The sequence below is a fragment of the Kitasatospora sp. NPDC043950 genome (assembly GCF_056435345.1).
In genome coordinates, this window is sequence record NZ_JBWKER010000023.1 from 8,733 (window position 1) to 120,291 (window position 111,559).

Genomic DNA, 111,559 nt, shown 5'->3' on the forward strand with positions numbered 1-111,559 from the left:
ACCCTAAGGAACACGGGTACAGCGGGTACCGCTTCCCCCCCCCCCCCCCCCGCGCCCCCCCCCCCCCCCCCCCCCCCCCCCCCCCCCCCCAAGACCGGCCTGCTGGACGTCCTGGCCGGCATCGTCACGATGGCCACCCACCGGCCGGTGGTCCGGGTCGGCCGGATGGCCGGCCAGTTCGCCAAGCCCCGCTCCAAGCCGACCGAGTTCGTCGGGGGCCTGGAGATCCCGGTCTTCCGCGGCCACCTGGTCAACAGCCCCGAACCCGACCCGGAGCTGCGCCGCCCCGACCCGCGGCGGCTGCTCGGCTGCTACTGGGCGGCGGCCGAGGCGATGACCCACCTCGGCTGGTCGGATCCGGACCGTCGCTCGCCGCTCAGCCCGCCGGTGTGGACCAGCCACGAGGCGCTGCTGCTCGACTACGAAATTCCGATGATCCGTCAGATCGGTTACACCGAAAGCCTCTTGACGTCCACACACTGGCCGTGGATCGGCGAGCGGACCCGCGACGTGGCCGGCGCCCACGTCACGATGCTCGCGTCCGTGGCCAACCCGGTCGCGTGCAAGGTGGGACCCGGCATGGCACCCGAGGAACTGCTGGAGCTGTGCGCGCGGCTCGACCCGCACCGCGAGCCCGGGCGGCTGACCCTGATCGCCCGGATGGGCGCCGAGGTCGTCGCCGACCGGCTGCCCGCGCTGGTCAGGGCCGTCCGGGAGGCCGGCCACCCGGTCATCTGGCTCACCGACCCGATGCACGGCAATACCGTCACCACGCCCGGTGGGCTGAAGACCCGCTTCGTGGAGACCGTCGTCCGGGAGATCCAGCACTTCCAGTACGCCGTCCGCTCCGAGGGCGGCGTGGCCGGCGGCCTGCACCTGGAGACCACGCCCGACGACGTCACCGAGTGCGCCCACGACGCCTCCGGGGTGGCGCACGTCGGCGACAAGTACACCAGCTTCTGCGATCCCCGGCTCAACCCCGGCCAGGCCATCACCGTGGTCTCCGCCTGGGAGGGCTGACCCGCCGGGCCCGGAACGGCGCCACACACCACCACACCGAGAGCAACCGAGAGCAACCGAGCAACCGAGAGCAACCGAGAGCAACGGGCCGGCCACGCGTCGGCCCCGAGGGAGGTCCGGCAGTGACGAACACGATCGCCCTGGTCACCGGGGCAGCAGGCGGCATCGGCGCGGCCGTGGTCCGCGCCCTGGCCGAACAGGGCACCGCGGTGGCCGCGGCGGACCGCGACGAGGAGGGCCTGCGCAAGACCGTGGCCGCCCTCGCCGAGGAGGGCCTGCGGGCCGAGGCCTACCCGGTGGACGTCAGCGACCACCGCGCCGTCGACCTGCTCGTCGACCGGGTGGAGCGCGAACTCGGGCCGGTGGACCAACTGGTCAACGCCGCCGGGGTGCTGCGCCTCGGCGAGGTCCGGGACTTCTCCGTCGAGGACTGGACGGCCACCTTCGCGGTCAACGTCAATGGCGTCTTCCACGTGTCCCGCGCGGTGGTCGACCGGATGATCCCGCGCGGGCGCGGCGCCATCGTCACCGTCGCCTCCAACGCCGCCCGCACCCCGCGCACCGAGATGGCCGCCTACGCCGCTTCCAAGGCCGCCGCGACGATGTTCACCAAGAGCCTCGGCCTGGAGGTCGCCAGGTACGGCATCCGCTGCAACCTCGTCGCCCCCGGATCCACCGACACCCCGATGCTCACCTCGATGTGGCACGACGAGTCCGGCCCGCAGGGCACCCTGCACGGTCGCGCGGACGCTTTCCGGGTCGGCATCCCGCTCAACAAGCTGGCCAGCCCTGCCGACATCGCCGCCGCCGTGCTCTTCCTGCTCTCCGACGCGGCCGGCCACATCACCCTGCACGACCTCACCGTCGACGGCGGCGCCGGCCTCGGCGCCTGACCGGCCCGCCCAACTCACCATTCCCCCAGGAGAGTCCACCGCATGGCAGGCATTCCGACCATCGAGCCCTATCCGATGCCGACCGCGGGCGAGCTGCCCGACAACACCGTGTCGTGGACCGTCCGCCCGGACCGCGCGGTGCTGCTCGTGCACGACATGCAGCGCTACTTCCTGCGCCCCTTCCCGGCGGACGAGGCACCCGGCCGGGAGCTGCTGCACAACGCCGCCCTGCTGCGCCGCCAGGCCGCCGAGCTCGGCGTGCCGGTCGCCTACACCGCCCAGCCGGGCGGCATGACCACCGAACAGCGCGGGCTGTTGCTGGACTTCTGGGGCCCCGGGATGCGGATGGACCCGGTCGACCGCGAGGTCGTCGAGTCGCTCGCCCCGGCCCCCGGCGACTGGCTGCTCACCAAGTGGCGCTACAGCGCCTTCTTCCGCTCCGACCTGCTCCAGCGGATGCGCGAGGAGGGCCGCGACCAGCTGATCCTGTGCGGCGTGTACGCCCACGTGGGCGTACTGATGACGGCCGTCGACGCCTTCACCAACGACATCCGGCCGTTCCTGGTCGCCGACGCCGTCGCGGACTTCTCCGCCGCCCACCACCGGCTCGCCCTGGAGTACGCCGCCGCGCGCTGCGCGATGCTGATCACCGCCAAGGAGACCTTCGCATGACCGACCGGACGACGGACCGGGCGAGCGAGCGGACGACGGGCCGGGCGAGCGGCCGGACGACGGACCGGACGGCCGAGGAACTGCTGCGCCGGGTGCTCGCGGAGCGGCCGCCCGCCTTCGCCCTCCTGCACCGGCCCGAGACCACCGGCCCGGGCACGCTGGACGTCCTGTTCGGCGAGGTCGCCACCGCGGACACGCTGGACGGTGTCCCGCTGGGCCCCGAGCCCGGCCGCCCGGGCCCGGAGGTCCTGGTCCTGGTCCCGTACCGGCAGATCGCCGAGCGCGGCTTCGAGGCCCGGGACGACGGTGCCCCGCTGCTCGCCATGACGGTGACCGAGCACGCCACCGTCGACCTCGGCGAAGCGCTGGCGCTGATCCCGGACCGGCCCACCGAGCTGACCGGCGCCCGCTTCGACCTCGGCGACGAGGAGTACGCCGACATCGTCCGCCGGGTGGTCGCCGAGGAGATCGGGCAGGGCGTCGGCGCCAACTTCGTCGTCCGCCGCACCTTCCTGGCCGAGATCAGTGACTACACCCTGCGCGCCGCGCTGGCCTTCTTCCGCCGGCTGACCGAGCGCGAGGCGGGCGCCTACTGGATCTTCGTCGTGCACACCGGGGAGCGGACCTTCGTCGGCGCCAGCCCCGAGCGGCACATCAGCCTGGCCGACGGCGTCGCCGTGATGAACCCGATCAGCGGCACCTACCGCTACCCGCCCTCCGGCCCCACCCTGGCCGGCGTGATGGACTTCCTCGCCGACCGCAAGGAGGCCGACGAGCTCTACATGGTGGTCGACGAGGAGCTCAAGATGATGGCCCGGATCTGCGAGGGCGGCGGCCGGGTGGTCGGCCCGTACCTCAAGGAGATGGCCCGGCTCGCGCACACCGAGTACCTCATCGAGGGCCGAACCGACCGCGACCCGCGCGAGATCCTCCGCGAGACGATGTTCGCCCCGACCGTCACCGGCAGCCCGCTGGAGAGCGCCGCCCGGGTCATCCGCCGTTACGAGCCCGCCGGGCGCGGCTACTACAGCGGCGTGGCCGCGCTGATCGGCCGGGACGAGCGCGGCGGGCGCACGATGGACTCCGCGATCCTGATCCGCACCGCCGACATCGACACCGCCGGCCGGATCCGGATCGGGGTCGGCGCCACCCTGGTGCGCCACTCCGACCCGGCCTCCGAGGTCGCCGAGACCAGGGCCAAGGCGGCCGGGCTGCTGGCCGCGCTGGAAGCCGGAGGCCCGCGCACCTTCGCCGGCCACCCCCGGGTACGGGCCGCGCTGGAGCGGCGCAACACCGTCATCTCGGATTTCTGGCTGGCCGAGGACGCGGACCGCGGCCGGCGGCTCGCCGAATTCGCCGGGCGCCGGGTGCTCGTGATCGACGCCGAGGACACCTTCACCGCCATGATCGGCCACCAACTCCAGTCACTCGGGCTTGAAGTGACGATTCGTCGGTTCGACGAGCACTACGCCTTCGACGGCTTCGACCTGGTCGTGATGGGCCCGGGGCCGGGCGACCCGCGGCAGGCCGACCACCCCAAGATCGCCAGTCTGCGCGCCGCGGTGGCCGAGTTGCTCGCCCGGCGGCGCCCGTTCGTCGCGGTCTGCCTCAGTCACCAGGTGCTGTCGACCCTGCTCGGCCTGCCGCTGCGCCGCCGGGACGTCCCCAACCAGGGTGTCCAGCGCGAGATCGACCTGTTCGGCGCTCGTGAGCGGGTGGGCTTCTACAACACCTTCGCCGCCGTCAGCCCGCACGACACGGTCGACGTGGACGGCGTCGGCACCATCGAGGCCGTCCGCGACCGGGAGACCGGTGAGGTGCACGCCCTGCGCGGCCCGCACTTCGCGTCCATGCAGTTCCACGCCGAGTCGGTGCTCACCCAGGACGGCCCCCGGATCGTCGGCGGCCTGATCGCCGAGGTCCTCCGTGCCGGGGCGATCCTTGCCGGGTAGTCTCCGGGAGACCGCACGGGAGAGGGGCCGACAGGATGGGCGATGACCGCGCCACCGGCGAATGGGGAGCGGAACTGCTCGACGTCGGGGCCTACCTGGCCCGCACGGGCGTTTCCGGTCCGCTGCCCCCCGAACCCGGGACGCTGCGCCGGCTGCACCGCGCCCACCTGCTGGCCCTCCCGTTCGAGAACCTCGACATCCCGCTCGGCCGCGGCGTCCCGCTCGACCTGGACCGCGTCCAGGCCAAGCTGGTCGCCGGCGGCCGCGGCGGCTACTGCTTCGAACAGAACCTGCTCTTCGCCGCGGTGCTGGAACGCCTGGGCTTCCAGGTCACCAGGCTCGCCGCCCGCGCCCTGCTGAACGCCGGCCGACCGCTGCCACGCACCCACCTGGTGCTGCTGGTGACGGTCGGCCAGGCGCGTTTCCTCGCCGACGTCGGCTTCGGCGACAAGGGGCCGCTGGAGCCGCTGCCGCTGACCGACGGCGCCCTGGCCGAGCCCGACGGCTGGACTCACCGGCTCCGCCGGGTCGGCTCGGAGCCGGACTGCTGGGTGCTCGAACTCCTTTGTCCCGACGGGTGGTTGCCGCTCTACCGGTTCGAGACGGGCCTGCCGCTGCACCAGGTCGACTGCGTGGTGATGAACCACTACACCTCCACCCACGAGCGCTCCCCGTTCACCGGCCGGGCCTACCTGTCCAAGATCACGTCGCAGCGCCGGCTCTCCCTCGACGGCCGGCGGCTGGTCGTCGGCCGCGCCGACGGCACGACGGAGGCCGCGGACCTCACCGACGAGCGGTACGCCACCGTCCTCGCGGAGGACTTCGGTGTCCGGCTCGGGCCCGGGGACCTGCGGTCCGTCCTGCGGAGCCTGCCGGCCATCGGCTCCTCCTGACACGCGTCGGCCCCGGCGGGTCTCACGACACCGCCGGGGCCGACGCCTTCCTCGGCTCAGGCCTCCTCGGCCGCGGCCAGCTCCCTGGCCAGCTCCAGCCGCTTCACCTTGGTCGTGGCGGTGTGCGGCAGTTCGTCCAGCCGGCGCTGCACCGGCGGGGCCAGCGTGGGCAGGCCGGCCACCGCGCGGTTCCAGCGGGCGAGGTCGAGCGGCTGGTCGTCCCGGGTGCAGACCACGGGCACCGGCGCCTTGTCCCCGCCGGGCACGATGATCACCTCCAGCAGCTCGGGCAGCCGGGTGAACAGCTTGTCCTCCAGGTCCAGGGTGCTGTTGATCCCCGGGATCTCGTCGACCTCGCGGTCCAGCAGATGCAGGCAGCCCCACCGGGTGCGGTAGCCGAGGTCGCCCATCCGCCACCAGCCGTCCCGCGAGAACTGGCCCTCGAAGCGCTCCCGCTCGCCGAAGTAGGTGACGATCTGCCCGCCGCTGCGCACCTCGATGTGGCCGGGGGAGTCCTTGGCCACCGGCCGGCCGTCCCGGCTGACCACCCGGACCTCGGTCATCCCGGGGAAGGTCCGCCCGACGCAGCGGCCGTCGGCGCCGCTGCGGCGGTGCCGGGTGTAGGTGCGGGCGGCGATGGCGCCGGTCTCGCTCTGCCCGTACGTCTGGGCGAAGAACGGCAGGCTGCGCTCGGACGCGCCCAGCAGGGTGTCGACCGTGCGCGGGTGGATGGCGTCGAAGGTGTTGCTGAAGCAGCGGACCTTGGCCAGCGGCTTCGCCGGGTGGTCCGCCAGGACCTCCCAGCTCAGCAGGGTGTTGGGGTGGGACTCGATCACCCCCGGGGGGATCCGGGCGAACAGCTTCGCGACGTGCTCCGGCTCGTCGTCCCGCAGGATGATCATGGGATGGCCGCGCAGCGCGAACAGCGCGGCCCCGCTGATCATCCGCGAGTGGACGAAGGAGACGTGCACGGCGATCGGCTCGTGCCGCCCGACCGGGGCGAGCAGCACCGACTGCGGGCGGCAGCGGGCCTGGATCGTGATGCCGGTCTGGACGGCGAGCTTGGGCAGGCCGGTGGTGCCCGAGGTGTGGGTGATCAGGGCCGGCCGGTCCTGCGGCATGGTCACCGGCGCCACCCGCTCGACCCCGGCCAGCCCGGCCAGCGCGGTCGCGCCCGGGAACTCCCCGGTGGCCACCAGCACCCGCTCGGTCAGGTCGAACACCTCGGACGGGAGTGCCTGCTCCAGCTTCGCCGCGTCGGTGAGCAGCGTCGGCCGGGACAGTCGCCCCAGCAGGCGGGCGACGGTGGCGCCGTCCAGCTTCGGGGACAGCAGCACCGGTACCCCGCCGACCCGGGCGACGCTGTAGGCGAGCAGGGAGATGTCGAAGCTGTCCGACTTGTGGATCACCACGTGCGAGCCGGGGCGGACCTGGGAAGCCCACAACCGGGCGGCGAAGTCATCGACCAGGTCGGCGAGTTCGGTCAGGGTGACCCGCCGGCCCAGCTCCGGGGCGATGTCGAGGTCGTGGTCGAGGTAGACCGGGCTCGCCGGGTGACGGGCGGCCGCGCGGTCCCAGACCGTGCCCAGCCGGATGCCTCGATTGCCGACGCGTTGCAGGAACATGCTCCTCTTCCCCTTCGGTTGGTCGCGGATCGCTCGGGCGCCCGGTGCCGGGGCGCGGGACGCCGGGCCGGCCTCACGGCTCGCGCAGGGCCCGGTCGACGAGGGGGCCGGCCGCTCCGGTGTACGTGGTCGGATCGCACAGCCGAGAGAGCTCGACCCTGCCGAACATGCCGTCGAGAGCGGGCAGTTCGGCGAGCACCTGCTCCAGCGGCCGACCGTCGCGGTCGGCCTCGCCGGACGCCTCGGTGAGCAGCTGCTTGGCCGCCGCCTTGCCGAGCCGGGGTGCCAGGACGGCGACGATCCGCTCCGAGACGATCTGACTACCCGTCAGTTCGAGGTTGGTGCGCATCCGTTCGGGCTTGACCTCCAGACCCTCGGCGAGCTCCACCGCGGTGTGTGCGGCGCCCCCGGTCAGCCGCAGCGCCTCGCGCAGCAGCTGCCACTCGGCGTGCCAGGCGCCCCCCGAGCGCTCGTCCTCGGCCAGCAGGCACTGGGTGAGCCCGGTGGCGATCACCGGCACCTGCAGCGCGGCGCTGCGGATCAGGGTGGCCAGCACCGGGTTGCGCTTGTGCGGCATCGCGGAGGAGCTGCCGCGCCCGGCCGCGGTGGGCTCGGCCACCTCGCCGACCTCCGTCCTGGTCAGCGACTGCACGTCGATCGCGATCTTGCCGAGGGCGCCGGCGGTGAAGGCCAGCGCGCCCGCGAGGTCGGCGATCGGGGTGCGCAGCGCGTGCCAGGGCAGCACCGGGCGGGCCAGCCCGGTCTCGGCGGCGAAGGCGGTGAGCAGTCGGTCCAGGTAGTCGCCCGGGTCCGGCGCCGCCCCGTTCGCCCCGCCCGCGGCCGCGCCGTCGATCCGGGCGTACTCCAGGTACCCGGCGAGGGTGCCGGCGGCGCCGCCGAGCGAGACCGGCAGACCGTGCTCGGCGACCCGTCCGAGCCGCTGCTCGGAGTCCAGGACGAGCTGGCGCCAGCCGGCTGCCTTGAGGCCGAAGGTGGTCGGTACGGCTTGCAGGGCGAGCGTGCGGCCGGGGAGGACGGTGTCCCGGTGCCGTTCGGCGAGGACGGCCAGGGCCCGCGCGGTGCGGGCGAGGTCGGCGCGGATGATCCGCAGGGCCTGGGCGGCCACCAGCATCGCACCGGTGTCCAGGACGTCCTGGCTGGTGGAGCCGCGGTGGACGTACTCGGCGGCGGCCCGGTCCTCGGCCGCCACCACCCCGGTCAGCGCCCGGACCAGCCCGACCACCGGGTTGGCGGTCTCCCGGGACTCGACCGCGAGGGCCCGCAGGTCCAGCAGCTCGGCGCGGGCCAGGCGGGTGATGGTGTCGGCGGCGGTCTTCGGCAGGGTGCCCAGCCCGGCCTGGGCCCGGGCCAGCGCCGCCTCGGCGTCCAGCATGGCCTGTAGCCAGGCCCGGTCGCAGACGGCGGCCTCGACCGGCGTCCCGGCGCGGACCGGCGACAGCAGCCCGGCGTCGGTCAGGATGTCGGCCGCGTCGTGCGGGTCGTGCGGGCCGCCGGGTTCGTCCGGCGCGGCCGGCTCGTCAGGGTCGGTCATATCAGCACTCCGGTCAGGTCGGTGACGGCCGCGTCCGGCCGGACGCCGAAGGGCAGCTGGGTGGTGGGCGGCAGGGCGAGCAGCGAGCGGGCGATCGCGTCCGAGTCGCCGAGCGTCACCGAGTCCACGCCGGGCCGGATTCCGGCCGCCGTCACCCAGTGCACCGACTCGGTCGGCACCCCGTAGGCGTAGCGCCGCGGGTGCGCGCGGCCCCGGGTGTCCAGCAGCCGGTACGGCCGTTTGGTGACGGCCAGGCCGCCGGTCTCGTAGTCGGTGCCGCCCGTGCCCGGGATCCGGTACGCGGTGGCCTGTTCGGTGCTCAGCAGGTGCTGCAGCAGCGGGTCGGTGGTGCGGCGCAGATCGGGTTCGGGCAGCCGGGCCTCGATCAGGACGGTGGCGCGCACCGGCGGCTGGGGCACCGCCCGGGAGGTGAGCACGTAGGCGGCCGCCTCGGTGTCGATCCGGATCTCGGTGCCCGGGCCGGTGAGTTCGACCACCCCGGCCTCGATCAGGGCGATCAGCTCCTCGATCCGGGAGACCGGCGGGCCGATCGACAGGAAGGCGTTGAGCGGGGTGTACCAGCCCTCCAGGTCGTCCCGGTGCGAGTTCCCCTCCAGCCCGCCGTGGTCCACCGCGAGGCGGATCTCGTTGCGCAGGTCGCGCAGGATGTCCAGGGCGGCCTTGAGCGGGCCGCTGAGGTTGCCGGCGCGGGCCGCCTCGACGTCCTCGGCCAGGTACCCGAGCAGCCAGTCGCGGAAGTCCTCCGGCCCGCTGAACTCCCGGTCCCCGTAAGGGCGGAAGAGCCGCTCCCAGTCCCACCGCTCCGACTCGGGGATGCCGTACTCGTCGAGCAGGGCCGCGAAGCCGCCGCCGTGGGCGACCGTCAGGTACCGCTGGACGAAGGGCTCCCGCTCGGCGCCGCGGCCCTTCGCGTCGAGCAGCGTGCCGTAGTAGACGCTCTCCACCTCGCGCGCGATCAGCGGCCACAGGTCGGTGCGGAACTGCACCGGCTCGCCGGCCGCGGACTGCTCGCGCAGCCCGGCGATGTACTCGGCGGTCAGCAATCGGGGGAAGTAACGGCCGTACGCGCCCTTCTCGTTCTCGCCGCGGGCGTGGTACGGGATGCCGCGGCGCGAACTGGCGAACAGTTTCGGCTCCCGGCCCGACGGCCGGTACACCAGCCGTCCGTCCGCGCGGACGAAGGCGCCGCCCCGGCCGACCGTGAACAGGGCCATGTGGTCGAAGAAGTTCAGCCCGAGGCCGCGCAACAGTACGTGCTGGCCCGGCAGGATGCCGCTCAGGTCGAGATCCGCCGGGTTGGCCGGGGTGATGTAGGTGAGGTGGTGGATCCGGGACAGGCTCGCCGTCCGCTCCTCGTGCGGGGTCGGCCGGGCCGCGACGTGGCCCTGGGCGAGCACGATGGCGTCCAGGTGGTTGAGCCGGCTGCCGTTCTCCAGGCGGATGCCCTGCGGGCCGCCGGGGACACCGTGGGTGTCCGCCATCGCCACCGCCCGCGAGCGGTGCACCTGGACGGTGACGTGCGCGGGCGCGCCGTCCACCACCCGGCGGAAGCTCGCGTTCAGGTAGCGCCCGTAGAACGCCCGGGTGGGGTAGCTGTCGGCTCGCAGGGTGCGGGCCTCGGCCACGCACTCCTCGTCCTGCCCGGAGGCGGCGCCGGCCTCGGCGACCTCCACCGCCCACTCCCACAGGCTCGGACCGGGCTCGATCGGGCCGTCGATCCGGGAGCTGTCGTCGGTGTACACGGTGATCTGCGAGGCGACGGTGTTCATCAGCAGGTGCCGTGACTGGTCCTGGCGCCAGACGGCGCCGGCGCCGGGCGCGGCCGGGTCGACCATGTGCACCGTGATGGAGCCGTGCGAGGGCGCCGCGCGCTCGTTGGCGCAGAGCCGCTCCAGAACGGACAGGCCGCGCGGGCCGGCCCCGATGACGCAGACCTCCAGTGCCGCCTTGCTGCCCACTCCGCTCATGCGCCCGCCCCGCTTCGCTCGGCAGGGGCATTCGCCCGCGCGCACCTCTCGATGACGAGATGGCTTCGCTCACTCATGGCTTCACGTCCTCCACGTCTTCCACGTCCGCCCGGGTGCCCTGCGGGGCGTCGGCGAGCAGCAGGCGGGCGAGTTCCAGGCGCTTGATCTTGGTGGTGGCGGTCCTCGGCAGCTCGTCCAGCCGTCGGTGGACCGGCTCGGCCATCGGCGGCAGCGACGCCGTGGCGCGCCGCCAGGCCGCCAGGTCCAGTGGTTCGTCGTCCTTGGTGCACACCACCGGCACGGCCCGGCCGTCCGGGCCGGGGATGATGATGACCTCGGCGAGGCCGGGCAGCTGGCCGAACAGGGTGTCCTCGGCCGCGAGGGTGCTGCCGAAGCCCTCGATCAGGTCGACCTCGCGGTCCAGCAGGTGCACGCAGCCCCACTTGGTGCGGTAGCCGACGTCGCCCATCCGCCACCAGCCGTCCGCCGACACCTGGGCGTCGTAGCGGTCCTGCTCGCCGAGATAGGTGACGATGCGCCCGTCGCTGCGCACCTCGATGAAGCCCGGGTTCCGTGCGGACGGCGGGTTGCCGTTCCGGCTGACGACCCGGACGTCGGTCATCCCGGGGAACGGCATGCCGACGCAGCGGCCGTCGTCGTCCAGGGTGCGGCGCCGGGTGAAGCCGCGGACGATGGCCGGGCCGACCTCGCTCTGCCCGTACAACTGGCCGAAGAGCGGCGAGCGGCGCCGGGTGGCGCGCAGCAACCGGTGCACGGTCCGCGGGTGGATCGCGTCGAAGGTGCTGCTGAACAGCTTGACGTTGGACAGTGGGCCGCGCGGGTCCTGCGCCAACTCCTCCCACTCCATGAAGGAGTTGGGGTGCGCCTCCAGGATGCCCGGCTTCAGCCGCGCGAACAGGTCGCCGACGTGCTTCGGGTCCGACTCGCGCAGCACGACCAGCGGGAAGCCGCGGTAGAGCGAGATCGCCAGTGCGGTGATCAGCCGGGAGTGGACGAAGGAGACGTGGATGGCGATGGTCTCCCGGCCCGGGATCAGCGGGGCGATGACGGAGGCCTGCGGGCGGTAGCGGGACTGCAGGCTGAACCCGGTGTGCACGGCCAGCTTGGGCGTCCCGGTGGTGCCCGAGGTGTGGGTGATCAGCGTCGGGTGGTCGGCCGGCATGATGACGGGTTTGACCCTCTCCACCCCGGCCAGCGCCCGCAGTTCGACGGCGTCCCGGTACGAGCCGGAGGTCAGCACCACCCGGTCGGCGAGGTCGAAGACCGTCTCGGGCAGCACGTTGTCCAGCTTTTCCTGGTCGGTCACCAGGAACGGCCGGTCGGTACGGCGGACCAGCTCGGCGACGGTCGCGCCGTCCAGAGCCGGCGACAGCAGGACCGGGACCGCCCCGATCCGCGCCGCCGCGCACGCGAGCAGCGTGATGTCGAAGCCGTCGGCCTTGTACACCACCACCCGCCGGCTCGGCCGCACGCCCGCCGCCCAGAGCCGGGACGCCAGGTCGTCCACCAGGTCCGACACCTCGGCGACAGTCGCCCTGCGGCCCAACTCCGGTGCCGCGTCGAGGTCGTGGTCGAGGATGAGGACGTTCGCGCCGTGTCTGGCCGCGGCGCGTTCGAAGAGCATCCCGAGCTGAATTCCCCGGTTTCCGATACGTTGAAGAAGCACCTGTACGCCTCCCGGGCCGCGGCTGTGCGCCGTCGGCGCCTGACGTGAATGGAATGGACACCACCCGCGGTGAAAGGGACACCGTCCGAGGTGAATTGGCGTGCCCGGGCGTCCGAATGGCCGCGTGCCCGGGTACGAGCCCGGGAATTCCGGGCGAATCGCGGAAAGGCCGGATACCGCCCGGCGTCACGCCTCTTCGATGACGGCCTTGATGCGCTGCAGGGTGGCGGCCAGATCGCCGGAGATCTTGTCGCCCCACTCCGCGAAGAAGCGCTGCTTCTCGGCCGCGTCCATCTCCGCGGTGATGCCCTTGATGCCCTGGGTGGCCGAGTCCATGCGGAAGTGGTGGGTCAGCAGGCTGCCGCCGCCCTCGGCGGCTTCGATGTCGAAGCCCCAGATGCTCTCCTGCTTCTGGCCGTCCGAGTTGTGTATCGCCCACCGGAAGGTCCGGCCCGGCTCCGCGGCGACCACCTCGGACTGGGTCGTCCACCGGCCGCGGACCACCGGCGCCCAGGCGACGATGTCGTCGCCGCGGAGGTTGTCGCCGCGGAACACGGACCCGACGGCGGCCGGCTCGCCGACCGTCCATTCACCGCCCAGGCATTCCGGGCTCCATTCGCCGCTGCGCGGCAGGTCGCTGACCACCGCGTAGACCTCGACCGGTGTCGCGGAAATTCGAATGTCGGCGTCGGCGGAGAATATCGGCTGCTTCTCGTTGATGGTTTCGCCCATGCCGGGGATCGTCCCAGCCCGGCCCCGGCGGGGGTCAAGGGCGGGCCGGCGGGTCCGTCAACTCCGTGATTCCGTGTCAACTCCGGCCCGGTGCCGCGGCGAACGGCCGCGAACGGACCGGCATCGCGTACCACGAACCGGCCGGCACCGCGGGCCGCGAACCGACCGTCCCCTCGAACCGCTACGAACCGGCCCGGATCTCGCGGGCGAAGTGCAGGGCGACGATCGACATCCGGGCCGTGTGATAAAAGCGGTGCGCGCCGTGGTTGGTCACCCCCGAGTCGAGCTCGATCCGGGCGCACCCCGCCCGCCGGGCCCGCTCCTCCAGCTCCGCCATCAGCCGCCCGCCGACCCCCGCCGACCGCACCGCGCGGTCGGTCACCAGGTCGTCGACGAACAGCAGCCGGCCGCGGCTGGTCGCCAGCACCCGGTGGGTCGCCACCCCGACGCACCGCCCGCGACCGTCGTACGCGGCGGTGAATGCCAGCCCCTGCGCGTGCGCCTCGGCGGCGAAGGCGGCGAACCCCTCGGCGGTCAGGGCCGGCCTCAACTGCCGTATCAGCGGCCCGACATCGGCCGCCATGGCGGCGCTCCCCGGTGCGACGTCAACCATCGTCAGTTCCATCCCTCGATCTTCGCAGGGAATCCCGGTCCTCGGTCCGGGCGGGGATGTGAGTCCGGGCCCGTGGTCAGCCCGTGGTCAGCCCGCGCAGGCCGGGCAGAGGCCGCGGTAGGTGACGGCGGCGTCGGTGACGGTGAAGCCGAAGCGCTGGTCGGTGGGCAGGGCGGTGAGGGGGTCGTCGGTGGGGTGGACGTCGCGGATGGTGCCGCAGTGGGTGCAGACGAGGTGCTGGTGCGGGTGGTGGGCGTTGGGGTCGTAGCGCTTGGCCCGGCCGTCGGTGGAGACCTCGATGACCTCGCCGAGGGTGACCAGTTCGCCGAGGGTGTTGTAGACGGTGGCCCGGGAGATCTCGGGCAGGCGTTCGGCGGCTCGGGCGTGGACCTCGTCGGCGGTGAGGTGAACGTGCTCGCCGTCCAGGACCTCCGCCACGACACGCCGCTGGGAGGTGAGGCGCCAGCCGCGTCCGCGCAGTCGCTCCAGCAGGTCACTCATATCGGTTCACCTATTCAGGTCAATGGGAAGACCGGATTTTACCAAGTGATTGCGGCTTCTCTCCGGTTCCCGATCGGATATGGGTTTGGTGTCAATCTTGACGTGGATCGAGTCCATCGTAGGATCGGCTCCGGCGATAGCCTGGGTAGCAGGAAGTAGCAGTCAAGACACCGTGATCCGCCTTGTAGGGAAGGATTTCCATGTCTGAGAACCACGATCCCATCGTTACCGAACCCGAGCCGCAGGCGGAGGGCACGGGTGGCTGCCCGGTGGCCCACGGGCGCGCGCCGCACCCCACCCAGGGCGGCGGAAACCGCCAGTGGTGGCCGGAGCGGCTCAATCTGAAGATCCTCGCGAAGAATCCGGCCGTGGCGAACCCGCTCGGCGCGGACTTCGACTACGCCGCGGCGTTCGGATCCCTCGACCTTCCGACCGTGAAGCGGGACATCGAGACGGCCCTCACCACCTCGCACGCGTGGTGGCCGGCCGACTACGGGCACTACGGCCCCTTCATCATCCGGATGGCGTGGCACAGCGCGGGCACCTACCGCATCAGCGACGGCCGAGGCGGCGCCGGCGCCGGGCAGCAGCGCTTCGCCCCGCTGAACAGCTGGCCCGACAACGCCAGCCTGGACAAGGCCCGCCGCCTGCTGTGGCCGGTGAAGAAGAAGTACGGCCGCAACCTCTCCTGGGCCGACCTGATGATCCTGGCCGGGAACGTCGCCCTGGAGTCGATGGGCTTCGAGACCTTCGGCTTCGGCGGCGGCCGGGTGGACGAGTGGGAGCCGGACGAGGACGTCTACTGGGGCCCGGAGACCACCTGGCTCGGCGACGAGCGCTACACCGGCGACCGCCAGCTGGAGCGCCCGCTCGCCGCCGTCCAGATGGGCCTGATCTACGTCAACCCCGAGGGCCCCAACGGCACCCCGGACCCGCTCGCCGCCGCCCGCGACATCCGCGAGACCTTCTACCGGATGGCGATGAACGACGAGGAGACCGTCGCGCTGATCGCCGGCGGCCACACCTTCGGCAAGACCCACGGCGCGGGCCCGGCGGACAACGTCGGCCCCGACCCCGAGGACGCCCCGATCGAGCAGCAGGGCCTCGGCTGGAAGAGCACCTTCCGCACCGGCAAGGGCGGGGACGCGATCACCAGCGGCCTGGAGGGCGCCTGGACGGCCACCCCGGTGACCTGGGACAACAGCTTCTTCGAGACGCTGTTCGGCTACGAGTGGGAGCTGACCAAGAGCCCGGCCGGCGCCTTCCAGTGGAAGCCGAAGGGCGGCGCCGGAGCGGGCACCGTCCCGGACGCCCACGACCCGTCCAAGCGGCACGCCCCGACGATGCTGACCACCGACCTCTCGCTGCGCCTGGACCCGGTCTACGAGCCGATCTCCCGGCGCTTCCTGGAGCACCCCGAGGAGCTCGCGGACGCCTTCGCCCGCGCCTGGTTCAAGCTGACCCACCGCGACATGGGCCCGGTCGCCCGCTACGTCGGCGCGGAGGTCCCGGCCGAGCAACTGGTGTGGCAGGACCCGCTGCCCGCGGTCGACTACCGGCAGATCGACGCCGCGGACGTCGCCGCCCTGCGGGAGCGGATCGCCGCCTCCGGGCTGTCGGTCTCCGAGCTGGTGTCCACCGCGTGGGCGGCGGCCTCCTCCTTCCGCGGCAGCGACAAGCGCGGCGGCGCCAACGGCGGCCGGATCCGGCTCCAGCCGCAGATCGGCTGGGAGGTCAACGAGCCGGACCGGCTGGCCTCGGTGCTGCGCACCCTGGAGGGCGTGCAGCAGGAGTTCAACGCCCGGTCCGGCGCCAAGCAGGTCTCGCTGGCGGACGTGGTGGTGCTGGCCGGCGGCGTCGGCGTGGAGAAGGCCGCCCGGGCGGCCGGCCACGACGTGGTGGTGCCGTTCACACCGGGCCGGGTGGACGCGACGCAGGAGCTCACCGACGTCGACTCCTTCGCGGCGATGGAGCCGACCTCGGACGGCTTCCGCAACTACGTGGGCAAGGGCAGCCGGCTGGGCGCCGAGTACCTGCTGCTCGACAAGGCGAACCTGCTGACCCTGAGCGCGCCCGAACTGACCGTCCTGGTCGGCGGCCTGCGGGTGCTGGGCGCCAACTACCAGCAGTCTCCGCACGGCGTCCTCACCGAGACCCCCGAGGCCCTGACGAACGACTTCTTCGTCAACCTGCTGGACCTGGGCACGGAGTGGAAGGCCACCTCGGAGGACGGGCACACCTTCGAGGGCCGGGACGCGGCCACCGGCGCGCTCAAGTGGACCGGCACCCGGGCCGACCTGGTCTTCGGCTCCAACTCCGAACTGCGCGCCGTCGCCGAGGTCTACGCGAGCGACGACGCGAAGGAGAAGTTCGTGGCCGACTTCGTCGCGGCGTGGGTCAAGGTGATGAACCTGGACCGGTTCGACGTCGCCTGATCCCGCGCCCGCCCGATCCCGTGATCCCGGGTTCCCGGGCGGCCGACGGGAGTTGGCGTCAGCCGTCCGGAGGGCGGTGAGGATCCGCCATCGGCCCGGAGGTGTACGCCTCCGGGCCGATGGCGGACCGCTACCGGGGTTGCGCCGCCGTGCCGACGTTGACCAGCCCGGTCTCGTAGGCGGCGACCACCTCGATCCCCTCCGATTCGAGGATCAGCCGGAACCCGGTGCGGACCAGGGCCTGGTCGTCGGCCACCACCACGCGCAGCGCCCGCTCGCTCATGAACTCTCCAGGGGGATAAGGGCCTTGACGCGGTAGCCGCCGCGCGGCCGGGGGCCGGTGTGCAGGGTGCCGCCGTAGACGGCGAGGCGTTCGCGCAGGCCGATCAGGCCTCCACCGCGGCCATCGCCTCGCGGGCCTTGTCCGGGGCGGTGTCCAGGATCTTGCGGGCGGCCCCGGCCTGGATCGTCATCATGCTCACGTTGTGCGTCACCACGTCGTGCAACTCCCGAACGATCCACGCCCGTTCGAGCTCCACCGCGTGCTCCAGCGCGGCCAGCCGCCCGCGCTCCAGGGCGGACAGCCGTTCGCGCTCCTCGTCCACCCGGCGGCGCCACATCCGTAGTTCGTAGGCGACCGCGAACACCGGGACCAGGACCAGCAGCGCGATCACCGCGTTGGGGAAGTGCGGCAGCTTGGCGTCGTCGAAGAGCACCACCAGCGTCGCGGCGGCCGCCGGCAGGATCGGCAGCAGTGCCGCCGGGCGGCGCCCGTAGGCGGCGGCGCTGTAGGCGGCGATGATGACGGCCACGCCGGCCGCGTACGCGATGTCCTCCGACTGGTGGCGCACCAGCAGCGCGGCCGGCATCACCGCCCACAGCACCGCCAGCGGCAGGCGGCGGCGCAGCACCAGCGGCAGCGGCACGAGCGGCACCAGCAGCATCAGCCCGTACCAGTCGGTGCCGTGACCCTTGCTCGCGGTGGTGGCGTAGCGGGCGCAGGCGAAGGCGAGGAACAGGGCCGGGGCCAGGTCGAAGGCCTGGCCGCGCCGGGTCGGCCGGACGGGGGAGCGGAGTCGCCCTGGGCAGCGTCCCCGGCGCGCCGCCCGTCCGTACCTTCGTGCCGTCCACCAGGCGGGAACGTACGAGGAGCGGGGGACGAGCAGCGAACCGGTGATCGAACTGAGCGGTGTGAGCCGCCACTACGAGGGCGCGCGGGCGGCCCTCGCCGAGGACTGCGCCACCGCACGGTCCGGATGCGGGACGGCCGGATCGACTCGGACTCGGCGGTGGCGGCATGACCGCGCTGGGCAGGGCGGTGCGCGCGGGTGTCCGCCGGAGCCGCACGCAGTCCGTCGCGATCGGGCTGGCCGCCCTGGTGGCCACCACCTGCTCCGTCCTCGGCGGCTCGGCCCTCGACGTGTTCGGCACGCCGGTGCTGGCGCTGCTCGGGTTCGGCGGCGTGCTGATCGCGCTGCTCGGGGCGCTGCTGCCCGCCGTCCGGGCGGCTCGGGCGCGGACGATCGAGGCGCTGCGGGCCGAGTGAGGGGCCGGGCGGCGGGTCAGGCGCCCTCGCCGGGCCGGTGACCCTCCGCCTTGGGCTCCTCCGCCGTGTCCTGTTCCGCCGCGTTCCGCGCGGCCGGGTCCTGCTCCGCCGGGTCCTGCTCCGCCTTGTGCTCGGCGGTCCGGACCTGCTCGGCGAAGGCCTGCGCGTCGATCCGCTCGACCGTGGCCCCGTGCCGGGAGGCCAGGTCGTCGGCCCGGTCGGGGGAGGACTCCCGGAGCTCCAGGACGAGCAGCGCGCCGCCGTCCGGGACGCGCGGCGAGAGCATGATCAGCCCGGCGCCGCCCTCCGTCGCCCGGCCCTCCTCGGCGGCGTTGCCGAGCGCCGCACCGGCCGCGAAGCCGAGCAGGACGCCGATCGGCCCGCCGACCAGGCCCACCAGGCCGCCGAGGACGCCGGAGCTGACGGTGGTCACGCCCGCGCCCCGGGTGAAGGTGTCCTGGATCTCCAACAGGCCGTCGGCGCTGCGCTCCAGCGCCGCCAGCTGCCGCAGGCCCGGCAGGTGCTGAGCCTCGTCGAAGGCCGTCCGCCACGTGGCGGCGTCCGGGAAGGTCAGCAGGACGACGTTGTGCTGCTCGCTCATCGCGCTCCGATCGGGCCGGGGGCGGGGGTTGCCGGATTCCATCGTGACCTTCGGTGCCCGGCCCGGCCACAGGAGCGACGGGCGGTGCGGACTGCCCGGGGCCCGGCCGTTCAAACGTGGGGCCTGGTTCAGGCCCCCGTCACTGCCCGGATTCCGGACAGGTGTAGGGCGACGGGAGGTTCGACGGCTGGCCGGGGGAGCGGGCGCGGCCTGCGGAAGCAGGACGGGCGGGGAGGCCTCGTCCCTATTTCGACCCTGGCCGAAATTGTGCCCGGTGCGCGGCACACCCCTGGTGCGGCGGGTGGGGCGGTGCCAGGATCCCGACCCGGCACGACCGTGCCAGACCCGAATGTCTGAAGGAGGCACCATGCAGCCCACGGCAGAGCAGGTCCGCGCGCTCAAGGACGAGGACTTCCGGCTCACCCTCGGCCAGGGCCACCAGGTCCACCCGGCCGGCGACCTGTCGGACGAGGTCTACGTGACCGCCGCGGTGCAGGCCAGCACCTGTGGCGGTTGGAGCAGCTGCGCCCACGTCTGCAGCTTCTGAGTCCGCCGTCCGCGGCGCGGACCCCGGTCGCACCGCCGGAGCCCGCGTCGCGGACGCACGATACGGCCGGTGAGCGCGCGCCCCGGCCGCATCGCCGGGGCGCGTACGCCCGGTACCGCGACCGTCGAGCGCACAGCACCGAAACCGTCGTGCACGAACCGAGCATGGAGAGACCGCCCGTGGTTGACGCGTCCGAAATCCGTCGGGCCGCCGCCCGAGCCGTCCCGCTCGCCGCCCGCGGTCCGCTGCCCGACCCGGACGCCCAGCGCGCCGAACGGACTGAACGGGCCGACCGTGCCGGGCGGATCCTCGACCGCTGGCGCGCCCAGCCGCCCTTCGACCGGGACGACTGGTTCGAGCGCCGCCTCGCCGCCGACCGCCTCGACCCGGACGGGCTGCGCGCCCTGCTCGCCGAACACCCGGCCGACCTCGCGGACCGCCTCGGCACCCCCGACTGGGCCGAACGCCTCGCCGCCGCCTTCGAGGCCGGGCACACCCTCGACCTCCCCGAGGAGCACGCCTTCGCCCGGCTCGTCGCCCCGCTGCTCGCCGACGCCCGCGACCGCCTGCGCACCGGCCTCGCCGAACTCGGCCCCGCCACCCCGGGCGCGGCTTCCCCCGGTCCCGCCACCCTCGGCACCCCCGACCAGCTCGCCGACCTCGTCCTGCCCGCACTCACCGCGACCGCGCACACCGCGGCCGTCCGCACCGTCATCACCGAACTCCACGTCGCCCGCCTCTCCGGCGAGTTGACCGGAGACACCCCCGAACAGCGCTACCGGAACTTCCTCGACCGGCTCACCGAACCCGGCCGCGCCGTCCGACTCCTCGCCGAATACCCGGTGCTGGCGTACCGGCTGGCCACCGCCGCCGAACAGTGGACCGCCACCTGCCTCACCCTGTACCGCCGCCTCGCCGCCGACCTCCCCGCCCTCGCCCGCACCTTCGCCGACGGCCGCCCGCTCGGCCGCCTCACCGAACTCGCCACCGGCCTCGGCGACCCGCACCGGGGCGGCGCCAGCGTCAGCGCCCTGCGCTTCGAACACGGCACCCGCATCGTCTACAAGCCGCGCCCGCTCGGCGCCGAGACGCACTTCCAGCACCTCCTGCGCTGGCTCAACCCCATGCTCCGGCTGCCGCTGCACGACCTCGCCCACCTGGCCCGCGACGGCTACGGCTGGGTCGCCCACGTCGCCGCCGAACCAGCCAGCGACGACGCCGAGTTGAGCGACTTCTACCACCGCGCCGGCACCCTCGCCGCGCTGCTCCACACCCTCGACGCGGTCGACTGCCACGCCCAGAACCTGATCGCCGTCCGCGACCAGCCGGTCCTGATCGACCTGGAAGCGCTGTTCCACCCCGACCTGCCCGAACCCGCCAAGGACCTCTCCGAGTCCGAACGGCTCGCCCGCCACCAGGCCCGACACTCGGTGCTGCGCTCCGGCCTGCTGCCCGAGCGCATGTGGGACGAGGGCAACGGCGGCACCGACCTCTCCGCCCTCGGCTGGGATCCGGGCAGCCTCCCGCCGCGCCCCGCCCCCGTCCTGGTCGACCAGGGCACCGACCGGCTCCGCCTGGAGTACCACCGGATGCCCGTCGCGGCGCCCGGCAGCCGTCCCGTCCCGCCCGGGCGGCCGCTGCGCCTGGCCGACCACGTCGGCGAGCTCGAAGCCGGCTTCACCGAGGCCTACCGGCTGCTCGCCGCCCACAAGGGCGAACTCCGGGAACTCATCCGGGCGTTCGCCGCCGACGAGACCAGGATGCTCCGCCGCGACACCTTCGAGTACCGCAGCCTGCTCGCCACCGCCTGCCACCCCGACCTGCTCCGCGACGGCCTCGACCAGGACCGCCACCTCGACCGGCTCTGGGCGCTCCCCGCCTGGGAGGACCACGCGCTCGCCTACGTCGACCACGAGCGCGCCGACCTCTGGCGCGGGGACGTCCCGGTCTTCACCATCCGCCCCGACAGCGTCGACGCCCGCTCCTCCACCGGCGTCCTGATCCCCGGTGTCACCGACCGGCCCGCACTCGACCTCGCCCTCGCCAAGGCGGACGCCCTCGGCGAACCGGACCTGGCCCGCCAACTCCAGCTGCTGCGCCTGTCGGTGACCACCGCGGACGGCGCCCGCGAGCCGCGCCGCCACCCGGTCACGTCCCCTCCCGCGCCACCCGGGAGGCCGGCCGAAGGCCCGGACCTGGCCGCCCGCGCCCTCGCCAAGGCCGTCGACGCCGGCGAACAGCTCCTCCGGGAGGCCTACCGGGGGAGCGCGGACCTCGCCTGGGCCGGCCCCAACTGGGCCCCGCCCGGCCGCTGGGCACCCGCCGAACTCGGCCCCGACCTCTACAGCGGGACGGCCGGCGTCGCCCTCTTCCTCCATCAGCTCGCCACCGTCACCGGTGATCGCGAGCACCGAAGCACCGCCCGGGCAGCCGAACTGACGTTACGTCACCAAATTCGCCGGCGCGCCGACCGCCTCGGCGGCGGCCTCGCCGGAGTCGGCGGCATCCTCTACGCCCTCGCCCACCTCGCCGCCCACCACCCCGACGCCGAACTCGACGCCCTGGCCGCCCAGGTGGTGCGCCGCAGCGCCGCCACCGCCGCCGCCGACGCCCAGCACGACCTCCTCGCCGGCAACGCGGGCACCATCGGCGGACTGCTCGCCTGGGCGGCCGTCCGCCCCGGCCCCGCCGTCACCGACGCCCTCGCCGCCTGCGCCGAACGCCTCGTCCGGGCCGCCGCCCCGCACCCCGAAGGCGGCGCCGGCTGGCTGCCCGCCTCCCTCGCCGGCACCGTCAAGCGCCCGCTGGCCGGTTTCGCGCACGGCGGCTCCGGCATCGCCTGGGCGCTCGCCCGTGCCGGCCGGCATCTCGGTGACCCCCGGCTGCCCCAACTCGCCCTCGCCGCCGTCGAGTACGAACGCACCCTGTTCGACCCGGCCGCCGCCAACTGGCGCGACGTCCGCGAGGACGACGGCCCTGACGCGCCCCACTACCCGGCCCTCTGGTGCCACGGCGCCTCGGGCATCGCGCTCGCCCGCACCGAACTCGCCGAACTCCTCCCCGAAGCCCGCGAGTTGCTCCTCGCCGAACGCGACACCGCCCTGACCACCGTCCTCCGCGAGGGCTTCGGCCACAACTTCTCGCTCTGCCACGGCGACTTCGGCAACCTCGAACCCCTCCTGCTCGCCGGCGACCGCTGGCGCACCGCCGCCCTGCGGCAGGCCCACGCCACCCTCGACGACCTCGACACCCGCGGCTGGACCTGCGGCCTCCCGCACGGCGTCCACAGCCCCTCCCTGATGGTCGGCCTCGCCGGCACCGGCCACGGGCTGCTCCGCCTCGCCGCCCCCACCACCCCCTCCCTCCTCGCGCTCCACCCGCCGACCCCCTGAGACGGTCGGCGAGGTCGGCGAGGTCGGGCAGCGCGGGCTCGGCCGGGATGTTCCTGTGATCGTCGGACCGCGTGCCCGGAGCGTGCCGCAGTCGGCCCCCGAATCGAACATCGCGGACCCTCCCGGTGATCGATTGCCACCAACTCGCCGCCGCCGACACGGAATCGCCCGGATCGAGTGAGACCGGCCGGGACACGCCGGACGGCCCGGCGGACCGCTGCCAGGATCGGGGTCCGCACCGCAGCAGGCCCTTCGCAGCGTGCCTTCCGGCACCGCTGCCGACCCCACACGCCCACTCGGCGGTGAGGGCTGCCCGCGCGCGGATCCGCTGCGGCCACCGGCCGCCGTACCAGGGAGCAGGGAGCACTGTGTCCGAACAGATCGTGAAGCCCGAGAGGCCCCACACCCCGCCCGACCGCACCCCCTCCGACCACGACCAGCCCGACCAGCACGACCAGGACCACGACCAGCACGACGAGGACCACGACCAGCACGACGAGGAGCTGCGCCTGCGCTTCCCCGGCGACCGCCGCGCCGAGGCCGGCGCGTCGATGTCGGCGAACGCGATGCTGCGCCGCCTCCCGCACCTGGTGCGCCGCGCGGTGGCGCTGGCGTGGGCGGCGGACCGGACGTCCACCGTGCTGCTGCTGGTGTGCCAGGCGCTGGCGGGCGTGTTCGGGGCGTTGGCGCTGTACGCGACGACCGGCACCCTGGGCGCGCTGCTGGTGGCGGGCCCGGTGGGGGAGCACCTGCGGACCGCCGCGCCGTCGCTGCTCCTGCTGACCGTCTCGGCCGCGCTGCGCGCGGTGCTGGGGGTCGCGGTGGTGGGGCTGTCCGGCCGGGTGTCGCCGAGGGTCACCCGGGAGGCGGAGCTGGCGCTGATCGCCGCCGGGTGCGCGGCCGAGCTGCGGGCGTACGACGAGCCCGCGTACAACGAGCAGTGGGAGGCGGCCGATCGGGGTGCCTCGACCACGCCGGACCTGCTCTCCAACGCCCAGGACGTGATCGCCTCGACGGTCTCGCTGGCCGCTGCGGCGGGTGTCCTGGCGACGCTCCATCCGTGGCTGGTGCCGCTGCTGCTGCTGGGTTCGGTGCCGACCGGGGTGGCGGCCGTCCGGACGGCCCGGATCCACTACCTGGCGGCCGTGGTCACCAACGAGGACCGTGGCGCGCTGCGCGTCTACCGCTGGTTCCTGATCGACAAGACCCGTGCGGACCAGGTCCGTTCGGACCAGGTCACGCCGTTCCTGATGGCCAAGTACCGCCGCGCCGGGGAGAAGATCGTCGAGGCGACGGACCGGGCGACCAGGGAGGCGGCGAAGGTCTCCCTGCTGGCCTCGCTGGGCACGGGGGCGGGCAGCGCGCTGGTCTGGGGCACGCTGCTGTACCTGGTGGCGAGCGGCCGGATCGACCTGGCGGCGGCGGGTACGGCGACGTTCGCGCTGCGGACGGCCTCGTCCGGGCTGCAGGGCCTGGTCGGCAACGGCGCCCGGCTCTACCGGATGGGCCTGTACCTGGACGACTACTTCACCTTCCTGGACGAGGCCGGCGGTCACCGGATCCGGCGCGGCGGGATCGTGCCGGACGCGCCGCGACTGGTGGAGGTCGTGGACCTCGGGCACGCCTACCCCGGCGAGCAGCAGGAGCCGGCGCTGCGCGGGGTCAGCATGACGCTGCGGGCCGGGGAGGTGGTGGCGGTGATCGGGCAGAACGGCAGCGGCAAGTCGACGCTGCTGAAGCTGCTGTCGGGCCTCTACCTGCCGCAGTCCGGCCGGATCTGCTGGGACGGCGTGCCGGTGGAGGAACTGGACGCGGACGGCATGTGGTCGCGGGTGGCCCGGGTGCCGCAGGAGTTCGCGCGCTGGCCGCTGGGGGCGGCCGAGAACGTCCACCTGGGGCACCTCACCGAGCAGGTGATGGCGGACGTGGAGCGGGCGGCCGCGCGGACGGGCTTCGACGAGATCGTGGCCCGGCTGCGGTCGGGCTGGCGCACGCTGCTGGCCCAGGGCTGGTGGGGCGGCGCCGAGTTGTCGGGCGGCGGCTGGCAGCGGGCGGCGGTGGCCCGGGCGCTGTACCGGACGGTGCGCAGCCCGGGGCTGCTGATCCTGGACGAGCCGACCTCGGACCTGGACCCGCGCGCCGAGCACCGCATCCTGCACGCGCTGCGCGCCCTCGCCCCGGGGCGGATCACGCTGCTGGTGACGCACAACATCGCCAACGCGGCGGTGGCGGACCGGGTGATCGTGATGGACCGGGGCCGGATCGTGCAGACCGGCACCTGGGCGGAGCTGGCGGCGCGCCCGGACGGGCTGTTCCGTGAGCTGCTGGACCTCCAGCGGGACCGGACGGTCCCGGCGCAGCGGGTTTAGGGCGTGTCTGACAATTCCCGCCGGGCGCGCGACGCCGGGCATCCCGCCTGGACGCACCGCCGAAACGCCCAAGTACGACCCAGTACGAGGACGCTTCGCCGGCACGCCCAGCCGGGCGCCCAACGCCGCGCGCTGATCCGCCGCGAATTGTCAGACACGCCCTGACGTCCTCGGCCGTCGAGGGCCGGTGCTGACCGTCCTCCGTACCGCCGTCGTCACGGCGGTACGGAGGACGGGCGGCGCCCGCCGGACGCGCGGGGTCTCGTTGCCGGCCCTGCGCCGGTGCGCCGGTGCGCCGGTGGGGCAGCGCGTCAGTGGGTGGTGCGTGCCGCGTCCCGCAGCCGGCGCCAGGTGCGGCTGACGGACGCCAGCCCGGCCCGCCCGGCGGCGGTCCCGCCGCCTTCCCAGGCCCGGGCCGCCTCGGCGAACGTCTCCGCGCGCTCCGCGTTCTCCGCCGCCGCCCGGGCCGCCTGTGCCTGCGCGGCCCGGGCGGTGAGCCGCACGTCCTCCGGTTCGATCATGTCGAGCCTCGCCCGGACGTGGTCGAGCAGCGCGGCGCAGGAGTCGTCGATCGCGGCCTCGCCCAGCGGGCGCGCCGGGAGGTCCAGCCCGTCCGTCAACCGCTGCTCCAGGGCGGCCCGCAGGTCCGGCACGGAGATGTCGCGGATCGTGAGGGAGAGGTGGGCGGAGAGGCCGGCGGCGCCGACCGCGCGGTGCGCGAAGCCGCGCGGGACGTAGAGCACGCTGCCGGGTTCGAGGACGCCGTGCAGGAGCCGCGGGGAGTGCTCGTCGTCGGGGAGTTCTCCCGGCGACCAGTGCGCCACGGTCGGCGCGTCGTGGACGTACCAGGTCTTGCGTCCGGCCGCCTGGAGGACGAACACGTCGGCGTCGTCACGGTGCACCGCGAGACCCTGGCCGCCGGCGGGCGTGACGAAGAAGAACGCCTCGACGCGCCGGTCGAGTTCTTCGGACAGCCGCGCCACCAGCTCGCCCGTCGGGCGGTGCCACTGGTCGACGCAGCGCAGCAGCAGCGTCGCCCCGGCGCCCAGGAGCGCGAGGACCTTCGCACGGTCGGCGAAGCCGTGGTACGTGGTGCCGTTGACCACGCGTGACGTGGTGTAGGCCTCGGGCGGGACGGTCACCTTGGTGGAGCGGACCATCTCCAGGTAGGGGGTGCGCAGCAGCCCCGTGTCGAAGGCGGCGTCCAACGCGTCCAGGTCGAACGGCGAGGCGAGTTCCTCCGGCGTGAAGACCGCGGGCTTGCGCTGCCACTGGTGGCCGGTGAAGCTCCGGACATCGCCGACCCAGTCGGCCAGCGTGGGCGATTCCATGGTGTGTCCCGTGGTGTCAGGGTGTTCGGGGCTCGTGGGTCAGGCCCTGGCCGCGGCGTCGAACCGCACGGAGAGCAGGGAACGCAGGGGGACGTGCGTCTCCTGCCGCGGGCCGCGAATGGCGAGCCGGTGGTCGAAGGCGACGTTCAGCAGGCGTTCGGCCAGGGGTACGACCAGGTGCTTGGCCCAGCAGCGGGCTCCGTCGAAGCCGAACGGCATGAACCCGGGCGTCTTCTCCGGGTCCGCCACCCCGGCCCACCGTTCGGGCCGGAACTCCAGCGGGTCGGACCAGTGCTCCGGGTCGCGGTGCATCAGGAGCGGGAAGAGCGCGACGCGGTCCTCGGGGCGGATCTCGGGGTGCAGTCCGGTGTAGGCGTGGCCGTCGTTGCGGAACAGCATCCACGCGGGTGGGAGCAGCCGCAGGGTCTCCCACAGGACCTCGGTGAGGTCGGCGCGGGCGCCCTCCCGCTCCCGGTCCGGCCCCATGAGCCACAGGGCGTTGCCGGCCAGCGCGGCGACCCCGTCGCAGAGGGTGGCCGTCGATCGCCGGTACAGCGCGATGGCCTGCCTCCGCTCCCGGGCGCCGGAAGCGTCGCGGATCTGCCCGGCCAGCGTGGTGCTCCTGCCCTCGGCAGCGGATCCCGGCCAGACGGTGACGGCGCGGTCGACGATCCGGGAGAGCCTGTCGGAGCGGGTGACGCCGCGTTTCGACAGGAGGGAGACCGGCAGGGGGTCGGACGCGAAGAGCCATCGGCGCAGGTAGGAGGTGGCCGCGTAGGGCCAGGCGCCGGACAGCCCGCGTGCCGGGGGCGGCGGGGTCCTGATGCCCGCCATGACGTCCTGGCCCAGCGCGCGGATCGTCCGGGTCGCGCTGTCGTGGTGGATGTCCGCTCCCGCGGCGGGCTTGTAGACCGAGCGCTCCGCCGACCGCACGGGGCGCGCCGCGACGATTTCGGCCATCAGCTCGCAGTCGGAGACGCCGACCGTGCGGGCGTCGATCCGGAATACCTTTTCTTCCCTGGTCAGCAGGTCCTGGATCTTCGGGGCGTAAACGATGGAATGGCTGCGCCCGGCTGTCGGCGCCATTTCCTCCACGAGAATCCCGCCTCCAATGAAATGGCGATGAAATGAGTTCTCCGCAGCCGGTGGAGAACTCCGGACAGGGAGCGGGTGGGGCACTCCGCCGCGCCGGGGGGGGCCACGGCATGCCCGGGGCCCCCGCCGCCGACGGTGCATCAGATGACGTGCAGGACCCACGCGTGGTTGGCGAGGTCCTCGTCACGCTTGAACTTCTTCACGATCGCCTTGATCATCTTCATGGGTATTCTCCCTTTCCGAGATTGCGGGCACAACGGAACAAGCGCCCGCGGCTTGGCGGAAATCCGACATTCCGGCCTGGAAGTCGAACTGGCTTTCATCTAACTCCGGACCTCAAGCGAAAGCTAGGTCCCTGACGGTCTTTTGACAAAGGATTCCCTGTTCCTCTGGTCGAGTGTGCGTCGCATTAGATGGCCGATCGTTATAACTTCCCGAGGCGCGCGGTGGGGGACCATATCGGTATGGAACTGAGGATTGAGGCCACCGACCTGCCGGGGCGTGAGTGTGCCGCCGCGCCGGGCTTCCCGGGCTACCGGGACCTGCACGTCGCCGTCCAACGCCGGGGTCGCCCGGCCGAGCTGCTCGACCTGTTCCCCGGTGACGCGCCGCGCGCCCACTGGTCGCTGGAGTGCGAGGCGAGGCCGACACCAGGAGGAGTGGACCTCACCGGCCGGTACGTGCAGGGCGGTCCCGGCGCCCGGTTCGTCTACCTGAACTGGGTGACCGGGAACGGGGACGGCCGGGCGCTGTTCCGCCGGGCCAAGCTGCTGCTGGCGGCGGTCGACCGGGAGGTCGCCGAGGCGGCGGTGGAGCGCGGCGTCCTGGTGGCCCGGCTGCGCCTGACGGACGCCAAGGGCCACCCGTTGTGCGCCGCCGTCCGCCCGCCCGTGGTGACCTGGTCGGCGGAGGGCTGAGTACGCGGCGTCCGAACGCGCGAGGAGGGCCCCGCCGCACGCGGGGCCCTCCTCAACGTTCGGTATGCGCAGGTCAGTTGTACGTGGTGGTGACGGTCACGCCGCCGAAGCCCTGCTGGGCGTAGAGGCTGAAGTACACCCAGCCGGACGGCGGGTTGGTGATGGTGAGGGTCTCGCCGTTGCCGGCGTTGGTGGACTTGGCCAGGTTCGACCCGGTGGTGGCCCACGCACCCCCGTTGTAGTAGAGGTCGGCGTTGCCGGTGCCGCCGCTGGTGGTGATGGTCAGCTGCTTCACGCCGGCGGGCAGGTTGAGGAAGCTGTAGCTGTAGTTGCCGGTGGTGGCGGCGACGCCGTCGCGGCGGCAGTTCTTGTCGTACTGCCGGGTGTCGCCGGCGGTGCAGAGCGGGGCCTGGCTGGTGGGCAGGCTGCCGCAGTTGTCGGCGCCGCAGGCCTTGAGCCAGGTGGCGAAGTCGGCGTCATACGAGGTGCCGATGGTGGTCTTGAGGAGGGCGCGGGCGCCGTTCCAGTCGCCGACGCGGTACTTGGCGAGGAGTGCGTCGACGTCCTGCGGGTGCGACTGGAGCATGTAGCGCACCGCCAGGTAGCCCCAGTTGTAGACCTTGGTGGAGTCGGAGTTGTCGTAGGTGTTGTCGAAGAGGGTGCTCAGCGCGTAGGTGCCCTTGGCGGCCTGCGCGACGGCGTCGTCGTAGTGGACGCCCCGGTAGCTGTACGAGACGTACTCGGCGAGGCCCTCGACCCACCAGACGGTCGGGGTGGTCATGCCGGCGGCGAAGTCGCCGTAGAAGTCGTAGCGGCCGTCGAGGTAGTGGGTGTACTCGTGGTTGAGGTTCCAGATCTGGAAGGCGGGGCGCAGCCAGGAGGCCTCGTGCGCGATGAAGCGGGCCTGGTTGCCGGCCTTGGCCGGGTCGCCCTCCTCGTACATGCCGCCGTTGTCGACGGCGATGCCGTACATCTCCCAGGCGTAGAGGCTGTACTCGTAGTAGTCGTCGAAGACGACGACCTCAAGACTGGTGTTGTTGTCGTTGGCGACCGGGCCCTTGTCCTTGACCACCTGGTGGAAGAACTGGTCCTCGTTGATCAGGCTGGTGCAGGTGTCGGCGAGCTGCTGCGCGGTCATGTCCTGGGCGCGGATGCGCAGGTTGGCGTTGCAGGTGTGGTCGACGGTGAGCACGAGCGGGACGAGCCGGGCGGGCAGGTCGCAGGTGCCGTAGTAGCTGCAGTTGCCGGTGTCCTTCTTCTCCGCGAACCAGACCAGGTTCATGGTGAGCGGACCGGTGGCGCCGACCAGCGGGTAGCGGTTGATCAGGTCCTTGACGATCGGCCGGCCCTGGGCCTTGGTGGCGTCGTTGGCGACCAGGTTGCCGATCTGGATGCCGATCGAGGTGACCAGGTCGGAGCCGTTCAGCTGGGAGCTGTTGCGGGTGACGAAGGACGCCATGGCGGTGGCGAAGGAGGGGTCGGCCTGGAGGGCGGCGGTGAAGGCCGGGAGGTCGAAGCCGCGCTCGATGACGGTCTTGGTGTTGCCGACGGCGTCGGCCATCGAGCCGGTCCAGGAGCCGGTGTAGTCGTTGAGCAGGCCCTTGACGACGCCGGTGTAGCGGGCGTTCTCCTGGGCGCTGTCGATCAGGGTGACGGCCTCGGCGAGGGTCGCGCCGTTCGCCTCGGTGACGTCCTTGCTGTGCGGGGCGGCGAAGAAGCCGTCAAGGGCGCCGCGGATGGCGGTCTGGAGGGTGGTGCCGTACGGGCCGACCACGTCCGAGTGGTTCCACTGCACGTAGTAGCCGGCGCGGAGGTAGACCACCAGCTGGCCGGCCGAGGTGGAGTCGTCGCCGGGGTAGGCGGCGGACACGTCGCGCAGGGCGTTGGCGACGGTGGCCATCTGCGCCTCGTTGAACGCGCCCTTGGCGTCGTTGCCGGTCAGGTTGTACAGGGTGTTGATGCAGCCGAGGTCGGCGGCCTTGACCTGCTGGACGAGCGCGGCACCGGTGTTGCCGGTGAAGGCGGACACGTTGCAGGCGGCGGCGGGGGCGGCGGAGAGCTGCTTGGCGGCCTTGGCGGCGTGCGCACCGGTGGCGCTGCCCGCCGCCGGGGCGGTCGCCTTGGCCTGCTGGTCCGCGGCCAGCGGGCGGGCGTCCTTCGGAGTGTCGGGGGACTTGGGCACCGGGACGGAGCGCGGCGCCGCCGCCTTGCCGGCCTGGGCCTGGGCCTTGAGGGTGGTGGTGGAGTCGGCCGTCGCGGCGTGTGCCTGCGGGGCGAACAGGCCGAGAGCGAGGAAGAACGCGGCGCCGAGCGCGGGCAGTTTCCGCGCCTGGGCCGTGGTTATCCGGAAGGGACGCATCTGTGGGGGCCTCCGGGGCCGTTGAGGGTTGCCGTGCGGTTGGGGGCACACGGGTTCCTGATGTGTGACATGTAAAATGGCACAGCGATTGCGGCCGGGGGAAGGCTTGGGAACGGATTCGCGTCGGGCGAGATCGAACCGTTGCCGGATCAACACGCCGTCAGGCCGGCGACGGGGGTGCGATCCGGAGCAAAAGCGGTGAAACCCTCAGGCGGCGGCAGTCCGCGCCAACGGCGTCAACGCCGCGAACTCCAGCGGCGCCGACGGATCCACCGACAGCTCCGCCGGAGCCGGCTCGGCGCCGGAGCGGACCAGCAGGTCGCCGATCGCCGCCACCATCGCCCCGTTGTCCGTGCAGAGCCTCAGCGGCGGCACCCGCAGTGCGATCCCGGCCGCCGCGCAGCGCTCCTCGGCCAGCGACCGAACCCGGGAGTTGGCCGCGACCCCGCCGACCACCACCAGGGTGCCGATCCCGTGATCGGTGCAGGCCCGCACCGCCTTGCGGGTCAGCACGTCGGCGATCGCCTCCTGCAACCCGGCCGCCGCGTCCGGGACGTACGGGTCCGAGCCGCCCGAGCGCTGCGCCTCCACCCAGCGGGCGGCGGCCGTCTTGAGTCCGGAGAACGAGAACGCGTACGGGTCGTCCCGCGGTCCGGTCAGCGGCCGCGGCAGGCGGACGGCCGTCGGGTCGCCGTCCCGGGCGGCCCGGTCGATCGCCGGCCCGCCGGGGTAGGGGAGGCCGAGGATCCGGGCGACCTTGTCGAAGCACTCGCCGGCCGCGTCGTCCAGGGTGTCGCCGAGGTGGACGATCGGATCGCGGGCGAGGTCGCGCACCAGCAGCAGCGAGGTGTGCCCGCCCGAGACGATCAGCACCACGCAGGGGTTCGGCAGCGGCCCGCCGTCCAGCGTCGCGGCGGCGACGTGCCCGGCCAGGTGGTGCACCCCGTACAGCGGGACGCCGAGCGAGAACGCGTAGCCCTTGGCCGCGGCCACCCCGACCTGGAGCGCCCCGGCCAGCCCCGGACCGGTCGTCACCGCGACGGCGCCGACGTCATCGAGTGTCAGCCCGGCCCGCACCAGCGCCTCGCCGACCACCGGCGCCATCGCGTGGACGTGCGCCCGGGCGGCGATCTCCGGCACCACCCCGCCGAAGCGGGCGTGCTCGTCCATCGACGACGCCACCGCCTGCCCGAGCAGTACGCCGTCCCGGACCAGACCCGCGCCGGTCTCGTCGCAGGAGGACTCGATCCCCAGCACCACCGGTGACCCTGTCACAGTCACTCACCCTCATCACTCATTACATGCACTCGCGACCATTGTGCCCGACGAGACGTGAGGAATAAGCAGGAGCCCATGCTTCGTTCCTGCAACTCATACGCAATAGTGTTGTCCCGGCACGATCATCACTGTTCATCGAAAGGGGCTGTGTCCCAGCATGGGCACCTACTCGCTTCCCGACCTGCCGTACGACTACTCCGCGCTTGAGCGGGCGATGTCCCCCGAGATCCTCGAACTGCACCACTCCAAGCACCACGCCGCCTACGTCAAGGGTGCGAACGACACCCTGGACCAGCTGGCCGAGGCGCGCGACAAGGAGCAGTTCGGCGGCCTGGTCGGCCTGCAGAAGACCTTCGCCTTCCACCTGTCCGGCCACGTGCTGCACTCGCTGTTCTGGCAGAACCTCTCCCCGGAGGGCGGCGACCGCCCCGAGGGCGAGCTGGCCGACGCCATCACCGAGCACTTCGGCAGCTTCGAGGCCTTCCGCAAGCAGCTCACCACCGCCACCACCGGCGTGCAGGGCTCCGGCTGGGGCATCCTCTCCTGGGAGCCGCTGGCCAAGCGCCTGATCGTCGAGCAGGTCTACGACCACCACGGCAACGTCGGCCAGGGCACCACCCCGCTGCTCGCCTTCGACGCCTGGGAGCACGCCTACTACCTGCAGTACCGCAACGTCCGCCCCGACTACGTCGAGAAGCTCTGGGACGTCGTCAACTGGCAGGACGTCTCGTCCCGCTTCGCGGCCGCCAAGACCGCCTGACCCGCACTAGGTGAACGGCCCCGGACCGGTCGGGCGGTCCGGGGCCTTCCTCGGGTCAGGAGAGCTGCAACAGCGCCTTCCGGTGCCGCCAGGCGAGCCGCAGGAGCGCCGCGCCGGCGGGCTGCATCGGCTCCGCACCGGTGAGGCGATCCACCTGCTCGGCTGTGAACGGGATGCCGGTCGAGCGCCCCGTCGCGTCGTCCAGCCCGACGCGGTGGCCCTCGTCGTTGGTCGAGACGATGCGCCGGAACGTCTCGTCGAACAGCTCGGCGTCGAACACGGCCACGGTGAGCATGTCGGTGACGAAGGTCAGCGGATCCATCCCGAGGCCCAGCCAGAACACCCGCAGGCGGCCGTCCTCACGTGCTGCGGTGAGCGACCGGTTGAGCGGCCAGGCGGCGTAGTCGATCGGCGCCCTGTCGCTCCCGTAGTCCTCGGCGTCACCGAGCAGTTCCTCGCTCAGCTCCCGCAGGATCGCCCGCCAGAGGTCGAAGTCGTTCCCCTCGTTCCACGGCGCGTCGTGCGAAGCCTGGAACATCCCGACCGGCATCACCTGGAAGAGACCCCCGCCGCTGGCGACCTTCTCGGGATCACGCCAGTGCAGCACGAACTCCGCTTCGCCGGTCCTGCGATCGTGCCGGATGGTCAGCGTACTGATGGCCGCCATGACCGGCCGGCGCGCGAGGTCGGTCGGATCGCCGATGGCAGCGCGGAAGGGCGTGGCGGCCCCGCCCGCCAGGACCGCCGCCGCGTACTCGTGCGCGACGGCCTCACAGATGTCGATCACGTCGAAGTACCGGCCGCGGCCGAAGGTCAGCGTCGGACCGCCCGCAGACGTCCCGACATCAAGCAGGCGGTAGCAGCTTCGATCCTCGAACAGCCTGGGCCTGGCAAGCTCCCGCACCGCGTCGGCGTAGCGGCGGTAGGCCGTTCCGCTCCTCCGGCGCGGGCGGATGCGGTCGAGCTCCGGCTCACCGCCGTCCAGGTCGGCCTCCGGCGCGTCCGGCACCCACCGCAGCCGGACGCGCTCCAGCGGCACCGGCTGCTTCGGAATCCAGTGCTGGCGAGCCAGCAGCGGAGTCCCCGGGACCAGCCGCTCGGGAGTGCTCTCGGCAAGGAGCCGATTGGTCAACTCGAAGCGGTGGTCGTTCAGGAAGCTCCGTACCCATCGCCAGTGCTCCCGGCTGTCGGACGGGCCCGGTCGGTCGTCTGCCACGATTCACCCTAACGTCGCGGCTCGTTCGTCGAGTTCCCCGGCACCGGCCACGTCACGGAGGCGGTAGAGGCGGGCCCGGAGGTCGCGGACGGCGTCCTGCACCTTGACCGAGCGGATGCCGTCCGCGCAGTCGAGGAAGTCGTTCCAGGACGCGAGGGCACCGTCGACGTCGTCCTGCCGGAGACGGACGGTGCCGAGGTCGGCGAGGACGATCGCACGGGTGCGGCGGCGGTCGAGGCCGTGGATGTCGAGCGCGTGGTGGAGGTGTTCCTGCGCGCTGGTGTGGTCGCCGAGTCGGGCGAGGATCATGCCGGACTCGTGAGCCCACCGGCCGATGCTGTAGTGCGAGGCCCACGACTCGCCGGGCGTGCCGGTGGCCCGTTCGATCGCGCTCTGGGACGCGGCGAGCGAGCTGGTCGCGGTGCGCCGGTCGCCGTCGAGGGCTGCGGCGTTGGCGAGGGTGGCCTGGTAGTAGGCCAGGGATCGGGAGTCATCGAGGTGTTTGGCCTGGTCGACGCACTCTTCCGCTATCCGTACGGCGGTGGGCCTGAACCCCAGGTCGATGGCCTGGACGGCCAGACCGCGCAGGGCGGTGGCGGCCAACTCGGCGTCGCCGGCCTCGGAAGCGAGCCGGAAGGAATGCGCGTAGTACTGCTGGGCAGCGTCCTGGTTCCCCTCGTCCTGGGCCATCCACCCGGCCAGGTGGACGAGTTGGGAGGTCGCCGCGAACAGCTCCCGGCCGACGGCTTCACTCCAAGTCCCGTCCAGCCAGGGGGCGACGTCGTCGTGGAGGTAGCGGACGGCCAAATGGCGGGCATGGCCGCCACCGAGTTCGGCGGCCGTGTCGCCCAGCGACTTCGTCATCTGGCGGATCGCTGCGACCTCGCCCCGGCCGACCTTCACTGTGCTGCCAGTCTTTCCCTGTACCCGCCGCAGGACGGCATCAAGGTCGGACAGGCCCAACGCCGCAAGCGCGTACGCGCTGGAGGCGGACACGAATCCCCGGCGATCCACCACGTCCCTCCGGCTCAGCTCGACAGCCGATCCACGGTAACGCCAATTCCACTCTCTACATGCCCAGTTGTCGGCTTGTTGACCACCTGGAACATCCGATCGGTTCCAGGCAGGCAGCCCCGGACTGGCGGTCCGGGGCCGTGCTGAATGAGACGGGCAATCCACTCCGCTACGGCAGGGGCCACGTATTCGTCGGGTCGTCCAGCCAGGCCTGATGGCCTCCGGGGCCGATGGTGAGGCCGAGGCGGCTCGGCCCGGGGCGGTCGTTGTCCAGCCACCAGCGGTGGGCGGCCTCGACTTCGTCCCACAGGCGGCGCGGGCCGTGCTGCCACACCGTGTACCGCTCGGTGTTCTCGGTGCCGTCCCAGTCGACGGCGGCCCAGGAGCCGCCGTCGGTCGTGGCCACCCAGAGGCGGGTCTCGACGTCATCGAGATCGGGGTCGTGGTGCCAGGCGTACCAGAGGTCGCCGAGGCGGTGCCCGAGGGCGAACTGGGTCTCGAACTCCGAGTCGGCGACGGCCCAGGGGTCGAGCGTGGTCGTGGACTCGTCCGGTACGTGCTCGTCCATGACGACGTCCCGGAAGAGGCGGAGGTCGCGGCGCTGGGTGCGCATCAGCATGAAGGCGCTGTCGGGGGTGTAACGGCCGGTGGCAGTTCCGTCGTTGCCCACGGTGAGGCGGAGCAGGCCGCCGTGGCTCCAGTCGTCGCACCAGGGGGTGAGGATGACGCCGCCGGGCCTGGTCTGTTCGATCCAGGCGTACGGAACCCGTCTCACCGAACAGGTGGCCACCACACGGTCGAACGGTGTTTCGCCGCTCCAGCCGAGGCTTCCGTCCCCACAGACGACGGCGGGAGCGTAGCCGTTGGCCTTGAGGTTGGAACGGGCGAGTTCGGCCACGGTGGGGTCGATCTCGATCGTGGTCACGTTGGTGTCGCCCAGCCGGTGGGAGAGGAGTGCGGCGTTGAACCCGGTGCCCGCGCCGATCTCCAGGACTCGCATCCCCGGTGCGAGGCAGAGGAGTTCGAGCATCTGGAAGACGATCGACGGAGCGGAGGCCGAGGAGGACGGTGAGGCGTCGGCCAGATCCTCCGGCTCCTGCCCGTCGTTGATCTGCGTCACCACGGGTTCGTCCGCGTACGCGGCGGCGAACCAGCGATCGGGCTCGTGCCCGCGATCGCAGGGCGCGAGAACATCGTCGTCGCCGCTCAGCCAGATGCGGTCGGGGAGGAAACGGTGGCGCGGTGTTGCTTCGGCGGCCTTGCGCCAGTCGGGGGTCAGATCGCGGCCGAGGTGCCGGGAGACGGCAAGGAGCAGGCCGCGCACGCCGGCCTGCTCCAGGGCCTGGTGGTGAGTTGTCACTTGTTCTCGTCGCCGCCCTTGCCGTGCTTGCCGCCGGCCTTTCGCGACTGGTGATCCTGATTCTGCGGGGCCGTGCTGAAGTCCTTGTCGCCCGCGTGCTTGCCCTGCCCGCCGTCGTTGTCCCCGCTGCCGCCACCGGAGCTTCCGTCCTTGCCGGTTCCCCATCCCATGGGTACCCCCTACCTGTTCGCGATGGTTGTCGTGGTGCTGCTGGTCGTGCCGATCATCGGGGTCATCGTCGACCAGGCGGCCGAGCGGACTCGGCCCGTGGTCACGGATCCAGACTCCCGTTACTGACCGTCAATACCAATATCCAGTGGGTAATCTCGCCGTGGGATGGATTCACCGATGAGGGGCGCGTCTCGTGGGTACCGCACTCGAACCGATCAAGCTGGCCGACCTCGCCTGGCAGAGCGAGGAAGTGTGCCGTGCGCTGAGCCGCCGCGATATGGCAGCCATCTTCCGGTACGTTCAGCGCCATAGTGGGGCCAGTCAGGCCCGGTTGGCCGTGCAAGTGGGTATGACCCAAGGTCGTGTGAACGAGATCATCAATGGCCGTCGGCTCGTTACGAAGCTCGATGTCTTCGAACGCATCGCGGACGGGCTCAATCTCCCCGACGGTGCGAGGCGCCTCCTTGGCCTGGCGCCGAGCCCGAACGGTCGACGCTCGCCAGGATCAGCCTTCGACCTGGTGACTTTCCCCGAGATCGCGCGCGTCTACAGTGACCAGGCCTCTGCGACTGCCGAGATCCAACGGGCCGCCCGGTCGGCCACTGAACTGGACGTCCTCGCTGTGCGCGGTCTCGGGCTCCTGGCTCTGCGGGACTCCCTGCTGCGCCAATACCTGGACTGGAATGGGGATCCCGCCCCGCGACTGCGGGTGTTGCTCCTCGACCCGGACTCGCCGGCAGCTGAGCGGCGCGCCGCCGAGATCGGCGAATCCACCGAATCGCTCGCGGGCGGCATCCGGCTTGCAGAGGCCCGACTGCGAGAGCTGGCCGGGTACGGGCGGGTTGAGGTCTACCGGTACAGCGCGGTGCCGGTGTGGCGGATCATCAGGCTGGATCGGACTCTCTTCGTCGGAGCTTTCGACGCGGACTGGGAAGGACACGAGTCGGCGACCTATAAGGTTCTGGCCACCCCGCACGGCCCCCTGTACCGGGGCTGGCGCAGGCAGTTCGATGTGATGGTGGACGGCGCCGAGCGCGTGATCTGACGGAGGGGCGAGGATGGCGATCGAAGCGGAGCTCAAGGCGGTCGTGCGCGACCCGGAAGGCGTGCGCGAGCAACTGGAGGCCCGGCACGGTGCCGGCCGCGCCGAGGTCTACCGCGACACGTACTACGACGCGCCGGACGGCAGCCTGATGGGCACCGATCGCGAGTTGCGGATCCGTACCGTGCACAGCCCGGACGACACGCGCACGGTGCTCACGTACAAGGGGGCCCGGGTGGACGAGGCGTCCGGGTCGAAGCCGGAGTCCGAGACGAAGGTCGAGGACGCCGATGCCGCGCACGAGATCATGCGGGGCCTGGGCTTCACCCCTCGCATCGCGTTCGAGAAGCGGTGCCGCAACTACGGCTTCCAGCGCGACGGAAGGCGCCTGCTCGCCACGTTCGTTCGCGTTCCCGAGTTGGACGACGCCACGTTCATCGAGGTCGAGACGACGGCCGCCACGGAGGCCGACCTCGCGCCGGCCCTCGCCCTGGTGCGTGCGGTGCTGGACGAACTCGGCATCAAGGACGACGACTTGACCACTGAGCTGTACACCGACGCGGTCGCGGCGGCGCGACCTGCCTGACCGCACGGCTGAGCGGGCCCGCTGGCGGCCCATCCCGGTACTCATCCGCCGGGATGACGGCCTCCAGCCGCGTACCCCATCCGAGCACGATTTCCGCCAGCCAGGCGTCGGCGTCAAATGTGGTGGCGGCCCGTGCCGGGGGTGGTCATTCTGGGCGGATGGGTGATCGTGCGAACTTCGTCGTTGTCCGCGAGAGCGGTGAGTTCGAGCTGTACCTGTCGCGGTTCGGGGCGGTAGGAATCGACCTCGACCTCCTGGCCGGGCCGGCGGAGGTTCTCTCGATGGTCCGGCACCTGAGAGCGGTCGACTGGTGGCTGGACGATGTGCACTGCCAGGGTGCGGCACTGATCGACCTCGGGCGGAAGGTGTTGATGCTGTTCGCCTGGGAAGGGCCGAGCGCCGAGATGCGCCACCGGGCAGCCACGCTGGAACTGTTGCAGGAGGCGTGGGCGGGGTGGGACGTCCGGTGGATGTACGACGGCCCGGCCGAGCTGCGGACGTACCTGGGGCTGGACCCCGAACACGTCCGTGCCCGTGGGTGCGGGATTGCGGTGGGGCCGCTGCTCGAACCGGGCGACGAGGAACTGGCTGACCCCGAGCCGATGGTTGCGGTGGTGACGGTCGGGACGGAGCACTGCTACGTGTTGGCGAACGTCAACGACCATCCGGTCCGGGAGGGGGCTGCGCTGCTCGACCGACTGGCGGGCGGCCCCGAGCACGGGGTCTGCCGGGCGTCGGCCGATGCCGGCATCCACGTCGATCCGCTGCGCCGGTGGGTGGGCTGGTGGGTGCTCGGGGCGGCGGCGGAGGCGTACGAGATGCCGCGGCGATGGCCCGGTTGGACGGTGGAGTTCTGGCAGGACCGCTGGGAGGAGCACGTACTGGCGGCGCCCGGACGCTTCTCGCCGCCGCCGGTCGACCGCGCGAGGGCGCTGGCGGACGTGCGGGCAGCGGCCGAACGCTGTCGAGGGGCGTGAACCCGCCCGGCGCCCGCCGGGTCGGTCCGGCCGGCTCCACCCCTCTTGCCGAGCCGTCAGGCACCGATGTGCATACTTGCCGGACGATCAGCAGGACGTAGAGGTGATGACGCGGTGAAACTGGCTGAAGCGCTCGCGCAGCGCGCGGCTGCGGTGCGGCAGGTGGAGCAGTTGCGGGCGCGCGTCGTCGGCAGTGCGCGCTACCAGGAGGGCGAGGAACCGGCCGAGAGCGCGGCGGAGGTCCTGGCCCAGGCCGGGGAGGCGCTGGACGAGCTGGAGCGGCTGATCCGTCAGATCAACCGGACCAACTCCACCTCGCTCATCGAGGGCGGCGGCACGCTGACCGACGCCCTCGCCCGCCGGGACGTCCTGCGGCTGCGCCACTCGGTGATCACCGCGGCCGCCGACGCCGCCTCCGGGCGCGACCAGCGGGGAGCCGTACGGCAGTTGCGGTCCGAACTCAGGATCCTCTCCGCCCTGCCGGTCGCCGAGCTCCATGCCCAGGCGGACGCCCTGGCGAAGGAGATCCGCGAGGTGGACACCCTGATCCAGCGCACCAACTGGGAGATCGACCTGATCGAGGACTGACCCCACAAGCTGGGTGGGGGAAGCAGGTAGTCGCCACGGAGGCGTGCACACACCGCGGGCCGGCGGTTCATCCGGCCCCTGGCGCGTGAAGAGCAACGCAGGGGTTCGATTCCTCACCGAACAATGCAGCTCAGCATCGCGTACAGGTGACAGAGCACACCGCACAGCTCACCACCACGTGCAGATCCGGGCGACGAGGGCGGGAACGGGGCGCCCCACACCCGGTGCGAGGGCCGTGCACACCGGCACGGCCCTCGTACCTGTTCCTCCCCGGAGCCACCCGAGCAGCGCCTCCCGTCAGGGCGTGCCGAACAAGCCGAAGAAGCTGTCGAGGATCTGCTGCGCGGCGAGCCCGGCCGGCATGGTGCCGGCGCGGACCTGGGTCTCCAACTCGACCGAGAGCCGCCGCACTTCGGGGTGTTCGTGCAGCCGCGCGTAGAGCTGGTCGTGGACCATCGTCCAGGTCCATTCGACCTGCTGGTCCCGCCGCTTCGCGGCCAGCGCACCGGTGGCGTCGAGGACCTTGCGGTGTTGCTGCAGCCGCTCCCACAGCACGTCGAGTCCGGCGCCGTCCCGCCCGCTACAGGTCAGCACCGGGGGCGTCCACGCCGCGTCGGGAGCCTGCAACAGCCTTAGGGCGCCCGCGAGTTCGCGGGCCGCGGCGCGAGCATCCGTCTCGTGCGGCCCGTCCGCCTTGTTGACGGCGATGACGTCGGCCAGCTCCAGGACGCCCTTCTTGATGCCCTGCAACTGGTCGCCGGTGCGGGCCAGGCTGAGCAGCAGGAAGGTGTCGACCATCCCGGCGACGGCGGTCTCGGACTGGCCGACTCCCACCGTCTCGATCAGGACCACGTCGTAGCCGGCGGCCTCCATCACCACCATGGACTCCCGGGTGGCCTTGGCGACGCCGCCCAGCGTCCCGGAGGTGGGCGAGGGGCGGACGAAGGCGTGCGGGTCGACGGCGAGGCGTTCCATCCGGGTCTTGTCGCCGAGGATGGAGCCGCCGGTGCGACTGGAGGTGGGGTCGACGGCGAGCACCGCGACCCGGTGGCCGAGCCCCGTGAGCATGGTGCCGAAGGAGTCGATGAAGGTCGACTTGCCGACACCTGGCACGCCGGTGATGCCCACCCGGACCGCGCCGCCCGCGTGCGGCAGCAGCCGTTGGAGCAACTGCTGCGCGAGCGCGCGGTGGTCGGGCCGGGTGGACTCGACGAGGGTGACGGCGCGCGCGATCCAGGCGCGCGAGCCGTCGAGGACACCCGTCACATAGCTGTCGAGGTCGATCGTCCGCGGAGGCATACGATCAAAATCTCACAGCTCGTGGCCGAGGTCGGCCGCCAGCGAGGTGAGCAGGTCGTAGGCGGCGTCCGGGATGACGGTGCCCGGCGGGAAGACCGCCGCCGCTCCCGCCTCGTACAGCGCGTCGAAGTCCTGCGGGGGGATCACCCCGCCGACCACGATGGTGATGTCCTCCCGGCCGGCCTCGGCGAGCGCGGTGCGCAGCGCGGGGACCAGGGTGAGGTGCCCGGCGGCGAGCGAGGAGACGCCGACGATGTGCACGTCCGCCTCGACGGCCTGGCGGGCGACCTCGTCGGGGGTCTGGAAGAGCGGGCCGACGTCCACGGTGAAGCCGAGGTCGGCGAAGGCGGTGGCGATCACCTTCTGGCCGCGGTCGTGGCCGTCCTGGCCCATCTTGGCGACCAGGATCCGCGGGCGTCGGCCTTCGGCCCGCTCGAACCGCTCGACCAGGTCGCGGGTGCGCTGGAGGGAGGCCGAGGGGCCCGCTTCGTCTCGGTACACACCGGAGATGGTACGGATCTGGCCGCTGTGCCGGCCGTACACCTTCTCCAGGGCGTCCGAGATCTCGCCGACGGTGGCCTTTGCCCGGGCCGCGTCGACGGCCAGGTGCAGCAGGTTGCCGTCGAGCGAGCCGCCGCGCTGCGGGCCGGCCTCGGCGGCCCGGGTGAGCGCGTTCAGCGCGTCCTGGCAGACCGCCTCGTCGCGCTCCTCGCGCAGCCGGCGCAGCTTCTCGATCTGGCGGGCGCGCACCGAGGAGTTGTCGACCTTGAGCACGTCGATCTGCTCGTCGCTGTCCACCCGGTACTTGTTGACGCCGATGACCGGCTGGCGGCCGGAGTCGATCCGGGCCTGGGTGCGGGCGGCGGCCTCCTCGACGCGCATCTTCGGGATGCCCGCGTCGATGGCCTTGGCCATGCCGCCGGCCGCCTCGACCTCCTGGATGTGCTGCCAGGCACGGCGCGCCAGGTCGTGGGTGAGCTTCTCGACGTAGGCGGAGCCGCCCCACGGGTCGATGACCCGGCAGGTGCCGGACTCCTGCTGGAGCAGCAGCTGGGTGTTGCGGGCGATCCGGGCGGAGAAGTCGGTGGGCAGGGCCAGCGCCTCGTCGAGCGCGTTGGTGTGCAGCGACTGGGTGTGGCCCTGGGTGGCGGCCATCGCCTCCACGCAGGTGCGGGTCACGTTGTTGAACACGTCCTGGGCGGTGAGCGACCAGCCGGAGGTCTGCGAATGGGTGCGCAGCGACAGCGACTTGGCGTTCTTCGGGTCGAACTGCTTGACCAGCTTCGCCCACAGCAGCCGGGCCGCGCGCAGCTTGGCGACCTCCATGAAGAAGTTCATGCCGATCGCCCAGAAGAACGACAGCCGCGGCGCGAACGCGTCCACGTCCAGTCCCACGTCCAGGCCCGCGCGCAGGTACTCCACCCCGTCGGCCAGGGTGTAGGCCAGCTCCAGGTCGGCGGTGGCCCCGGCCTCCTGGATGTGGTACCCGGAGATGGAGATGGAGTTGTACCGGGGCATCTTCTGCGAGGTGTACGCGAAGATGTCCGAGATGATCCGCATCGACGGCTGCGGCGGGTAGATGTAGGTGTTGCGGACCATGAACTCCTTGAGGATGTCGTTCTGGATGGTCCCCGCCAGCTTCTCGGGTGCCACCCCCTGCTCCTCGGCGGCCACGATGTACAGGGCCAGGACGGGCAGGACGGCGCCGTTCATGGTCATCGACACCGACATCTTGTCCAGCGGGATGCCGTCGAAGAGTTGGCGCATGTCGTAGATCGAGTCGATCGCCACGCCCGCCATGCCGACGTCGCCGGTGACGCGCGGGTGGTCGCTGTCGTAGCCGCGGTGGGTCGGCAGGTCGAAGGCGACCGAGAGGCCCTTCTGGCCGGCCGCCAGGTTGCGGCGGTAGAAGGCGTTGGACTCCTCGGCGGTGGAGAAGCCCGCGTACTGGCGGACGGTCCACGGCTGGTTGACGTACATGGTCGGGTACGGCCCGCGCAGGTACGGGGCGATGCCCGGGTAGGTCTCCAGGAAGTCCAGGCCGGCCAGGTCCGCCGTGGTGTACAGCGGCTTGACGCCGATGCCCTCGGGGGTGTCCCAGACCAGCTCGTCGACGTCCTTGCCGGTGGACTGCCGCCAGGCGGCCCGCCACTGGCCGTCGGTGACGTCCCCGGAGGGATCCCCGTTCAGCCCGATTCCGGTGAAGTCGGGGATCATCGTGCCACTCCGATCTGGTCGAGCAGGGAGGTGAGGACGGCGATGGCGTCCCCGCCCGCGTGGATGAACTCGTCTACTCCTGCCGGGGTTTCGCCGAGCCGACCGGCCAGCAGCACCCGTTGGGCTCCGGCCGCCCTCAGCGCGCCGGCGACGGCCTCGGCGTGCTCGCCGTACTGCGCGTCGCCGGAGCACAGGCAGGCGGCGGTGGCGCCGGAGGCGGTGAAGGCCTCGGCGAAGGCGGCCGGGTCGACGGACTCCAGCGAGGTCGTCGCGATGCCGCCGGCCTGGAACAGGTTGGCGGCGAAGGTGGTGCGCGCGGTGTGCGCGGAGGCGGTGCCGATCGAGGCCAGGAACAGCTTCGGCCGCTCGCCGGTGGCCGCGAGCTGCGCGTCCGAGCGGTCGCGCAGCGCCTCGTACGCCTCGGCGCGGCGCACCTGCGGCAGCCCGCCGCCCGGTGCGGCCGGGGCCGGCTCGCGGACCAGCGGCTGTTCGTCCAGGTGTGGGAACTCGCTGACGCCGGTGACGGGTTCACGCCGCTTGGCGAGCTTGACGGAACGCTCCGCCCAGGTCGCGGCGATCCGCTCGCGGACCGTCCCGTCGGTGAGCGCCGCCTGCTGGCCGCCGGCCCGCTCGATCTCCTGGAACCAGGCCCAGGCGGCCGCCGCCAGCTCCTCGCTCAGCTGCTCGACGTACCAGGAGCCGCCGGCCGGGTCGATCACCCGGGCGAGGTGGGACTCCTCCAGCAGGATCGACTGGGTGTTGCGGGCGATCCGGCGGGCGAAGGAGTCCGGCAGGCCGAGGGCGCTGTCGAAGGGCAGCACGGTGACGGCGTCGGCGCCGCCCACGCCGGCGGCGAGGCAGGCGACGGTGGTGCGCAGCATGTTCACCCACGGGTCGCGGGCGGTCATCATCACCCGGGAGGTGACGGCGTGCTGGCGCTGCGCCGAGGCCGCCGCGGAAGCCCCCGACACCTCGGCGACGCGGGACCAGAGGCGGCGCGCGGCACGGAACTTGGCGATGGTGAGGAACTGGTCGGCGTCGGCCGCGTAGCGGAATTCCAGCTGGCCGAGCGCGGCGTCCACCGACAGCCCGGCGGCGGTGAGCGCCCGCAGGTAGGCGACGCCGGTGGCGAGCGAGCAGCCCAGCTCCTGGGCGGGCGAGGCGCCGGCCTCGTGGTAGGGCAGGGCGTCCACGGTCAGCGCCCGGACGCCGGGGTACTCGGCGGAGCAGCGGGCGGCCAGCGCGGTGGCCTCGGCGAGCAGCGCGGTGGTGCGTCCGGTCTCGCCGGTGCGGGCCTGGAGGCCCAGCGGGTCGGCGCCGAGGTTGCCGGCGGCGGCACCGGGGGAGACCTCGCGCTCCTCGTACAGGGCGAACAACTGCTCGGCGGCGGCGGTGAATTCGGGCCCGGCGTCGAGTGCCACGGCGGCCAGGTCGAGGTACACGCCGGCCAGCGTCTCGGGCAGGGCCGTGACGGGCAGGCCCGTGCCGCCGAGCTCCAGCCAGAGCGAGCCGACGCCGTTCTCCAGATCGGCCAGGACCGCCTCGTTGGTGCGCCGGCGGTCCGGGTCGGTGTGCCGCTGGCGGACGTCCCAGCCGGCGACGGCGGCGCCCTGCGGCCGGCCGCCGCGGACGAACGGGGGGAAGCCGGGGTAGCCGGCTTCGGCCGGGGCGTCCTCGGCGGTGTACAGCGGGCGGGCGCGCAGCCCGTCCGGGAGTTCGGTGGTGAGCGCCCGCTCGGCGGCGGCGCCGTCCGCGGGGTGCGCGCCGGACTTGCGCAGCACGCCCTCGACGAGCTGCTGCCACTGCTCGCGGTGTGCGGCCGGGAATTCGGCGGCGAGGGGGAGCCCTTCGGGCAGGACGTTCATGACCGCAGGTTAGCGCTCGTTCGCAGGCCCGCAGGAGGGGCGGTCCGTGTGACCTTTCCCTCGATTTGGCACGTTCTCAGCACTCCGGGCGGCGAGGAGTGCCGCGGACGGCGGCACCCGAGGTCAACGCCGGTGCCGGGGGCCACGATCGATCGCCAGGGACGGCCCGGAACAGGGGGATTGCGGAACCCCTCCACTCATCTATTAAGTTACTTCGAAGAAGGTGGGCGGGGACCGAACCCCCGTAGGTCCTCGCCCGCCTTCGCCGTCCCCTGCCGTCCCCCGAAGGAGAGCCCCCCGCCATGGGAAAGCGTCGCAAGCCCAGCCCCCCGAGCCGGGCCCGCATGGCGGTCCTCACCACGGCCATGGCCGGCGGCGCCGTCCTCGCCTCCGGCACCGCCCACGCCGAGCCCGCCCCCAACCTGGCCTCCGTCAAGGAACAGGTGGACAAGCTCAACGAGGAGGCGGAGCAGGCCGTCGAGCAGTTCAACGGCTTCCAGGAGAAGCAGCAGAAGCTCCAGGGCGACGCCAGCAAGATCCAGGAGAAGGTCGCCCGCGGGCAGGAGGCGATGAACGAGCTGCGCTCCCAGCTCGGCGCGGTGGCCGCCGACCAGTACCGCACCAACGGCATCGACCCGTCCTTCCAGCTGATGCTCGACTCCGACCCGGCCGCCTACCTGGAGCGCGCCTCGGTGCAGAACCACCTCGCCGACTCCCAGATATCCCTGCTCAAGCAGGCCCAGAACGAGCAGCGCAAGCTCGACCAGGACCGCGCCGAGGCCACGGCCACCCTGGCCCAGCTCGACTCCGTCGGCACCGAGCTGGGGGAGAAGAAGAAGCAGATCCAGGCCAAGCTCGCCCAGGCACAGGGCATGCTCAACAAGCTGAGCGCCGAGGACCGCGCCAAGATCAACGCCCAGCAGAACGCAGAGAAGGCCAAGGCCGAGGCCCAGGCGGCGGCCGCCGCCGACCGGGCCTCCCGCTCCTCGGAGCGCCAGAACATGAACACCCCGGCGCCGCCCGCCAGCGGTCGAGCCGCCGCCATCCTCCAGTTCGCCTACGCCCAGCTCGGCAAGCCCTACGGCTGGGGCGCGACCGGCCCCAGCAGCTTCGACTGCTCCGGCCTCACCGGCGGCGCCTACCGCTCGGCCAACGTCAAGCTGCCCCGGATGTCCCAGGACCAGTGGAATAGCGGCGCCCGCGTCCAGCGCGCCGACCTCCAGCCCGGCGACCTGGTCTTCTTCTACCCCGACATCCACCACGTGGGCATCTACATCGGCGACGGCAAGATGATCCACGCCCCGCGCACCGGCAAGAACGTCGAGGTCCTCCCGATCAGCGCCATGCCGTACGTGGGCGCCGTCCGGCCGTAGGCTTCGGCAGTTCGGCAGTTCGGCAGTTCGGCAGTTCGGCAGTTCGGCAGCCCGCTCCCGCCTCGGCGGGGGCGGGCCTTCGCGTTCTCCGGGTCCGCCCGGTCGGTCCTCCTCGTGCGGCGGAACGTGGAAACAGGAGCATCTGGAAGTACTTGCCCCTACAGTCTCCCCACACCCCCAGGGTCGTCACGGAGAGGGAGCACCATGGCTGACACGCCCGCGCCCCGGAGCATCGAGAGCTACGGCTACCAACAGGAACTCCGCCGGTCCCTGACCTTCACCGACCTGCTCGTCTACGGGCTGGTCTTCATGGTGCCGATCGCACCGTTCGGCATCTTCGGCGGCGTCTTCCAGGGCTCCGGCGGCATGGTCGCGCTGGCCTACGTCCTGGGCATGGTCGCGATGATGTTCACCGCCCTGTCCTACGCCCAGATGTCGCGGGCCTTCCCGATGGCCGGCTCGGTGTACACCTACGCCGGGCGGGGCATCGCGGCGCCGGTCGGCTTCCTGTCCGGCTGGATGATCCTGCTCGACTACGTGCTGGTGCCGGGGCTGCTGTACCTGGTCGCCGGTGTCGCCATGAACTCGCTGGTCCCGTCCGTCCCGGTGTGGCTCTGGCTGGTCGGCTTCGTGCTGCTCAACACCGTGGTCAACTACCTGGGCATCGAGACCACCTCCAGGGTCAACAAGGCGATGCTGATCGGCGAACTCGTCGTGCTGGCGCTGTTCGTGGTGGTCGGCGTGATCGCGCTCGCCTCCGGCAAGGGCCGGGGCTTCGACTTCACCCCGCTCTACAACGCGCACACCTTCTCGTGGAGCCTGGTCTTCGGCGCGGTCTCGATCGCGGTGCTCAGCTTCCTCGGCTTCGACGGGATCTCCACCCTCTCGGAGGAGAACCGGGACTCCACCAAGGCCGTCGGCCGGTCGATGGTCGCCGCGCTGCTGCTCGCGGGCACGCTGTTCATCGTGCAGACGTGGGTGGCCTCGCTGCTGGTGCCGGACCCGGACGCCCTGATCCGGGACGGCGATCCGAACGGCACCGCCTTCTACGACGCGGCCCGCACCGCCGCCGGCAGCTGGCTCGCCACGCTGACCGCCGCCTCCACCGCCGTCGCCTGGGGCTTCGCCAACTCCCTGGTCGCCCAGGCCGCCACCTCGCGGCTGCTGTACGCGATGGCCCGGGACCGCCAGCTGCCCGCCTTCCTGGCCCGGATCCACCCCGAGCGCCGGGTGCCGGTCAACGCCACCCTGCTGACCGCCGCGATCTCGCTGCTGCTCGGCCTCTACATGGCCTCGCGTGACGACGGCATCACCCTGCTGAGCACCCTGGTCAACTTCGGCGCGCTGACCACCTTCCTGGTCCTGCACGTCGCCGTCGTCGTCCACTACCTGATCCGCCGACGCAGCAAGGACTACTGGCGCCACCTGATCGCGCCGGTCCTCGGCTTCGCGATCCTCGCCTACGTGGTCGTGAACGCCAACATAGCGGCCCAGCGGCTCGGTTTCGTCTGGCTGGCCGTCGGCGCGGTCGTGCTGGCCGGGCTGGTGGCCACCGGCCGCAAGCCCCGACTGGCCGTCATCGAGGCCGAATCGGCCGTCGAGCCCGAATCGGCCGTCGAGCCCGAATCGGCCGTCGAGCCCGGATCGGCCGTCGAGCCCGGATCCTGCACCGAGCCCGGATCCGGCACCGAGCCCGATCCCGCCACCGGGCCCGAATCCGCCGTCGATGCGCCCACCACCCGCGAGGAGAACCCGTGAGCCTGCCCGAGACCGTCCAGCTGGCCCCCGCCCCGGCCGACTACGCCTACACCTTCGGCGGGCGCGCACCGCTCGTCACCGTGCGGCCCGGCACCATCGTCGAACTGACCACCGAGGACTGCTTCGGCGGCAAGGTGCGCGGCACCGGCGACCTGCCCAGCCAGGTCTGCGTCTTCCCCTACCTCAACCCGGTCACCGGGCCGATCGCGGTGGCGGGCGCGGAGCCCGGCGACGTCCTCGCGGTGCACTTCGTGGAGATCACCCCGGCCCGGGAGTACGGCGTCTCCAGCACCTTCCCGCACTTCGGCGCGCTGACCGCGACCCACAGCACGGCGATGCTGCACCCGCCGCTGGAGGAGCGGGTCTGGGTCTACGACCTGGACCTCAAGGCGGGCGTCTGCCGATTCCGGGCCCGGAACAGTGATTTCACGGTGGACCTCCCGCTCGACCCGATGCACGGCACCGTCGGGGTCGCCCCGGCGGCCGGCGAGGTGCTGGCCTCGATCACGCCGGGCGCGCACGGCGGCAACCTGGACACCCCCGAGATGCGGGCCGGCACCACCGCCTACTTCGGGGTCAACGTCCCGGGCGGGCTGCTCGCCATCGGCGACGGCCACGCCCGTCAGGGGGAGGGGGAGGTGTGCGGGACGGCGGTGGAGGCGGCCATGCGCACCACCGTGATCGTCGACCTGGTCAAGGGCGGCGGACCGGCCTGGCCGCGGCTGGAGGACGACCGCTTCCTGATCAGCACCGGCTCCGCCCGCCCCCTGGAGGACGCGTTCCGGATCAGCCAGCACGACCTGGTCGGCTGGACCGGGCACCTGCTCGGCCTGGACCAGCTCGACGCCTACCAACTGGTCAGCCAGGCCGGGCTGGCGCCGGCCGCCAACGTCTGCGACACCAACTACACGATGGTCGCCAAGCTGCCGAAGAGCCTGCTCGGGCGGGTCCGCGCCTACGACGGCCTGCACGACCGCCTGCGCGAAACCGCCGAGGCGTACCTGCGGCACCGCTAGGGTCCGCCCGGCATCGTGACCGGGGGACGGCGGACGCCCTACGGGTGCGGCGCGCAGGCCAGCAGGTACGGCAGCAGCGGGAGCGCCGACACCACTATCCAGAAGGCCAGTTGGCGCCTTCGTCGGCCGTGCCCCGGTCGGGCCAGCCGGCGGACCCGGGCCAGCACCCCGGTGGCGGACGCCGCCAGCGACCCGCCGGGCGCGATGCCGTACGCCGTGCCCGGCACGACGCCGTGCGCGGCGCCCGTCGGGGCTCCGGACGTCGCCAGGGCGCAGAGCGCGGAGGCCAGTTCGCTGCGCGACACCCGCGCCAGCGCGGCGTCGTCGGCCGCCATCTCCAGCAGCAGCCCCACCTCCGCCCGCCCGCGCCGGGCCAGCGGCAGCGGGCCGAACAGCAGGGCGAAGGTGTCCGCCGGCAGCCGGAACAGGTGGTGGCGGCCGCGGATGTGTCCGTGCTCGTGCGCCACCGCCGCGGCCAACTGCCGGTCGTCCAGCAGCCGCAGCGCCCCGCGCGACAGGACCACCCGGGAGCTGCGGCCGGGCAGGCAGTAGACGGTCGGGTGGGCGTGCTCCAGGATCAGGGCGCCCCAGCGCCCGTCCCGGACGGCGACCACGTCCAGCATCGCCCGGTGCCGTCGGCGCGCCCGTCCGGCTCGGACGCCGACGGCCGCCACCACCGTGGCGATCGCGGCCCCGGCGGCGGCCAGCAGCCACCAGTCGTGGGTGTGCGGGGCGATGGGCCCGGGGGGCTCCGGGTGCGGGAACAGCCCGACCAGCCCGGCCGGCTCGTGGGCGAACGGCTCCACCGCGTGGTGCGCCGCCAGCAGCAACGCGACCAGGAAGGAGGCCATCAGGGCCAGCCAGAGCGCGGCGCCCGCCGCCGGGCGCGCCTGCAACCGGGCCGAGCCGGCCAGCCGGCGCGGCAGCAGGACCCCGGTCACGGCCAGGTGGAGGCCGAGCAGCGCGAGGGTCACTCGGCGTCCCGGGCCTTCACCTGCTCCAGCGCCGCCAGCAGCGCGGATGCCTCGTCGCTGCTCATCCCGTCGACGAAGTGCAGCAGCGCACCCGCCCGGTCCGGCGTGGTCTCCAGCGCCTGGCGCATCAGCCGCGCGGTGTACGCCTCCCGGGTGCAGGTCGGCTCGTACGCCCAGGCCCGGCCCACCTTGTCCCGGCGCAGCCAGCCCTTGGTGTGCAGGATGTCGGCCACCGTGGTGACGGTGGTGTACGCGACCGGCCGCTGCCGCTGGAGGTCGTCCACCACCTCGCGTACGGTGGCGGGCCGCCCCCAGGACCACAGCCGGTCCATGATCTCGGCCTCCAGATCGCCGAACCCGCGCAGCACCGCCGTTCTCTCCCTCGCCGACCGCCGGCGCCCTTCGCCCGCTAGAACCCGCCCATGGTACGGCGCTCTCGCGCGCGGGTCGCCCGCGCACGCCGAAGCCCGCCCTCCGGAATGGGGGGCGGGCACCGGCGTGCGCCAGGGGTCAGGACAGCCGCCGCCCCATCGGGATGCGGGAGCGGGTCAGCAGGGCGGCGAGCAGCCCCGCCAGCACCGGGAGCACCAGGACGACCAGCAGCAGCTGGCCCCAGGGGGCGGTGATCAGGGCCGGGTGGCCGCCGAACCCGCTCGCCCGGGACTTCAGCAGGCCCACCGCGGGGACGAAGCCGTTGACCGCCCCGAGCAGCGCCCCGAGCAGGGCGATCATCGCGCACTGCAGTCCCGCCATGGTGCGGCGGATCCGCGGTGGTGCGCCGACGGCGGCCAGGGTGGCCTGGTCCTGGCGGGAGTCGGCGGCGGCCAGGCCGGTGGCGATGCCGGCGGCGCCGAGGACGACCAGTCCGGCGAAGCCGCTGAGGGCCAGGGTGAGGGCGTCGCCGCGGGGCTGGAAGCCGCGCTCGACCTCCAGCTGGGCGGCCCGGTCGAGCCGGACGACGGCGGCCTCGGTGCGCTGCTGGGCCTTGCGGTCGGGCGGGGTGGCGGGCACCCAGATCGAGCCGGTGGGCTTCGCGGTGAGCCCGGGCAGGAGCTTGGGCAGCGCCGAGGGCAGGATCAGGCCCTGGGCGAAGCGGGCGGCGGTCGGGTTCTCGACCAGGACGGCGTCGGCCGGGATTTCCTGAAGGTCGGGCTTGGGGACCTCGCCGGGCTGGAGCGGCGCGCCGGAGCTGCCGCGCAGCTGGAGCACCGCCCGGCCGTCGCCGGCGAGGAAGGCGCGGTCGAAGACCAGGATCTTCCCGGCGGCCAGGGCCTGTTCGGCGGCCGGGTCGTGGATGCCGAACTGGGTGCGGAGCATGGCGGCGTCCCCGGAGGCCAGGTGCGGCGGGCCGGACGCGGTGCGCCAGTTCACGGTGCCCTTGAGCTGGACGGTGCTGGAGCAGTTGGCACAGAACTGGTACACCGCTTCGCCGAGGTCGGCGCGCGGCCCCAGGTCGGTCAGCTGCTTGCCCACCTCGGCGCGCAGGCCGTCGAGTTGCGGTCCGTCGACGGTGGAGAGGAGCTGCACGGCGCCGTACGGGGCCTGCGGCCGGTAGTCGCGGCGGTTCTCGGCGTCGGTGCTGGTGCTGTAGACGCCGATGGCGACGGCCCCGGCCACGGCGGCCATCACGGCGGCGACGGCCGGCGCGGTACGCGAGCGGTGCCGGGCGGAGTCGCGCAGGGCGAGTCGGGGGCCGAGCGGCAGCCGCCTGGCGAGCCGGCCGAGCAGGGCGACGAGTGCGGGGGTGCAGGCGAGCAGGCCGAGTTCGGCGATGACGGAGCCGCCGAGCACGGTCAGCGTGCGGGTGTCGTAGGTGCTGACGACGGGCACGCCGCCGTGTTGCAGCGCGCTCGCGCCGTACAGGGCCAGGGCGGCGCCGGCGGCGAGCAGCAGCACACCGAGCACGGTGACCCAGCGGTTCGGGGCCTGGACGGTGTCCCGGTCGGTGAGTCCGGCGGTGACGCTGCGGCGGGCGGCTTGCCGGGCGGGCAGCGCGGCCGCGAGGAGCGCCGTGAGCAGGCCGATCCCGCCGATCGCGAGCAGGTCCAGTGGCGGCAGGGCGAAGTGTCCGAAGCGGGCGCCGCCGGCCCGTTCGATCCACGGGCGCAGCCCGGCGACGAGGCCGCCGCCGAGGACCACGCCGACCACGGCCCCGGCCGCGCCGAGGACGAGGGCGCCGCCGAGCACCACCGCGCCGACGTGCGTCCGCCGGCCGCCGGCGGCGCCGAGCAGCGCGAGCTGGCGGCGGGAGCGGCGGGCGCCGACCGCGAAGGCGGGGCCGGCGAGCAGGGCGACCTCCAGCAGGCCCATGCCGGTGACGGTGGCCACCACGACCTTGGTGTTGTCGTCGGCGGAGGGGCCGAAGGAGCGGTAGGCGTCCCGGTAGTAGGGGACGGCGGCGCGCGGCGGCGGGGCGAGCGCGACCGAGCGGGCGGTGAGGGTGTAGCCGTGGGCGTTGAACTCCTGGACCTTGGCCCAGTCGAGGGTGGCCCCGGCGGGGAGCCGGACCAGCCAGGCGCCGCGTTCGGGCTCCGGCGGTGCCGCGGCCGGGCTGCCGGGAGGCGTGGCGGCGGCGAGCTGGCTCAGCAACGCGCCCGACTGGGCGACGAGTTCGACCCGGCGGAGGTCGTCCGGGTGCTCGACGACGCCGGTGATGGTGAAGGTGGTCCGCTCCAGGCCCGGAAAGGTGGTGGTGCCGCCGACGGCCAGCCCGGCGTTGTCGAGGAAGGCCCGGGTGGCGGCCAGTTCGCGCGGGCCGCCCGGGGCGTGGCCGTCGACCAGGTTGAGCCGGCCGTGCCAGAGCGGGTCGGTGAGGTCGGCCTCGGTGGTGAGGGTGCGGACCAGGCCTTCGGGGGAGGTCGCGCCGGTCTCCGGGCCCTGCCGGGCGGAGGTGAGCACGCTGCCCGGCGGCAGCAGCCCGGTGACCAGGGTGACCGGGTCGGTGCCGGCGGCCTTCTGCTGCTCGGCCGTGGGCGGTTGTCCGGGGCGGGGCTGGGCCGCGAAGGCGCCGTCCTCGGCGACCGGGGCCTGCTCGACGGCCCGGCCGGGGGCGAGCGAGGTGACGAGGGCGTCCGCCCCGCCCAGCACCCGTTCGACCCGTTCGGCCGGGGTGAGCTGCCCGCTGCGGTGGACGACGTCGGCGCCGGTGACGCCGAGGACGGGCAGCGCGATCATGGCGACGATCAGGGCGCTGCGGCCCTTGGCGCGCAGCGCGTCGCGGCGGGCGATGCGCAGGGCGACCTTCCAGGCGCCGAGTCTCATCGGGCCACCTCGCCGTAGCCGTCGGCCGCGTGGCCGAAGTCGCCGACCGCGTGCCCGGTGCCGGTGGCCGAGTGCCCGGCCCCGTCGGCCGCGTGGCCGTAGCCGTCGGCCGGGGCGCTGAGCGGCTCGGCGGTCAGCCGGCGCTTGCCGGTGCGCCGCCCGTGGCTCTCGGAGGCGACCGCGCCGTCCTTCAGATGGACCACCCGGTCCGCCCAACTGGCGTGCGCGGCCTCGTGGGTGACCATCATCGCGGCGGCCCCGGCGTCGCAGCGGGCGCGCAGCACGGCGAGCACGGCCTCGCCGGTGGCGGAGTCGAGGGCGCCGGTCGGTTCGTCGGCGAGGACGAGGCGGCGCTCGCCGATCAGCGCGCGGGCGATGGCGACGCGCTGCTGCTGGCCGCCGGACATGTCGTCGGGGAAGCGGTCGGCGAGTTCCCCGATGCCGAGCTCCTCCAGGGCGGCGAGCGCCTCGCGGCGGGCGGTGCGTCCGGAGACTCCGTCGAGTTCGCGGGGCAGCGAGATGTTCTCGGCGGCGGTGAGGGCGGGGATCAGGTTGTAGTCCTGGAAGACGTACCCGATGGAGCGCCGCCGAAGGTCGGCGAGCCGGCCGCGGCTGAGGCCGCCGAGGGCCACGCCCTCGACCAGGATCTCGCCCTCGCTGGGCGCGTCGAGTCCGCCGGCCAGGGTCAGCAGGGTGGACTTCCCGGAGCCGGACGGGCCCATGACGGCGACGAACTCGCCGGGGTGGACGGCCAGTTCGACGCCGCGCAGGGCGTGTACCTCGGCGGCGCCCCGGCCGTGCACCCGGGTGACGTTGGCCAGGTGCAGGACGGGTGCGGATCGGGTCGGATCGCTGTGGGACACACTTCCCCCTCGTGAGCTGTTGAGCTGCATATGTCGGTGAACTATATATGCCGGACGGGGGTGCACGTCGAGGGGTGGGTTTGGTCAAGCTTCTACAAAGCTGTCGAAGTTCGGTCGAAACGCCGCTATCCGGGTGAAGGGGAGGGTTTATGCTTGACGAGATTTGAAAGGCACCTCGTTCGGTGAGGCGTCTTCACGGACACAGGCCACTGACCCGACGACGTCGAGAGACGCCCAGGTTCAGGACAGGTCTTCCCGAGTTAAGGGTTGACCCCAAGTGGCTTCCGGCCGATCGGGCTGGACACGCCGTGGAGTGCCAAAGCTCTGACGAGTTGGGGTGTGCCGGTCCCGTGGGGCCGGTCCGCTCCTTGCCGTGTCGCGATGCGGTGCACAGACGTGCGCCCCCGACCGGGAGGAGGCGAGAGACATGGACTGCGATAGTCCGGGCCATAGTCGCCCCTGCCCCCGCATGCTCTCGATCACCTCTGGCACGCGGTAACAACCTTCCCTGCGCGCGTTCACCTGACGCTGCGTCATGCGCTCAACCGCGCCCCGACGTACGACGTCTGACGCTCCGTCATGCCCTCACGGCCGCCGCCGCTCAGCGCCGCCGTGCGGTCCGACGCCGTGCGCTCTCGCAGGGAGGATCGCTGCTGCGTGCCCCCTGTCGCCCCCTCAAGGAAGGGGGCAGGGAGGCCCTGCCATGACCAACGTGATGCTGGACCCGAAGGTCCCCACCACCACCCGCACCGCCGTGCTCGACGACGCCCACGTCGGCGACATCAAGGGTGCGCTCGGCACCATCCGGCTCGACGACACCACGCCGCGCCACGGCCTGTCCGCAAGACTCAAGACCCTGCTCGCCATCGTGGGCCCCGGCCTGATCGTGATGGTCGGCGACAACGACGCGGGCGCCTTCTCGACGTACGGGCAGGCGGGGCAGAACTACGGCACACAGCTGCTGTGGACGCTGCTGATGCTGGTCCCGGTGCTGTACGTGAACCAGGAGATGGTGCTGCGCCTGGGCGCTGTCACCGGTGTCGGCCACGCCCGGCTGATCCTGGAGCGCTTCGGGAAGTTCTGGGGCGCGTTCAGCGTCATCGACCTGTTCCTACTGAACGCGCTGACGCTGGTCACCGAGTTCATCGGTGTCACCCTGGCGGCCGGATACCTCGGGCTGCCGAAGGTCGCCTCGGTGGTGCTGGCCGCCGTGATCATCATCGCCTCGGCGTTCACCGGCTCGTTCCAGCGTTTCGAGCGCGTCGCGGTCACGCTGTGCGTGGGCTCGCTGCTGCTGGTGCCGATCTACTTCATGGTCCACCCGAAGACCTCGCAGATGGCGCACGACTTCGTGGTGCCCAGCATGCCGGGCGGCTCGGGCCAGCTGGCGGCCGTGATGCTGGTGATCGTCTCCATCGTGGGCACCACCGTCGCCCCGTGGCAGCTCTTCTTCCAGCAGTCGTACGTCATCGACAAGCGGATCACGCCGCGGTTCATGAAGTACGAGAAGGTCGACCTGTGGATCGGGATCGCCATCGTCATCATCGGCGCCGCCGCGATGATGGGCTTCACCGCCGCGGCCTTCGCCGGCACCGACGGCTTCGGCCAGTTCTCCGACGCGGCCGCCGTCGCCAAGGGCCTTGAGGACAAGGCCGGACACGTGGTGGGCGTGCTGTTCGCCATCGCGCTGCTGGACGCCTCGATCATCGGCGCCTTCGCCGTCTCCCTCTCCACCGCCTACGCGATCGGCGACGTGTTCGGCATCAGGCACTCGCTGCACCGGGGCGTCAAGGGCGCCAAGGGCTTCTACGCGATCTACGCCGGCCTGGTGGTCGTGGCGGCCGCGATCACGCTGCTGTCCACCGGCTACACCCAGGGCCTGATGACGCAGTTCGTCCAGGTGCTGGCGGGTGTGCTGCTGCCCTCGGCGACGGTGTTCCTGCTGCTGCTCTGCAACGACAAGGCCGTCCTGGGGCCGTGGGTCAACGGGCCCAAGACCAACGCCTTCACCTCCGCCGTGGTCGGGGTCCTGGTGATGCTGTCGCTGATCCTGACCGCCGCCGTGGTCTGGCCCGACATCAGCTCGCAGGCCATCCTGTGGATCATGGCCGGCTGCGGCGTGGCCGGTGTGCTGGTCGCCGGGTACTTCTTCACCTTCGGCCGCACCGCCACCAAGGAGGACCCGATCGACCGCACCGGCCGCGAGGAATGGCGGATGCCCCCGCTGGAGACCCTCGGCAAGCCGGTCATGTCCACCGCCCGCAAGGTCGGCATGGGCGCCCTGCGCGCCTACCTCCTGGTCGCGATGGTGATGGTCATCATCAAGATCGTCCAGACCGCGCTCAACCACTGAGCCGCAGACCGCAGCCCGAACGGGCGGGTGGTGGGCAGCGGCCCGCCACCCGTCCGTCCGTCTCCCAGGTCTCGCAGCCCTTCCCGCTCTCCCAGCTCTGCCAGCTCTCCCAGTGAAGGAGGTGCCGTCGTGCACACCCTGACCACCGCCGACTTCCTCGTCCGGCTCGCCACCGGGGTCGCCTGCGGCGCGCTCATCGGCGTCGAACGCCAGTGGCGGGCCAGGATGGCCGGCCTGCGCACCAACGCCCTGGTCGCCGCCGGCGCCACCCTGTTCGTGTTGTACAGCGAGGCCGTCGGCGACGCCGCCAGCCCCACCCGGGTCGCCTCCTACGTCGTCTCCGGCATCGGCTTCCTCGGCGGTGGCGTCATCCTGCGCGACGGCGCCGGCGTCCGCGGCCTCAACACCGCCGCCACGCTGTGGTGTTCGGCCGCCGTCGGGGTGCTCGCCGCCGCCGGGAAGCTCGAATTCGCCGTCCTCGGTACGCTCGGCGTCCTCGCCGTCCACCTGATCCTGCGCCCGGCCGGCCGGATGCTCGACCGCGCCCCGCAGTCCGGCAGCGACCCCGACTCCACCGTCCGCGCCACCGTCCACCTGGAATGCGAGCGCAAGGCCGAGACCCACATCCGGGCCCTGCTGCTCCAGGCCCTGTCCGCCTCCGGCCTCGCCCCTACCGGCCTGCGCGCCCGCCGTACCGACAGCGGCGACGCCACCAGCCTGCGCGCCACCGTGGCCATCACCGGGCAGGTCGCCCCGGCCCTCGAACAGGTCGTCAGCCGGCTCTCCCTCGAACCCGGCGTCCGCGACCTGCACTGGCACCTCGACGACGAACCCGACGACCCGAGCCGCCCCGCGCTCGCCTAGTAGGCGGCCCGGGGGAGGTAGAACGGAGGCACCGTCACGAGGCCGACCAGGAGGTCCCGATGTTCACCCCCGACCCCAGGCACGGGCCGCTGGTGCCGATGCTGCTGGTGCTCACCGTCGTCACCGGACTGGTGGACGCGGTCAGCTACCTCCGGCTCGGCCACGTCTTCGTCGCCAACATGACCGGCAACGTGGTCTTCCTCGGCTTCGCCCTGGCCGGTGCCGCCGGACTCTCCGCCACCGCCTCACTGAGCGCCCTCGCCGCGTTCGTACTCGGCGCCCTGGTCGGGGGCCACCTCGCCCGGCGGCTGCCCGACCACCGCGGGCGGCTGCTGACCACGGCGGTGGTCGGCCAGGTGGTGCTCGTCGCCGCGAGCATCGCCCTGGCCGCCGTGGCCGGCTACACCTCCGACCCGGCCCGCTACGGCCTCATCGGGTTGCTGGCCTTCGCGATGGGCGGCCAGAACGCGGTGGTCCGCTCCCTCAAGGTCCCCGACCTGACCACCACGGTGCTCACCATGACCATCACGGCCCTCGCCGCCGACCGCACCGGCCCCCGCCGTCTGGCCTCCGCCGTCTGGATGTTCGTCGGCGCCCTCGTCGGCGCCCTCCTCATCCGCCAGGCCGACGTTCCCGTCGCCCTGACCCTCGCCCTGACCCTCCTCGTCGCCGTCGCGGCCCTCACCCACCGGGCCGCCGGATCCCACCCCGCCCCGGCCTGGACCCACCCGCTCTGACCCGGCGCCGCGCCCCTCCGCTCGCCGGCCCCCGCTCGTCCTCAGGGGTCAGTCGTCCTGGCGGTGGCCGGCGCGGCCGCTCCAGAGGGGTTCGAGGCGGGCCCAGCCCTGGGTCCAGGCTTCGTCGGCGCGGCGGTCGAGGACGTGCAGGCGAAGGCGCAGGGCGAGGGTGAGCAGGGCCAGGAGGGCGAGAAGGGCGCCGGCGCCGGTGCAGACGGCGGAGACGGCGACGGAGGCGCGGTTGGTCGGGGGCGAGGAGAGCGCGCCGGCGGGGTCGACCCAGACGGGGACGACGGTGCCGGTGACGGCCGTGCGGGGGGCCTGGACGGTGCCGGTGTGCGGCTGCCCGTCGGGGTAGGTCCAGGCGGCCTCGGCGTCGACGCGGGTGCTGTAGCCGGCGCCGAAGCGTCCGCCGGTGCCGGAGCCGGTGCCGGTGCCGGAGCCGTGGTCGGGGAGGGTGAGCACCACGGCGTCGACCTTGTGGAGGCGCAGGCGGTCGCTGTCGGCCTGGGGTGCGGTGGCGTGGTAGGCGAGCAGGGCGCTGCCGGTGGCGAAGGCGAGGGCGAGCAGGGCCCCGAGGGTGCTCAGCAGCCAGGCGCGGGCGCGGGCCCGGTCGACGGGCCGGACCAGCGGTTCGTGCCGGGCACCGAAGGCCCGCCGCAGCCGGCGGCCGGTTCGCGGCGGGCGCGACGAGGGCCGGGCGGGGCGGGGTGTGCTGGACACGTCGACGGCTCCTCAGGGGGGTTGGGGCGGCGCGGTGGTGGGGTCGTGGGGCTTCGTCACCCAATTTCCACCCGGTGGCCGCCCGCGCACAAGAGTCGTGCGGGCTCGTACCACCGGGACCTGCGGACGGCGCCGCCGCGCGCCGGTCGCGTTCCGGGTCACGCCCGGGCGTGCGGCCGCCCGGCGCCCCTTCGCGCACCCGGGACGTTCGACCCTCGGCAGCGGCCGGGCGGGCGGGCAGGCTGGGGTCCGGCCGCATCCTTCGTGCCAGGGGACGGCTTGGCCCGGTTGACCGTGGGGGTGCCGGGCCGTGGTGCGGTGCAGGGGGTGAGCGTGGGGCTGCCTCCTGCCCGCCCGCACCCGGGTGACGGTGTCTCCGCCCGGGTTCTGGCCGCGTTCTGACCGGGTTCCGGCGAGGGACCCGAACGCGAGCGCTACGTGATCACCGACGCGGGGCGACGGAGTTCGAGACCTGGCTCCGGGGTCCGGACACGCCCGAACCCAGCCTGCGGAGCGTGCTGTTCACCAAGGTGGTGCTGGCCCTGACGCTGGGCCGCGACGCCGAGGAGTACCTGGACACCCAGTGCGCCGCGCCCACCTGCGCCGGATGCGCGAACGCACCGAACTGCGCCGCACCGGCGCCCTGGTGGACGCTCTGCCCGCCGACCACGGCCTGTTCCACCTGGATGCCGACCTGCGCTGGATCGACCTCACCGCCGCTCTCCTGGACGCGCCGGCCCGGCTCGGCCCGGTTCGGCCTGGGCGGCATGGAGCGGCATGGAGCGGCGCCGCTCCGGCGAACTGTCGGGTGGTCAGGCTCAGCGCGTGGCGCCGGCCCGGGGCCTGGCGGCCCGGCCGCAGGTGCTGTTCGCCGACGAGCCGACCGGCGCGCTCGACTCGCTGAAGCGGATCACCGGCCCCGAGGCCGCCCGCAACGGCGGGCGGCCCGTCGCCGTTCGGCGCGGGCCGCCCGGGCGGTGGGCTCTCGGCGTCCGAGTGCCGCCGGGGTACCCCGGCGGCCTCAGCGGGTGACGGGGTACCCGGTCGTTCCGGCCCGGACCACCGACGGCCGTTGCGGCAGCCAGCTGCCGAGGACCAGCGAGGACGGGTAGAACATCGGCTCCGGCAGCGCGTCCAGCGCGACCCGCTCCCAGCCACCGCAGGCGTGCGGCTCGGTGACGACCGCCTCGGCCAGGCTCGGCGGCGCCAGCACGGCGGCGGTCAGCCGGGGCCGGCCGAGCTCGTGGTCGAGCAGGAGCGCGAGCACCCGCATCTGCTCGGCGGGCAGCACGATGCCGGTCTCCTCGGCGAGTTCGCGGGCCGCGGTCTGCTCGAAGGACTCGCCGGGATCGACCTTTCCGCCGGGCAGGCTCCAGGTCGGCGGCTCGCCGGCGGTGGTGCGCCGGCCGATCAGCACCCGGCCGTCCCCGGTGGGCACGATGATTCCTGCGCCGAGCAGCGGTGCGGTGGTCAATTCGCCATCTCCTTCGCGGGGGTCCTCGCCAGGATCGGGGATTACCAGTTGGAGCGCTCGTAGTCCTTCAGGAAGCAGCCGTACAGGTCCTCGCCGAGCTCGCCGCGGACGATCGGGTCGTACACCCGGGCCGCGCCGTCGACCAGGTCGAGCGGGGCGTGGAAGCCCTCGTCGGCCAGCCGCATCTTGTCCGGGTGCGGCCGCTCGTCGGTGATCCAGCCGGTGTCGACGGCGGTCATCAGGATGCCGTCGGTCTCGAACATCTCGTGCGCGCTGGTGCGGGTGAGCATGTTGAGCGCGGCCTTGGCCATGTTGGTGTGCGGGTGGCCGGCGCCCTTGTAGCCGCGCTGGAACACGCCCTCCATCGCCGAGACGTTGACGACGTACTTGCGGCGGGAGGCGGAGGCGGCCATCGCCGGGCGCAGCTGGCTGATCAGGATGAACGGCGCGGTGGAGTTGCAGAGTTGGACCTCCAGCAGCTCGACCGGGCCGACCTCCTGGACGGTCTGCACCCAGCTGTTGGTGGGCGCGAGGTCGGGCACCAGCCCGCCGGCGTCGATCGCGGTGCCGGCCTCGATCCGGGCGGGCGTGGCGGAGCCGGTGACGAGCGCGAGCGACGTGACGTCCTCGGCGGCCATCCGCTGCGCGTCGCCGCTCGCCTGGTGGGGGAGGGCGGGAAGGTCGACGCTGCCGCTGCCGAAGCGGCCGATGGTGGTGGCCTGCGGCAGCTCGCCGGCCGGCAGCGGCGCGGACTCGGCGGCGATCAGCTCGCGGTAGGACTCCGGCGGGCGGCGCACGGTCTGCGCGGCGTTGTTGATCAGGATGTCCAGCGGGCCGTCGGCGGCGACCTCGTCGGCGAGCGCCATGACCTGGGCCGGGTCGCGCAGGTCGATGCCGACGACCTTGAGGCGGTGGATCCACTCGGCGCTGTCCGGCATCGCCGTGAAGCGGCGGATGGCGTCGTTGGGGAAGCGCGTGGTGATGGTGGTGTGGGCGCCGTCGCGCAGCAGCATCAGCGCGATGTACATGCCGATCTTGGCCCGGCCGCCGGTGAGCAGCGCGCGCTTGCCGGTGAGGTCGGCGCGGGCGTCCCGGTGGGCCCGGTTCTTGACGGCGCAGTCCTGGCAGAGGTTGTGGTAGAACGCGTCGACCTCGACGTACCGCTGCTTGCACGTGTAGCAGGAGCGGGGCCGCTCCAGGATGCCGGCGATCTCGGTGCTGGTGACGGTGGTCAGGCCGAAGGCGCCGGCGGTCTCGTCGTCGATCCGGGTGGGTGCGCCGGTGGCGGTGCGCGCGGTGACCTCGCGGTCGTTGGCGGTCTTGCGGGCCCGGGTCTCCTGGCGGCGGCGCTGCTTGAGCGTCCGGAATATGCCGCCGACGGCCTGGCGGACGGTGATCGCGTCCGGGTGGTCGACGTGCAGCTGGTCGAGCTCGGCGAGCACGTCCAGGCAGAGCCGCAGCCGCTCGGGGTCGAGGCCGGGACCGTAGTCGATCTCCTCCCCGGTGTCCGTGCCGCTCTGGTCCTGCTTGATGTCCACGCCCGCCGTCATTGCCTGTCGCCGCTTCCCGCTCGCCTCGCCGTTACCGCGTGAATGCTACGGGAGCGGCCCTGGCCGGGGCGAAAACCGCCGGTCTTGGATGATCATCCAAGTCTACGCGCGGAGCATTGATCATGGTTTGTACACAGTGCCAGCAATGGGGCTCGAACTGGCTTTTGATCCCACCGTCCCGGAGAATCGAATGCTGGGTGCCGGGCGCCCGAGTGCGCCCGGCGGCAGTGCCGCAACCGCACCCGAGGTGTAATTTCTCCCAGCCAGAGAGCCCCCTTCATGCGCTTCCTGAACGACCTCAAGCCCTCGTACGACTTGACGTACGACGACGTCTTCATGGTCCCCAGCCGTTCCGCCGTGGGCTCCCGGCAGGCGGTCGACCTCTCCTCGAACGACGGCACCGGCACCACCATCCCGCTGGTCGTCGCCAACATGACCGCCATCGCGGGCCGCCGGATGGCCGAGACCGTCGCCCGCCGCGGCGGCCTGGTCGCCATCCCGCAGGACATCCCCACCGAGGTCATCGCCGAGGTCGTCTCCTGGGTCAAGCAGCGCCACCTGGTGCACGACACCCCGATCACCCTCGCCCCGGGCGCCACCGTCGCCGAGGCGCTGTCGCTGCTGCCCAAGCGCGCGCACGGCGCCCTCGTGGTCGTCGAGGACGGCAAGCCGGTCGGCGTCGTCACCGACTCCGACTGCCAGGGCGTGGACCGCTTCACCAGCCTCGCCGACGTGATGTCCCGCGACCTGCTGCTCCTGGACGAGGACATCGACCCGCGCACCGCCTTCGACAAGCTCACCGAGGCGCACCGCAAGCTCGCCCCGGTCGTCGACGCCGAGGGCCGGCTCGTCGGCATCCTCACCCGCAAGGGCGCGCTGCGCGCCACCCTGTACACCCCGGCCGTGGACGCCGCCGGCAAGCTGCGGATCGCCGCCACCGTCGGCATCAACGGCGATGTGGCCGGCAAGGCCAAGGCCCTGATCGACGCCGGCGCCGACGTGCTGGTCGTGGACACCGCGCACGGCCACCAGGAATCGATGATCAGCGCGCTGCGCGCGGTGCGCGGCCTCGACCCGCGGATCCCGATCGTGGCCGGCAACGTGGTCTCCGCCGCCGGTGTCCGCGACCTGGTCGAGGCGGGCGCCGACATCCTCAAGGTCGGCGTCGGCCCCGGCGCCATGTGCACCACCCGGATGATGACCGGCGTCGGCCGCCCGCAGTTCTCCGCCGTGCTGGAGTGCGCCGCCGAGGCGCGCCGGCTCGGCAAGCACGTGTGGGCCGACGGCGGCGTCCGCCACCCGCGCGACGTCGCGATGGCACTGGCCGCCGGCGCCTCCAACGTGATGATCGGCTCCTGGTTCGCCGGCACCTACGAGTCCCCGGGCGACCTGCAGACCGCCGCTGACGGCCGCCAGTACAAGGAGAGCTTCGGCATGGCCTCGGCCCGTGCGGTCAGCAACCGCACCGCCCAGGACTCCTCGTACGACCGGGCCCGCAAGGCGCTGTTCGAGGAGGGCATCTCGCACTCCCGGATGTTCGTCGACCCGGCCCGCCCGGGCGTCGAGGACCTGATCGACTCGATCGTGGCCGGTGTGCGCAGCTCCTGCACCTACGCGGGCGCCAACACCCTGGAGGAGTTCCAGGAGAAGGCGATCGTCGGCATCCAGAGCGCGGCCGGCTACGCCGAGGGCAAGCCGCTGCACTCCAGCTGGGCCTGATCGGGTCGGGCCTGAGCGCCCGCTCCTTCACCGGCCGGCCGGTTCCTCGCCTCGGGGAGCCGGCCGGCCGCCGTGCGGGGGGCGTCCGGTGCCTTGTGGGGTGCGTCCGGCGCCGTGCCCGGTGCATGCGGTGCCTCGCCCGGTGCATGCGGTGCCTTGCCCGGTGCGTCCGGCGTGCCCGCCGTCGTGCCCGGGGCGTCCGCCGTGCGTGGTGAGCCGTCGGCCGCGTCCGGTGCGGGGTGCGGGCCGAGCGGGAGCAGCAGGGCGTGGCCGAGCAGGCCGGCCGAGCAGTCCAGGGCGGCGGCGAAGGCCCGCGCGGCGGTCGGCACCGCGCGCAGCTCCCAGAGCGCCTGGACGGCGGACCACGCCCCCTCGCGGGCGGCCTCCACCGACCAGACGCCGAGCAGGTGGGTGAGCGGTTCGGCGCGCTCCAGCAGGTCCGGGCCGGGCATCAGCTGCTCCCGGACGGCCGTCTCCACCTCCGCCAGCAGGCCGTTGATCCGGTGGTAGTCCGCCACGAGCCCGGCCGGCTCGCAGCCCCGACGCAGGCAGGTGTCCACGACGGCGAGCGGCAGGTCGTGCTGGATGTGGGCGTTCATCCCGGCCAACGCGAACTGCAGCGGGTGCACCCCCGGGTGGGCGCGCAGTGCGAACAGCGGACGCCAGCAGGCGGGCGGCTCCTGCCCGGCCGCGTCGGCGGCCACGGCCAGCAGGTAGCGCCCGGCGAACACCGTGTCCAGCTCGGCCATCGCCGCCGGATCGGCGAAGTACGAGCCGCCGAGCCGGCCGCGGACGGCCTCCGTGACGGTGAGGTAGAGCCGGTTGAAGACCGCCACCCCGTCCGCCGGGGGCAGGACCGCCCCGATCTCCCGCAGCCGACCGACCACCTCCTCGACCGTGACTGGCGCCGTGACCCGAGTCGTGACTGGTGTCGCGACAGGCGCCGTGACCGTGTTCGCGGCCAGCACCGCGACCGGCGTGCCGTCCGCCGCCATCGTCGTACCGGGCATGCGCCACCCTCCGATGTCGATCGTGCACTGATCGCATCATCGTGGCAGCGCGGACGGCAGCCCGGTGCGTGCGGCGCGCGGCGCGCGGCTGAGACCAGGTGATTCAGCCCAGCTCGTACTCCAGGACGTAGGTGTGGGTGCCGGCCTCGTCGACGGTCAGGCGGAACTCGCCGGTGAGCCCGGCCAGCTCGCCCGACCCGGTGCCCGGCACCACGCGTATGGTCGTCCCGCCGGTGTCCCACGCCGCGTGCTGGAGCACGAACGAGCCCTTATGCCCGTCCAGTTCGCCCGTCACGTGCTCCACCGCGACGTAGGACGCCGGGCCGCCCGAGGGGCCCGCGACGGAGAGCATCCGCACCTCGCTGGTGCCGCTCAGCCCACCCGTGAAGTTTTTGGAGATCCGGACCCGCCCGAAGGCCGCACCCTCGCGCTCCTCCGTCTCCACCGGTTCGAAGCCGGTCAGCTCGAACGACCCGCTGGCCTTGTCCCCCATGGCGCTCTCCCTTCGACGATCGCTACCCGGCCGGCTCCTCACCGACCGTGTGCGAAGCCTTGCACACGGCTCTGACAATCGGCCGGGCCGTCACTGCTCCCGCCGGCCCGCCCATCCCGCCTGCCCCTCTGGCTGCCTGCCCGTCCGCCGTCCGCCCTCCGCCCGTCAGTGCTCCCAGCGGAGCGCCAGCAGCGCCGCGTCGTCCGTCAGCCCGGCGTCGCCGACCCAGCCGTCGACGTCCGCGAGCAGGTCCTCCAGCAGGTCCGCCGGGTTCCCCGCGGGCAGCCCCGGCAGCCGCTCCTCCAGCGGGTAGAACCGCCCCTCGGCGTTGCGGGCCTCGGTGATGCCGTCGGTGTACAGGAGCAGCAGGTCCCCCGGCAGCGGCTCGAAGTGGACCGTCGGATACCCGTCACCGGTCAGCCCCCGCAGCCCGAGCGGCGGCGCGGCGTACGGCGGCGTCAGCGCGCGCACCCGGCCCGCGCGGCGCAGCAGCGGGGGCGGGTGCCCGCAGTTGACCACGCCGGCCGGCCCCCGCTCCGCGGGCACGGTCAGCAGCAGCGCGGTGGCGAAGCGCCCCTCGTCCGGTCGGGCGGCGAGCGCCGCGTCCAGCCGTTCGGCCAGCCGCGCGAGATCGGGCTCCGTCCGGGCCGCCTCGCGGAACACCCCCAGCACGTCCGCCGCCGTCTCCACCGCCGGCAGCCCGTGCCCCTGCACGTCACCGAGCAGGATCCGGGTGCCGTAGCGGGTGTCGACCACCGCGTACAGGTCCCCGCCGATGCGTGCCTCGGCCGCCGCCGCGACGTAGCGCACCGCGGTGCGCAGCCGCCCGATCCGCTCCGGCGGCGGGCGCAGCAGGGCCCGCTGTGCCGCCTCGGCGACCGTCCGGACGTGGAACAGCTCCCGCTCCCGGGCCGACACCAGGACGACGTTGGCGGCGCTGGCCAGGGTCGCCGCGAGCACCGTGATCAGCGCGGTGATGTGCACCTCGGCCGGCAGTTCGGTGTTGGTGGTCTCCAGCAGCCCGACCGCCACGACGGCGATGCCCCCGGCGGCCAGCGGCACCCGGGCGCTGCGGGTGGTCGCCCCGGCCAGGACCGGCGCGACGGCCAGTACGGGGGAGAGGGTCGTCCCCGGCCCCGTCACCAGGTCGGCCACCACGGCGGCGACCAGCAGCCCGAAGGCGCCGACCAGCAGCATCCGGGTGCGCCGCGGCAGGTGCAGCGGTGGCACACCGTCCGGGCCGTCTGCGCTCACACGTCCTCCCGGCTGCTCCCGGCGGATTGGCGACCTACCGTCCACTGTGCTCCGCACTCCCCGTGAGCGGCACCTCGGGGGACCGGGGCGGCTCGGGGACCTCGGCCGAGGCCGCCCCGAGCGGGCGGACTACGCTGGCCGGGAGATGAGACGCAAGAGCCGCCGCACGGCCTCCCCCCTCCCGCAGCGCCACGGTGTGGACCCGGTGCACCTGCGGTTGCCGCCCGAGGGCCCCTGGCCGTCCGTCCGTGCCTACCTGGTCGAGCGGCTGCCGGCCGTGGCCGCCGCGCGGATCGATGCGGCGCTGAGCGGCCGCGAGATCGTCGGCGAGCACGGCCCGGTCGCCCCGGACGAGCCGTTCCGGCCCGGCGCGCACCTGTGGTTCTACCGGGACCTCCCCGAGGAGGTCCGCGTCCCGTTCGAACTGGAGGTGCTGCACCGCGACGAGCACCTGGTCGTCGTCGACAAGCCGCACTTCCTGGCGACCACCCCGCGCGGCCGGCACGTCGTCGAGACGGCGCTGTCCCGGTTGCGGCACAGTCTCGACCTGCCCGCCCTCAGCCCCGCGCACCGGCTCGACCGGCTCACCGCGGGCCTGGCCATGTTCGTGGTGCGGCCCGAGGAGCGCGGTGCCTACCAGACGCTGTTCAGCGACCGGCTGGTGCGCAAGGAGTACCAGGCGATCGCCCGGTACGACCCGGCGCTGGACCTGCCGCGCACCGTGCGCAGCCACATCCTCAAGGAGCGCGGGGTGATCGCGGCCCGGGAGCTCGACGCGCCGCCGAACAGCGAGAGCCGGATCGACCTCCTGGAACGCCGCGACGGCCTGGCCCGCTACCGGCTGCGGCCGCTGAGCGGGCGCACCCACCAGCTGCGGCTGCACATGTGCGGCCTCGGCGTGCCGATCCTCGGTGACCCGGTGTATCCGGTGGTGCTGCCCGAACCGGCCCCGGACGACTTCCGTCGCCCGCTCCAACTCCTCGCCTCGGTGGTCGAGTTCACCGACCCGCTGACCGGCCGGGAGCGCCGCTTCGACACCCGCCGCACCCTCGCCGCCTGGACGGACCCGCAAGCCTGGGCCGGCGGCCCAGGTCCGGCGACCCGGACACCCTAGGCCCAACGGACGACCGGGTCCCGGTTCCGGCGCCCGATCCGCCGCCGCCCCCTGCGGGGCGAGGGTGGGGACATGAACGCAGCACAGCACACCGCCCCCGCCCCCGTCGCCGTGGTCACCGGCGCCTCCCGGGGGCTCGGCCTGGCGCTCGCCCGGGCCCTCGCCGCCGACGGCTGGCAGCTGGTGATCAGCGCCCGTGGCGCGGCCGGACTCGCCGCCGCCGAGGCGGCCCTGGCCGCCGTCACCAAGGTCGTCGCCCTCTCCGGTTCCATCGTCGACGACGACCACCGTGCCCACCTGACCGCGGCCGCCGACGGGCTCGGCGGCGCGAGCCTGCTGGTCAACAACGCCGGTACGCTCAACGGTGCCACCGCGCCCGGCGCCGAGCCGCTGCCCCGGCTGGCCGACTTCCCGCTGCCGGACCTGCTGGAGACCTTCGAGGTCAACGCGCTCGCCCCGATCGCCCTCACCCAGCTCCTCCTGCCTCAGCTGCGTGCCCGCGCCGGGAGCGTGCTCAACATCAGTTCGGACGCCGCCGTCGTGCCCTACCTCGGCTGGGGCGGCTACGGCGCCAGCAAGGCGGCGCTCGACCATGCCACCGCCGTACTCGCCCGCGAGGAACCGGAGTTGCGGGTGTGGGCGGTGGACCCGGGAAGCATGCGCACCGGGATGTTGCAGGAGGCCAGCCCCGGTGAGGACATCTCCGGCGAGCCGCTGCCCGAGGAGGTGGTGCCGGTCCTGCTCGGACTGCTGCACGACCGGGCCGCCTCCGGCCGCTACCGCGCCGAGGACCTGAGGGCCGCGGCCCGGGGTGGGCGATGACCGAACTCGTGGACCTCGGCCTCGACGTCGCCGTGCCGCCCGAACTCTCCGCCCGGGCACCGGCGGAGGCGCGCGGCGGGGCGCGGGATGGCGTGCGGATGCTGGTCGGCCGGCGCGACCGGGGGAGCGTCGAGCACCACCGCTTCACCGAGCTGCCCGAGGTGCTGCGCGCGGGTGACCTGCTGGTGGTCAACAACTCGGCCACCCTGCCGGCCGCGCTGCCCGGCCGGCTGCCCGACGGTACGGCGGTCGCGCTGCACCTGTCCTCCGCCCAGCCCGACCAACGCGGCTCCCACCTGGTGGAGTTGCGGCGGGTGGTGCCGGGGTCGGCGGCCGCCTACTACCCGCCGGCCGACTCCCCGGCCCGCCCCGGTCTGCGGGTGGCGCTGCCGCCGGCGGCGCGGCCGAGCTGGTCGCACCGTTCACCGCCCGGCTCTGGTACGCCGAACTGGCGCTGCCGGCAAGGATGTTGCCGTACCTGGAGGTGCACGGCAAGGCGATCCGTTACGGCTACGTGGACCGCGACTGGCCGATCGAGGCCTACCAGACGGTCTTCGCGGCCGTCCCCGGCAGCAGTGAGATGCCGAGCGCCGCAAGGCCGTTCAGCGCGGAGGTGGTGGCCCGCCTGGCGGGTCGCGGGGTGCTGGTCGCGCCGGTCACGCTGCACACCGGGGTGGCCTCGCCGGAGGCGCACGAGGCGCCGTACGCCGAGCGGTTCCACGTCCCGGCGGCCACCGCCCGTCTGGTCGGCCATGTGCGGGCCGGCGGTGGGCGGGTGATCGCCGTCGGCACCACGGTGGTGCGCGCCCTGGAGTCGGCCGCCGCGTCGGACGGCACCGTCCAGGAGGCGGACGGCTGGACGGAGTTGGTGATCACTCCGGAGCGCGGGGTGCGCGCGGTCGACGGCCTGCTCACCGGCTGGCACGAGCCCCGCGCCTCGCACCTGCTGATGCTGGCCGCCGTCGCCGGGCGGCCCCTGCTCGCCGAGTGCTACCGGGCCGCCGTCCAGCACCGCTACCTCTGGCACGAGTTCGGCGACGTGAACCTGCTCCTGCCGGACTGAGCCCGCGCGCCGCGCCGCCCGGTCGTGGGCCGGATCACTCGGTCGCGGGCCGAATTACTCGGACGGGCTGCCCGGGGGCAGTTCCAGCTCGAACCAGACCACCTTGCCGTCCCCGGTGCGGCGGCTGCCCCAGCGGTGCGCGAGCTCGTTGACCAGGTGGATGCCGCGCCCGCCCTCGTCCTCGGCGCGGGCGCGCCGGATCCGGGGCGTCTCGCTCTCCTGGTCGGCGACCTCGACGGTGAGCGCCCGGTTGCAGAACAGCCGCAGCTGGGTGGGGGATCCGGCGTGCACCAGGGCGTTGGTGATCAGCTCGCTGGTGAGCAGTTCGGCCCAGTCGGCGAGCGGTTCGAGGCCCCAGGCGGCCAGCGTCTCGCGGGTGAAGCGGCGCGAGTGGGCGACCATCGCGCGGTCGCCGGTGAGCGGCAGGCTGGCGATCCGGTCCGCGCCGACCGGCCGGACCTGCGCCATGATGACGGCGATGTCGTCCTCGCTGGTGGGGCCGGTGAGTTCGGCCAGGACGGCGTCGCAGGTCTGCTCCAGCGAGCGGCGCCGGTCGGCGACCGTCCGGCAGAGCAACTGCAGTCCCTCGTCGATGTCGTGGCCCCGGCGCTCGACCAGCCCGTCGGTGTAGAGCGTCAGGATGGCCTCCTCGGGGAGGGTGAACTCCACGCTCTCGAACGGGACCCCGCCAACGCCGAGCGGTGCGCCGGGCGGCAGTTCGACCAGGTGCGCCCTCCCCTGCGGATCGGCGACGACGGGCGGCAGGTGGCCGGCGCAGGCGGCGGTGCAGTGGCGGTCCACCGGGTCGTACACCACGCAGACGCAGGTGGCGAACTGGCCCTCGCCGAGTGCGCTGGAGGCCTCGTCCAGCCGGTGCAGGACGCGCTCCGGGGCCAAGTCCAGGGTGATCAACGTCCGGGCGACAGTGCGCAGTTGGCCCATGGTGGCGGCGGCCCGGATGCCGTGGCCCATCACGTCGCCGACGATCAGCGCGACCCGCCCCGAGGAGAGCGGCACGACGTCGAACCAGTCGCCGCCGACCTCGCTGACCACGCTGCTGGGCAGGTATCGGTAGGCGAGGTCCAGGCCGAGCGTGCGGTGGATCTCCTGCGGCAGCAGGCTGCGCTGGAGGGTGAGCGCGGTGTCCCGCTCGCGCCGGTAGAGCCGGGCGTTGTCGATCGCGAGGGCGGTGCGCGCGGCGAGTTCCTCGGCCAGCGAGCGGTCCTCCGGGCCGAACGGCTCCGGGTTGCGGGTGCGGACGAACTCCGCGCCGCCCAGCACGAGTCCGCGCGCCACCAGCGGCACCATCAGGTACGAGTGCACCCCGGCGGCCAGCCCCGGCTGGACCCGGTCGGGCGAGGCGGCGATCCGGCGCATCTCCTCCTCGGTCACCTCGGAGACCAGGATCGAGCGCCGGGTGCGCAGGCTCTGGGCGTACAGCTGGGCGGACTGCGAGGTCTCGCCGACCTGGTCGGAGGCCGCCGTCATGCCGCCGCCCCGGGTCGCTTCGCCGACCGCCACCGCCCGCATCAGTATCGAATCGTTCTCCGGGACGGGGCCGGGCTCCTCGCCGCCGAGTACCGCGTCGCGCAGGTCCACGGTGACGAAGTCGGCGAAGCGCGGGATCACCACCTCCACCAACTCCTGGGCGGTGCGGTGCAGATCGAGGGTGGTGCCGATCCGGGTGCTGGCCTCGTTGAGCAGCGACAGCCGCTGCTGCGCGGCCCGGGCCTCGTCCAAAGCCCGCTGCCGGGCGGCGGCCGCGTCGCGCTCGCGGGTGAACAGCAGCGCGTTGTCGATGGACACGGCGGCCCGCACCGCCAACTCGCCGGCCAGCGCCAGGTCGTCCTCCTCGTACGGGCGCTCCACCAGGGTGCGGTAGAACCCCGCGACGCCGACCGCGGTGCCGCGCGCGATCAGCGGGACGACCATGAAGGAGTGGACGTTCTGCTCCCGCACCGCCGCGGCGCGCACCGGGTCGTCGGCGAACCAGGCCATCCCCTCCGCGTCCATCCGCGGCACCAGGACCGGCTTGCGGTGTGCCAGGCTCCACGCGTACGGCGTGCCGGGCGCGAAGCGGTGCACCCCGCCGAGCCGGGCGACCGGCCGCAACGTCGAGCCGGGTACCGAGTGGAAGGCCATCCGCCGCAGCAGCGCCGAACCGTCCGCCGGGGCGCGGGCCTCGCGCTCGCCGCGGACCAGGTCCTCCAGCACCTCCACCACCACGGAGTCGGCCAGCCTGGGCGTCGCCACCTCGGCCAACTCCTGCGCGGTCTGGGCGAGATCGAGCGTGGTGCCGATCCGGGTGGAGGCCACGTTGACCAGCGCCAGCCGCTCCTGGGCGGCCTTCGCCTCGCGCAGCGCCTGCTGCCGGGCCAGGACGGTCTGGTGCTGGCGCAGGTACAGCCGGGCGTTGTCGATCGCGACGGCGGCCCGCGAGGCCAGCTCGTCGCCGAGGGTGATGTCGGCCTCGGCGAACGACTCCCGGTCGCCGCGCCGCGAGTACACCACCATGCCGAGCGTGGTGCCGCGCGCCACCAGCGGGGTGATCCGCACCGAGCGCGGCCGGTCGCCGAGGTAGGCCCGGCGGTGGCTCTCGGTGATGGCCTCGCTCAGCAGCGGCAGCTCCCAGGACGGCACCACCACCGTCCGCCCGGTGGCCAGCGCCCGGGCGTACGGCGAGTCCGGCGTCAGCTCGTACAGCGATTCCACCGGCAGTGACTCGGCCGGGTACAGCGGGTCGGTGGTGGCCAGGGCCAGCCGGCGGACCAGCTGCGGCGCGTCCGGGTCGGGCGGTTCGACGTTCCGCCCGGTCACCAGCACTTCCAGCGCGAACACCCCGCTGATGTCGGCGACCCTGGGCACCATCGTGTCGGCCAGCTCCCGGGCGGTCTGCCGGAGGTCGAGCGTGGTGCCGATGGAGGCGGTCGCGTCGACCAGCAGGGCCAGCCGCTCCTGGGCACGCGCAGCCCGGGCCTCGGCGCGGAACCGCTCGGTGACGTCGATGACGGTGGAACTCACGCCGAGCACCCGGCCGCCGGGTTCCTCCAGCCGGAAGTACGAGGCGGACCACGCGTGGTCGTGCTGCGGGTCGCCCGGGGTGCGGCCGTGCGAGCGGGTGTCCACCACCGGCTCGCCGCTCTCCAGGACCCGTCGCATCACCGCCTCCGCCTCGGCGCCGTTGATCCCGGGCAGCACCTCGGTGAGCCGGTGGCCGAGCTGCTCCTCGACGGGCAGGCCGTTGGCCCGGGCCAGCGCCTCGTTCAGCCGGACGAAGCGCAGCTCGGGGTCGAAGACGCCCATGCCGACGGGGGACTGGGTGAAGAAGCCGTCGAGCACCGCCAGGTCCGCCTGGATCCGGCGCAGCGTGGTCACGTCGGAGGCGACGGCCAGCACCAGCGTGCGGCCGTCCGGCCCGGTGATCGGATGGGTGCGGAACTCCAGGTTCACCAGATGCCCGTCCCGGTGCCGGACCGGGAACACACCGGACCAGGTCCGGCCGTGCAGGATCTGCTGGAACAGCTCCAGCACCTCGGGCCGCTGCTCCTCGGAGGTCAGCAACTTGGCGGCCTTGGCCCCGATCGCCTGCCCCGGGGAGTAGCCGAGCAGTGCCTCCGCGTCGCCGCTCCAGTGCAGGATCCGGCCGTCGGCCTCGATCAGCGCCGTCGCGATCGGCACCATCAGCAGGGCGTCCTGTTGCGGCTCGCCCAGGTGGTGTTCGTTGTCGTTCACCATGGCCAGAGAACCGTCCGGAGATCGTCCCCACCAGCCCTGCCATCTTCGCACGCGGCCCCGGCGGGCCGCTCACCGTAGCGGCTCACCGGAGCGGCGGCGGGCGCTCCGGGAAGAAGTCGTCGAGCTCCCGGTGGCACCGCGGCGCTGGCGGCGGTCGAGCGTGCGAAGTCGGCCGGGCCGACTTCCCGCGCTCCTCACCGGGTCGCGGCCCGCTCGCGGGCCGGGGCGGCCTCCGGGGCTTCGCCGCCCCGGGCTTCGGCGGTGCGGGCGGCCAGGGCGAGCAGCGCGCCGACGAGACACAGGGCGGCGGCGACCAGAACGGCCCGGTCGGTGCCCGCCGCCAGGGCGCGGGCGGCGGCCTCCCGGCCGGGGCCGCCCGGTCGGGCCGAGCCCGCGACGGCCACGGTGACCGCGACGCCGAGCGCCGAGCCCAGGTACCGGGAGGTGTTGTTGGCACCCGAGCCCATGGCCGCCCGGTGCGCCGGGACGCTGCTGACGGCCAGCCGGGCCAGCGCCGCATTGAGCACCCCGCTGCCGACGCCCGCCACCGCCAGACCCGGCGCCAGCCGCAGCCAGCCGGAGCCGGGCGCCAGCCCGTACAGGCCCGCCTCGCCGAGGCCGCAGACCGCGAGCCCGACGGCGACCTGCGCGGTGGCCGACAGGTGCGCCGCCAGCCGCCGCGCCTGGAGCGCGGACAGCACCGACAGGCCCGACCAGAGCGCCAGCACCCCGCCCGCGGCCAGGCCGGACAGGCCCAGGACGCCCTGGAGCAGGGTCGGCAGGTAGCTCATGAAGCCGACCAGCGAGAGCCCGGTGAACAGGGCCCCGCCGGTGGCGGCGACGAAGCCGGGGCTGCGGAACAGCGCGAGGTCCAGCATCGGCTCCCGGACCTTCGCCTCGACCAGCCCGAACAGCGCCAGCAGCAGCACCCCGAGCGCCAGCAGCACGACGACCACCGGCCGCCCCCAGCCGCCGCGCCCCTCGGCCAGCCCGGCGATCAGGCAGGACGTCCCGGCGGCCAGCGTCAGCACCCCGTACGGATCGAGGGCGCGTGGCCGTTCGGCCCGCGACTCGGTGAGGACGGCGGCCGCGTACGCCGCCACGGCGGCCGAGACGACCGCGATCCCGCCGCTGACCGCGCGCCAGCCGGCCCACTGCCCGACCAGCGCGCCGTACACCGGGCCGACGGCGATGCCGAGGCCGACGGCGGCGCCCCAGACCCCGAGTGCCCGGATCCGGCCCGGGCCGGGCGGGTGGGCGTGGCTGATCAGGCCGAGCGCGGGTGCCAGGACGGCGGCCGAGGCGACGCCGAGCAGCACCCGGGCGGCCAGGTAGACGGCGCCGCCGGGGGCCAGCGCGGCCAGCGCCTCGGCGGCTGCGAACAGCAGCACGCCGAAGGTGAAGACCCGCTTGCGGCCGTGGTCGTCGGCGGCGCTTCCGGCGGTGAGCAGCAGGGCGGAGATGCCGACCAGGGTGCCGGTGAGGATCCAGGTCCGGCCGGTGGCCCCGAGGTGCGCGGCCTGGGCGGTGGCGGCGAGCGAGGCGGTGGGGGCGGTGTAGGCGACGGTGACCAGCGCGGTCGCGGCTGCGGTGGCGGCCAGGGTGGCGCGGGGCCGGACGGGCGCGGTGACGGGGGAGGGGCCGGGTGGTGCGGGGGACATGGGGTGTTCCTCCGGAGCGCGAACCTTAGGTCTGGTGAATGAACCTTCGTCTCGATCGGCACGCTACCACCATTGGTCTGTTCATTGAACCCGCTGTCCGGGTGGACTACGCTGACCCGCATGGCGCTGGGAACCGACTACGAGCAGCAGGACTGCGCACTGGCCCGCGCCCTGGAGGTGGTCGGCGAACGCTGGAGCCTGCTGATCCTCCGCGACGCCTTCTACGGAGTGCAGCGTTTCAACGACTTCCTCGCCCACCTCGGCATCCCCCGCGCCGTCCTCACCGCCCGCCTCAACGCCCTGGTCGCGGCGGGGGTGCTGCGCAAGGAGCCGTACCAGCAGGCGCCGCTGCGCCACGGCTACCTGCTCACCGAGACCGGCCTCGAACTGTGGGGACCGCTCTACCAGTTGAGTCGCTGGGGCGGTCGCCACGCGACCGCGGGCGGTCCGCACCACCTGTTCGCGCACGCCGTCTGCGGCACCGACCTGGACGTCGTCGGCGCCTGCCCGCGGTGCGGCGGCGCACCCGTCCCGCCGGCCGAGATCGCGATGCGCCCCAACCCCGCCCGCGGCGGCGCGCACCGGGACGACCCGGTCTCCCGCTCCCTGGTCCGCCCGCACAGGCTGCTCGAACCGATCGCCTCGGCGGCGCCGGCCGCGTAGCGAACGGCGGGCGACGGACGGCGGCGCGGTCGTCGGCAGGCTGCCGACGGCCGCGCCCACCACGCCCCGGTCACGGGTGGAACGTCACCTCCGGATTGGCAGCGGTCGGCCCGTCGAGGAGCGGCTGCCGCACGTCCTTCAGCTGGAGGTCGACGAAGGCCGCCACGTACGAGCGGGTGAGCTCCGCGCCCCGCTCGCCCGACATCGTGGTGCCGGGAGGCTGGGGCAGGTTGAGCTTCTCGAAGAACAGCGGGAAGTCGGTGAAGGTGCCGTGGTTGGAGCCGGCGAAGGTCAACCAGCGCTTCCAGCCGTCGAGGTGTGGCCAGCTCTCCGTCCAGCTGCTGTCCTCGGCGCCGTCGGGCAGCGGGTGGCCGATCATCAGGAAGGGCTTGCCGCCGATCCCGGAGGCGGGGACCGTGACGTCCATGGTGCCGTCCAGGTCCACCCCGGCCCGGATCCGGTCGTCGGCGAGCAGGGACGGGACGGTCGAGGCGCCGCCGGCCGAGTGCCCGGCCATCCCGATCCGGTCGCGGTCGATCATGCGGGCGTAGCGCCACGCCGGGCGGGGGCGGGCGGTCAGCTGGTCGAGGACGAAGGAGACGTCCTTCGCCCGGCTGTTGTCCACGGCCGCCCAGGACTCCGGGGTCGTCAGCTTGTCGCACAGCAGGCACGGGAGGGTCTGCCCGTCGGGGAACGTCGTCCCGGTGTTCTCGTAGGTGTGGTCGACCAGCGCGACGACGTACCCGCGGCTGGTCAGGTCCTCGGCGAGGCCGCTCAGCGAGGCCCGCGGCATGGTGAAGCCCGGCGACAGCACCACCAGCGGGAAGTGGCCGCCCTGCGGGCGCGCGTCGGACTTCGCCCAGGTCCGGGTGCCGGTGACCGTCTCGGTCGGGATGGTGTTGCCCGGGAGCTTCCCGTCCAGCAGCATCCGGGCGGCCGCAGGGGTCATGTACGGGGCCGCGCTGCCCGTCCCGGCCTTCGCGGGGTAGTACATCGACACCATCAGCTGGCGCGGACCGGCGGAGGGGACCCACGGATCCGGGCGGTCCCGGTCCACCAGGTGCAGGATCTCCTGCCCGACCGCGTACGGGCCGGTCGGGCGCGGCAGGTCGACGTGGACGGCGGTGGGAGCGGGAGCGGAGGCGTTCGTCAGGGCGGCGGGAGCGGCCAGCGCCGGCGCGGCGGCGGCGACGGACAGCGGCAGGGTGAGCAGCAGGGCTGCCGCGGCCGTGGTGGTGCGAAGTCGGTTCATGTGAGGGACGGTAGGCCGGGGGAAGGGAAGTTGACGTCCCCTCAGCGGCGTAGAGATCCCTTCCGGGACGTGCGGGAGGGGACCCTTAGGGGTCGGCCGAATGGACGCCGGCCGGACCGGACCGGACCGGAGTCGTTGAGGAATCGAACTCGAACTCACCGCGGAGCAGTGAGTTCGGGAGTCCACCCCTCGGATCGTCCGCCGGTCAGAGGCTCCGGGCCCGGACCTCCTCGACGAAGGCCGCCGCCGCACCGGCGTTCGGCACCGGGAGGGTGAGCGGCAGGCCGGCCGAGTGCGTCCGGATCTCCAGCTCCCCGAGCTCCGAGGCCCGCGCGGACTGCACCTCCGTCCACCGGAACGACTCCGTCGCGGCGAGTGGGTGCGGCGGCCGGTGCACCAGCCCGCCGGCCGTCAGCGTCAGCTGCCCCCGGGCGAACCGGACGCCGCCCTCCGTGCGCAGCGCCTCGTGCAGTGCGGCGCGGAGGGTCGGGCGGAGTCGCTCGTCGAGCTCCCGGAACAGCTCGTCCAGCCGTCGCAGCTGCGCCAGTGCCAGCGGCTCGTCCGCGCCGACCAGCCAGATCCGGCCCTGCTCGCCCACTCCGTGCCGCCCGCCGGGGGAGTACTCGGTGGCCTCCACCGCACTCCACGGCAGGGGCTGCTCCGCGCCGTCCGCCCCGACCAGCACCAGCCCGCGCTCGTGCACCCGGACGGCCCGCAGGCCCGGCGCCGGCCGCAGCCGCCCGTACCCGCTCGCGGCCGTGATCGCCGCCGCGGCCACCACGGGTGCTGGCCACCACTCCCCGCTCGCCAGCCAGGCCGCCCCGGCGACAACGGCCGCCGCCGCGTCCAGCCAGGCCCGCGTCGGCCATGGCAGCGGCCGGAACCGCCGGTACACCCGCACCGCGCGGCCGAGCCGCCCGTCGCCGTCCGCGACCGACCGAGCCCGCGACAAGGGCCACACCACCGCCACCTCGGCCACCTCCCGCTGAGCGAACACCACAACCGGAACCGCGACTGTCAGATCCTCGGCATCGACCGACCGCCGCGCCCTCGAACAGGGCCAATTCGTACCTCTTGGCCCTGAAACGACCTCACCCCATCCTCCACCTCACTCCGCCGACGGCCGCACCCGGTCCTCCGCCGGGCCCGCTCACCGCCACGCCCCGGCCTCGGCTCGTCAGCTCGTCGTCGCGTACTCGTTCTGCAGCGTGCGCAGCAGGGCCGTCCCGGCCGGATCGGCGGAGCGGCGGGTGTTCACCAGGACCACCACCCCCACCTGCTTCTCCGGATCGAAGGCCACGAAGGAGCGGAACCCGCCCGTGCCGCCGTTGTGCCAGATCTGCAGGTGGCCGCCCTGCTGGCTGTGCAGGCGGTGGCCGAGCCACCCCAGGTGCGTCCAGGCGAACGGGTTGACCCGGTGCCGGGTCTCCCGGGTGAGCGTGATCGCGGGCGCCAGCGGCGCGTCCGGCTCGCGGTCGGCGGCCAGCTGGGCCCGAAGGAGTATCGCCAGGTCGGAGGCGGTCGACCGGAGTCCGCCCATGCCAGAAATGTCCGCGAAGTCCCAGTACGGCACGGGCCGCCCGCCGGAGGTGTGCCCGTGCGCCAGCCGCTCGGACTGCTCCCGGCCCGAGCGCACGTGGGTGTCCACCAGCCCCAGCGGCTCGCATATCTCGCGCGCCACCAGCTCCTCGTAGCCGGTGCCGGTCCGGTGGGCGAGGGCCAGGCCGAGCAGCCCGGCGCCGAGGTTGGAGTAGCGGAAGCCGCGCCCGGGGCTGGCCCGCAGTCTCGTCCGGGCCAGCCCGGCGAGGATGTACTCGGTGCTGCAATGCGCGTACGGATCGGGCTTGTTGGGATTGAGCAGCGCCGTCGCCAGCATGCCCCGGGGCAGCCGGGGGAGCCCGGAGGTGTGGGTGGCGAGGTGCCGCAGGGTGATCGGCTGCCCGCCCCTGGCCGGGACGGCGGCACCGTCGGGCCGTACGTCGGCGAGCACGTCGGCGAGCGGTTCGTCGAGCGGGTCGTCGAGCCCGGTGGCGGTCCCGCCGGAGTCGGCGAGCACCAGCCGCGCGAGGGCGAGCGAGGTGAACACCTTGGTGACGGAACCGACTTCGAACAGGGTGTGCGGCCCGGGCGCGGCGCCGCCCGGACCGGTCCGCCCGGCGCCGCGGATCTCCACGGCGCCGCCGGCCAACCCGGCGACCACCGCACCGACGTGCTGGCCCGCGAGCCGGTCGGCGGTCTGTTGCACGAGGCGGGCGAGTTCGTTCATGCCTTGAGCGTAGGGGGCCGCGACCTGCGAAGTCGTCCGCCGGAACGACGATTTCAACCGCCCTCCGCTGCTCCCGCGGGAGTACGCCCCCCACATGAGTACGCCCCGCTACGCTCGGCAGCGTACGGACACCACGGTGTGATGACCGGTCCGGGCGTAGCGGGGCGCGTGGTGGGGCGGGGGCGAGCCGTCAGCAGCTCAGGTTGCCCCCGGGGACGGTGCCGAGGATCTGGACGAAGCTCTGGTACAGGCTGATCCGGTGCTGCATCTGGGCGGTGTTGTTGCCGTTGCACTCCAGCGAGCCGTTGATGCTGCGGATCGTCTCACCGAAGCCGTACCCGTTGACCATGGCGTTGTGCGCGGTCATAGTGCCCGGCCCGTTCTGGGTGTTCCAGTACCAGAGGCCGGTCTTCCAGGCCACCGCCGGGTCGGTCTGCACCAGGTTCGGATTGTGCAGCAGGTCGATGCCGAGCGCGTCGCCGGCGGCCTTGTAGTTGAAGTTCCAGCTCAGCTGGATCGGCCCGCGCCCGTAGTACGCGGCCTGCCCGGCCGGGCACCCGTACGGTTGCGAGGCGTCGCAGTAGTGCGGGTAGTTGGCGGTGTTCTGCTCGACCACGTACACCAGTCCGCCGGTCTCGTGGCTGACGTTGGCGAGGAACGCGGCGGCCTCCTGCCGGCGCACGGTGTCGCTGCCGGTGGCCGCGAAGCCGGGGTAGGCGCCGAGCGCGTCGAGCAGGCCCTGGTAGGTGTAGAAGGAGTTCCGGCCCGGGAACATCTGGTCGAACTGGGCCTGGCTGACCGGGAATCCGCCCGGGTTGGGCGGCTGGGTCGAGCCGCAGCCGTACGGCTCCCAGTACCAGGTGCTGATGACCGGGTCGTAGCCCGGGTTGTCGTGGGTGGCGCGGTAGTAGCCGCCGTTGGTGTACCGGACGATGTCGCCGGCGACGTAGGCGCGGCCGGCGACCCAGGCGGGGTAGTCGCAGGTGCCGGACGTCGGGGTCGGCGTCGGGTCGGTGGACCCGCCGCAGGAGCCCTGGTCGGCCCAGACCCCGGTGCCGCTGGTGCTCGGGGGCTCGTTCTGGGTCCACCACTTGGCGGCCCAGTTGTGTCCGTTGTACGAGACGGCCGCGCCGCCGGTGTAGGCGGTGGCCGCGCTCCACGGCGTGCCGCAGGCGGCGGCGCTGGCGGAGGCGGGGAGGAGGACCGCGACCGCCAGCGCCGTGACCACGGCGGAGAGCAGCGCGAGCAGGCGTTTCATTGACACGTCATCACCCCTTGTGCGGTGGGGGCCGCACGTCGTCGTGACAGGGACTTGAGCGGGCAGGGGATCCGGGTCCCGTGCGGGGGTGCGCCAGGGGAAGGCGGCCGACCGGGGTGTGGGCCGGTGCGGGGCCGTGAAGGCGACTCAAGCGGAGTGTTCTATACCTGTCAAGAGAGTGGGTGAAACCGGCTCACAAATGCGGTGCGCACGCCCCCCGGCGCCCCCGCGAGCCCTCCCGGCCTCCGAGCGTCGCCCTCAGCCCCCGCGAGCCCCCTCAGTCGCCGAGCGTCGCACGCAGTCGGGCCGCGACCTCCGCCGCCCCCGCCTCGTCCGGGTACTTCCCCCGCGGCCAGAAGAAGCCGCGCAGCCCGTCCTTCGGATTGCGCGGCACCACGTGGACGTGCAGATGCGGCACCGACTGGCTGATCCGGTTGTTCGCCGCCACGAAGCTGCCCGCCGCGCCCAATCCGCGCTCCACCGCGGCGGCCACCCGCTGCACCTGGAGGAAGAACGGCCCCACGTCGGCGGCCGGCAGGTCCGCCAGGGTGCGGTGGTGGGTGCGCGGGACGACCAGTACGTGGCCGGGGAACAGCGGCCGCCGGTCCAGGAAGGCCACCGCCGCCTCGTCGTCCAGCACCCGGTGCGCGGGCTCCTCGCCCGCCACCACCGCACAGAAGACGCAGTCCATCCGCCCATTCAAACCACCGGCGCCCGCCCCGGCACCTCCGCGATCGCGCGGTTGCGGGGCGTCACCCGTCCGGCCTCGAGCGGGTGCGGCCGCCGGGGCGGGTGGCGCACGGTGCTGGAGGGGGTCGACCAGAGGCGCGCCGTGCGCCGCACGAGGAGGTGGCCCGATGGCGGGCAAGTTCGAGGTCTACGAGGACGCCGGCGGCAAGTACCGGTTCCGGCTCAAGGCGGGCAACGGCGAGATCGTCGCCACCGGCCAGGGCTACTCCAGCAAGGAGGCCGCCCACAAGGGCGTCGAGGCCGTCCAGCGGGCGGCCAGCGACGCGCCGGTGGTGGACGTGCCCAAGGCCGCCTGAGCACGCCGAGCGCCGAGCGCCGAGTGCCGACACCGAGTGCCGACAGCGAGTGCCGAGCATCGAGCGCCGCCCGCCACGCGGCAGCACGCCGTGTGGCGGAAGGCGCCGCCCGCGCCGCGGTCGTCACTCGTAGCGGTGGAGCAGCGCCTCCCGCTCGGTCTGCTCGATCATCTCGATGGTCAGCGAGTCGTCCCGCAGGTGCGAGAGGGTGATCTCGGCCGAGGTCGGCTGCGCGTCCTTGGCCAGCCAGTTCTCCGGCTTCCACGCCGAGCCGCGCAGGAAGGACTTCGGGCAGTGCGCGTACACCTCCTCGACGGCCACCACGATCGCGCTGCGCGGGGGCTTCCCGACGGCGGTCAGCTGCCGCAGCAGCTCCGGGTCGGTGGAGACGCAGGCCCGCCCGTTGACCCGGAGCGTGGTGTCCCGGCCCGGAACGACGAAGAGCAGCCCGACCCGGCCGTTCTCCAGGATGTTGTGCAGGGTGTCCAACCGCTTGTTGCCGGTGGCGTCCGGGATGGCCAGGGTGTGCTCGTCGAGGACGGAGACCACCCCGGCCGGCCCGCCGCGCGGGGAGACGTCGCAGCGCCCGGCGGCGTCCGAGCTCGCCACGAACACCAGCGAGGAGCAGGCGATCAGCCGCCGCGCGACCTCGTGCAGGTGGTCGACCTGCTTGCGGCGCGCGTGGTCGCCGGGCTGCTCGTAGATCTCGCGCAGCTGCGCCGGGTCGGTCAGCGCCCCTGCGCCGAGAGCGGCGAACAGGCTGCCCGGCGCATTCGGAGCTGCGGTTGACGACATGACAGATTCCGGTGTGCTGGTCATACCGGAAATCTAGCCGAGCCCCTTCCCGGAGCCCCCGGCCGCCAGCCGGTACAGTCCTCGGTAAAGCTTCCCCGCCACCCCTCCCCACCAGCGGTTTTACCGTGATAATGGGGCCAGGCGCTCCGCTCGGAGGTGGTGGTCGTGATCGTGAGGATCTGGGCCGGGCAGGTCCTGGCCGGTCGCATCGAGGAATTCTGTGTGCTGCTGACAACCCAGGTGATCCCGCAGCTCGGGCGGACCGACGGTTGCCTGGGCGGTGAACTGCTGCGCTCGGTGACCGAGGACGGACACCGGGTGCTCGTGGTGAGCCGCTGGCGCGACGAGGCGGCCCTGCGCGGGTACGCGGGGCCGATGTGGCGGATCCGGCCGGTCTGGTCGGAGGGCGAGCTGTGCTACCTCGCGCACCCGCCGGTGGTCACCCACTTCACGTCGATCGCCGCACCCGCCACGCTCTGACCGCGCCCGCCACTTTCCGTACGCGCCCGCCACTTTCCGTACGCGCCCGCCACGTTGTGGGCGTCACCTACCACCCGGCCGCACATTCCCCGCATCCGCGTGAAACAGGCCACAGCGGAAGGCTCTCCCTGGGCTTGCGCACGCCATGGCAGAATGACCCCAACAGCAGTGACGTTCAGCGCACTCCGGGGTCGGTGAAAATCCGAACCGGCGGTTACAGTCCGCGACCCGTCCGCAGCCAGCGGCCGGTTGACCAGGTGAAATTCCTGGACCGACGGTTAAAGTCCGGATGGGAGGCGTGCGCGGGCGGACGAAGAGCAGTATCCGTGGTCCCCCGGTGGACCACGGCCAGGTGAACGGCGGGAGAGGTGTCTCCCGTGCCGGGCGAGCGATCTCCCGGCAGCCTCGGCATCCCGGCGACGGGTCGTGCCGTCGGCTCGCGCGCCGTTGCCCGTCCGTGTCATCTCCCATGCCGCCCCGGAGTCCGCGCCCCCAAGCGCGAGGAGAACCCGGGTGTTCACCGGCATCATCGAAGAGCTCGGCGAGGTCGTGTCGATCGAGGAGATCGGCGACTCCTCGCGAATCCGCCTGCGCGGCCCGGTGGTCTGTACGGGTGCGCGGCACGGCGACTCCATCGCGGTCAACGGCGTCTGCCTGACCGTCGTCGACAGCCCGGACCAACTGGCGGCCGATACGGGCGAGTTCAGCGCCGACGTGATGGCCGAGACGCTGCACCGCTCCAGCCTCGGCGAGTTGAAGCCCGGCTCCCGGGTCAACCTGGAGCGCGCCATGGCGCTCGGCGACCGGCTCGGCGGCCACCTCGTCCAGGGCCATGTCGACGCCACCGGCACGCTGTTGGGCCGCGAGCCCGGCGAGCGCGACGCGGCCGGCGACCTGCGCTGGGAGGTGCTGCGCTTCTCGCTGCCCGGCACCATCTCCCGCTACCTGGTGGAGAAGGGCTCGATCACGGTCGACGGCGTCAGCCTCACCGTGGTGGAGGCCGCCCGGGACAGCTTCACCGTCAGCCTCATCCCCACGACCCTCGCGCTGACCTCGCTCGGCGCCAAGGCCGTCGGCGAGAGCGTCAACCTCGAAGTGGACGTGCTCGCCAAGTACGTCGAGCGACTGCTCGACTCCCGCACCCTTCCCCCGACGATCGCCGGAGAGTCCAAGTGAACTGGCTCAGCGGAGAAGCGTTCACCGTCTTCGGCGAGCACGTGAAGTGGGCCGACATGTTCGGCAACCTGCTCGGCCTGGCCGGGCTGGCCTTCGGCTGGCGCCGCTCGGTCTGGAGCTGGCCGCTCCAACTCCTGTCCGGCGCCGTGCTGATCGCCGCCTACCTCGGGGGCCACGTCCCCGGCCTGATCGGCAAGCAGCTGATCGTGCTCGTCACCGCCGCCTGGGGCTGGGCCCAGTGGCGGCGGGGCCGCCGGGACACCGGCACGATCGCCGTCCGCTTCGCCACCTGGCCCGAGCGGGCTGCCCTGGTGGTCGGCACCGCGGCCGGCACCGTCGCGCTGGCCTGGCTGTTCACGGCCTACCCCAGCCTGTCCTGGAGCCCCTGGTCGGACGCCTACATCTTCGTCGGCACGCTGGCCGCGATGGTCGCCCAGGCCCGTGGCTGGCTGGAGTTCTGGTTCGCCTGGATCGCCGTCGACGTGGTCGGCGTCCCGCTCGCCTTCAACAACGGCTACCCCTTCTCCGGCCTCACCTACTCGATCTACTTCGTCCTGGTGCTGCTCGGCCTGCGCTCCTGGTGGCTGAGCAGTCGTGAGCCGCGCGTCAACTCCGCCACCGTCCCGCAGGGAGTCACGGTATGACCGAGAACCACACCGCCGACCGCGACCGCGAGGCGGCACCCGAACTCGTCCTCGACCCGGTCGAGCGCGCGATCGCCGACATCGCCCTCGGCCGCGCCGTGATCGTGGTCGACGACGAGGACCGCGAGAACGAGGGCGACATCGTCTTCGCCGCCTCCGCCGCCACCCCCGAGCTGATGGCCTTCACCATCCGCTACAGCTCCGGCGTGATCTGCGCCCCGCTGACCGGCGAGGAACTGGACCGGCTCAAGCTGCCGCCGATGACCCAGGTCAACGAGGACCGCAAGGGCACCGCGTACACCGTCTCGGTGGACGCCCGGGAGGGGGTCGACACCGGCATCTCCGCCGCCGACCGCGCCCGCACCGTCCGGCTGCTGTCCTCGCCCGGCACCGAGCCCGGCGACCTCACCCGCCCCGGGCACGTGTTCCCGCTGCGCGCGGTCGAGGGCGGCGTGCTGGTGCGCCCCGGCCACACCGAGGCCGCCGTCGACCTGGCCCGGCTCGCCGGACTGCCGCCGGCCGGTGCGATCGCCGAGGTGGTCAACGACGACGGCACCATGGCCCGGCTGCCCGAGCTGGTCGCCTTCGCCCGCGAGCACGGCCTCGCGATCATCTCCATCGAGGACCTGATCGCCTACCGTCGCCGCACCGAACTGCACGTCGACCGGGCCGCCGTGACCGCCCTGCCCACCGTCCACGGCGAGTTCACGGCCGTCGGCTACCAGGGAACCATCGACGGCGTCGAGCACCTCGCGCTGGTGGCCGGCGGCCTCGGCGCGGACGGCCGGCTGCCCGAGGGCGAGGACGTCGTGGTCCGGGTCCACTCCGAGTGCCTGACCGGCGACGTGTTCGGCTCGCTGCGCTGCGACTGCGGCCCCCAGCTGGAGGCCTCGCTGCACAAGGTCGCCGAGTCCGGCCGCGGCGTGGTGCTCTACCTGCGCGGCCACGAGGGCCGGGGGATCGGCCTGGCCCACAAGCTGCGCGCCTACGAACTCCAGGAGCAGGGGCGCGACACCGTCGACGCCAACCTCGACCTCGGCCTGCCGGCCGACGCCCGCGACTACAGCATCGCGGCGCAGATGCTGGTGGACCTCGGCGTCCGCTCGCTCACCCTGCTCACCAACAACCCGGAGAAGCTCACCGCGCTCACCGAGCACGGTCTCAAGGTCAAGGGGCGCGAAGCGGTCGAGATCGCGCCGGGTGAGCACAACCTGCGCTACCTGCGCACCAAGCGCGACCGGATGGGCCACGACCTGCCCGGCCTCGACTCCTGAACCCTCCCCACGCCCCACGCATCACCCCACGCACCACCACGACGGACAGGAAGAACGAACATGAGCGGCCACGGAGCCCCCGAGCTGACCATCGACGGCGCCGCCGACCTCAAGGTCGCCGTCGTCGCCGCCCAGTGGCACGACGTCGTGATGAACGGCCTGCTGGACGGCGCCCACCGGGCGCTCAAGGAACTGGGCGTCACCGAGCCGACCGTGCTGCGCGTCCCCGGCACCTTCGAGCTGCCGGTCGCCGCGAAGCGCCTCGCCGACCACGGCTACGACGCGGTCGTCGCCCTCGGCGTGGTGATCCGCGGCGGCACCCCGCACTTCGACTACGTCTGCCAGGCGGCCACCGCCGGCCTCACCCAGGTGACCGTCGACACCGGCGTCCCGGTCGGCTTCGGCGTGCTGACCTGCGACAACGAGGAGCAGGCACTCGACCGCGCCGGCCTGCCCGGCTCCGCGGAGGACAAGGGCCACGAGGCCGTCACCGCGGCCGTCGCGACCGCCGCGGTGCTGCGCGCCGCGCTCTGAGCGCACCGCCCAGACCCGGACCGTGGACGTCCAACGGACTGTCCACGGTCCGGGACCGTTTACCGCCGGTCAGCCCGCACGCCGTAAGGTGAGTCCCATCATGGCTTCGAAGACATTCGAGGAGCTCTTCGCCGAGCTCCAGCAGAAGGCCGCCACCGGCGACCCCTCGTCCTCCCGTACCGCGCAGCTCGCCCAGCAGGGCGTCCATGCGATCGGCAAGAAGGTCGTCGAGGAGGCCGCCGAAGTCTGGATGGCCGCCGAGTTCCAGTCGGACGAGCAGACCGCCGAGGAGATCTCGCAGCTCCTGTACCACGTTCAGGTGATGATGATCGCCCGCGGGCTGACGCTCGACGACGTCTACAAGTACCTCTAAACCCGAACCGCACGCCCCTCCCCACAGGTAAGGAACCAACCTCCCATGCTGCGCATCGCCGTCCCCAACAAGGGTTCTCTCTCGGGTCCCGCGGCGGAGATGCTCCATGAGGCCGGCTACCGCCAGCGGAAGGACCCCAAGGAGCTCGTCCTCGTCGACCCGAACAACGAGGTCGAGTTCTTCTTCCTGCGCCCGCGCGACATCGCCGTCTACGTCGGCTCCGGCCGCCTGGACATCGGCATCACCGGCCGCGACCTGCTGCTGGACTCGCACTCCAACGCCGAAGAGGTGCTCGCGCTCGGCTTCGCCGCGTCGACCTTCCGCTTCGCCCGCCCCGAAGGCGTGGCCGTCGAGGACGTCAAGGGCCTGGAGGGCCTGCGGATCGCGACCTCCTACACCGGCCTGGTCGAGCAGCACCTCGCCGACCACGGCGTGAAGGCGACCGTCACCAAGCTGGACGGCGCGGTGGAGACCGCGGTGCAGCTGGGCGTCGCCGACGTGATCGCCGACGTGGTGGAGACCGGCACCAGCCTGCGCAACGCCGGCCTGGAGGTGTTCGGCGAGCCGATCCTGATCTCGGACGCCGTGGTGATCCGCCCCAAGGGCGCGGGCGAGGACACCCGGGTGGACCAGTTCCTGCGCCGCCTCCAGGGCGTGCTGGTGGCCCGCCGCTACGTGCTGATGGACTACGACATCCGCGCCGAGAAGGTCGGTGCCGCCGTGGCGCTCACCCCCGGCCTGGAGTCGCCGACCGTCTCCCCGCTGCACACCGAGGGCTGGGTGGCGGTGCGCTCGATGGTGCTCCGCAAGGAGGCCCAGCAGATCATGGACGACCTGTGGGGCATCGGCGCCCGGGCCATCCTGGTCACCAACATCCACGCCTGCCGCCTCTGACCGGTGCGGCGGCGACCTCGCCCGCCGTGGTGCGGGTAAGGAACGGTTGAATGGGGCGGGGACGCTGACCGGCGTCCCCGCCCTTCGTCCGGATCCGCCCGCTGCCCGGAACCGTCGTTCCCGGGAACGACCGTTCCCCCGAACCACCCCACCGGAGACCCCACGTGTCCACGCCGCCCGTCGAGTTCCCCGTCACCTGGGCGCCGCGCCGCACCCGCGCGGTGCTGCTGCCGGTCTGCGCGCTGCTGGTGGTGCTGTTCGCCGTGATGGCCGTGGCGCTCCCGGAGAACTGGCAGCTCAACGACCGGATCATGATGGCGGGCAGCGGCGTGCTGTTCGCGTGCGTGGGCCTGATGCTGGCCCGCCCCCGGGTGAGCGCCGACGCGCAGGGCGTGACGGTGGTCAACTTCGTCCGCAGCCGCCGGCTCACCTGGGCCGAGATCGTCCGGGTCAACTTCCGCCAGGGCGACCCGTGGGCCACCCTCGACCTGGCCGACGGCACCTCGCTCGCCGCGGTCGGCATCCAGTCCGGCGTCGGCAAGGACCAGGCGATTGCGCACGCCCGTGCCCTGCGCGACCTGGTCGAGCACCACGCCGGGGCCTGAGCCCCGCAGCGCCGCCGCCGGTCGGCGCCCGCCCGTTCCACACCGGCACCGCCGGCCCGCCGACACCCCTCCGGTCCCCGCCGGGCCTGCGAATCCTCGGCCCGGCGGGTCCGAACACTCTTCCTACCATCGTCCGGGTATGGTCTACGCTGGTAAAAGCAGGGCAAAACTTCCGTCCTGCCCGAAAGACGACTTGAGGAGTGACTTCCCCCCTCGATGGACGATCCGTCCGGTAGTACCTGCGCCGCCCACCTTCCTGTCAGCGGAAGGCAGGCGGCACTGTGATCACCGCCTGGCTGCTGTTGCTCGCAGCCCTCCTGCTGATCCTCGCCAACGGCCTGTTCGTGGCCGCCGAGTTCGCCTTCGTGACCGTCGAGCGCGGGGCTGTCGAACGCTCCGCCGAGGCCGGAGACGCCAAGTCCGTCCGCGTCTCCCGGGCCCTGCGGCACCTCTCGTTCGAACTCTCCGGCGCCCAGCTCGGCATCACCGTCACCTCGCTGGTGGTCGGCATGCTCGCCGAGCCGGCGTTGTCCACCCTGCTCAGCCCCGTCATGACCGGGATCGGCGTGCCCGAGTCGGCCGCCCGCGGCGTCGCCGTGGTCGTCGGCATGGTGCTCGCCACCGTGGTGCAGATGGTGATCGGCGAGCTGGTCCCGAAGAACTGGGCGATCTCCCGCCCGCTCCAGGTGGCCCGCGCGGTCGCCGCCCCGCACATGGCCTTCTCCTTCGCCTGCCGCCCGCTGATCAGCTTCCTCAACGGGGCGGCCGACCGGACGGTCCGCGCCTTCGGCGTCGAGCCGCAGGAGGAGCTGGACCACGCCCGGACCCCGGCCGAACTGGTCTCGCTGGCCCGCCACTCGGCCAAGGCCGGCGCGATAGACGAGGAGTCGGCGACCCTGTTCGTCCGCACCCTGGGCCTGGGCGAGCTGACCGCCGAGTCCGTGATGACCCCGCGGATCGACGTCGCCTCCCTCCAGGGCGACGCCACCGCCTCCGACGTGATCAACCTGACCCGGGCCACCGGCCTGTCCCGCTTCCCGGTGTACACCCACAGCCTGGACGAGGTCACCGGCATCGTGACCCTCAAGGACGCCCTCGCCGTCCCGGCCGCCCGGCGCGGCCTGGTCCGGGTGAGCGAGCTCACCTCGCCGCCGCTGCTGGTGCCCGAGACCCTGCCCGCCGAGCGGCTGCTCGACCAGCTGCGCCGCCTCCAGCCGATGGCCATCGTGGTCGACGAGTACGGCGGCACCGCCGGTGTCGTCACCGTCGAGGACATCGTCGAGGAGATCGTCGGCGAGGTGCAGGACGAGCACGACCCCGCCGACCGCCCCGAGCTGCTCCCGCTGCCCCCGGTGGACGGCCTGCCGGCCTGGGAGGCCGAGGGCCGCGCCCGGATCGACCAGCTGGAGGCGATCGGCCTGATCGCCCCGGACGGCCCGTACGAGACGCTGGCCGGCCTGGTCGCCGACCTGCTCGGCAAGCTGCCCGAGGTCGGCGAGCAGGCGGAGCTGCCGGGCTGGCGCTTCACCGTGACGGGTGTCGACCGGCACCGCACCAGCCAGGTCCGGGTCGAGCGCACCAGCGCGCCGGCCTCGTTCGGAGACGACCAGGAGAACGCCCGATGACCGCGCTCCAACTGGCCGTCGCCGTCCTGCTCCTGCTCGGGAACGCCTTCTTCGTCGGCGCCGAGTTCGCCGTCGTCTCGGTGCGCCGCAGCCAGATCGAACCGCTCGCCGAGGCCGGCCACAAGCGTGCCCGCACCGTGCTGCACGCGCTGTCCAACGTGTCCGCGATGCTGGCCGCCGCCCAGCTCGGCATCACCGTCTGCTCGCTGGGCCTCGGCGCCCTGGCCGAGCCGACCATCGCCAGTCTGCTGGAGGGCCCGTTCCACGCGATCGGCGTCCCGTCCGGTCTGATGCACCCGCTCTCGTACGGCATCTCGTTGGCCGTCGTGGTCTTCCTGCACATGGTGATGGGCGAGATGGTCCCCAAGAACATGGCCATGGCGGGCCCGGAGAAGGCCGCGCTCTGGCTCGGCCCGCCGCTGGACCGGCTGGCCCGCTGGCTGGCCCCGGTGATCAGCCTGCTGAACGCCATCGCCAACGGTGTGCTGCGGCTGTTCCGGGTCGAGCCCAAGGACGAGGTCGAGTCGGTGTTCACCACCGAGCAGCTGATGTACCTGCTGGTCGACTCCCGGGACGCCGGCCTGCTCGACGAGGGCCGTCAGGAGCGTCTGGAGGACGCCCTGGAGCTGGGCCACCGCCCGGTCACCGAGGTGCTGCTCAAGCCCGAGCAACTCGTCACCGTGGACACCAAGGTGACCGCCGCGGAGGTCGAGGAACTCGCCCTGCGCACCGGCTTCTCGCGCTTCCCGGTCACCGACGGCGACCCGGCCGGCCACGGCTACCTGGGCTACCTGCACCTCAAGGACATCCTCGACGTGGAGGACCCGTCCGCGCCCGTCCCGGCCCGGCTGTGGCGTCCGATCACGGTGCTGCGCGGCAGCCTCCCGCTGGACGACGCGCTCGGCGCGATGCGCCGGGCGACCTGCCACCTGGCCGCCGTGCTGGACCAGGACGGCCGCACGCTCGGTGTGGTCATGCTGGAGGACGTGCTGGAGGAGCTGGTCGGCGAGATGCACGACCCGGACCACCGCTCCGCCGCCTGAGGTTCCCCCTTTCGCTGACGGCGTGTCCGCCGCGGGCGATTCTGCTCTCAGCGTTCAGCCGTTCCCATGCCGACCACCCTGGGCGCAGGGTGGTCGGCATGAGGCTTCTCCTGCTGGGTGGAACGAATTTCGTCGGACGGGTCGTCGCCGAGGATGCGCTGGTCAGGGGATGGGAGGTGACGGCCCTCAACCGGGGTACGCGGCCCGCGCCCGCGGGCGTGACCGCACTGCTGGGCGACCGCACCGCCGAGGGCGGGCTCGCGGCGCTGGCCACGGGGGAGTGGGACGCGGTGGTGGACACCTGGTCCGGAGCCCCGACGGCGGTGCGCGACAGCGCCCGGCTGCTGGCCGGCCGGGTCGGCCACTACGCGTACGTCTCCAGCCGGTCGGTGTACGACTACCCGCTGGCGCGCGGGGCGGACGAGTCGGCGAAGGTGGTCGAGTCGTCCCCGGACGCGGAGGGCGAGGTGCCCTACGCCGAGGCCAAGCGCGGGGCCGAACTGGCCCTGGAGGCGGAGTTCGGCGGGCGCGCCCTGCTCGCCCGGGCCGGGCTGATCCTCGGCCCGCACGAGAACATCGGCCGGCTGCCCTGGTGGCTGAACCGGATCGCCCGGGGCGGCCCGGTGCTCGCCCCCGGCCCGTACGACCTGCCGCTGCAGTACATCGACGTCCGCGACCTCGCGGGCTGGCTCCTGGAGGCATCGGTGGCCCGGCTCGGCGGCGCGTGCAACGTGGTCAGCCCGGCGGGCCACACCACGATGGGCGAGCTGCTGGAGGCCTGCGTGCGGGTCACCGGCTCGGACGCGGACCTGCGCTGGACCGACCCCGAGCGCATCCTGGCGGCCGGCGTCGAGCCCTGGACGGAGCTGCCGATCTGGCTGGCGCCCGGAGAGCTGAACGACTTCCTGCACGGCGCGTCCGTGGACCGGGCGGTCGCCGCCGGGCTGCGCTGCCGGCCGGTGGGCGAGACGGTCGAGGACACCTGGGCCTGGCTGCGGTCGATCGGCGGCGTCGCCCCGCAGCGCGCCGACCGGCCGAAGGTCGGACTCGACCCCGAGCGCGAGGCCGAGCTGCTCCGGGGCTGATCCCGGCGCGATCCCGGGGAGCTGGTCTCAGCCGCGGCCGTCGATCAGCTCCCCGTAGGCCTGGACGAGGTCGGGCAGGCGCAGGGTCGCCAGGTCCTCCCGGCCCGGCGGCTCGCGCAGCAGTGAGAGCCGCAGGTCCCGGTAGGCGCAGGACTTCTCGTACAGGGTGCGGATGAACCGGCCGTTCCCGAGTTCGTCGATCCAGCCCTCGCGGACCACGTGGGCGCAGATGCTGGTCAGTTCCTCGGCCGCGTCCTCGTCCCAGCCGTCGCCGTCCCGGCCGGCCAGCGCGGCGCCGATCGCGGTCAGCTCGTTCGGGCGGTAGCTGGGGAAGTCGACCCGGGTGGTGAAGCGGGAGTTGAGGCCGGGGTTGGTGGCGAGCAGCCGGTTCATGCCCTCGGGGTAGCCGGCCAGGATCACCACCAGGCGGTCGCGGTTGTCCTCGGCGCGTTTCAGCAGCACCTGTAGGGCCTCGTCGCCGTAGGCGTCGCCCTTGGTGTAGCCGGAGTTGGAGAGGCTGTACGCCTCGTCGATGAACAGCACGCCGTCCAGCGCCGAATCGATCAGCTCGTTCGCCTTGACCGCGGTCTGGCCGAGGAACTCGCCGACCAGGTCGGCCCGTTGGGCCTCCACCAGGTGGTCGCCGGAGAGCAGCCCGAGGGCGTGGAAGACCCGGCCGAGGATCCGGGCCACGGTGGTCTTGCCGGTGCCGGAGGGGCCGGAGAAGACGAAGTGGCGCTTGGGCGGCTGGACCGGCAGGCCCTGCGCGGCCCGGAGTCTGGACATCCGCAGCTGCGCCGACAGCGCCCGCACCTGGCGCTTGACCGGCTCCAGGCCCACCATCAGCGAGAGCTCCGCCAGCGCCGCGTCCAACTCGCGCTCGTCGTCGACTGGTTGGGTGGCGGGCAGTGGAGCGGTGCGGGGCTGGCCCTCGGCGCGGACCGGCACCGGCAGCGGGGTGGCGGAGCCGCCCGGCGAACCCGACCGCTCGCCGGCCGCCTGCGGCGCGGGGTCCGCCGTGGAGGCGTCGCCTGGGCCGGGCCCCGTGAGAAACCCGACGCCCTCGACGAATCCGACCCCGCCGGTGTACCCGGCGCCCTCGGTGAACCCGGCGCCCTCGGTGAACCCGGCGCCCTCGGTGAACCCGGGGGCCGCGTCGCCGAAGCCCCCCGCCGTGGCGTACCCGGCCCCGTCCTGGAAGTCCGCCTCGTCCGTCTCGTCCGTCTCGTCCGGCGCGGTGTCCTCGTACCCGGCCGACCGACCGCCCGCCGGTAGGCCGCCGTCCAGCAAGGCGTCCGGCAGGTCGTCCGCCAACCCGTCCTCCGCCGCGATCGCGGCCAGCCGCGCGGCGGTGTCCATGAACACCGGATCGGCCCGGTGCACCGCCCGGTAGAGCGGCAGCGCGGCCGCACTGCGCCCGGCCCCCTCGTACGCCCGGGCCAGCCAGTACCGCAGCTCCTTGCGCTGGGGCTGCTCGGAGCGGCAGCGGGCCAGCGAGGCGGCCAGCGGCGCCTGCGCCTGGGCGCACATGTCCAGCCGGACCCGTGCCATGCCGGCGAACAGCCCGGCCTCGATGCCGAGCAGTGGGTCGTCCAGCAGCCGGTCGGTGTCCCGGATCAACTGCTCCCAGTCCTTGAGCAGATAGGACCGGCAGGCGTACAGGAACTGGGCGGACGGGTCCTCGCTGGGCGCCGGGCACTGTTCCAGCGCCCGGTCCAGCTCGGCCAGGTGGCGGCCGTCCAGCCAGTGCGAGGCGTGCGCCAGAGCCAGGTCGCGGGCGTCCTCCAGGACGGGCTGCACCCACCAGCCCAGCCAGTACCAGGAACTGAGCGGGCGGCGGTGGCGCCGCCGCTGCTCGCCGAACCGCTTCTGGTTGCGGTACATGGCCAGCAGCGCCGCCGAGGTGTCGCTGCGCAGCGCGTGCAGGCCGAGCCAGGCGTCGGCCATGCCCGGGTCCAGCCGGACGGCCGCGCGGAACTCCTCCTCGGCACGGGCGTACGCGCCCGCCGTGTACGCGTCCATGGCACGCAGCCACGCGCGTTCGGCGAGCCGGTCCGGGCCGCCCGCGTTGCTGTCCGAACTGTCCACCGTCGTCACTCACGCCCCCCGCGGCTTGGCCCGGGGCTCGGTGGCAGGTCGCCTGCGTGCAGCCGGGCCGGTGGTCGAAAGCCCCCGGGCGCATCTGCGCCTGCGAGGAATCGTACCGGCGTGGCGCTGATCCGGAAGGGCGCCCACGGAGTCAAATGCGATCGTGTGAGCGGTCGTTGAGCGGGTGGGGGCCTGGACCGGGGGTGGGGGAGCGCGATTCGGAAAGGACCGGACGGCGCCCCCGGCTCACGGGGGAACAAGCCGGGGACGCCGGGTCCGAGGCGGCCGGAACATCCCGTTCCGGCGGCTGAGGAGAACCTAAATCCTGGCGACAGCGCAGGTCAAGGGCTTGTTGAAGGTTCACCCACGGTGCCCGGCGTGATTCGTCCGGTCACCCCGTCGACCCGCGTCCCGGCGAACGGACGGCTCGGATCCGCGGCGAAATGCGCCGATTCGGCCCGGGCCCAGCCGGCCCAGAACTCGGCCAGATCCGGCCCGTCCCGCTGCTCGCCGCGCCGCCGGGCCGAGGCGGCGTCCAACTCCAGCCAGATCACCCGGGCCAGCCACGGCCGCACCGCCCGCCGTCCGGCGCCGACGCCCTCCACCAGCACCACCGGGGCGACCGGCACCGCGGCCGTGCCCGCGAAGCGGCGCAGCGTCCAGTCGTACACCCGGTACGCGCCGTCCCGGCCGGCCGCCAGCGGCTCCAGCACCTGTTCGCGCAGCCGCCCGGTCCAGCCGAAGGGCTCGGCGTGGGTGGCCAGGTCGTCGAGGTGGACCACCGGCGCCCCGCCGAGCGCCGCCGCCAGCCGCCCGGCGAAGGTCGTCTTGCCCGAGCCCGCGTGCCCGTCCACCGCGACCAGCCGCACCGGCCCGCAGGAGGGCGGCAGTGCGCGCAGCTCCGCCGCGAGCGAGGCCACCGCGTCGCCGGGAACGGGTGGAAGGGCGGGGAAGAGGGGTCGGGAAGCAGCCACAACGGCAACCCTACGGTGCCGTAGCCCACCAGTCCGTCCAGTTACTCCTGGGTGATCGTGACGGCGGCGCGGGTTTCCGGCATACTCGCATCGCCATGCCTGTGAACGGCCGTTCACCGTAATCCGGTGCCGGTCGGGCCGACCTGCCACACCCGCGCCGGACCAGCCACACCACGCTCCGGTGCCCGATCGAGGAGGCGACCGCCGCCATGACCCCGTCCCCAGTGAAAGCCGTGGAGCGCCAGCTGCCCAGCGAGGAGGCCCACGAGCTGCTGAGCCTCACCCGGGACCTGGTCCAGCGCGAGCTGCAGCCCCGCGCGGCCGAGGACGAGGCCGCCGGCCGCTTCCCGCGGGAGGTCTTCCGCACCCTCGGCGAGGCCGGCCTGCTCTCCCTCCCCTACGACGAGAAGTACGGCGGCGGCGGGCAGCCCTACGAGGTGTACCTGCAGGTGCTGGAGGAGCTGGCGTCCGGCTGGCTGGCCGTCGGCCTCGGGGTGAGCGTGCACACCCTCTCCTGCCACGCGCTGGCCGGCTTCGGCACCGAGGAGCAGCGCGGCCGGTGGCTGCCCGGAATGCTCTCCGGCGAGCAGCTCGGCGCCTACTGCCTCTCCGAACCGCAGTCCGGTTCGGACGCGGCCGCGCTGCGCACCCGCGCCGACCTCGACGGCGACGCGTACGTGGTGAACGGCACCAAGGCGTGGATCACCCACGGCGGCCGGGCGGACTTCTACAGCGCCCTGGTGCGCACCGGCGGCGAGGGCTCCAAGGGCATCAGCTGCCTGCTCGTCCCGGGCGACGCACAGGGCCTGTCGGCCGCCCCGCCGGAGCACAAGATGGGCATGCGCTCCTCGCCGACCGCGCAACTGCACTTCGACGGCGCCCGGGTCTCCCGCGACCGGCTGATCGGCGAGGAGGGCCAGGGCTTCCAGATCGCGCTCGCCGCACTGGACTCCGGCCGCCTCGGCATCGCCGCCTGCGCGGTCGGCGTCGCCCAGGCCGCGCTCGACCTCGCGGTCGACTACGCGCGCACCCGCCGTCAGTTCGGCCGCCCGATCGCCGAGTTCCAGGGCCTGTCCTTCATGCTCGCCGACATGGCCACCCAGATCGAGGCCGGGCGGGCGCTCTACCTGTCCGCCGCCCGGCTGCGGGACGCGGGCCTGCCGTTCTCCAAGGAGGCGGCGATGGCCAAGCTGTTCTGCACCGACGCCGTGATGCGGGTGACCACCGACGCGGTCCAGGTGCTCGGCGGCTACGGCTACACGCAGGACTTCCCGGCCGAGCGCTACATGCGCGAGGCGAAGGTGCTGCAGATCGTCGAGGGCACCAACCAGATCCAGCGCCTGGTGATCGGCCGTCACCTCACCAAGGGCTGAGCCCCCCACAAACGGCCTCCGGCCGTCACTCCAGGGTGCGGAGTGACGGCCGGAGGCGTCTTCGATCCTGCGTCAACCCGCCTGCGCGGGCGGGCGGATCAGCAACCCGCCCGCGCGGGCCGGCGGATCAGCGCCGGACGAGGCGGCGGCGCTGCTCGGGGATGGCCGAGATGACCGGGACGGCCGGGGCGACGACGGCGGTCCGCGTCGGCCGGTGCGCCACCGCGTGCGAGAACGGCTGGGTGCGCCAGTCGAGTTCGGTGGGGAGCCTGAACAGCGCGTCGAGTCCGGCGGGTTGGGCGTCCTCCGGGGTCTCCACCTCGGCGAGGTCGTCGGTCGGCGTGCCCGAACCCGGGCACAGCGCGGGGGTGAAGGGGTTCCAGGCGGTCGGCAGCAGCGCGTGCTGCGGCAGCCGCTCCTCGTCGGCCACCAGGGCGATCGGGCGGCGGCACTCGGGGCAGTGCACCCGGAAGATGTCCCAGGTCTCGGCCTCACCCGGGTCGATGCCCGGGACGTGGCCGTGATCGACCGCGAGGTCGTCGCGGCCGGTCGTATCGTCGGTCTCGTCGGCGCCCAGGGCACGCTGGTCAGTCGGCATGAGGATCCCCCTCGGATCGGGCCCGGCGTGGTCGCCCGGGGCCACAACCAGCACTTCCCTTCGATTCGGGCTCATAACCCTGCGGTCCGGTGCACCGTGATGCACCGGGTGTGTCCTTGGCCACATCCACTGCCACATTCGCCTGGCATTTGCCCGCGTGACACCTGCGGGCACCCGATGTGACACCGCGTGCGCCCCCCGTGCCCCCGACCGGGTAGGTTTGCGCACTGTGGAGGATCTCGACCAACGCATCGTCCAGCTGCTCCTAGAGGACGGCCGGATGAGCTACACGGACCTGGGCAAGGCCACCGGCCTGTCCACCTCGGCGGTGCACCAGCGGGTGCGCCGCCTCGAACAGCGCGGGGTGATCCGCGGCTACACCGCGATCATCGACCCCGACGCCGTCGACCTGGCACTCACCGCGTTCATCTCGGTCAAGCCCTTCGACCCCAGCGCCCCGGACGACACCCCCGAACGGCTGGCCGGCCTGCCCGAGATCGAGGCCTGCCACAGCGTCGCCGGCGACGAGAACTACATCCTCAAGGTGCGCGTCGGCGCCCCCGGCGACCTGGAGGACCTGCTCGCCCGCATCCGCAGCGCCGCCGGCGTCTCCACCCGCACCACCGTCGTCCTCTCCACCCCCTACGAGGCGCGACCCCCGAGGCTCTGAGGACGAACCCCGCAGGTGCAGACTTAGCGGCATGACCGAACGCACTTCCCGGACCGTCCTGCTGCGCGGCGGCGCCGTCTACAGCCCCGCCGACCCCTTCGCCACTGCGATGCTCGTCGAGGGCGAGCACATCGCCTGGGTCGGCAGCGACGGCGCCGCCGAGGCGTACGCCGCCACCGCCGACGAGATCGTCGAGCTGGACGGCGCCCTGGTCACCCCCGCCTTCGTCGACGCCCACGTGCACGCCACCGCCACCGGCCTGGCGCTCACCGGCCTCGACCTCACCGGCAGCCCCTCGCTGGCCGACGCCCTCGCCGCCGTCACCGCCTTCGTCGACGCCCGGCCCGAGCCCGGCGGGGTGCTCATCGGCCACGGCTGGGACGAGACCGGCTGGCCCGAGGGCCGCCCGCCCACGCTCGCCGAACTCGACGCCGCCGCCCGCGGCGCCGCGCTCTACCTCTCCCGCACCGACGTGCACTCCGCGCTCGCCACCACCGCGCTGCGCACCCTCGCCCCCGGCCTGGCCGAGAGCCCCGGCCACACCGCGGACGGCCCGCTCACCAAGGACGCCCACCACGCCGTCCGGCGGACCGCGCTCGCCCACCTCACCCCCGAGCAGCGCGGCCGCGCCCAGCGCGCCACCCTCGCCCGCGCCGCCGAACTCGGCATCGGCGCGCTGCACGAGTGCGCCGGCCCGGAGATCTCCTCCGAGGCCGACCTGGCCGCCCTGCTGGCCCTCGCGGCCGAGGGTGAAGGCCCCGAGGTCTTCGGCTACTGGGGTGAGTTGGGCGGCGTCGAGACGGCCCGCCGACTCGGCGCGGTGGGCGCCGGCGGCGACCTCTTCGCGGATGGCGCGCTGGGCTCGCACACCGCCTGCCTGCACACCCCCTACGCCGACGCCGAGCACACCGGCACCGCCTACCTGACCGCCGAGCAGGTCGCCGACCACGTCGCCGCCTGCACCGAGGCCGGGCTCCAGGCCGGCTTCCACGCCATCGGCGACGCGGCCGTGGCCGCCGTCCTGGACGGCGTCCGGGCGGCCGGGGAGCGGGTCGGCGCCGGGCGGGTCAAGGCGCTGCGCCACCGCGTCGAGCACGCCGAGGCGCTGGACGACGAGTCCGTCGCCGTCTTCGCCGAGCTCGGCCTCACCGCCTCCGTCCAGCCCGCCTTCGACGCCGCCTGGGGCGGCCCGGACGGCATGTACGTCCAGCGCCTCGGCGCCGAGCGGGCCGCCGCGCTCAACCCCTTCGCCGCCCTGCTGCGGGCCGGTGTGCCGCTGGCCTTCGGCTCGGACGCCCCGGTCACCCCGCTCGACCCCTGGGGCACCGTCCGCGCGGCCGCCTTCCACCAGACCCTGGACCACCGGATCTCCGTCCGCGCGGCCTTCACCGCGCACACCCGCGGCGGCTGGCGCGCGATCGGCCGCGACCAGGACGGCGTGCTCGTGCCCGGCGCCGTCGCCAGCTACGCGATCTGGGCCGCCGACGAACTGGTCGTCCAGGCCCCGGACTCCCGGGTGGCGGGCTGGTCCACCGACCCGCGCTCCGGCACCCCGGGCCTGCCCGACCTCACCCCCGGCCACCCGCTGCCGGCCTGCCTGCGCACCGTCGTCCGCGGCCGCACCGTCCACCGGGCCGCCGAGTAGAGCCGAGCAGACCCGCGTGAACCCGGCGGAAGCGGCGGCCCGGCGGCCGTGGGTCGACCCCCGGGACGACCGCCCCGCTGGTCCCCGCCGGCTTCACCGTCCCCCGCGAGCTGCCCGCCCGGACTTCCGCCCGGAGCCCCTGGGCGGGCAGCACCGCGCCGCCGACCCCGCCGCCCGGTCGGGGGCGTGTGCGGCAAGGCCCGCCGGGCCGTGAGGCGCTGACCCTGCTACCACCCTGACCTCACGCTTCCCTGACCTTCCGGGGTACCTTCTTCGGACAGCGTCCGAACAGCAAGATCCAGGAAGATGGTGCGCCGGTGGCCATGCCCGTCACCCAGGAGCGGCCGGGGGCCGCACCCGAGCCGGCGGAGTCGGCGCCCAGGCCCGGCCGGGCCGCCCGCGCCGTCGCCAAGGTCCGGGCGGGCCTTCCCCGCACCGGCCTCGCGGCCCTGGCGGGTCTGCTGCTCGCACTCGCCTTCCCGCCCTTCGACCTGTGGCCGCTGTCGCTGCTCGGCGTCGCCGCGCTGTCCCTGCTCACCCGGGGCCGCACCGTCCGCCAGGCGGCCTGGACGGGCTTCGCCTTCGGCCTGCCGTTCTTCCTGCTGCTGCTCAGCTGGCTGCGGGTGGTCGGCTGGGACGCGACGGTCGGCCTGTCGGTCGTGGAGGCACTGTTCCTGGCCGTCCTCGGCAGTGGTCTGGCCCTCACCTCCCGGCTGCCGGCCTGGCCGCTCTGGGCGGCCTGCCTGTGGATCACCCAGGAGTGGGCGCGCGACCGGCTGCCGTTCGGCGGCTTCCCGTGGGGGCGGCTGGCCTTCGCCAACACCGCGACCCCGTTCACGCCGCTGGCCGCGCTCGGCGGCGCACCGCTGGTGACCTTCGCGGTCGCCCTCTCGGGAGCCCTGCTCGCCGGCGCCGCGCTGCGCCTGCGCGGGCCGCGCAAGACGCCCCGGGCCGCCGCGCTGGCGGGGCTGGGCGCGGTGGCCGCGCTGCTGGCCGGGTACCTGGTGCCGGTGCCGACCGCGCCGGCCGACACCGTGAAGGTCGCCATCGTCCAGGGCAACGTGCCCAACCCGGGCATGGACTTCCTGGGCCGCCCGATGATGGTCCTCAACAACCACGCGGTGGCGACCGAGCGGCTGGCCGCGGACATCGCCGCCGGTAAGGTCGAGCGCCCCGACATCGTGATCTGGCCGGAGAACTCCTCCGACCTGGACCCGTTCAGCGACCCGCTCGCCTACCAGCGCATCGACCAGGCCGTGAAGACGGTCGGCGTGCCCACCCTGGTCGGCACCCTGGTGGACGGCCCGGACGCGCAGCACGTCCAGAACGAGGGCATCGTCTGGGACCCGAAGACCGGCCCCGGCGCCTCCTACACCAAGCAGCACCCCGTCCCGTTCGGGGAGTACGTGCCGTTCCGCGCCCAGCTGATGAAGGTGATCACCCGGCTCCAGCGGGTCGCCCGGGACTTCTACCCCGGCGACCACAACGGCGTCATGCAGCTCGGCCCGGCCCGGATCGGCGACGTGATCTGCTTCGAGGTCGCCTACGACGAGATCGTCCGCGACACCGTGGACAGCGGCGCCCGCGTCCTGGTGGTCCAGACCAACAACGCGACCTATGCCAAGACCGGCCAGCCCGAGCAGCAGCTCGCGATGAGCCGGCTGCGCGCGGTCGAGCACGGCCGGGCCGTGCTGATCGCCGCCACCAGCGGCATCAGCGCGGTGATCGCCCCGGACGGCACGGTCCAGCAGCGCACCGAGGAGCTGACCGCGGCCGAGCTGTCGGCGGTCGTCCCGCTGCGCGACGGCACCACGGTCGCCGACCGGGTCGGCGCCGCGCCGGAGTGGACGCTGGCCCTCGCGGGCCTGCTGGCCTGCGGCGCGGGCGTGCTGGTCGGCCGCCGACGGAAGACCGGCGCCGGAACACCGGCCGCGGGGGAATCGTTGGACCAGGTGGTGCCGTAGCCGGCCCGGACCTCCCGTGCGGCGCGCAGAGCACTGCTTGGAGTGGATTCGTACCGTGACCCAGCAAGCTACCCCCGCCCGTCCGGCCCCGCGCGGCAAGCTCCGCCGGGTGCTGCCGCTGCTGATCACCGCCTGGCTGGTGCTGGAGATCTGGCTGCTGGTCCAAGTGGGCTCGTGGCTGGGTGGATTCGTCGTCGTGCTGCTGCTCGTCGCGGGCGCGCTGATCGGCGGTTCGCTGATCAAGCGGGCCGGGCTGAAGGCGCTGTCCGCGGCGATCGAGCAGAGCAAGGACCCGAAGTCCGAGCAGCCCGAGACCGGCACCAGCCTGACGGTGCTGGCGGGCCTGCTGCTGATCGTCCCGGGCTTCCTGTCGGACCTGGTGGCGCTCACCCTGCTGTTCCCGCCCACCCGGGCGCTCTGGCGGGCCGGTGGCCGCCGGGTGGCCGACAAGGCGCTGCGCAGCACCGTCGCCGGGGCTGATCCGTTCGCGGACGCGATGCGGCTGCAGGAACAGCTGCGCATCCACCGCCCGGACGGCAAGGTGATCCAGGGCGAGGTGGTGGAGCCCGGTGATGGCCCGCGCGGTCAACAGGGCCCGGACACCACCTACCGCCCGCCGATCTCGGGCTGACCGCCCCTCCCGGGAACGCGAGAGCCGGCCTCGCCTCGCCTTCCCGGGAGCGCGCGGGAACGCGAGGCGGGAACGCGAAAGGGACCCTGGTGACCAGGGTCCCTTTTCGCGTCCTCCCGCCGTGGCGGGAGCGAGGTCAGGCGCTCTTGCGGGTGTCCCGCGGGTGTACCGCGAGGTTCATTCCGCCGGAGCGGAGCACGGCCAGTCGCTCGGCCAGTACCTCCTCCAGTTCCTCACGGGTCCGGCGCTCCATCAGCATGTCCCAATGGGTACGCGTCGGCTTGACCTTCTTCTCTTCCGGCTCGTCGCCGTCGAGAAGTACCGCCTCCTGGCCACAGAAGCGGCATTCCCAGGCCTGGGGGATCTCCGCCTCGACCGAGAAAGGAACCTCGAATCGGTGTCCGTTCTGACATGCATACTCGACGGTCTGGCGGGGAGCCAGATCGATACCGCGGTCGGTCTCGTAGCTAGTGGCCCCGAGTCGCGTGCCGCGGAGAGCTCGCTCGCTCATGAATCGTGCCTCCCGGGCTTATGGCCCACAGGACTAGTGGTCGCTGTTCTTCGTCGTTCGGTCAACGCTCGGCTTCCGACGAAGATTCCCGTCCGGGGACATGCGTCGTCTGTCGTGCCGCCCCTGTTTGTACCCATCGGCGCCCGATTTGTCACATCTGGCCGTGGATATCACCCTAGGTGTCACCTATTTCACATCTGGTGATCGGTCGGCCTTTCCGGGACGAGCCTACCGGGGCGGGATTCGACGACCGCCGCCGCCCCCGCCCGACGTGGTCAGGAGATCGGGCGGGAACGGATCATCGGCTCGCCCTTGGCGAGGTCGACCGGGTGGGCCCGGGGGGCCGGATCGGCGGGCAGGACCACCGGCGGGCGCTCCGGCCGGGGCGGCAGGTCGGCGGCGGCCTCGGTGCGGGTGTCGCGGTGCGGCAGCAGGGCGATCACCGCGTCCCGCAGCTGGGCCGGGGCCTCCTCGTCCAGCGGGTCGACGGTGGCGGGCACCTGGAGCCGGACGGGGGTGCCGTTGCCGATCCGGGCGTAGCCGCGGCCGGCGGGGGCGTGCGCGGCGGGCACGATGTCCAGCGGCGCGCCGAGCACGGCGTGGCCCTCCTCGGGGCCGGCGGGGCCGAGTACGACCCGGGCCCGGGTGGTGGAGCGCACGGTCGAGGTGATCCGGCCCCTGGCCTCGACGTCGTCGGCGATCACCACGGTGACGCGGGCGGCGCGGCCGTGCCGCAGTGGCAGCTCCAGCAGGTCCTGCGGGTCCGGGCGGCCCTCGGCGTGGGCGAGCTCGCTCAGCTCGGTCGGGTGGTCCAGGAGCAGCCAGAGCGGGCGGGTGGCGTCCTCGGGGGGCGCGGTGCCGGCGTGCCGGGCGGCGTTCAGCGCGGCGAGCCGGCGCTCGGTCTCCTGCGCGGCCCACTCCAGCGCGGCCAGCGCGCCGTGCAGGCTGGTCTCCACGGTGTGCACGCCGGGCCGGTTGACCAGGCAGGCGTGCTCCCCGGTGCCCGCGCCGTCGACCACCACCAGGTCCCCGTACGGGAGCGCCTGGAGCGCGATCGAGCGGATCAGGCTGGAGGTGCCGTAGCCGGTGACGCCGAGCGCCAGCAGGTGCGGCTCGGCCGAGCGGGGGCCGGTGCGCCAGACGACCGGCGGCTGCTGGGCGATCGCGCCGCCCTGGGTGACCGGGATGGTCCGGGCGGTGCCGTCCTCGTCGGTGAAGCCGAGCACGATCTCGCCGGGGGCGGCCACGAAGCGCTGGGCGACGATGTCGGCGGGCAGCGGGGTGAGCGCGGCGATCCGCAGCCGGTTGGACTCCTCGTCCCAGTCGAAGCGGTACTCCCGGGCCCGGCCGGCCTTGCCCTGGACGACCTGCTCGATCCGGGCCCGCGCGATCGGCTCGGTGTCGGTGAAGTACGCCGGGTAGCCGAGTTCCAGCCGGGAGAGCCGGCCCTCGTCGTCGAACTCCCAGGAGCCGAAGGCGTTCTTGTAGTGGCCCTCGTAGTGGTACAGCGGGTTGGCGTCCTCGGGGCCGCACAGGTACGGCGTGAGCGCCGCGTAGAGCGCGCCGAGCTTGATGTCGGCGACGTCCGGGGCGGGCGGGGCGGGTGCGGGCTTGGGGGCCCGGCCGGCCCAGGCGGAGCTGGCCATCAGGGCGATCAGGGCGAACAGCAGGCCGTGCGGCAGCAGGTAGACGCCGACCAGCATCGCGGCGGAGAGGAACAGCGTCGGGCCGCGGCGCTCCTTCGGGGTGGCGTTCCAGCGGTCCTTGGCCCAGCCCGCGTGGTGGCGCAGTCCGCGGCCGATCACGGAGAGCGGGGCGAACATGTCGGAGGCGTGGTCCCCGGCGGTTCGGGCGATCTCGCGGCCCTTGCTGAGATGGCGTTGGAGCGGCATTCCTTGACTCCCCGGGCGAGTGGGACGGGTCGGGTGGCGGGGGCGGAGCCGGTACGACGGGACCCGGGGCGGTGGGATCCGCACCCGGGCCCGTGCGGGGGAGTGGCAGCGCCTGGAACGTGGACCGCTAGAACTTGAGGCCGCCGAGCAGGCTCGCCAGGCTGGCGCCGCCGGCGGTGATGCTCGGGGCGATCGAGGAACCGGCGACGTAGAAGCCGAAGAGGGCGCAGACGACGGCGTGGGAGACCTTCAGCCCGTCCCTGCGGAAGAACAGAAAGGCGATGGTGCCGAACAGGACGATGCCGGAAATCGAGAGGATCACGTTCTGCTCCTCGGGGAGGGGGGACGGGGACGGTGCTACGGAAAGTGCGCTTATCGTGACAAAAAGTAATAGATGATGGAACGGTGCAAATGGGTGGTTTCCCGTTCAACGTCGCCCTGGAGTTCGGGCGAAGGCGGGCGGACCGGCCGGGGTGGGGCCGTGTCCCGCGCAGTTCCAGTGCGGCGAGGCATTCCCGCCGGGTGGGCGGGAGGTTTCCGGGGGGTCGGGGAAGTTCGCCCGGATGGCCGCCGTTCGAGGGCTGCCATCCGCCATCCGGACGCGCGCTGGCCCGGCCCGGCACCCGGCCGCTACGGTGCGGTACGCGCGGCTCCTCCAGCCGCACTCCGCCAGCGACACTCCTCCACCGTGGCTCTGCCGCCTGCGGAACCCGTAGAACCCGCAGAACCCGTAGGACCCGCAGAGCCCGCAGAGCCCGCAGACCGGAAAGGCCGCCCGCCATGACCGACGCCGCCAGCCAGCAGCCCGCCGACGCCCCCGGCGCCCCCGACGCCGAGGTGATCGCCCTGGCCGGAAAGCTCTTCGACGCCGCCCGGGCCGGCGAGACCGACACCCTGGCCGCCTACGTGGACGCCGGCGCGCCCGCCGACCTCACCAACGACCGCGGCGACACCCTGCTCATGCTCGCCGCCTACCACGGCCACGCCGCCACCGTCGAAGCCCTGCTGGCGCGAGGCGCCGACCCGAACCGCGCCAACGACCGCGGTCAGACCCCGCTCGCCGGCGCCGTCTTCAAGGGCGCCGAGGACGTGCTGACCGTCCTGCTGGACGGCGGCGCCGACCCCGCCGCCGGCACCCCGAACGCCGTCGACACCGCACGGATGTTCGGCAAGAACGAGCTGGTCGCCCGTTTCGAGGCCCGCTGATCCAGGTCGTAGGCTCTTCCCTCATGAAGAGCACCACCATGGAGGCCGGAACCGTCGAGTTCCGCGTCACCGGCTACGCCCACCCCGACGCCCAGGCCCTGTCGGCGGAGGTGCAGCAGGAGTACGTCCGCCGCTACGGCGACCCCGACGAGACCGTGCTGCACCTCGATGACTTCGACTCGCCGGCCGGTCTGTTCCTGGTCGCCTACCTCGACGGCCGACCGGTCGCCTGCGGGGGCTGGCGGGCCAAGCAGGCCGGGCCGGACGGGCTGCGTGACGGCGACGTCGAGCTGAAGCGGATGTTCGTGGTCCCCGCCGCCCGCGGCCGTGGCCTGGCCCGGGCGGTGCTGCGCCGCCTGGAGCAGACCGCCGCCGAGGCCGGACGCACCCGCGTCATCCTGGAGACCGGCACCGAGCAGCCCGAGGCCGTGGCGCTGTACGGGTCCGAGGGGTACGCGGCGATCCGGAAGTTCGGCATCTACCGCGACCACCCGCAGAGCATCTGCCTCGGCAAGGAACTTCCCGCGGCGGCCTGACCGGCCCGCCCGCCGGGTAGGCTCACGACACCTCTGAGGGGGGACGATGAGCCAGCAACCGCCAGGAGCCGACCGGCTCCCCGCCCTGGCCGCGCCCGGTGGGGAGCTGGACCGGCTGGTCCGGGGCGGCGTGCGCACCGTCGGGGCCGGCGCCGTCTGGGCCGTCGGCGAGGCCGGGGGGACGCTCGGCGGCGGCGCGCACGGCATGCTCGGGCAGGGCCCGTACGCCCGGCTCGCCCCCGGGCCGGACACCCGGTACGACCTCGCCAGCCTCACCAAGATCATCGCCCTCTGGCCCTGCGCCGGAGTGCTCCGGCAGGCCGGGCGACTCCCGCTCGACGAACCGCTCGGCCACTGGTGGCCGCCCGCCTCCGGGCACCCCGCCGGTGCGGTGACGGTCCGTCAACTCCTCGCGCACACCGCCGGAATGCTCCCTCGCACCGGATTCGAGCAGCTCTACGGGCGCGACCTCGCGGCGATCCGGGCCGGGGTGATCGCCGCCCCGCTGCACCGCGCCCCCGGTGCGGCCGTCGAGTACACCGACCGCGCCGCCGTCCTGCTCGGCTACCTCGTCGAGGACCTCGGCGGCGCGCCGCTGGACGAGCTCGCCACCCGCTGGATCTGGCGGCCGCTCGCCATGGCCGACACCCGGTACGGGCCGCTCGGCCCCGCCGACACCGCCCGCACCGCGCCCACCGAGTACGACCCGCGGGCCGGGAGCCACCTGTGCGGCGTCGTCCACGACCCCTCGGCCCGGCTGCTCGGCGGCGTCTCCGGCAACGCCGGGGCCTTCTCCACCGCCCGCGACCTCGCCCGCTTCCTCACCGCGCTGCTCGCCCCGCCGCCCCAACTGCCTTGGGGCGAGGCCTGGATCGCCGAGTCGCTGCGCGAACAGACCGGCGGCCTCGCCCCCGCCCGCGGCCTGTCCTGGCTGTGCGCCCCCGGCACCGACCCCGCCGAGGGCGCCTTCGTCCACTACGGCTTCACCGGCACCGGCATCTGGATCTCCCGGCGGCTCGGCCGCTGGGCGCTGCTGCTCACCAACAAGGTCCACTACGACCGCGGCATCCAGCCGCTCACCGACCTGCGCAACGCCTACCGGCGGGCGGTCTTCGGTTAGGGGCTCTCTTCCGGATCGCGCCGGGCGCGCGGCGTGATCCGAAAGAGAGCCCCTGGGTCCGTTCCTGCGTCGAGTACCCGATCGGGTGGATTAGGGCACGAACCGCCGGATCCGGCACGGGGGTTGCGGCAGAGTGGCCACCGGGACGGGGCACCGGCGGAGGAGGCGCGATGACGGACACCTGGCTCTCGGAACAGGACTGGCTGGCCGGACTGCTGCGCGCCTACGTCGGCTGCAGCGTGCTGCTCACCGGCGAAGGCGGCGACGTCCTGCTGCTGAAGGCCAGTTACCGCGCCCAGTGGCAGTTCCCCGGCGGCGGGATGGACCCGGGCGAGGGCCCCGCCGAATGCGCCGCCCGCGAACTGCGCGAGGAGACCGGGCTGGTGGCCGGCGAGCTGCGGCTGCTCGTCGTCGAGTGGCGCGATCCGATCCCCGGCCAGGGCGAACACGCCCACCCCGCCGTGCAGTTCATGTTCGACGGCGGAACGGTCCCGGCCGGCGCGACCATCCGGGTGCAGGCCGAGGAGATCGCCGAGTACGGGTACTTCACCCCCGCCCGGGCGGCCGCACTGCTGCACCCCTGCGCGGCGCGCCGACTCGCCCGGGCCCTGGCGGCCCGGCGCACCGGCGCCACCGCGCTGCTGCACTCCACGGGATACGTCGGCTGACGATCCGTCAAATATGCCAGTCCGTCAGACCCGTCAGACCCGTCAGACCAGCGTGCTCCAGTAGTACCAGAACCGGTTGAGGATCAGCAGCGCGATCACCGCCGCCCACAGCACCGGCACCGCCCAGTGGTAGCGCGCCGCCTCCCGCACGACCGGCCGCAGCCGCGGGCCCACCGGGATCACCCCCGTCCGGAGGTTGTGCAGCGTCGTGTACCAGAACAGCACTACCACCGTCGCCCACACCACCATGCAGTACGGGCACAGCGCGCCGATCCGGTACAGCGCCTCGTCGATCAGCCAGTGCACGAACACCACCCCCAGCAGGGTGCCCGCGTGCAGGCCCAGCCAGAACCAGCGCCGGTACGCGGCACCGGCCAGCAGCCCCGCCCCGACCGCCGCCAGCGCGCCGAAGGCGGCCAGCCCGAGCAGCGGGTTCGGGAACCCGAAGACCTCCGCCTGCTCGGTGCGCATCACCGAACCGCAGCTGATCACCGGATTGAGGTTGCAACTGGGGACATAGGACGGGTTCTCCAGGATGCGGAGCTTGTCGAAGGTCAGGACGGCCGAGGTGGCCAGCCCGATCAGCCCGCCGAGGAGCAGCAGCAGGGAGAACGCCCGGCCCGCGCCGACCGGCGCACGGCCGGGGGCGCCGGGGGCGGGAGGGGAGGGGTGCACAGAGGTAGCGGCGGACATGGCAGCACACTCCGGTGGCTGGGAGGAGCCGGCCCGGCCGGGGTTCGGCCGGGCCGGTGGTGCCGTGCTTACTTCAGGCCGGCGGCCTGCTTCACCTGGGCGGTGAACTGCTCCGGCGTCACCGTGGACTGGCCGCTGAACAGCGTGATCGGCTTGCCGTCCACCTTGACCGTCGGGGTGCCCGTCACCCCGCTGCCGTTGAACGCGTCCGCGACCTTCGCCGCCCACGGCGCGTACGTCTTGTCGGTGACGGCCTTCACGAAGGCGTCCGTCTTCAGCCCGGGCACCTGGCCGGCCAGGTCGAGGATGTGGTTGACGTTGCCGAAGTCGTCCTTCCGCTCGTCGGGCTGGTTGGCGTACAGCACGTCGTGGAACTGCTTGAACTTGTCCACGCCCTCGTTCAGCGCGGCCCCCGCGGCGGCCAGCGCGGTGCGCGAGCCCTTGCCGCCGAGGGCGTTGTCCAGGAACGCCGCCAGGTGGAACTCCACCTTGACCGAGCCGTCCTCGGTCAGCTTCTTGACCGCCTCGCCGTTCGCCGCCTCGAAGTGCTTGCAGACCGGGCAGCGGAAGTCCTCGTACACCTCCATGGTGTGCGGGGCGTCGGCCTTGCCGTAGGTGATCACCGTGCCGTCCGGGCCGGAGGCGTTCGCCGGGACGACCAGCTCGGTCGGCGCGGACGCATCGGCGGCCGCCTTCGAGTCCTTCTTGCCGGACGCCGAGTTGATCGCGACCGCCGCTCCGCCCGCGAGGGCGAGCACCGCGACGGCGGACACCACCACGACGATCCGCTGACGGCGCTTCGAGGCCGCCTGCTCGATGCGCTGCGCCTCCTGGATCCGCTCACGGGCACTGATGCGCTTGGCCTGCTGCTTGCTGGGGGTCTGAGCCATGGAAGGTCAACTCCTGTACGCGGCGCGCGGATGCGCGCGGGAAACCGCACCGGGTGCGGCGGGATCGAGTGAACGCGGGAGTTGTGCGCGCTGCCTGCGGACGAACGTGCGCGGCGGCCCCAAAAGGCCTCGGGCGGGTCAGCAGGCAGGCGCGAGAACCGGCGGACCACGCCGGGGAGCCGGGCTCAGCACCACGTCCTCGCGGCGCGGCCGCACGCGGTCCGACACCGGCAGCGGCACCCGCAGCACCGGCCGAACCGGAGCCGGGAGCAGCAGCAGGACCAGGGCGCGCAACGGGCGGGCCAGCGACTGGCGCAGCGCGCGCAGCGACCGGGCCAGGCCCGACAGGGCCGCGTCGCCCAGCCGCAGCCAGGCAGCGGCGGCCAGTGCGATCACCAGGTGCACCAGCAGGAGCAGCACCTGGGTCGCCGCCGGGGCCAGCGGCCCCACGTGGCCCAGCGGACCGGCCAGCAGCGACCCGTCCACCGAACCGCCGCCACACACCAGGAGGTTCACGCCGCGCGCGGGCACGTGCTCGGACAGGATCGGCCCACAGCCGGCCTGCCCCAGGTTGAACGTCGTGTTGAGCAGCAGCTCGACCGGCACCAGCACACCGGAGATGTGCAGCAGCCGCCGCTCCCCGCCGGCCAGCGCGGCCGCGACCAGGAAGACGACGGCGGTCGCGGCCGCCACCAGCGAGAGCGGCAGCGGGCGACCCGTGATGACCACCTGGCCCAGCGCGGACAGCGGCACGGCGAGCGCGGTGAACACCGCGGCCCGCAGGGCCCTGATCGCATGGGTGGAGGTCGTCACGTCCCGGAGTATGCCACGACGCTTACATCCGGCACGAGGGCGCGTACCCGGGGAGTGGAAGCGTTGTCCGCCGGAGGCCGTTCGTTCACCCGCCTGACGCGCGCTCAGCCGGGATCGCTTCGCTGTTCGTGCGGGTCGGCGTCCTGTGCGCCGCGCGGTCGTCCCGGGCCTGCTCGTCCCCGGGGCTGCTCGTCCCCGTCGCGGTCCTGGTCGTCGTCGGGCCCCGGGGCCCGTAGCCTGGAATGCGTTCCCGGTGACCCCGATGAGGGGGTGAGCGCTCATGGCGCGACCCGCCACCACGGTGGGGCAGGTGCTGCTGGACCGCCTCGGCGCCCAGGCGGCGGTGCTGGCCGGCCTCGACGACGCCGTCCGGGCGGACGAACCGGACGCGGTGCACCGGATGCGGGTCGCCTGCCGGCGGCTGCGCAGCGCCCTGCGGACCTTCCGGCGGCTGTTCGCCCCCGGGGCCACCGACCACCTGGTCGCCGAACTGCGCTGGCTCGCGGACGCCCTCGGCCGCGCCCGGGACGGCGAGGTGCTCGCCGAGCGGCTGGCCGCCCAGGCCCGGGCACTGCCCGCCGTCTGCCGGCCGGAGCGGGTCGCGGCGGAGCTGGAGCGGTGGGGGCGGGCCGAGTACCGGCAGGCCTGGCCCGAGGTGCTCGCGGCCCTCGACAGCCCGCGCCGCCGCGCCCTCGCCGACGCCCTCGCCACCCTCCTCGCCGACCCCCCGCTGCGCCGCCGGGCCGGCCGTGACGCCGTCCCCGAGCTGGCCCGGATCGCCGAGCGCGAGCAGCACCGCACCGGCGAGCGCGTCCGGGCGGCCCTCGACGCCGGGGCCGGGCCCGCCGAGCAGCGCGACCGCGCCCTGCACGAGGCCCGCAAGGCCGCCAAACGCGCCCGCTACGCCGGCGAGACCGCCGCCCCGGCGGTCGGCGCGGCCGCCGAGCGGTACACGGACCGGATGAAGGCCGTCCAGGAACTGCTGGGCGAGCACCAGGACGCGGTGATCGCCGCCGACACCCTCGCCGGGCAGGCCGCCGACAGCGGCGAGCCCTTCGGCCTCGGGGCGCTCTACGCCCGCCAGCTCACCGCCGCCGAGACGGCCCGGGCCAGGCTGCCCCAGGTGTGGGACCGGGCGGCGGGGCGCAAGCTGCCGCGGTTCGGCTAGGGCGAACCTAGGTCCAATGCCGGTGACTTTAGGTTGCTCCTGGCTGGGTGATGGTGACTGTCGCCGGTTCTGGTTGCGGCCAGTTGCGGTGTTGGGAGCGTTTGAGGGGCCAGTTGGACATCTTGCGTTTGATGACGCGGGGGCAGGTCCGCCTGCGGCGTTCGGGTAGCAGGCGGTCGGTGATCTCAGCCAGGGT

The 111,559-nt window shown here is 73.4% G+C and carries 98 protein-coding genes, 3 pseudogenes and 2 riboswitches; of the genes and pseudogenes, 53 read left to right on the forward strand and 48 right to left on the reverse strand.

Annotated features, from left to right (window positions below):
• From AC07BF_RS17140 to AC07BF_RS17160, 5 genes are all read left to right on the forward strand, one after another.
• A partial coding sequence (locus AC07BF_RS17140) for a 3-deoxy-7-phosphoheptulonate synthase (protein ID WP_478333553.1) occupies window positions 1-1,020 on the forward strand: 1,020 nt, incomplete at its 5' end.
• Between the two features lie 122 nt (window positions 1,021-1,142).
• Window positions 1,143-1,913 (forward strand): 2,3-dihydro-2,3-dihydroxybenzoate dehydrogenase, encoded by a 771-nt coding sequence (locus tag AC07BF_RS17145; RefSeq protein ID WP_363587042.1) that lies wholly within the window; start codon window positions 1,143-1,145, stop codon window positions 1,911-1,913.
• Window positions 1,914-1,955: 42 nt separating this feature from the next.
• Window positions 1,956-2,585, forward strand: a complete 630-nt coding sequence (locus AC07BF_RS17150; RefSeq protein ID WP_063346539.1) for an isochorismatase family protein — start codon at window positions 1,956-1,958, stop codon at window positions 2,583-2,585.
• Window positions 2,582-4,537: an anthranilate synthase family protein gene (locus AC07BF_RS17155; protein WP_478333554.1), complete on the forward strand. Its 1,956-nt coding sequence runs from the start codon at window positions 2,582-2,584 to the stop codon at window positions 4,535-4,537. Before AC07BF_RS17150 ends, AC07BF_RS17155 begins: the two co-directional genes overlap by 4 nt.
• A 35-nt stretch (window positions 4,538-4,572) precedes the next feature.
• Window positions 4,573-5,430, forward strand: coding sequence for an arylamine N-acetyltransferase family protein (locus AC07BF_RS17160; protein WP_363587044.1), 858 nt, complete (start codon window positions 4,573-4,575; stop codon window positions 5,428-5,430).
• A gap of 56 nt (window positions 5,431-5,486) precedes the next feature.
• Here AC07BF_RS17160 and AC07BF_RS17165 read toward each other — a convergent pair whose 3' ends face one another.
• The 7 genes from AC07BF_RS17165 to AC07BF_RS17195 form a co-directional block, all read right to left on the reverse strand.
• Window positions 5,487-7,055, reverse strand: a complete 1,569-nt coding sequence (locus AC07BF_RS17165) for a class I adenylate-forming enzyme family protein (protein WP_363587045.1) — start codon at window positions 7,053-7,055, stop codon at window positions 5,487-5,489.
• 73 nt (window positions 7,056-7,128) lie between these two features.
• Window positions 7,129-8,607, reverse strand: coding sequence for a nitrosuccinate lyase (locus AC07BF_RS17170; RefSeq protein ID WP_478333555.1), 1,479 nt, complete (start codon window positions 8,605-8,607; stop codon window positions 7,129-7,131).
• Window positions 8,604-10,595 carry an FAD/NAD(P)-binding protein gene (locus tag AC07BF_RS17175; RefSeq protein WP_363587047.1) on the reverse strand — a complete coding sequence of 664 codons (1,992 nt, stop codon included), beginning with the start codon at window positions 10,593-10,595 and terminating at the stop codon, window positions 8,604-8,606. The genes AC07BF_RS17170 and AC07BF_RS17175 overlap by 4 nt, the downstream gene beginning before the upstream one ends.
• Window positions 10,596-10,668: 73 nt before the next feature.
• Window positions 10,669-12,240: a class I adenylate-forming enzyme family protein gene (locus AC07BF_RS17180; RefSeq protein WP_400989560.1), complete on the reverse strand. Its 1,572-nt coding sequence runs from the start codon at window positions 12,238-12,240 to the stop codon at window positions 10,669-10,671.
• Between the two features lie 228 nt (window positions 12,241-12,468).
• Entirely contained in the window at window positions 12,469-13,014 is a 546-nt protein-coding gene (locus AC07BF_RS17185; RefSeq protein WP_363587049.1) for an SRPBCC family protein, read from the reverse strand.
• A gap of 181 nt (window positions 13,015-13,195) precedes the next feature.
• On the reverse strand, window positions 13,196-13,627 hold the full coding sequence (locus AC07BF_RS17190) for a GNAT family N-acetyltransferase (protein WP_478333556.1): 432 nt from the start codon (window positions 13,625-13,627) through the stop codon (window positions 13,196-13,198).
• A gap of 87 nt (window positions 13,628-13,714) precedes the next feature.
• Window positions 13,715-14,128, reverse strand: a complete 414-nt coding sequence (locus AC07BF_RS17195) for a Fur family transcriptional regulator (protein ID WP_363587051.1) — start codon at window positions 14,126-14,128, stop codon at window positions 13,715-13,717.
• Between the two features lie 200 nt (window positions 14,129-14,328).
• Between AC07BF_RS17195 and katG the strand changes: the two genes are divergently transcribed.
• Entirely contained in the window at window positions 14,329-16,563 is a 2,235-nt protein-coding gene (gene katG, locus AC07BF_RS17200) for a catalase/peroxidase HPI (protein WP_363587052.1), read from the forward strand.
• 130 nt (window positions 16,564-16,693) lie between these two features.
• On the opposite strand, the gene AC07BF_RS17205 is transcribed toward katG, so the two are convergent.
• Both AC07BF_RS17205 and AC07BF_RS17210 read right to left on the reverse strand, forming a co-directional pair.
• Complete coding sequence (locus AC07BF_RS17205) at window positions 16,694-16,846, reverse strand: response regulator (RefSeq protein WP_400803322.1); 153 nt, start codon at window positions 16,844-16,846, stop codon at window positions 16,694-16,696.
• A gap of 103 nt (window positions 16,847-16,949) precedes the next feature.
• A complete protein-coding gene (locus tag AC07BF_RS17210; RefSeq protein WP_478333575.1) occupies window positions 16,950-17,741 on the reverse strand; it encodes a histidine kinase in 792 nt (263 codons plus the stop codon).
• A 119-nt stretch (window positions 17,742-17,860) separates the two neighbouring features.
• On the opposite strand from AC07BF_RS17210, the gene AC07BF_RS17215 reads away from it, so the two are divergent.
• Entirely contained in the window at window positions 17,861-18,109 is a 249-nt protein-coding gene (locus AC07BF_RS17215) for an ABC transporter permease family protein (protein ID WP_363587054.1), read from the forward strand.
• Window positions 18,110-18,125: 16 nt separating this feature from the next.
• Here the strand turns inward: AC07BF_RS17215 and AC07BF_RS17220 are convergent, their stop codons facing one another.
• Entirely contained in the window at window positions 18,126-18,710 is a 585-nt protein-coding gene (locus AC07BF_RS17220; RefSeq protein ID WP_363587055.1) for a hypothetical protein, read from the reverse strand.
• Window positions 18,711-19,077: 367 nt separating this feature from the next.
• Here AC07BF_RS17220 and AC07BF_RS17225 point away from each other — a divergent pair, with 367 nt between their 5' ends.
• The 3 genes from AC07BF_RS17225 (at window position 19,078) to AC07BF_RS17235 (ending at window position 25,018) form a co-directional block, all read left to right on the forward strand.
• On the forward strand, window positions 19,078-19,257 hold the full coding sequence (locus AC07BF_RS17225) for a hypothetical protein (protein ID WP_063346527.1): 180 nt from the start codon (window positions 19,078-19,080) through the stop codon (window positions 19,255-19,257).
• Window positions 19,258-19,436: 179 nt separating this feature from the next.
• Window positions 19,437-22,649, forward strand: a complete 3,213-nt coding sequence (locus AC07BF_RS17230; protein ID WP_478333557.1) for a type 2 lanthipeptide synthetase LanM family protein — start codon at window positions 19,437-19,439, stop codon at window positions 22,647-22,649.
• Between the two features lie 368 nt (window positions 22,650-23,017).
• Entirely contained in the window at window positions 23,018-25,018 is a 2,001-nt protein-coding gene (locus tag AC07BF_RS17235; RefSeq protein WP_363587057.1) for an ABC transporter ATP-binding protein, read from the forward strand.
• 311 nt (window positions 25,019-25,329) lie between these two features.
• On the opposite strand, the gene AC07BF_RS17240 is transcribed toward AC07BF_RS17235, so the two are convergent.
• Window positions 25,330-26,349 (reverse strand): JmjC domain-containing protein, encoded by a 1,020-nt coding sequence (locus AC07BF_RS17240; RefSeq protein ID WP_400989556.1) that lies wholly within the window; start codon window positions 26,347-26,349, stop codon window positions 25,330-25,332.
• A 39-nt stretch (window positions 26,350-26,388) separates the two neighbouring features.
• Window positions 26,389-27,435, reverse strand: a complete 1,047-nt coding sequence (locus AC07BF_RS17245; protein WP_400989554.1) for a cytochrome P450 — start codon at window positions 27,433-27,435, stop codon at window positions 26,389-26,391.
• A gap of 473 nt (window positions 27,436-27,908) precedes the next feature.
• Between AC07BF_RS17245 and AC07BF_RS17250 the strand changes: the two genes are divergently transcribed.
• Window positions 27,909-28,361 carry a DUF5990 family protein gene (locus tag AC07BF_RS17250; protein WP_363587060.1) on the forward strand — a complete coding sequence of 151 codons (453 nt, stop codon included), beginning with the start codon at window positions 27,909-27,911 and terminating at the stop codon, window positions 28,359-28,361.
• Window positions 28,362-28,434: 73 nt separating this feature from the next.
• Here AC07BF_RS17250 and AC07BF_RS17255 read toward each other — a convergent pair whose 3' ends face one another.
• Together AC07BF_RS17255 and tsaD are read right to left on the reverse strand one after the other, a co-directional pair.
• Complete coding sequence (locus AC07BF_RS17255; protein WP_400803308.1) at window positions 28,435-30,720, reverse strand: M9 family metallopeptidase; 2,286 nt, start codon at window positions 30,718-30,720, stop codon at window positions 28,435-28,437.
• A 207-nt stretch (window positions 30,721-30,927) separates the two neighbouring features.
• Entirely contained in the window at window positions 30,928-31,980 is a 1,053-nt protein-coding gene (gene tsaD / locus AC07BF_RS17260) for a tRNA (adenosine(37)-N6)-threonylcarbamoyltransferase complex transferase subunit TsaD (RefSeq protein WP_400989577.1), read from the reverse strand.
• Window positions 31,981-32,155: 175 nt separating this feature from the next.
• Between tsaD and AC07BF_RS17265 the strand changes: the two genes are divergently transcribed.
• Window positions 32,156-32,758 (forward strand): superoxide dismutase, encoded by a 603-nt coding sequence (locus tag AC07BF_RS17265; RefSeq protein WP_363587062.1) that lies wholly within the window; start codon window positions 32,156-32,158, stop codon window positions 32,756-32,758.
• Window positions 32,759-32,813: 55 nt separating this feature from the next.
• Here AC07BF_RS17265 and AC07BF_RS17270 read toward each other — a convergent pair whose 3' ends face one another.
• From AC07BF_RS17270 to AC07BF_RS17285, 4 genes are all read right to left on the reverse strand, one after another.
• Window positions 32,814-33,974 carry an XRE family transcriptional regulator gene (locus tag AC07BF_RS17270; RefSeq protein WP_400989552.1) on the reverse strand — a complete coding sequence of 387 codons (1,161 nt, stop codon included), beginning with the start codon at window positions 33,972-33,974 and terminating at the stop codon, window positions 32,814-32,816.
• Window positions 33,975-33,977: 3 nt separating this feature from the next.
• Window positions 33,978-34,838: an NsdA family TPR-like regulatory protein gene (locus tag AC07BF_RS17275; protein WP_400989550.1), complete on the reverse strand. Its 861-nt coding sequence runs from the start codon at window positions 34,836-34,838 to the stop codon at window positions 33,978-33,980.
• 319 nt (window positions 34,839-35,157) lie between these two features.
• On the reverse strand, window positions 35,158-36,348 hold the full coding sequence (locus AC07BF_RS17280; protein WP_400803299.1) for a methyltransferase domain-containing protein: 1,191 nt from the start codon (window positions 36,346-36,348) through the stop codon (window positions 35,158-35,160).
• Window positions 36,345-36,518, reverse strand: a complete 174-nt coding sequence (locus tag AC07BF_RS17285) for a hypothetical protein (RefSeq protein WP_400803296.1) — start codon at window positions 36,516-36,518, stop codon at window positions 36,345-36,347. Before AC07BF_RS17285 ends, AC07BF_RS17280 begins: the two co-directional genes overlap by 4 nt.
• Between AC07BF_RS17285 and AC07BF_RS17290 the strand changes: the two genes are divergently transcribed.
• The 5 genes from AC07BF_RS17290 to AC07BF_RS17310 all read left to right on the forward strand — a co-directional run bounded on the left by AC07BF_RS17290 (window position 36,517) and on the right by AC07BF_RS17310 (window position 39,712).
• Entirely contained in the window at window positions 36,517-36,645 is a 129-nt protein-coding gene (locus AC07BF_RS17290) for a hypothetical protein (RefSeq protein WP_400803293.1), read from the forward strand. The two genes, AC07BF_RS17285 and AC07BF_RS17290, sit on opposite strands and share 2 nt — an antisense overlap.
• Window positions 36,646-36,712: 67 nt before the next feature.
• On the forward strand, window positions 36,713-37,564 hold the full coding sequence (locus AC07BF_RS17295) for a helix-turn-helix domain-containing protein (RefSeq protein WP_400803291.1): 852 nt from the start codon (window positions 36,713-36,715) through the stop codon (window positions 37,562-37,564).
• Between the two features lie 13 nt (window positions 37,565-37,577).
• The gene (gene cyaB / locus AC07BF_RS17300; RefSeq protein WP_400803289.1) at window positions 37,578-38,147 is read left to right on the forward strand and encodes a class IV adenylate cyclase; all 570 of its coding nucleotides are present in this window, start codon (window positions 37,578-37,580) and stop codon (window positions 38,145-38,147) included.
• 158 nt (window positions 38,148-38,305) lie between these two features.
• Window positions 38,306-39,124: a hypothetical protein gene (locus AC07BF_RS17305; protein ID WP_400989548.1), complete on the forward strand. Its 819-nt coding sequence runs from the start codon at window positions 38,306-38,308 to the stop codon at window positions 39,122-39,124.
• Window positions 39,125-39,238: 114 nt separating this feature from the next.
• Window positions 39,239-39,712, forward strand: coding sequence for a DIP1984 family protein (locus tag AC07BF_RS17310; protein WP_363587072.1), 474 nt, complete (start codon window positions 39,239-39,241; stop codon window positions 39,710-39,712).
• A gap of 297 nt (window positions 39,713-40,009) precedes the next feature.
• Here the strand turns inward: AC07BF_RS17310 and meaB are convergent, their stop codons facing one another.
• The 3 genes from meaB to AC07BF_RS17325 are packed head-to-tail and all read right to left on the reverse strand — an operon-like array spanning window position 40,010 to window position 45,093.
• Window positions 40,010-41,011 (reverse strand): methylmalonyl Co-A mutase-associated GTPase MeaB, encoded by a 1,002-nt coding sequence (meaB, locus tag AC07BF_RS17315; RefSeq protein WP_400989546.1) that lies wholly within the window; start codon window positions 41,009-41,011, stop codon window positions 40,010-40,012.
• 12 nt (window positions 41,012-41,023) lie between these two features.
• Window positions 41,024-43,228, reverse strand: coding sequence for a methylmalonyl-CoA mutase (scpA, locus tag AC07BF_RS17320; RefSeq protein WP_400803280.1), 2,205 nt, complete (start codon window positions 43,226-43,228; stop codon window positions 41,024-41,026).
• Window positions 43,225-45,093: a methylmalonyl-CoA mutase family protein gene (locus AC07BF_RS17325; protein WP_400989544.1), complete on the reverse strand. Its 1,869-nt coding sequence runs from the start codon at window positions 45,091-45,093 to the stop codon at window positions 43,225-43,227. The genes scpA and AC07BF_RS17325 overlap by 4 nt, the downstream gene beginning before the upstream one ends.
• A 302-nt stretch (window positions 45,094-45,395) precedes the next feature.
• On the opposite strand from AC07BF_RS17325, the gene AC07BF_RS17330 reads away from it, so the two are divergent.
• The 3 genes from AC07BF_RS17330 to AC07BF_RS17340 all read left to right on the forward strand — a co-directional run bounded on the left by AC07BF_RS17330 (window position 45,396) and on the right by AC07BF_RS17340 (window position 49,240).
• Entirely contained in the window at window positions 45,396-46,466 is a 1,071-nt protein-coding gene (locus AC07BF_RS17330; RefSeq protein WP_363625125.1) for a C40 family peptidase, read from the forward strand.
• 204 nt (window positions 46,467-46,670) lie between these two features.
• Entirely contained in the window at window positions 46,671-48,224 is a 1,554-nt protein-coding gene (locus AC07BF_RS17335; protein ID WP_400989542.1) for an amino acid permease, read from the forward strand.
• Entirely contained in the window at window positions 48,221-49,240 is a 1,020-nt protein-coding gene (locus AC07BF_RS17340) for an acetamidase/formamidase family protein (protein ID WP_363587078.1), read from the forward strand. The genes AC07BF_RS17335 and AC07BF_RS17340 overlap by 4 nt, the downstream gene beginning before the upstream one ends.
• A gap of 38 nt (window positions 49,241-49,278) precedes the next feature.
• Here the strand turns inward: AC07BF_RS17340 and AC07BF_RS17345 are convergent, their stop codons facing one another.
• The 4 genes from AC07BF_RS17345 to AC07BF_RS17360 form a co-directional block, all read right to left on the reverse strand.
• A complete protein-coding gene (locus AC07BF_RS17345; protein ID WP_400989540.1) occupies window positions 49,279-50,214 on the reverse strand; it encodes a M56 family metallopeptidase in 936 nt (311 codons plus the stop codon).
• The gene (locus AC07BF_RS17350) at window positions 50,211-50,579 is read right to left on the reverse strand and encodes a BlaI/MecI/CopY family transcriptional regulator (RefSeq protein ID WP_363589677.1); all 369 of its coding nucleotides are present in this window, start codon (window positions 50,577-50,579) and stop codon (window positions 50,211-50,213) included. The genes AC07BF_RS17345 and AC07BF_RS17350 overlap by 4 nt, the downstream gene beginning before the upstream one ends.
• A gap of 145 nt (window positions 50,580-50,724) precedes the next feature.
• Entirely contained in the window at window positions 50,725-53,475 is a 2,751-nt protein-coding gene (locus AC07BF_RS17355) for an FtsX-like permease family protein (RefSeq protein WP_400989538.1), read from the reverse strand.
• Entirely contained in the window at window positions 53,472-54,368 is an 897-nt protein-coding gene (locus tag AC07BF_RS17360) for an ABC transporter ATP-binding protein (RefSeq protein ID WP_400989537.1), read from the reverse strand. Before AC07BF_RS17360 ends, AC07BF_RS17355 begins: the two co-directional genes overlap by 4 nt.
• A gap of 137 nt (window positions 54,369-54,505) precedes the next feature.
• Window positions 54,506-54,682, forward strand: a riboswitch (M-box (ykoK) riboswitch).
• A gap of 359 nt (window positions 54,683-55,041) precedes the next feature.
• Here AC07BF_RS17360 and AC07BF_RS17365 point away from each other — a divergent pair.
• The 3 genes from AC07BF_RS17365 (at window position 55,042) to AC07BF_RS17375 (ending at window position 58,292) form a co-directional block, all read left to right on the forward strand.
• On the forward strand, window positions 55,042-56,691 hold the full coding sequence (locus tag AC07BF_RS17365; RefSeq protein ID WP_478333558.1) for an NRAMP family divalent metal transporter: 1,650 nt from the start codon (window positions 55,042-55,044) through the stop codon (window positions 56,689-56,691).
• Window positions 56,692-56,820: 129 nt separating this feature from the next.
• Window positions 56,821-57,555, forward strand: coding sequence for an MgtC/SapB family protein (locus tag AC07BF_RS17370; protein WP_063346501.1), 735 nt, complete (start codon window positions 56,821-56,823; stop codon window positions 57,553-57,555).
• A gap of 59 nt (window positions 57,556-57,614) precedes the next feature.
• Window positions 57,615-58,292, forward strand: a complete 678-nt coding sequence (locus tag AC07BF_RS17375; RefSeq protein WP_478333559.1) for a YoaK family protein — start codon at window positions 57,615-57,617, stop codon at window positions 58,290-58,292.
• 48 nt (window positions 58,293-58,340) lie between these two features.
• Here the strand turns inward: AC07BF_RS17375 and AC07BF_RS17380 are convergent, their stop codons facing one another.
• Entirely contained in the window at window positions 58,341-59,015 is a 675-nt protein-coding gene (locus AC07BF_RS17380; protein ID WP_478333560.1) for an Rv1733c family protein, read from the reverse strand.
• 408 nt (window positions 59,016-59,423) lie between these two features.
• Here AC07BF_RS17380 and AC07BF_RS17385 point away from each other — a divergent pair.
• Window positions 59,424-59,745 (forward strand): annotated as a pseudogene (locus AC07BF_RS17385) (PadR family transcriptional regulator); the annotation flags it as partial.
• Window positions 59,746-59,789: 44 nt separating this feature from the next.
• A pseudogene (locus AC07BF_RS17390) lies at window positions 59,790-59,939 on the forward strand (ATP-binding cassette domain-containing protein); the annotation flags it as partial.
• Between the two features lie 97 nt (window positions 59,940-60,036).
• Here the strand turns inward: AC07BF_RS17390 and AC07BF_RS17395 are convergent.
• Together AC07BF_RS17395 and AC07BF_RS17400 are read right to left on the reverse strand one after the other, a co-directional pair.
• Window positions 60,037-60,489 (reverse strand): nucleotide triphosphate diphosphatase NUDT15, encoded by a 453-nt coding sequence (locus tag AC07BF_RS17395; RefSeq protein ID WP_478333561.1) that lies wholly within the window; start codon window positions 60,487-60,489, stop codon window positions 60,037-60,039.
• Window positions 60,490-60,530: 41 nt separating this feature from the next.
• Window positions 60,531-62,039, reverse strand: a complete 1,509-nt coding sequence (locus tag AC07BF_RS17400; protein WP_371516031.1) for an SDR family NAD(P)-dependent oxidoreductase — start codon at window positions 62,037-62,039, stop codon at window positions 60,531-60,533.
• A 279-nt stretch (window positions 62,040-62,318) separates the two neighbouring features.
• Here AC07BF_RS17400 and AC07BF_RS17405 point away from each other — a divergent pair, with 279 nt between their 5' ends.
• Window positions 62,319-63,758 carry a GuaB1 family IMP dehydrogenase-related protein gene (locus AC07BF_RS17405; protein WP_363581640.1) on the forward strand — a complete coding sequence of 480 codons (1,440 nt, stop codon included), beginning with the start codon at window positions 62,319-62,321 and terminating at the stop codon, window positions 63,756-63,758.
• Here the strand turns inward: AC07BF_RS17405 and AC07BF_RS17410 are convergent.
• From AC07BF_RS17410 to AC07BF_RS17420, 3 genes are all read right to left on the reverse strand, one after another.
• Entirely contained in the window at window positions 63,719-64,768 is a 1,050-nt protein-coding gene (locus AC07BF_RS17410; RefSeq protein WP_478333562.1) for a DUF5995 family protein, read from the reverse strand. The genes AC07BF_RS17405 and AC07BF_RS17410 overlap by 40 nt on opposite strands.
• A gap of 103 nt (window positions 64,769-64,871) precedes the next feature.
• Entirely contained in the window at window positions 64,872-65,261 is a 390-nt protein-coding gene (locus AC07BF_RS17415; RefSeq protein WP_478333563.1) for a DUF3224 domain-containing protein, read from the reverse strand.
• A gap of 165 nt (window positions 65,262-65,426) precedes the next feature.
• Entirely contained in the window at window positions 65,427-66,515 is a 1,089-nt protein-coding gene (locus AC07BF_RS17420; RefSeq protein WP_363581646.1) for a PP2C family protein-serine/threonine phosphatase, read from the reverse strand.
• 145 nt (window positions 66,516-66,660) lie between these two features.
• On the opposite strand from AC07BF_RS17420, the gene AC07BF_RS17425 reads away from it, so the two are divergent.
• The 4 genes and pseudogenes from AC07BF_RS17425 to AC07BF_RS17440 all read left to right on the forward strand — a co-directional run bounded on the left by AC07BF_RS17425 (window position 66,661) and on the right by AC07BF_RS17440 (window position 69,514).
• Window positions 66,661-67,629 (forward strand): pseudouridine synthase, encoded by a 969-nt coding sequence (locus AC07BF_RS17425; protein WP_478333564.1) that lies wholly within the window; start codon window positions 66,661-66,663, stop codon window positions 67,627-67,629.
• Window positions 67,630-67,701: 72 nt separating this feature from the next.
• Complete coding sequence (locus AC07BF_RS17430) at window positions 67,702-68,451, forward strand: SDR family NAD(P)-dependent oxidoreductase (protein WP_363581650.1); 750 nt, start codon at window positions 67,702-67,704, stop codon at window positions 68,449-68,451.
• Window positions 68,448-68,678, forward strand: a pseudogene (locus AC07BF_RS17435) (S-adenosylmethionine:tRNA ribosyltransferase-isomerase); the annotation flags it as partial. The gene AC07BF_RS17430 and the pseudogene AC07BF_RS17435, both read left to right, overlap by 4 nt.
• A 239-nt stretch (window positions 68,679-68,917) precedes the next feature.
• Window positions 68,918-69,514, forward strand: a complete 597-nt coding sequence (locus AC07BF_RS17440) for an S-adenosylmethionine:tRNA ribosyltransferase-isomerase (RefSeq protein WP_478333565.1) — start codon at window positions 68,918-68,920, stop codon at window positions 69,512-69,514.
• Between the two features lie 54 nt (window positions 69,515-69,568).
• Here the strand turns inward: AC07BF_RS17440 and AC07BF_RS17445 are convergent, their stop codons facing one another.
• Window positions 69,569-73,249, reverse strand: a complete 3,681-nt coding sequence (locus AC07BF_RS17445; protein WP_478333566.1) for a SpoIIE family protein phosphatase — start codon at window positions 73,247-73,249, stop codon at window positions 69,569-69,571.
• A 194-nt stretch (window positions 73,250-73,443) separates the two neighbouring features.
• Window positions 73,444-74,910, reverse strand: coding sequence for an MFS transporter (locus AC07BF_RS17450; RefSeq protein ID WP_400803237.1), 1,467 nt, complete (start codon window positions 74,908-74,910; stop codon window positions 73,444-73,446).
• 120 nt (window positions 74,911-75,030) lie between these two features.
• Between AC07BF_RS17450 and AC07BF_RS17455 the strand changes: the two genes are divergently transcribed.
• On the forward strand, window positions 75,031-75,573 hold the full coding sequence (locus AC07BF_RS17455) for a winged helix-turn-helix transcriptional regulator (RefSeq protein WP_363628215.1): 543 nt from the start codon (window positions 75,031-75,033) through the stop codon (window positions 75,571-75,573).
• Window positions 75,574-75,643: 70 nt separating this feature from the next.
• On the opposite strand, the gene AC07BF_RS17460 is transcribed toward AC07BF_RS17455, so the two are convergent.
• The 5 genes from AC07BF_RS17460 to AC07BF_RS17480 all read right to left on the reverse strand — a co-directional run bounded on the left by AC07BF_RS17460 (window position 75,644) and on the right by AC07BF_RS17480 (window position 81,040).
• Window positions 75,644-76,825, reverse strand: coding sequence for an alpha/beta hydrolase family protein (locus tag AC07BF_RS17460; protein WP_478333567.1), 1,182 nt, complete (start codon window positions 76,823-76,825; stop codon window positions 75,644-75,646).
• 205 nt (window positions 76,826-77,030) lie between these two features.
• Window positions 77,031-77,825, reverse strand: a complete 795-nt coding sequence (locus AC07BF_RS17465) for a hypothetical protein (RefSeq protein WP_478333568.1) — start codon at window positions 77,823-77,825, stop codon at window positions 77,031-77,033.
• A gap of 177 nt (window positions 77,826-78,002) precedes the next feature.
• On the reverse strand, window positions 78,003-79,091 hold the full coding sequence (locus AC07BF_RS17470) for a serine hydrolase domain-containing protein (RefSeq protein WP_478333569.1): 1,089 nt from the start codon (window positions 79,089-79,091) through the stop codon (window positions 78,003-78,005).
• Between the two features lie 190 nt (window positions 79,092-79,281).
• Complete coding sequence (locus AC07BF_RS17475; protein WP_363628419.1) at window positions 79,282-80,349, reverse strand: glycoside hydrolase family 19 protein; 1,068 nt, start codon at window positions 80,347-80,349, stop codon at window positions 79,282-79,284.
• A gap of 277 nt (window positions 80,350-80,626) precedes the next feature.
• The gene (locus AC07BF_RS17480) at window positions 80,627-81,040 is read right to left on the reverse strand and encodes an HIT family protein (protein WP_478333570.1); all 414 of its coding nucleotides are present in this window, start codon (window positions 81,038-81,040) and stop codon (window positions 80,627-80,629) included.
• A gap of 166 nt (window positions 81,041-81,206) precedes the next feature.
• On the opposite strand from AC07BF_RS17480, the gene AC07BF_RS17485 reads away from it, so the two are divergent.
• Complete coding sequence (locus AC07BF_RS17485) at window positions 81,207-81,395, forward strand: YegP family protein (RefSeq protein ID WP_063346479.1); 189 nt, start codon at window positions 81,207-81,209, stop codon at window positions 81,393-81,395.
• A gap of 123 nt (window positions 81,396-81,518) precedes the next feature.
• On the opposite strand, the gene AC07BF_RS17490 is transcribed toward AC07BF_RS17485, so the two are convergent.
• Complete coding sequence (locus AC07BF_RS17490) at window positions 81,519-82,190, reverse strand: MSMEG_1061 family FMN-dependent PPOX-type flavoprotein (protein ID WP_363628220.1); 672 nt, start codon at window positions 82,188-82,190, stop codon at window positions 81,519-81,521.
• 165 nt (window positions 82,191-82,355) lie between these two features.
• Here AC07BF_RS17490 and AC07BF_RS17495 point away from each other — a divergent pair, with 165 nt between their 5' ends.
• The 11 genes from AC07BF_RS17495 to AC07BF_RS17545 all read left to right on the forward strand — a co-directional run bounded on the left by AC07BF_RS17495 (window position 82,356) and on the right by AC07BF_RS17545 (window position 91,923).
• Window positions 82,356-82,670 (forward strand): antibiotic biosynthesis monooxygenase family protein, encoded by a 315-nt coding sequence (locus tag AC07BF_RS17495; protein ID WP_159398348.1) that lies wholly within the window; start codon window positions 82,356-82,358, stop codon window positions 82,668-82,670.
• 177 nt (window positions 82,671-82,847) lie between these two features.
• Window positions 82,848-82,975, forward strand: a riboswitch (FMN riboswitch).
• Between the two features lie 208 nt (window positions 82,976-83,183).
• Window positions 83,184-83,846: a riboflavin synthase gene (locus tag AC07BF_RS17500; protein WP_063346476.1), complete on the forward strand. Its 663-nt coding sequence runs from the start codon at window positions 83,184-83,186 to the stop codon at window positions 83,844-83,846.
• A 56-nt stretch (window positions 83,847-83,902) separates the two neighbouring features.
• Entirely contained in the window at window positions 83,903-84,490 is a 588-nt protein-coding gene (locus AC07BF_RS17505) for a nicotinamide mononucleotide transporter family protein (RefSeq protein WP_478333576.1), read from the forward strand.
• A complete protein-coding gene (locus tag AC07BF_RS17510; RefSeq protein WP_363623617.1) occupies window positions 84,487-85,764 on the forward strand; it encodes a bifunctional 3,4-dihydroxy-2-butanone-4-phosphate synthase/GTP cyclohydrolase II in 1,278 nt (425 codons plus the stop codon). Before AC07BF_RS17505 ends, AC07BF_RS17510 begins: the two co-directional genes overlap by 4 nt.
• 60 nt (window positions 85,765-85,824) lie before the next feature.
• The gene (gene ribH / locus AC07BF_RS17515; protein ID WP_363581672.1) at window positions 85,825-86,298 is read left to right on the forward strand and encodes a 6,7-dimethyl-8-ribityllumazine synthase; all 474 of its coding nucleotides are present in this window, start codon (window positions 85,825-85,827) and stop codon (window positions 86,296-86,298) included.
• 100 nt (window positions 86,299-86,398) lie between these two features.
• Window positions 86,399-86,671 (forward strand): phosphoribosyl-ATP diphosphatase, encoded by a 273-nt coding sequence (locus AC07BF_RS17520; protein ID WP_363581674.1) that lies wholly within the window; start codon window positions 86,399-86,401, stop codon window positions 86,669-86,671.
• A gap of 45 nt (window positions 86,672-86,716) precedes the next feature.
• Complete coding sequence (gene hisG, locus AC07BF_RS17525; protein WP_350883551.1) at window positions 86,717-87,565, forward strand: ATP phosphoribosyltransferase; 849 nt, start codon at window positions 86,717-86,719, stop codon at window positions 87,563-87,565.
• A 164-nt stretch (window positions 87,566-87,729) separates the two neighbouring features.
• Window positions 87,730-88,170, forward strand: coding sequence for a PH domain-containing protein (locus AC07BF_RS17530; protein WP_350883553.1), 441 nt, complete (start codon window positions 87,730-87,732; stop codon window positions 88,168-88,170).
• Between the two features lie 281 nt (window positions 88,171-88,451).
• Entirely contained in the window at window positions 88,452-89,795 is a 1,344-nt protein-coding gene (locus tag AC07BF_RS17535) for a hemolysin family protein (protein ID WP_363581676.1), read from the forward strand.
• Window positions 89,792-90,838: a hemolysin family protein gene (locus AC07BF_RS17540; RefSeq protein WP_363623619.1), complete on the forward strand. Its 1,047-nt coding sequence runs from the start codon at window positions 89,792-89,794 to the stop codon at window positions 90,836-90,838. Before AC07BF_RS17535 ends, AC07BF_RS17540 begins: the two co-directional genes overlap by 4 nt.
• A gap of 98 nt (window positions 90,839-90,936) precedes the next feature.
• Entirely contained in the window at window positions 90,937-91,923 is a 987-nt protein-coding gene (locus AC07BF_RS17545; RefSeq protein WP_478333571.1) for an NAD-dependent epimerase/dehydratase family protein, read from the forward strand.
• 27 nt (window positions 91,924-91,950) lie between these two features.
• Here the strand turns inward: AC07BF_RS17545 and AC07BF_RS17550 are convergent, their stop codons facing one another.
• Window positions 91,951-93,945 (reverse strand): AAA family ATPase, encoded by a 1,995-nt coding sequence (locus AC07BF_RS17550; protein WP_478333577.1) that lies wholly within the window; start codon window positions 93,943-93,945, stop codon window positions 91,951-91,953.
• 407 nt (window positions 93,946-94,352) lie between these two features.
• Entirely contained in the window at window positions 94,353-94,985 is a 633-nt protein-coding gene (locus AC07BF_RS17555) for a uridine kinase family protein (protein WP_400803215.1), read from the reverse strand.
• A gap of 209 nt (window positions 94,986-95,194) precedes the next feature.
• Here AC07BF_RS17555 and AC07BF_RS17560 point away from each other — a divergent pair, with 209 nt between their 5' ends.
• Window positions 95,195-96,358 (forward strand): acyl-CoA dehydrogenase family protein, encoded by a 1,164-nt coding sequence (locus AC07BF_RS17560; protein WP_363628226.1) that lies wholly within the window; start codon window positions 95,195-95,197, stop codon window positions 96,356-96,358.
• Window positions 96,359-96,485: 127 nt separating this feature from the next.
• Here the strand turns inward: AC07BF_RS17560 and AC07BF_RS17565 are convergent, their stop codons facing one another.
• Window positions 96,486-96,956: a hypothetical protein gene (locus tag AC07BF_RS17565; protein ID WP_363581684.1), complete on the reverse strand. Its 471-nt coding sequence runs from the start codon at window positions 96,954-96,956 to the stop codon at window positions 96,486-96,488.
• 229 nt (window positions 96,957-97,185) lie between these two features.
• Here AC07BF_RS17565 and AC07BF_RS17570 point away from each other — a divergent pair, with 229 nt between their 5' ends.
• From AC07BF_RS17570 to fxsA, 4 genes are all read left to right on the forward strand, one after another.
• The gene (locus AC07BF_RS17570) at window positions 97,186-97,626 is read left to right on the forward strand and encodes an Lrp/AsnC family transcriptional regulator (protein WP_350883567.1); all 441 of its coding nucleotides are present in this window, start codon (window positions 97,186-97,188) and stop codon (window positions 97,624-97,626) included.
• A 31-nt stretch (window positions 97,627-97,657) separates the two neighbouring features.
• A complete protein-coding gene (locus tag AC07BF_RS17575) occupies window positions 97,658-99,271 on the forward strand; it encodes an amidohydrolase (protein WP_400803210.1) in 1,614 nt (537 codons plus the stop codon).
• A gap of 323 nt (window positions 99,272-99,594) precedes the next feature.
• A complete protein-coding gene (lnt, locus tag AC07BF_RS17580; RefSeq protein ID WP_400803207.1) occupies window positions 99,595-101,235 on the forward strand; it encodes an apolipoprotein N-acyltransferase in 1,641 nt (546 codons plus the stop codon).
• A gap of 55 nt (window positions 101,236-101,290) precedes the next feature.
• Window positions 101,291-101,866, forward strand: a complete 576-nt coding sequence (gene fxsA / locus AC07BF_RS17585) for an FxsA family membrane protein (protein ID WP_478333572.1) — start codon at window positions 101,291-101,293, stop codon at window positions 101,864-101,866.
• Window positions 101,867-102,002: 136 nt separating this feature from the next.
• On the opposite strand, the gene AC07BF_RS17590 is transcribed toward fxsA, so the two are convergent.
• The 3 genes from AC07BF_RS17590 to AC07BF_RS17600 all read right to left on the reverse strand — a co-directional run bounded on the left by AC07BF_RS17590 (window position 102,003) and on the right by AC07BF_RS17600 (window position 104,591).
• The gene (locus AC07BF_RS17590) at window positions 102,003-102,377 is read right to left on the reverse strand and encodes an RNA polymerase-binding protein RbpA (RefSeq protein ID WP_030306127.1); all 375 of its coding nucleotides are present in this window, start codon (window positions 102,375-102,377) and stop codon (window positions 102,003-102,005) included.
• Window positions 102,378-102,652: 275 nt separating this feature from the next.
• Entirely contained in the window at window positions 102,653-104,269 is a 1,617-nt protein-coding gene (locus tag AC07BF_RS17595) for a hypothetical protein (protein ID WP_363628233.1), read from the reverse strand.
• A 127-nt stretch (window positions 104,270-104,396) separates the two neighbouring features.
• Window positions 104,397-104,591 (reverse strand): hypothetical protein, encoded by a 195-nt coding sequence (locus AC07BF_RS17600; protein ID WP_063346460.1) that lies wholly within the window; start codon window positions 104,589-104,591, stop codon window positions 104,397-104,399.
• Between the two features lie 458 nt (window positions 104,592-105,049).
• On the opposite strand from AC07BF_RS17600, the gene AC07BF_RS17605 reads away from it, so the two are divergent.
• The 4 genes from AC07BF_RS17605 to AC07BF_RS17620 all read left to right on the forward strand — a co-directional run bounded on the left by AC07BF_RS17605 (window position 105,050) and on the right by AC07BF_RS17620 (window position 107,799).
• Complete coding sequence (locus tag AC07BF_RS17605; RefSeq protein WP_363581694.1) at window positions 105,050-105,475, forward strand: ankyrin repeat domain-containing protein; 426 nt, start codon at window positions 105,050-105,052, stop codon at window positions 105,473-105,475.
• A 23-nt stretch (window positions 105,476-105,498) separates the two neighbouring features.
• Entirely contained in the window at window positions 105,499-106,011 is a 513-nt protein-coding gene (locus AC07BF_RS17610; RefSeq protein ID WP_363581696.1) for a GNAT family N-acetyltransferase, read from the forward strand.
• A gap of 46 nt (window positions 106,012-106,057) precedes the next feature.
• Window positions 106,058-107,131, forward strand: a complete 1,074-nt coding sequence (locus tag AC07BF_RS17615) for a serine hydrolase domain-containing protein (RefSeq protein WP_478333573.1) — start codon at window positions 106,058-106,060, stop codon at window positions 107,129-107,131.
• 170 nt (window positions 107,132-107,301) lie between these two features.
• The gene (locus AC07BF_RS17620; protein ID WP_363581700.1) at window positions 107,302-107,799 is read left to right on the forward strand and encodes an NUDIX hydrolase; all 498 of its coding nucleotides are present in this window, start codon (window positions 107,302-107,304) and stop codon (window positions 107,797-107,799) included.
• 42 nt (window positions 107,800-107,841) lie between these two features.
• Here AC07BF_RS17620 and AC07BF_RS17625 read toward each other — a convergent pair whose 3' ends face one another.
• The 3 genes from AC07BF_RS17625 to AC07BF_RS17635 form a co-directional block, all read right to left on the reverse strand.
• Complete coding sequence (locus AC07BF_RS17625) at window positions 107,842-108,492, reverse strand: vitamin K epoxide reductase family protein (RefSeq protein ID WP_478333574.1); 651 nt, start codon at window positions 108,490-108,492, stop codon at window positions 107,842-107,844.
• Window positions 108,493-108,560: 68 nt separating this feature from the next.
• On the reverse strand, window positions 108,561-109,382 hold the full coding sequence (locus AC07BF_RS17630; protein WP_400803193.1) for a DsbA family protein: 822 nt from the start codon (window positions 109,380-109,382) through the stop codon (window positions 108,561-108,563).
• 138 nt (window positions 109,383-109,520) lie between these two features.
• Window positions 109,521-110,195: a hypothetical protein gene (locus tag AC07BF_RS17635; RefSeq protein WP_350883589.1), complete on the reverse strand. Its 675-nt coding sequence runs from the start codon at window positions 110,193-110,195 to the stop codon at window positions 109,521-109,523.
• Between the two features lie 280 nt (window positions 110,196-110,475).
• Here AC07BF_RS17635 and AC07BF_RS17640 point away from each other — a divergent pair, with 280 nt between their 5' ends.
• Window positions 110,476-111,363 carry a CHAD domain-containing protein gene (locus tag AC07BF_RS17640; protein ID WP_400803189.1) on the forward strand — a complete coding sequence of 296 codons (888 nt, stop codon included), beginning with the start codon at window positions 110,476-110,478 and terminating at the stop codon, window positions 111,361-111,363.
• Window positions 111,364-111,559 lie beyond the last annotated feature (196 nt).

Excerpts from the sequence above, each read along its gene's own strand:
- AC07BF_RS17440 (WP_478333565.1), top strand. The coding sequence starts at position 68,918 with ATGTTGCCGTACCTGGAGGTGCACGGCAAGGCGATCCGTTACGGCTAC.
- AC07BF_RS17560 (WP_363628226.1), top strand. The coding sequence starts at position 95,195 with ATGACCCCGTCCCCAGTGAAAGCCGTGGAGCGCCAGCTGCCCAGCGAG.
- meaB (WP_400989546.1), bottom strand. The coding sequence starts at position 41,011 with ATGCCTCCGCGGACGATCGACCTCGACAGCTATGTGACGGGTGTCCTC.
- AC07BF_RS17405 (WP_363581640.1), top strand. The coding sequence starts at position 62,319 with ATGCGCTTCCTGAACGACCTCAAGCCCTCGTACGACTTGACGTACGAC.
- AC07BF_RS17330 (WP_363625125.1), top strand. The coding sequence starts at position 45,396 with ATGGGAAAGCGTCGCAAGCCCAGCCCCCCGAGCCGGGCCCGCATGGCG.
- AC07BF_RS17640 (WP_400803189.1), top strand. The coding sequence starts at position 110,476 with ATGGCGCGACCCGCCACCACGGTGGGGCAGGTGCTGCTGGACCGCCTC.
- AC07BF_RS17455 (WP_363628215.1), top strand. The coding sequence starts at position 75,031 with ATGGCGCTGGGAACCGACTACGAGCAGCAGGACTGCGCACTGGCCCGC.
- AC07BF_RS17565 (WP_363581684.1), bottom strand. The coding sequence starts at position 96,956 with ATGCCGACTGACCAGCGTGCCCTGGGCGCCGACGAGACCGACGATACG.
- AC07BF_RS17325 (WP_400989544.1), bottom strand. The coding sequence starts at position 45,093 with ATGAACGTCCTGCCCGAAGGGCTCCCCCTCGCCGCCGAATTCCCGGCC.
- AC07BF_RS17410 (WP_478333562.1), bottom strand. The coding sequence starts at position 64,768 with ATGCCCGGTACGACGATGGCGGCGGACGGCACGCCGGTCGCGGTGCTG.
- AC07BF_RS17430 (WP_363581650.1), top strand. The coding sequence starts at position 67,702 with ATGAACGCAGCACAGCACACCGCCCCCGCCCCCGTCGCCGTGGTCACC.
- AC07BF_RS17205 (WP_400803322.1), bottom strand. The coding sequence starts at position 16,846 with ATGAGCGAGCGGGCGCTGCGCGTGGTGGTGGCCGACGACCAGGCCCTG.
- AC07BF_RS17265 (WP_363587062.1), top strand. The coding sequence starts at position 32,156 with ATGGGCACCTACTCGCTTCCCGACCTGCCGTACGACTACTCCGCGCTT.
- katG (WP_363587052.1), top strand. The coding sequence starts at position 14,329 with ATGTCTGAGAACCACGATCCCATCGTTACCGAACCCGAGCCGCAGGCG.
- AC07BF_RS17180 (WP_400989560.1), bottom strand. The coding sequence starts at position 12,240 with ATGCTCTTCGAACGCGCCGCGGCCAGACACGGCGCGAACGTCCTCATC.
- AC07BF_RS17305 (WP_400989548.1), top strand. The coding sequence starts at position 38,306 with ATGGGTGATCGTGCGAACTTCGTCGTTGTCCGCGAGAGCGGTGAGTTC.
- AC07BF_RS17615 (WP_478333573.1), top strand. The coding sequence starts at position 106,058 with ATGAGCCAGCAACCGCCAGGAGCCGACCGGCTCCCCGCCCTGGCCGCG.
- AC07BF_RS17480 (WP_478333570.1), bottom strand. The coding sequence starts at position 81,040 with ATGGACTGCGTCTTCTGTGCGGTGGTGGCGGGCGAGGAGCCCGCGCAC.
- AC07BF_RS17250 (WP_363587060.1), top strand. The coding sequence starts at position 27,909 with ATGGAACTGAGGATTGAGGCCACCGACCTGCCGGGGCGTGAGTGTGCC.
- AC07BF_RS17220 (WP_363587055.1), bottom strand. The coding sequence starts at position 18,710 with ATGAGCGAGCAGCACAACGTCGTCCTGCTGACCTTCCCGGACGCCGCC.
- AC07BF_RS17245 (WP_400989554.1), bottom strand. The coding sequence starts at position 27,435 with ATGGCGCCGACAGCCGGGCGCAGCCATTCCATCGTTTACGCCCCGAAG.
- lnt (WP_400803207.1), top strand. The coding sequence starts at position 99,595 with ATGCCCGTCACCCAGGAGCGGCCGGGGGCCGCACCCGAGCCGGCGGAG.
- AC07BF_RS17610 (WP_363581696.1), top strand. The coding sequence starts at position 105,499 with ATGAAGAGCACCACCATGGAGGCCGGAACCGTCGAGTTCCGCGTCACC.
- hisG (WP_350883551.1), top strand. The coding sequence starts at position 86,717 with ATGCTGCGCATCGCCGTCCCCAACAAGGGTTCTCTCTCGGGTCCCGCG.
- AC07BF_RS17175 (WP_363587047.1), bottom strand. The coding sequence starts at position 10,595 with ATGAGCGGAGTGGGCAGCAAGGCGGCACTGGAGGTCTGCGTCATCGGG.
- AC07BF_RS17505 (WP_478333576.1), top strand. The coding sequence starts at position 83,903 with ATGTTCGGCAACCTGCTCGGCCTGGCCGGGCTGGCCTTCGGCTGGCGC.
- AC07BF_RS17485 (WP_063346479.1), top strand. The coding sequence starts at position 81,207 with ATGGCGGGCAAGTTCGAGGTCTACGAGGACGCCGGCGGCAAGTACCGG.
- AC07BF_RS17225 (WP_063346527.1), top strand. The coding sequence starts at position 19,078 with ATGCAGCCCACGGCAGAGCAGGTCCGCGCGCTCAAGGACGAGGACTTC.
- AC07BF_RS17190 (WP_478333556.1), bottom strand. The coding sequence starts at position 13,627 with ATGGTTGACGTCGCACCGGGGAGCGCCGCCATGGCGGCCGATGTCGGG.
- AC07BF_RS17400 (WP_371516031.1), bottom strand. The coding sequence starts at position 62,039 with ATGACGGCGGGCGTGGACATCAAGCAGGACCAGAGCGGCACGGACACC.
- AC07BF_RS17605 (WP_363581694.1), top strand. The coding sequence starts at position 105,050 with ATGACCGACGCCGCCAGCCAGCAGCCCGCCGACGCCCCCGGCGCCCCC.
- AC07BF_RS17290 (WP_400803293.1), top strand. The coding sequence starts at position 36,517 with ATGGGTACCCCCTACCTGTTCGCGATGGTTGTCGTGGTGCTGCTGGTC.
- AC07BF_RS17550 (WP_478333577.1), bottom strand. The coding sequence starts at position 93,945 with ATGGACGCGTACACGGCGGGCGCGTACGCCCGTGCCGAGGAGGAGTTC.
- AC07BF_RS17425 (WP_478333564.1), top strand. The coding sequence starts at position 66,661 with ATGAGACGCAAGAGCCGCCGCACGGCCTCCCCCCTCCCGCAGCGCCAC.
- AC07BF_RS17575 (WP_400803210.1), top strand. The coding sequence starts at position 97,658 with ATGACCGAACGCACTTCCCGGACCGTCCTGCTGCGCGGCGGCGCCGTC.
- AC07BF_RS17540 (WP_363623619.1), top strand. The coding sequence starts at position 89,792 with ATGACCGCGCTCCAACTGGCCGTCGCCGTCCTGCTCCTGCTCGGGAAC.
- cyaB (WP_400803289.1), top strand. The coding sequence starts at position 37,578 with ATGGCGATCGAAGCGGAGCTCAAGGCGGTCGTGCGCGACCCGGAAGGC.
- AC07BF_RS17255 (WP_400803308.1), bottom strand. The coding sequence starts at position 30,720 with ATGCGTCCCTTCCGGATAACCACGGCCCAGGCGCGGAAACTGCCCGCG.
- AC07BF_RS17165 (WP_363587045.1), bottom strand. The coding sequence starts at position 7,055 with ATGTTCCTGCAACGCGTCGGCAATCGAGGCATCCGGCTGGGCACGGTC.
- AC07BF_RS17510 (WP_363623617.1), top strand. The coding sequence starts at position 84,487 with ATGACCGAGAACCACACCGCCGACCGCGACCGCGAGGCGGCACCCGAA.
- AC07BF_RS17365 (WP_478333558.1), top strand. The coding sequence starts at position 55,042 with ATGACCAACGTGATGCTGGACCCGAAGGTCCCCACCACCACCCGCACC.
- AC07BF_RS17160 (WP_363587044.1), top strand. The coding sequence starts at position 4,573 with ATGGGCGATGACCGCGCCACCGGCGAATGGGGAGCGGAACTGCTCGAC.
- AC07BF_RS17490 (WP_363628220.1), bottom strand. The coding sequence starts at position 82,190 with ATGTCGTCAACCGCAGCTCCGAATGCGCCGGGCAGCCTGTTCGCCGCT.
- AC07BF_RS17630 (WP_400803193.1), bottom strand. The coding sequence starts at position 109,382 with ATGGCTCAGACCCCCAGCAAGCAGCAGGCCAAGCGCATCAGTGCCCGT.
- AC07BF_RS17445 (WP_478333566.1), bottom strand. The coding sequence starts at position 73,249 with ATGGTGAACGACAACGAACACCACCTGGGCGAGCCGCAACAGGACGCC.
- AC07BF_RS17150 (WP_063346539.1), top strand. The coding sequence starts at position 1,956 with ATGGCAGGCATTCCGACCATCGAGCCCTATCCGATGCCGACCGCGGGC.
- AC07BF_RS17335 (WP_400989542.1), top strand. The coding sequence starts at position 46,671 with ATGGCTGACACGCCCGCGCCCCGGAGCATCGAGAGCTACGGCTACCAA.
- AC07BF_RS17275 (WP_400989550.1), bottom strand. The coding sequence starts at position 34,838 with ATGACGAAGTCGCTGGGCGACACGGCCGCCGAACTCGGTGGCGGCCAT.
- AC07BF_RS17195 (WP_363587051.1), bottom strand. The coding sequence starts at position 14,128 with ATGAGTGACCTGCTGGAGCGACTGCGCGGACGCGGCTGGCGCCTCACC.
- AC07BF_RS17590 (WP_030306127.1), bottom strand. The coding sequence starts at position 102,377 with ATGAGCGAGCGAGCTCTCCGCGGCACGCGACTCGGGGCCACTAGCTAC.
- AC07BF_RS17215 (WP_363587054.1), top strand. The coding sequence starts at position 17,861 with ATGACCGCGCTGGGCAGGGCGGTGCGCGCGGGTGTCCGCCGGAGCCGC.
- AC07BF_RS17470 (WP_478333569.1), bottom strand. The coding sequence starts at position 79,091 with ATGAACGAACTCGCCCGCCTCGTGCAACAGACCGCCGACCGGCTCGCG.
- scpA (WP_400803280.1), bottom strand. The coding sequence starts at position 43,228 with ATGATCCCCGACTTCACCGGAATCGGGCTGAACGGGGATCCCTCCGGG.
- AC07BF_RS17170 (WP_478333555.1), bottom strand. The coding sequence starts at position 8,607 with ATGACCGACCCTGACGAGCCGGCCGCGCCGGACGAACCCGGCGGCCCG.
- AC07BF_RS17545 (WP_478333571.1), top strand. The coding sequence starts at position 90,937 with ATGAGGCTTCTCCTGCTGGGTGGAACGAATTTCGTCGGACGGGTCGTC.
- AC07BF_RS17375 (WP_478333559.1), top strand. The coding sequence starts at position 57,615 with ATGTTCACCCCCGACCCCAGGCACGGGCCGCTGGTGCCGATGCTGCTG.
- ribH (WP_363581672.1), top strand. The coding sequence starts at position 85,825 with ATGAGCGGCCACGGAGCCCCCGAGCTGACCATCGACGGCGCCGCCGAC.
- AC07BF_RS17475 (WP_363628419.1), bottom strand. The coding sequence starts at position 80,349 with ATGAAACGCCTGCTCGCGCTGCTCTCCGCCGTGGTCACGGCGCTGGCG.
- AC07BF_RS17185 (WP_363587049.1), bottom strand. The coding sequence starts at position 13,014 with ATGGGCGAAACCATCAACGAGAAGCAGCCGATATTCTCCGCCGACGCC.
- AC07BF_RS17360 (WP_400989537.1), bottom strand. The coding sequence starts at position 54,368 with ATGCAGCTCAACAGCTCACGAGGGGGAAGTGTGTCCCACAGCGATCCG.
- AC07BF_RS17460 (WP_478333567.1), bottom strand. The coding sequence starts at position 76,825 with ATGAACCGACTTCGCACCACCACGGCCGCGGCAGCCCTGCTGCTCACC.
- AC07BF_RS17155 (WP_478333554.1), top strand. The coding sequence starts at position 2,582 with ATGACCGACCGGACGACGGACCGGGCGAGCGAGCGGACGACGGGCCGG.
- AC07BF_RS17355 (WP_400989538.1), bottom strand. The coding sequence starts at position 53,475 with ATGAGACTCGGCGCCTGGAAGGTCGCCCTGCGCATCGCCCGCCGCGAC.
- AC07BF_RS17450 (WP_400803237.1), bottom strand. The coding sequence starts at position 74,910 with ATGTCCCCCGCACCACCCGGCCCCTCCCCCGTCACCGCGCCCGTCCGG.
- AC07BF_RS17285 (WP_400803296.1), bottom strand. The coding sequence starts at position 36,518 with ATGGGATGGGGAACCGGCAAGGACGGAAGCTCCGGTGGCGGCAGCGGG.
- AC07BF_RS17415 (WP_478333563.1), bottom strand. The coding sequence starts at position 65,261 with ATGGGGGACAAGGCCAGCGGGTCGTTCGAGCTGACCGGCTTCGAACCG.
- AC07BF_RS17625 (WP_478333574.1), bottom strand. The coding sequence starts at position 108,492 with ATGTCCGCCGCTACCTCTGTGCACCCCTCCCCTCCCGCCCCCGGCGCC.
- AC07BF_RS17620 (WP_363581700.1), top strand. The coding sequence starts at position 107,302 with ATGACGGACACCTGGCTCTCGGAACAGGACTGGCTGGCCGGACTGCTG.
- AC07BF_RS17520 (WP_363581674.1), top strand. The coding sequence starts at position 86,399 with ATGGCTTCGAAGACATTCGAGGAGCTCTTCGCCGAGCTCCAGCAGAAG.
- AC07BF_RS17240 (WP_400989556.1), bottom strand. The coding sequence starts at position 26,349 with ATGGAATCGCCCACGCTGGCCGACTGGGTCGGCGATGTCCGGAGCTTC.
- AC07BF_RS17595 (WP_363628233.1), bottom strand. The coding sequence starts at position 104,269 with ATGCCGCTCCAACGCCATCTCAGCAAGGGCCGCGAGATCGCCCGAACC.